This window comes from Streptomyces sp. NPDC001443, assembly GCF_053597355.1.
Genome location: NZ_JBSFIA010000009.1, coordinates 1 through 115343, shown reverse-complemented (window position 1 = coordinate 115343; position 115343 = coordinate 1). Strand labels below are relative to the sequence as shown.

Annotated in this window: 94 protein-coding genes (1 of these 94 running past the window's edge); 47 read left to right on the top strand and 47 right to left on the bottom strand. The window is 71.9% G+C overall.

Annotated features, from left to right (window positions below; translation table 11 throughout):
- A protein-coding gene (locus ACWC24_RS13010) for a hypothetical protein (protein WP_450662860.1) crosses the window boundary here: on the bottom strand, positions 1–6 show its start. The gene continues 219 nt to the left of window position 1, outside the view; only the first 6 of its 225 coding nucleotides appear in the window; its start codon is at positions 4–6; its stop codon lies beyond the left edge, outside the window.
- A 221-nt stretch (positions 7–227) separates the two neighbouring features.
- Between ACWC24_RS13010 and ACWC24_RS13005 the strand changes: the two genes are divergently transcribed.
- The 5 genes from ACWC24_RS13005 to ACWC24_RS12985 all read left to right on the top strand — a co-directional run bounded on the left by ACWC24_RS13005 (position 228) and on the right by ACWC24_RS12985 (position 5559).
- Positions 228–686, top strand: a complete 459-nt coding sequence (locus ACWC24_RS13005; protein ID WP_450662859.1) for a DUF5707 domain-containing protein — start codon at positions 228–230, stop codon at positions 684–686.
- 276 nt (positions 687–962) lie between these two features.
- Positions 963–1709, top strand: a complete 747-nt coding sequence (locus ACWC24_RS13000) for an esterase/lipase family protein (RefSeq protein WP_450662858.1) — start codon at positions 963–965, stop codon at positions 1707–1709.
- A gap of 589 nt (positions 1710–2298) precedes the next feature.
- Positions 2299–3045 carry a beta-glucanase gene (locus ACWC24_RS12995; protein ID WP_450662857.1) on the top strand — a complete coding sequence of 249 codons (747 nt, stop codon included), beginning with the start codon at positions 2299–2301 and terminating at the stop codon, positions 3043–3045.
- A 181-nt stretch (positions 3046–3226) separates the two neighbouring features.
- Entirely contained in the window at positions 3227–4939 is a 1713-nt protein-coding gene (locus ACWC24_RS12990) for a PHP domain-containing protein (protein WP_450662856.1), read from the top strand.
- Entirely contained in the window at positions 4936–5559 is a 624-nt protein-coding gene (locus ACWC24_RS12985; RefSeq protein WP_450662855.1) for a hypothetical protein, read from the top strand. The genes ACWC24_RS12990 and ACWC24_RS12985 overlap by 4 nt, the downstream gene beginning before the upstream one ends.
- A gap of 126 nt (positions 5560–5685) precedes the next feature.
- On the opposite strand, the gene ACWC24_RS12980 is transcribed toward ACWC24_RS12985, so the two are convergent.
- Positions 5686–6933, bottom strand: coding sequence for an acyltransferase family protein (locus ACWC24_RS12980; protein WP_450662854.1), 1248 nt, complete (start codon positions 6931–6933; stop codon positions 5686–5688).
- Between the two features lie 430 nt (positions 6934–7363).
- On the opposite strand from ACWC24_RS12980, the gene ACWC24_RS12975 reads away from it, so the two are divergent.
- From ACWC24_RS12975 to ACWC24_RS12945, 7 genes are all read left to right on the top strand, one after another.
- A complete protein-coding gene (locus ACWC24_RS12975) occupies positions 7364–8257 on the top strand; it encodes a GNAT family N-acetyltransferase (RefSeq protein WP_450662853.1) in 894 nt (297 codons plus the stop codon).
- Positions 8258–8462: 205 nt separating this feature from the next.
- On the top strand, positions 8463–9512 hold the full coding sequence (locus ACWC24_RS12970) for an ABC transporter ATP-binding protein (RefSeq protein WP_450662852.1): 1050 nt from the start codon (positions 8463–8465) through the stop codon (positions 9510–9512).
- A complete protein-coding gene (locus ACWC24_RS12965) occupies positions 9509–10927 on the top strand; it encodes an ABC transporter permease (protein WP_450662851.1) in 1419 nt (472 codons plus the stop codon). The genes ACWC24_RS12970 and ACWC24_RS12965 overlap by 4 nt, the downstream gene beginning before the upstream one ends.
- 4 nt (positions 10928–10931) lie before the next feature.
- Positions 10932–13691: a bifunctional YncE family protein/alkaline phosphatase family protein gene (locus ACWC24_RS12960; protein ID WP_450662850.1), complete on the top strand. Its 2760-nt coding sequence runs from the start codon at positions 10932–10934 to the stop codon at positions 13689–13691.
- A 244-nt stretch (positions 13692–13935) separates the two neighbouring features.
- Complete coding sequence (locus ACWC24_RS12955) at positions 13936–15330, top strand: hypothetical protein (RefSeq protein ID WP_450662849.1); 1395 nt, start codon at positions 13936–13938, stop codon at positions 15328–15330.
- A gap of 236 nt (positions 15331–15566) precedes the next feature.
- Positions 15567–16529 carry a Ppx/GppA phosphatase family protein gene (locus ACWC24_RS12950; RefSeq protein ID WP_450662848.1) on the top strand — a complete coding sequence of 321 codons (963 nt, stop codon included), beginning with the start codon at positions 15567–15569 and terminating at the stop codon, positions 16527–16529.
- A 101-nt stretch (positions 16530–16630) separates the two neighbouring features.
- Positions 16631–16963, top strand: a complete 333-nt coding sequence (locus ACWC24_RS12945; RefSeq protein WP_450662847.1) for an antibiotic biosynthesis monooxygenase family protein — start codon at positions 16631–16633, stop codon at positions 16961–16963.
- Between the two features lie 112 nt (positions 16964–17075).
- On the opposite strand, the gene ACWC24_RS12940 is transcribed toward ACWC24_RS12945, so the two are convergent.
- From ACWC24_RS12940 to ACWC24_RS12930, 3 genes are all read right to left on the bottom strand, one after another.
- A complete protein-coding gene (locus ACWC24_RS12940; RefSeq protein WP_450662846.1) occupies positions 17076–18014 on the bottom strand; it encodes a hypothetical protein in 939 nt (312 codons plus the stop codon).
- Positions 18015–18222: 208 nt separating this feature from the next.
- Positions 18223–19290, bottom strand: coding sequence for a dipeptidase (locus tag ACWC24_RS12935; RefSeq protein WP_450662845.1), 1068 nt, complete (start codon positions 19288–19290; stop codon positions 18223–18225).
- Positions 19287–20735 carry an amidohydrolase family protein gene (locus ACWC24_RS12930; RefSeq protein ID WP_450662844.1) on the bottom strand — a complete coding sequence of 483 codons (1449 nt, stop codon included), beginning with the start codon at positions 20733–20735 and terminating at the stop codon, positions 19287–19289. The genes ACWC24_RS12935 and ACWC24_RS12930 overlap by 4 nt, the downstream gene beginning before the upstream one ends.
- A gap of 143 nt (positions 20736–20878) precedes the next feature.
- Here ACWC24_RS12930 and ACWC24_RS12925 point away from each other — a divergent pair, with 143 nt between their 5' ends.
- Positions 20879–21652, top strand: coding sequence for an IclR family transcriptional regulator (locus tag ACWC24_RS12925; RefSeq protein ID WP_450662843.1), 774 nt, complete (start codon positions 20879–20881; stop codon positions 21650–21652).
- Positions 21649–22578, top strand: coding sequence for an ornithine cyclodeaminase family protein (locus ACWC24_RS12920; protein ID WP_450662842.1), 930 nt, complete (start codon positions 21649–21651; stop codon positions 22576–22578). Before ACWC24_RS12925 ends, ACWC24_RS12920 begins: the two co-directional genes overlap by 4 nt.
- 124 nt (positions 22579–22702) lie before the next feature.
- Here the strand turns inward: ACWC24_RS12920 and ACWC24_RS12915 are convergent, their stop codons facing one another.
- The 4 genes from ACWC24_RS12915 to ACWC24_RS12900 form a co-directional block, all read right to left on the bottom strand.
- Positions 22703–23518 carry an ABC transporter permease gene (locus ACWC24_RS12915; protein WP_450662841.1) on the bottom strand — a complete coding sequence of 272 codons (816 nt, stop codon included), beginning with the start codon at positions 23516–23518 and terminating at the stop codon, positions 22703–22705.
- 11 nt (positions 23519–23529) lie between these two features.
- Positions 23530–24420, bottom strand: a complete 891-nt coding sequence (locus ACWC24_RS12910; RefSeq protein WP_450662840.1) for an ABC transporter permease — start codon at positions 24418–24420, stop codon at positions 23530–23532.
- A 5-nt stretch (positions 24421–24425) separates the two neighbouring features.
- Entirely contained in the window at positions 24426–25625 is a 1200-nt protein-coding gene (locus ACWC24_RS12905) for an ABC transporter substrate-binding protein (RefSeq protein ID WP_450662839.1), read from the bottom strand.
- Between the two features lie 121 nt (positions 25626–25746).
- Positions 25747–26814 carry an ABC transporter ATP-binding protein gene (locus tag ACWC24_RS12900; RefSeq protein WP_450662838.1) on the bottom strand — a complete coding sequence of 356 codons (1068 nt, stop codon included), beginning with the start codon at positions 26812–26814 and terminating at the stop codon, positions 25747–25749.
- A gap of 112 nt (positions 26815–26926) precedes the next feature.
- Between ACWC24_RS12900 and ACWC24_RS12895 the strand changes: the two genes are divergently transcribed.
- The gene (locus ACWC24_RS12895; protein WP_450662837.1) at positions 26927–27664 is read left to right on the top strand and encodes a FadR/GntR family transcriptional regulator; all 738 of its coding nucleotides are present in this window, start codon (positions 26927–26929) and stop codon (positions 27662–27664) included.
- Between the two features lie 33 nt (positions 27665–27697).
- Positions 27698–28477: a cache domain-containing protein gene (locus tag ACWC24_RS12890; RefSeq protein ID WP_450662836.1), complete on the top strand. Its 780-nt coding sequence runs from the start codon at positions 27698–27700 to the stop codon at positions 28475–28477.
- 31 nt (positions 28478–28508) lie between these two features.
- Here ACWC24_RS12890 and ACWC24_RS12885 read toward each other — a convergent pair whose 3' ends face one another.
- The 4 genes from ACWC24_RS12885 to mmsA all read right to left on the bottom strand — a co-directional run bounded on the left by ACWC24_RS12885 (position 28509) and on the right by mmsA (position 34073).
- Entirely contained in the window at positions 28509–29768 is a 1260-nt protein-coding gene (locus ACWC24_RS12885; RefSeq protein ID WP_450662835.1) for an NAD(P)/FAD-dependent oxidoreductase, read from the bottom strand.
- 266 nt (positions 29769–30034) lie between these two features.
- A complete protein-coding gene (locus tag ACWC24_RS12880) occupies positions 30035–31138 on the bottom strand; it encodes a substrate-binding domain-containing protein (RefSeq protein ID WP_450662834.1) in 1104 nt (367 codons plus the stop codon).
- Between the two features lie 80 nt (positions 31139–31218).
- A complete protein-coding gene (gene mmsB / locus ACWC24_RS12875) occupies positions 31219–32529 on the bottom strand; it encodes a multiple monosaccharide ABC transporter permease (RefSeq protein ID WP_450662833.1) in 1311 nt (436 codons plus the stop codon).
- Positions 32526–34073, bottom strand: coding sequence for a multiple monosaccharide ABC transporter ATP-binding protein (gene mmsA, locus ACWC24_RS12870; RefSeq protein WP_450662832.1), 1548 nt, complete (start codon positions 34071–34073; stop codon positions 32526–32528). Before mmsA ends, mmsB begins: the two co-directional genes overlap by 4 nt.
- A gap of 271 nt (positions 34074–34344) precedes the next feature.
- Here mmsA and ACWC24_RS12865 point away from each other — a divergent pair, with 271 nt between their 5' ends.
- The 3 genes from ACWC24_RS12865 (at position 34345) to ACWC24_RS12855 (ending at position 38281) form a co-directional block, all read left to right on the top strand.
- Positions 34345–35538 carry an ROK family transcriptional regulator gene (locus ACWC24_RS12865; RefSeq protein WP_450662831.1) on the top strand — a complete coding sequence of 398 codons (1194 nt, stop codon included), beginning with the start codon at positions 34345–34347 and terminating at the stop codon, positions 35536–35538.
- A 233-nt stretch (positions 35539–35771) separates the two neighbouring features.
- Positions 35772–37463, top strand: a complete 1692-nt coding sequence (locus ACWC24_RS12860) for a serine/threonine-protein kinase (RefSeq protein ID WP_450662830.1) — start codon at positions 35772–35774, stop codon at positions 37461–37463.
- Entirely contained in the window at positions 37460–38281 is an 822-nt protein-coding gene (locus ACWC24_RS12855) for a hypothetical protein (RefSeq protein ID WP_450662829.1), read from the top strand. Before ACWC24_RS12860 ends, ACWC24_RS12855 begins: the two co-directional genes overlap by 4 nt.
- A gap of 63 nt (positions 38282–38344) precedes the next feature.
- Here ACWC24_RS12855 and ACWC24_RS12850 read toward each other — a convergent pair whose 3' ends face one another.
- A complete protein-coding gene (locus ACWC24_RS12850) occupies positions 38345–38662 on the bottom strand; it encodes a hypothetical protein (RefSeq protein ID WP_450662828.1) in 318 nt (105 codons plus the stop codon).
- Between the two features lie 221 nt (positions 38663–38883).
- Here ACWC24_RS12850 and ACWC24_RS12845 point away from each other — a divergent pair, with 221 nt between their 5' ends.
- From ACWC24_RS12845 to ACWC24_RS12835, 3 genes are read left to right on the top strand one after another with little or no spacing between them, the layout of a single operon-like run.
- On the top strand, positions 38884–39333 hold the full coding sequence (locus tag ACWC24_RS12845) for an SRPBCC domain-containing protein (protein WP_450662827.1): 450 nt from the start codon (positions 38884–38886) through the stop codon (positions 39331–39333).
- On the top strand, positions 39330–39734 hold the full coding sequence (locus ACWC24_RS12840) for an ArsR/SmtB family transcription factor (protein WP_450662826.1): 405 nt from the start codon (positions 39330–39332) through the stop codon (positions 39732–39734). Before ACWC24_RS12845 ends, ACWC24_RS12840 begins: the two co-directional genes overlap by 4 nt.
- 4 nt (positions 39735–39738) lie before the next feature.
- Entirely contained in the window at positions 39739–40248 is a 510-nt protein-coding gene (locus ACWC24_RS12835; protein ID WP_450662825.1) for a hypothetical protein, read from the top strand.
- Here the strand turns inward: ACWC24_RS12835 and ACWC24_RS12830 are convergent.
- On the bottom strand, positions 40194–41264 hold the full coding sequence (locus tag ACWC24_RS12830; protein ID WP_450662824.1) for a P1 family peptidase: 1071 nt from the start codon (positions 41262–41264) through the stop codon (positions 40194–40196). The two genes, ACWC24_RS12835 and ACWC24_RS12830, sit on opposite strands and share 55 nt — an antisense overlap.
- Positions 41265–41520: 256 nt before the next feature.
- Here ACWC24_RS12830 and ACWC24_RS12825 point away from each other — a divergent pair, with 256 nt between their 5' ends.
- Entirely contained in the window at positions 41521–44538 is a 3018-nt protein-coding gene (locus ACWC24_RS12825; RefSeq protein WP_450662823.1) for a glycosyl hydrolase, read from the top strand.
- A gap of 97 nt (positions 44539–44635) precedes the next feature.
- Here ACWC24_RS12825 and ACWC24_RS12820 read toward each other — a convergent pair whose 3' ends face one another.
- The 7 genes from ACWC24_RS12820 to ACWC24_RS12790 all read right to left on the bottom strand — a co-directional run bounded on the left by ACWC24_RS12820 (position 44636) and on the right by ACWC24_RS12790 (position 52824).
- Complete coding sequence (locus ACWC24_RS12820; RefSeq protein ID WP_450662822.1) at positions 44636–45142, bottom strand: hypothetical protein; 507 nt, start codon at positions 45140–45142, stop codon at positions 44636–44638.
- Between the two features lie 54 nt (positions 45143–45196).
- On the bottom strand, positions 45197–45997 hold the full coding sequence (locus tag ACWC24_RS12815; RefSeq protein ID WP_450662821.1) for a hypothetical protein: 801 nt from the start codon (positions 45995–45997) through the stop codon (positions 45197–45199).
- A gap of 200 nt (positions 45998–46197) precedes the next feature.
- Complete coding sequence (locus ACWC24_RS12810; protein ID WP_450662820.1) at positions 46198–47388, bottom strand: MFS transporter; 1191 nt, start codon at positions 47386–47388, stop codon at positions 46198–46200.
- A gap of 284 nt (positions 47389–47672) precedes the next feature.
- Positions 47673–48671: a type I glyceraldehyde-3-phosphate dehydrogenase gene (gene gap / locus ACWC24_RS12805; protein WP_450662819.1), complete on the bottom strand. Its 999-nt coding sequence runs from the start codon at positions 48669–48671 to the stop codon at positions 47673–47675.
- A gap of 149 nt (positions 48672–48820) precedes the next feature.
- Complete coding sequence (locus ACWC24_RS12800) at positions 48821–49777, bottom strand: GlxA family transcriptional regulator (RefSeq protein ID WP_450662818.1); 957 nt, start codon at positions 49775–49777, stop codon at positions 48821–48823.
- A 116-nt stretch (positions 49778–49893) separates the two neighbouring features.
- Complete coding sequence (locus tag ACWC24_RS12795) at positions 49894–51537, bottom strand: peptidoglycan-binding protein (RefSeq protein WP_450662817.1); 1644 nt, start codon at positions 51535–51537, stop codon at positions 49894–49896.
- 807 nt (positions 51538–52344) lie between these two features.
- Complete coding sequence (locus ACWC24_RS12790) at positions 52345–52824, bottom strand: SHOCT domain-containing protein (RefSeq protein ID WP_450662816.1); 480 nt, start codon at positions 52822–52824, stop codon at positions 52345–52347.
- A gap of 332 nt (positions 52825–53156) precedes the next feature.
- Here ACWC24_RS12790 and ACWC24_RS12785 point away from each other — a divergent pair, with 332 nt between their 5' ends.
- The 4 genes from ACWC24_RS12785 to ACWC24_RS12770 all read left to right on the top strand — a co-directional run bounded on the left by ACWC24_RS12785 (position 53157) and on the right by ACWC24_RS12770 (position 59839).
- The gene (locus tag ACWC24_RS12785) at positions 53157–53519 is read left to right on the top strand and encodes a carboxymuconolactone decarboxylase family protein (RefSeq protein WP_450662815.1); all 363 of its coding nucleotides are present in this window, start codon (positions 53157–53159) and stop codon (positions 53517–53519) included.
- A 243-nt stretch (positions 53520–53762) separates the two neighbouring features.
- Positions 53763–54755, top strand: a complete 993-nt coding sequence (locus ACWC24_RS12780) for a polyphosphate kinase 2 family protein (protein ID WP_450662814.1) — start codon at positions 53763–53765, stop codon at positions 54753–54755.
- A 70-nt stretch (positions 54756–54825) separates the two neighbouring features.
- Positions 54826–57543 (top strand): cation-translocating P-type ATPase, encoded by a 2718-nt coding sequence (locus ACWC24_RS12775; RefSeq protein ID WP_450662813.1) that lies wholly within the window; start codon positions 54826–54828, stop codon positions 57541–57543.
- 454 nt (positions 57544–57997) lie between these two features.
- Positions 57998–59839: a SulP family inorganic anion transporter gene (locus tag ACWC24_RS12770; protein ID WP_450662812.1), complete on the top strand. Its 1842-nt coding sequence runs from the start codon at positions 57998–58000 to the stop codon at positions 59837–59839.
- 4 nt (positions 59840–59843) lie between these two features.
- Here the strand turns inward: ACWC24_RS12770 and ACWC24_RS12765 are convergent, their stop codons facing one another.
- Positions 59844–60677 (bottom strand): hypothetical protein, encoded by an 834-nt coding sequence (locus tag ACWC24_RS12765; RefSeq protein ID WP_450662811.1) that lies wholly within the window; start codon positions 60675–60677, stop codon positions 59844–59846.
- A gap of 375 nt (positions 60678–61052) precedes the next feature.
- On the opposite strand from ACWC24_RS12765, the gene ACWC24_RS12760 reads away from it, so the two are divergent.
- The 4 genes from ACWC24_RS12760 to ACWC24_RS12745 all read left to right on the top strand — a co-directional run bounded on the left by ACWC24_RS12760 (position 61053) and on the right by ACWC24_RS12745 (position 67160).
- Positions 61053–62435, top strand: a complete 1383-nt coding sequence (locus ACWC24_RS12760) for a ricin-type beta-trefoil lectin domain protein (protein ID WP_450662810.1) — start codon at positions 61053–61055, stop codon at positions 62433–62435.
- A gap of 142 nt (positions 62436–62577) precedes the next feature.
- Entirely contained in the window at positions 62578–64728 is a 2151-nt protein-coding gene (locus ACWC24_RS12755) for an RICIN domain-containing protein (RefSeq protein ID WP_450662945.1), read from the top strand.
- 26 nt (positions 64729–64754) lie between these two features.
- Positions 64755–66047 (top strand): ThuA domain-containing protein, encoded by a 1293-nt coding sequence (locus tag ACWC24_RS12750; protein WP_450662809.1) that lies wholly within the window; start codon positions 64755–64757, stop codon positions 66045–66047.
- 138 nt (positions 66048–66185) lie between these two features.
- Positions 66186–67160, top strand: a complete 975-nt coding sequence (locus ACWC24_RS12745; protein ID WP_450662808.1) for a serine hydrolase domain-containing protein — start codon at positions 66186–66188, stop codon at positions 67158–67160.
- A gap of 235 nt (positions 67161–67395) precedes the next feature.
- Here ACWC24_RS12745 and ACWC24_RS12740 read toward each other — a convergent pair whose 3' ends face one another.
- The 6 genes from ACWC24_RS12740 to ACWC24_RS12715 are packed head-to-tail and all read right to left on the bottom strand — an operon-like array spanning position 67396 to position 72873.
- Positions 67396–68622 carry a cytochrome P450 family protein gene (locus ACWC24_RS12740; RefSeq protein ID WP_450662807.1) on the bottom strand — a complete coding sequence of 409 codons (1227 nt, stop codon included), beginning with the start codon at positions 68620–68622 and terminating at the stop codon, positions 67396–67398.
- Positions 68619–69842 (bottom strand): cytochrome P450, encoded by a 1224-nt coding sequence (locus tag ACWC24_RS12735; protein ID WP_450662806.1) that lies wholly within the window; start codon positions 69840–69842, stop codon positions 68619–68621. Before ACWC24_RS12735 ends, ACWC24_RS12740 begins: the two co-directional genes overlap by 4 nt.
- The gene (locus ACWC24_RS12730; RefSeq protein ID WP_450662805.1) at positions 69839–70468 is read right to left on the bottom strand and encodes a GTP-binding protein; all 630 of its coding nucleotides are present in this window, start codon (positions 70466–70468) and stop codon (positions 69839–69841) included. Before ACWC24_RS12730 ends, ACWC24_RS12735 begins: the two co-directional genes overlap by 4 nt.
- The gene (locus ACWC24_RS12725; RefSeq protein ID WP_450662804.1) at positions 70449–70796 is read right to left on the bottom strand and encodes a DUF742 domain-containing protein; all 348 of its coding nucleotides are present in this window, start codon (positions 70794–70796) and stop codon (positions 70449–70451) included. The genes ACWC24_RS12730 and ACWC24_RS12725 overlap by 20 nt, the downstream gene beginning before the upstream one ends.
- A complete protein-coding gene (locus ACWC24_RS12720) occupies positions 70793–71200 on the bottom strand; it encodes a roadblock/LC7 domain-containing protein (protein ID WP_450662803.1) in 408 nt (135 codons plus the stop codon). The genes ACWC24_RS12725 and ACWC24_RS12720 overlap by 4 nt, the downstream gene beginning before the upstream one ends.
- On the bottom strand, positions 71197–72873 hold the full coding sequence (locus ACWC24_RS12715) for an ATP-binding protein (RefSeq protein ID WP_450662802.1): 1677 nt from the start codon (positions 72871–72873) through the stop codon (positions 71197–71199). The genes ACWC24_RS12720 and ACWC24_RS12715 overlap by 4 nt, the downstream gene beginning before the upstream one ends.
- 1019 nt (positions 72874–73892) lie before the next feature.
- Here ACWC24_RS12715 and ACWC24_RS12710 point away from each other — a divergent pair.
- The 3 genes from ACWC24_RS12710 to ACWC24_RS12700 all read left to right on the top strand — a co-directional run bounded on the left by ACWC24_RS12710 (position 73893) and on the right by ACWC24_RS12700 (position 78259).
- Positions 73893–74699, top strand: a complete 807-nt coding sequence (locus tag ACWC24_RS12710; protein WP_450662944.1) for a YihY/virulence factor BrkB family protein — start codon at positions 73893–73895, stop codon at positions 74697–74699.
- Between the two features lie 577 nt (positions 74700–75276).
- Entirely contained in the window at positions 75277–76788 is a 1512-nt protein-coding gene (locus tag ACWC24_RS12705; RefSeq protein WP_450662801.1) for an MFS transporter, read from the top strand.
- Positions 76778–78259, top strand: coding sequence for a pyridoxal phosphate-dependent decarboxylase family protein (locus ACWC24_RS12700; protein WP_450662800.1), 1482 nt, complete (start codon positions 76778–76780; stop codon positions 78257–78259). The genes ACWC24_RS12705 and ACWC24_RS12700 overlap by 11 nt, the downstream gene beginning before the upstream one ends.
- Before the next feature lie 61 nt (positions 78260–78320).
- On the opposite strand, the gene ACWC24_RS12695 is transcribed toward ACWC24_RS12700, so the two are convergent.
- From ACWC24_RS12695 to ACWC24_RS12675, 5 genes are all read right to left on the bottom strand, one after another.
- Positions 78321–79610 (bottom strand): acyltransferase family protein, encoded by a 1290-nt coding sequence (locus ACWC24_RS12695; RefSeq protein WP_450662799.1) that lies wholly within the window; start codon positions 79608–79610, stop codon positions 78321–78323.
- Positions 79607–81799 (bottom strand): glycosyltransferase, encoded by a 2193-nt coding sequence (locus ACWC24_RS12690; protein ID WP_450662798.1) that lies wholly within the window; start codon positions 81797–81799, stop codon positions 79607–79609. The genes ACWC24_RS12695 and ACWC24_RS12690 overlap by 4 nt, the downstream gene beginning before the upstream one ends.
- A gap of 48 nt (positions 81800–81847) precedes the next feature.
- Positions 81848–82681, bottom strand: coding sequence for a hypothetical protein (locus ACWC24_RS12685; RefSeq protein ID WP_450662797.1), 834 nt, complete (start codon positions 82679–82681; stop codon positions 81848–81850).
- 357 nt (positions 82682–83038) lie between these two features.
- Positions 83039–83797, bottom strand: a complete 759-nt coding sequence (locus tag ACWC24_RS12680; protein WP_450662796.1) for an SDR family oxidoreductase — start codon at positions 83795–83797, stop codon at positions 83039–83041.
- Positions 83798–83840: 43 nt separating this feature from the next.
- Entirely contained in the window at positions 83841–84722 is an 882-nt protein-coding gene (locus tag ACWC24_RS12675; RefSeq protein ID WP_450662795.1) for an oxygenase MpaB family protein, read from the bottom strand.
- Between the two features lie 193 nt (positions 84723–84915).
- On the opposite strand from ACWC24_RS12675, the gene ACWC24_RS12670 reads away from it, so the two are divergent.
- Entirely contained in the window at positions 84916–85503 is a 588-nt protein-coding gene (locus ACWC24_RS12670) for a hypothetical protein (protein ID WP_450662794.1), read from the top strand.
- A gap of 122 nt (positions 85504–85625) precedes the next feature.
- Here the strand turns inward: ACWC24_RS12670 and ACWC24_RS12665 are convergent, their stop codons facing one another.
- From ACWC24_RS12665 to ACWC24_RS12650, 4 genes are all read right to left on the bottom strand, one after another.
- Positions 85626–86582 carry an MHYT domain-containing protein gene (locus tag ACWC24_RS12665; protein ID WP_450662793.1) on the bottom strand — a complete coding sequence of 319 codons (957 nt, stop codon included), beginning with the start codon at positions 86580–86582 and terminating at the stop codon, positions 85626–85628.
- A gap of 596 nt (positions 86583–87178) precedes the next feature.
- Positions 87179–88129 carry a shikimate dehydrogenase gene (locus tag ACWC24_RS12660; protein ID WP_450662792.1) on the bottom strand — a complete coding sequence of 317 codons (951 nt, stop codon included), beginning with the start codon at positions 88127–88129 and terminating at the stop codon, positions 87179–87181.
- A gap of 348 nt (positions 88130–88477) precedes the next feature.
- On the bottom strand, positions 88478–89260 hold the full coding sequence (locus ACWC24_RS12655) for a TioE family transcriptional regulator (RefSeq protein ID WP_450662791.1): 783 nt from the start codon (positions 89258–89260) through the stop codon (positions 88478–88480).
- Positions 89261–89448: 188 nt separating this feature from the next.
- Positions 89449–90273: a maleylpyruvate isomerase family mycothiol-dependent enzyme gene (locus ACWC24_RS12650; protein WP_450662943.1), complete on the bottom strand. Its 825-nt coding sequence runs from the start codon at positions 90271–90273 to the stop codon at positions 89449–89451.
- A 206-nt stretch (positions 90274–90479) separates the two neighbouring features.
- Between ACWC24_RS12650 and ACWC24_RS12645 the strand changes: the two genes are divergently transcribed.
- From ACWC24_RS12645 to ACWC24_RS12620, 6 genes are all read left to right on the top strand, one after another.
- Positions 90480–91259 (top strand): SDR family NAD(P)-dependent oxidoreductase, encoded by a 780-nt coding sequence (locus ACWC24_RS12645; RefSeq protein ID WP_450662790.1) that lies wholly within the window; start codon positions 90480–90482, stop codon positions 91257–91259.
- Between the two features lie 138 nt (positions 91260–91397).
- On the top strand, positions 91398–92363 hold the full coding sequence (locus ACWC24_RS12640; RefSeq protein WP_450662789.1) for a cyclase family protein: 966 nt from the start codon (positions 91398–91400) through the stop codon (positions 92361–92363).
- Between the two features lie 111 nt (positions 92364–92474).
- A complete protein-coding gene (locus tag ACWC24_RS12635) occupies positions 92475–94055 on the top strand; it encodes a GMC oxidoreductase (protein WP_450662788.1) in 1581 nt (526 codons plus the stop codon).
- 253 nt (positions 94056–94308) lie between these two features.
- A complete protein-coding gene (locus ACWC24_RS12630; RefSeq protein ID WP_450662942.1) occupies positions 94309–95103 on the top strand; it encodes an SDR family oxidoreductase in 795 nt (264 codons plus the stop codon).
- A gap of 39 nt (positions 95104–95142) precedes the next feature.
- Entirely contained in the window at positions 95143–96585 is a 1443-nt protein-coding gene (locus ACWC24_RS12625) for a cytochrome ubiquinol oxidase subunit I (protein ID WP_450662787.1), read from the top strand.
- Entirely contained in the window at positions 96582–97622 is a 1041-nt protein-coding gene (locus ACWC24_RS12620; protein WP_450662786.1) for a cytochrome d ubiquinol oxidase subunit II, read from the top strand. Before ACWC24_RS12625 ends, ACWC24_RS12620 begins: the two co-directional genes overlap by 4 nt.
- A gap of 189 nt (positions 97623–97811) precedes the next feature.
- On the opposite strand, the gene ACWC24_RS12615 is transcribed toward ACWC24_RS12620, so the two are convergent.
- The gene (locus tag ACWC24_RS12615) at positions 97812–99650 is read right to left on the bottom strand and encodes a glycoside hydrolase family 15 protein (RefSeq protein WP_450662785.1); all 1839 of its coding nucleotides are present in this window, start codon (positions 99648–99650) and stop codon (positions 97812–97814) included.
- A gap of 167 nt (positions 99651–99817) precedes the next feature.
- On the opposite strand from ACWC24_RS12615, the gene ACWC24_RS12610 reads away from it, so the two are divergent.
- Positions 99818–100351 (top strand): GNAT family N-acetyltransferase, encoded by a 534-nt coding sequence (locus ACWC24_RS12610; RefSeq protein ID WP_450662784.1) that lies wholly within the window; start codon positions 99818–99820, stop codon positions 100349–100351.
- 73 nt (positions 100352–100424) lie between these two features.
- Here ACWC24_RS12610 and ACWC24_RS12605 read toward each other — a convergent pair whose 3' ends face one another.
- Positions 100425–101372, bottom strand: a complete 948-nt coding sequence (locus ACWC24_RS12605; protein ID WP_450662783.1) for an expansin EXLX1 family cellulose-binding protein — start codon at positions 101370–101372, stop codon at positions 100425–100427.
- An 85-nt stretch (positions 101373–101457) separates the two neighbouring features.
- Positions 101458–101823 (bottom strand): YciI family protein, encoded by a 366-nt coding sequence (locus ACWC24_RS12600; RefSeq protein WP_450662782.1) that lies wholly within the window; start codon positions 101821–101823, stop codon positions 101458–101460.
- 208 nt (positions 101824–102031) lie between these two features.
- Here ACWC24_RS12600 and ACWC24_RS12595 point away from each other — a divergent pair, with 208 nt between their 5' ends.
- Together ACWC24_RS12595 and ACWC24_RS12590 are read left to right on the top strand one after the other, a co-directional pair.
- Positions 102032–102346 (top strand): DUF6400 family protein, encoded by a 315-nt coding sequence (locus tag ACWC24_RS12595; RefSeq protein WP_450662781.1) that lies wholly within the window; start codon positions 102032–102034, stop codon positions 102344–102346.
- Positions 102333–102590, top strand: a complete 258-nt coding sequence (locus ACWC24_RS12590; RefSeq protein WP_450662780.1) for a hypothetical protein — start codon at positions 102333–102335, stop codon at positions 102588–102590. Before ACWC24_RS12595 ends, ACWC24_RS12590 begins: the two co-directional genes overlap by 14 nt.
- 83 nt (positions 102591–102673) lie before the next feature.
- Here the strand turns inward: ACWC24_RS12590 and ACWC24_RS12585 are convergent, their stop codons facing one another.
- Complete coding sequence (locus ACWC24_RS12585) at positions 102674–103429, bottom strand: SDR family oxidoreductase (RefSeq protein ID WP_450662779.1); 756 nt, start codon at positions 103427–103429, stop codon at positions 102674–102676.
- Positions 103430–103799: 370 nt separating this feature from the next.
- Here ACWC24_RS12585 and ACWC24_RS12580 point away from each other — a divergent pair, with 370 nt between their 5' ends.
- Complete coding sequence (locus ACWC24_RS12580) at positions 103800–104987, top strand: PP2C family protein-serine/threonine phosphatase (RefSeq protein WP_450662778.1); 1188 nt, start codon at positions 103800–103802, stop codon at positions 104985–104987.
- Here the strand turns inward: ACWC24_RS12580 and ACWC24_RS12575 are convergent.
- Positions 104984–107689, bottom strand: a complete 2706-nt coding sequence (locus ACWC24_RS12575) for a SpoIIE family protein phosphatase (RefSeq protein WP_450662777.1) — start codon at positions 107687–107689, stop codon at positions 104984–104986. The genes ACWC24_RS12580 and ACWC24_RS12575 overlap by 4 nt on opposite strands.
- A gap of 199 nt (positions 107690–107888) precedes the next feature.
- Positions 107889–108749 carry a DMT family transporter gene (locus tag ACWC24_RS12570; RefSeq protein ID WP_450662776.1) on the bottom strand — a complete coding sequence of 287 codons (861 nt, stop codon included), beginning with the start codon at positions 108747–108749 and terminating at the stop codon, positions 107889–107891.
- A 559-nt stretch (positions 108750–109308) separates the two neighbouring features.
- Between ACWC24_RS12570 and ACWC24_RS12565 the strand changes: the two genes are divergently transcribed.
- On the top strand, positions 109309–110508 hold the full coding sequence (locus tag ACWC24_RS12565; RefSeq protein WP_450662775.1) for a cytochrome P450 family protein: 1200 nt from the start codon (positions 109309–109311) through the stop codon (positions 110506–110508).
- A 26-nt stretch (positions 110509–110534) separates the two neighbouring features.
- On the opposite strand, the gene ACWC24_RS12560 is transcribed toward ACWC24_RS12565, so the two are convergent.
- The 3 genes from ACWC24_RS12560 to ACWC24_RS12550 all read right to left on the bottom strand — a co-directional run bounded on the left by ACWC24_RS12560 (position 110535) and on the right by ACWC24_RS12550 (position 114539).
- A complete protein-coding gene (locus ACWC24_RS12560) occupies positions 110535–111146 on the bottom strand; it encodes a TetR/AcrR family transcriptional regulator (protein WP_450662774.1) in 612 nt (203 codons plus the stop codon).
- A 67-nt stretch (positions 111147–111213) separates the two neighbouring features.
- Positions 111214–113283, bottom strand: coding sequence for a galactose-binding domain-containing protein (locus ACWC24_RS12555; protein WP_450662773.1), 2070 nt, complete (start codon positions 113281–113283; stop codon positions 111214–111216).
- Between the two features lie 323 nt (positions 113284–113606).
- A complete protein-coding gene (locus ACWC24_RS12550; protein ID WP_450662772.1) occupies positions 113607–114539 on the bottom strand; it encodes an SDR family oxidoreductase in 933 nt (310 codons plus the stop codon).
- Positions 114540–114624: 85 nt separating this feature from the next.
- On the opposite strand from ACWC24_RS12550, the gene ACWC24_RS12545 reads away from it, so the two are divergent.
- The gene (locus ACWC24_RS12545; protein ID WP_450662771.1) at positions 114625–115203 is read left to right on the top strand and encodes a TetR family transcriptional regulator; all 579 of its coding nucleotides are present in this window, start codon (positions 114625–114627) and stop codon (positions 115201–115203) included.
- Positions 115204–115343: the final 140 nt, after the last annotated feature.

Genomic DNA, 115343 nt, shown 5'->3' with positions numbered 1-115343 from the left:
GTTCATCGGGCGAGTGTATTGACCCGCCGTCAGCGGCGACCACGAGGGTGACGCGCCCCGCCTCCGTGCGCTTCGGGACCACCCTGGGGCCGCACGGTCACCGTTACTCAGGCGGGGTTGAGTACGTGGGCTCATGTCCGGCAGGACCGCCCGCGGCGAGTATCGACGCAACGGCGCGGCCGAGGAAACGGCGGCGCGATACAGCTGACACAGTTACGGAGAATCTCATGTCCCGACGTACGGCTCTGTCCGTGGCCACCGGTGTTGTCGTCCTCGGTGGCGTGGGGGCCGGCGCCTTGGCTCTCGCCTACGCCGGGGACCAGCCTCCGGCGATCACCGACAGCAGTGCCCGTTACACCGCTCCCGTCGGCGACCGCGACGGCGCGCTGACCTTCGTCGCGGACGTCTCGGCGTCCTCCGGTGTCAAGAGCGTGAAGGTGCTGGCCTGGCCGGAGAACTCCTCCCTCGCCAAGAAACGGCCGACCGCGAAGGACATGGCCGCCGTGGAATCGGCGATCTGCAAGCCCTCCGGGGAGGACACCGTGCGCTGCACCTACACGGCCGTGGTCAGCCGGTCGGACGCCCAGTCGTCGCCGCGCGGGGTCTGGCACGTCGCCGTCCAGGCCACCGCCGAGGACGGCACGACCACCCTGGACGACAAGGCGGCCGACTTCACCGTCGGGTGAACCGGCCGCGGCCCGACCCGCACGATGCCGATCGTGATGGCCGGTCCGGTCCTGAGCGTCCTGCCGGTGCCGGTCCTCTTCCTGCTGCCGCAGAAGTACTGCATCCGCGGCGTGATGCTCAGCGGCCTCAAGCGAGACCGACGGATCCACAGGCGGGCCGGGCGCCCTGAAGCGTCCGGGGCCGCCGCGCACACTGGTGATTTAGCCGATGGCGCCCGCGTCCCGCCCCACGACTCTGGTCGGGTCAAGCACCCGCATCCTCGTCTGGAGGGTTCCATGCGTCGTCGTTCCCCGCGCCGGCTTCTCGGCGTTCTCGCGGCCTCCGCGGTCGCGTTCACCCTGTTCTCCTCGGCGTCGACGGCCGGCGCGGCCGACGCCGCGACCACGACCGTCGCCTCCGCGCGGGCGGCCGACGCGGCCGTGCAGCCGCTGTCGACCAGCACCCCGGTCGTGTTCGTCCACGGGTACACCGGCAACGCCTCCAACTGGGTCACCGCCATGGCCGTCTTCCAGGCCAACGGCTGGTCCAGCTCCAACCTGTTCGCCTACGAGTACGACTCCTACGGCAACAACATCACCAACGCGCAGGGCCTGGCCACCTTCGTCAACAACGTGAAGGCGCGCACCGGCGCGAGCAAGGTCGCCATCGTCAACCACTCGATGGGCGGCCTCGTCAGCCAGTACTACCTGAAGGTGCTGGGCGGCAACACCAGCGTCAGCCACCTCGCCTCGATCGCCGGCGCCAATCACGGGACCACGTACGCCGGCGCCTGTCTGATCTACACGACCTGCCAGCAGATGTACCCGGGCTCCTCGTTCATCGCCCAGATCACCGCGGGCGACGAGACGCCGGGCGACACCAAGTACGCCACCTGGTACTCGGCGTGCGACGGCGTCATCATCCCGTACACCAGCACGAAGCTGGACGGCGCGACGAACAACAACGTCGCCTGCCAGACCCACATCGGCTATCTCACCGACACGACCGTGCTCGGCCAGATCGCCCGCTTCGTCGCCTCCTGACGCGCCTCGCCGCGAAGCGCCCGGGACCGGCCGCCCGACCGGTCCCCGTTCCGCCCCTCGCCCGTCCCCTTCCCCGGCGCCGCCGCTGCCGGGCAAGGGGACGGGCCGGTACGACGGCCTCCGCGACGCCCGGCAACCGGGCCGCGCGGACGACCGCTTACACCTCCTGCCCCTCCACCGGTTCCGAGCGGTCCCGGGTGAACTGCCGGCCCGGTTCGGCCCGCACCAGCAGCCAGGGCGCCCGCCGTCCGGGGCGCGGGCCCACGGTCGCCGCAGCGGCCAGGCCGGCCGTCAGCCGGGCGGGTGTTCCCGGCCCGCGCGGTGAAGTCGCGGGGCCGGGCGGACGGGCCAGCCGCCGCAGACCGCCTCCAGCACCAGCGCCCGGCCGGCCATCCGCAGTCCTCTGCGCCGCACCCGCCCCCGCTTCGTGAACTCCGTCCCCCGCCCCTCCCACCGGCGTTCGGTGCGTGGAGCGTGCTCCTTTCCGGCGTCGGACCGGTGAACTCCGTGGCACGGAACGGCGTCACCCGCCCGGGTGAATCCGGCCGTGTCCACTCCCCATGACCGCATGGCTGTTGCCCCGTGGGGGATGAATCCGGCATCCGATGCGGTTCCCGGCACCACAAGGAGCCCCTGCGTGCGCTCAGTCGTCTTCACCGCCGATTTCGGCTCCGCGCGCCAGTGGGTCGCGGGGCGTTCCTGGGCCTATCCCGACGGCGGCCCCACCAATACCGGCGACAACAAACTGGACCACCTCACCGCCGACCCCGAGTACTCCCGCACGGGCACGTTCCGCGCCGTCCGCCGTGCCGACGGACTGTGGGACACGGGACTGCTCACCACGGAGGAGAGCGCCGAGGGCTTCATGGTCCGCAGCGGAGACCGTCTGGACACCACGGTGCGGCTGCCCACCGAGCCGGGGGCGTGGCCGGCGATCTGGACCTGGCGGGACGGCGGGAACGAGGTGGACGTGTTCGAGTACCACCCCGACAACCCCGACCTGCTGGAGCTCAGCAACCACGTACGCGACAGCTACAGGTACGTTCGGGACGCGGCCGTCCGCCCCGGCGGTGTCGTCGACCTCGGCGTGACGTTCGGCGCGCGCAGCGTGAGCTGGACGCTGAACGGCAGGCAGGTCTTCGCCGACGGGCGCGGCGTCGGCTCCCGCTGGCGCGCCCACCTCATCGTCAACCTCTCCGTCTGCGCGGGGCGTTACCACCCCGCCCCGGACCCCGAGGCCACCGAGATGTCGTACGAGGTCAGGAGCCTGGTGGTCCATCGCGGCCCGGGAGGCCTCCAGGAGCGGGAGGACGAGGGGCCCGGACAGGCCCGCTGAGACCCGCACTCGCCCGGGCGCACCGGGCGCCGAACCGCTCGGGCCCCGGTGGCCGAAATGCTCTCGCTGCACATGCTTCGTTCTTGATGTCACCATCATCCCGCATCCCTGCGTTCACGGAGGCTTCTCAGACTCTGCACGTCCCCAGCGTGTACGCCATGGTTCCCAGCGGGAGTTGAGCATGAGTCACGGCCACAGCCATGACCACGGTCACGGTCACCACCACCATCACCACGACAGCGGCGAGGCCACGTCGCTGCCGCCGGCCCTCGACCTGTCGGTCCCGGACGAGGAACTGACCCCCGGCCAGCTCTCCCGGCGCTCCATGCTGCGCCGCACCGGTCTGCTCGGTGCCGGTCTGGCGGCGGGCAGCGTGCTGGGCGGTGCGGGGCAGGCCGCCGCGGCGACGTCCGAGTCGTTCGCGGCGCACCACGACTCGCACTCCGGCGGCTACCTGTGGCTCGCCGGTGACCACCACATCCACACCCAGCACAGCTCCGACGCCAAGTACCGGGTCATCGACCACGTCCGCCAGGCGAACGCGCACGGCCTGGACTGGATGGTCATCACCGACCACGGCAGCGTCACGCACGCCAAGATCGGTGTGGAGAAGGTCAACCCGGACATCGTCGCGGCCCGTGACCAGATCGACGACACGCTCGTCTTCCAGGGTCTGGAGTGGAACATCCCGGCCGCCGAGCACGGCACCGTCTTCGTGCACCCGGGCAAGAACGAGGTCGCGGTGCTGAAGGAGTTCGAGAACTCCTTCGACGGCAGCGTCAAGGGCGCCTCCGCCAGCAGCCCGGCCAACGAGGCGCTCGCCATCTCGGGCCTCAACTTCCTCGCCGAGCAGGTGCAGCGCCGCAAGGTGAAGGACGTGCTGTTCCTCGCCAACCACCCGGCGCGCAAGGGCATCGACTCCCCGCACGAGATCCGCGCCTGGCGTGACGCGCAGCCGACCATCGCCGTCGGCATGGAGGGCGCCCCCGGCCACCAGGCGGCCGGCATACCCGCCCCGCTGGGCGCGGGCTCCGGTCGTGGCATCTACGACAACAGCCCGAGCGCCGACTCCTTCGGCGGGTACCCGCTGGAGAGCTACCGCACCTGGGGCGGCTTCGACTGGATGACCTCCACCGTGGGCGGTCTGTGGGACAGCCTGCTGGCCGAGGGCAAGCCGTGGTGGGTCACGGCGAACTCCGACTCCCACAACGTGTACGCCGACACCGCGGTCCGCGGCCCGAACAGCAACTTCGACGCCAACGGCCGTTACGAGGACCCGGTCTACGGCGGCACCCTGAACGTCACGGACACCGACTTCTGGCCCGGCCAGTACTCCCGCACGCACGTCGGCGCCGCCTCCTTCTCGTACAAGGCGGTCATGGACGGCATCCGGGCCGGCCGGGTCTGGGTGGACCACGGCGGCCTCATCAGCGGCCTCAACGCCCAGCTGCGCTCCGGGAACCGCGCGGTCACCCTGGGCGGTGCGCTCACAGTGCGCCGCGGCAGCCAGGTCGACCTGGTCGTCGAGATCAGTCTCGCCAACGGCCCCAACTGGGCGCAGTTCGTGCCGAAGCTGGCCCGGGTCGACGTCGTCCAGGGCGACGTGACCGGCCCGGTCGCCGACAAGGACACGTTCGTCACCCCGGCCACCAAGGTCGTGAGGTCCTTCGAGGTGAACAAGTCCACCGGAGCGGTGCGTCTCACCTACTCCCTCGGCCGGGTGGACAAGCCGGTGTACGTGCGGCTGCGCGGCACCGACGGCAACCGCTCGGCGGTCGGCCTGCGCGGTGCGGCGGTCGACCCGGCCGGTCCGGCGATGGACGTCATCGGGGACGCCGACCCGTGGAAGGACCTGTGGTTCTACTCCAACCCCATGTGGGTCCTGCCCTCATGACACCTCCGCACGACGCCGTCGGCGTCCACACCGTCATCGGGGTGGACGCCGGCTCGGCGAACCTGCGGGAGGCCGATCACCTGATCCACCACCTGGTGGACGAGTTCGGCCTCCCGCCGGGCACCGTGGCCTGCACCCATCTGATCCGCACCGACGAGCGCCGCAGCACGGCCGTGTCGCTGGCCCTGCCCGACGCCGGGGCGGCGCGGGCCGCGTGGGCGCTTGTCGTCGACTGGGCGGGTCCGGACACGGGCGCCGCCTTCGGGGAACGGACGCACGGCTCACCGCGGGCCGCCCGCGCGGCGCGGCTGGCCGCCGGGGAACACGCCGGGCGCCGGGCCGGGCGGGCCGTGTCGTACCCCGGCGTGGACGCCCTCACCGGCACCGTCACCGTGGCCGATCTGCTCGGCCTGAGCGCCGTCGACCAGGTCGTCGTGGTCGGCGCGCCGTCGGCGGACGGCGGCGGACCCGACCCGGTCACCGCGGTGCACACGCGTGACCATGTGCGCCCCGAGTGGCGCGACGGCCGGCTCACCCTGGCCCTGGTCCCGGCGGTCGGCGGCACGCTCGCCCCGTTCGAGGTGCCCAACCCCACCCCCTGCTGCGCCGATCACGCGTGAGGGAGGCTCCCCGCCGGGTGCTCCGCACGGCACCCGGCGGGACCGTCGGACCGAGCACTCGGCACCCGGCCCGCCGCACCGCTCGGGACGGCGCACCGCTCGGGAGGCGCAACGGGTGCCCTCGGGTCAGGCCGTGTTCCCGGCGTTGCGCAGTCGGGCGAACGACGTGTCCAGTCCCCTCTTCATCAGTCGCGCGAGCGGTCGTTCGACCAGCCGGTGCACCAGCCAGCTCAGCACCAGGAATCCGGCGATGACGGCCACGACCAGCAGCCGGGCGTCCATGGTGTCCCGCAGCCGGTTGATCAGCGTCGTACCGGCCGCGTAGTGCATCAGGTAGAAGGGGTAGGTCAGAGCGCCCGCGGTGACCAGCCACCTGCCGTGCACGCGATCGGTCGCACCGAGCGCGATCGCCACCATGACCAGCAGGAACAAGGTGAAGATCAGTACGCTGCCCCACCAGCCGGAGACGTGCTCGACCTGGTCGATCCGGTTGCCCAGCTCCAGTTGGCCCATCAGCCACGCCATGCCGAGGATGCCCCACAGCAGCAGGTCCTGGCCGAAGCGGTACATGAGATGGAGCGCCAGCCCGGCGATGAAGTACCAGGCGCCCTGCGGGTTGGCCACCAGTACCAGGAGCCGGAAACCGGAGGCCGGGGCGATCATGGCGGCGGCTCCCCACACACAGCAGAACACCACGACCTTGCGGTAGGTCAGGCCGGTGGCGACGACCGCCAGGAACAGCAGATAGAAACGCAGTTCGGACCAGAGGGTCCAGTACACGCCGTCGATGTTCGACACGCCCGAACCGGACTGCAACATGGTGAAGTTGAGCAGGACCTCGCGCGTCCGCTGCCGCTCCCACACTCCCGGCAGGGCCGTCAGGACGGCCGTGGTGACCCCGATGGCGACCCAGTAGGCGGGATACAGCCGGATGACCCGTGAGACGAAGAACTGCCGCGGGGTGCGGCCCCAGCACGACATGCAGATCACGAAGCCGCTGATCACGAAGAAGATCTCGACGCCGATCCAGCCGTAGGCGCCGAAGCGGAACACCGTGGGCATGATGTCGGACACCGGCCTGTCCCAGATCAGGTTGGCCGGCTGGTCGACCCGCCAGGTGCCCGCGTAGTGGTGCACCGCCACCATCAGGGCGGCCAGCAGGCGCAGCCCGTCGATGGCGTACAGCCGGCCGCTCCCCCGTCCGCCCGCGGTGGCGCGCTTCGCCTCCGCCCCGGCGGTTCCCGACCGCCGTCCGGCCGGGGCGAGCGAGGAGAACGGCCTGCGCAACCCGGCGACGAACTGTCTCTCCGCCGACGACGATCCGCGGGCGGCGACGGGCGTCGCCCCCACGCCCGCCACAACACGTTCAGACATGCGAATCCCCATCAGGTATATGCCCGAGAAATGGCACGCGACATCCCACCCGAATGGCATGGGCTCAGAACTCACACCCTGAGACACCCGTCACTCCCGGATGGTTGTACGCCCAATCACTTCTCGATCCAGCGCGATCGCGTCCGACCCGCAAGAGGCGCGATCCGGCCGAACGGAATCGCTAATTCCCCTGCTCCCAGAGGCTTTCAGAGCCTTGACGCGCCCGTCGAGCGACCCCGACCCCCCGAGGGTCGCAGCCCCCTCGACACCTCGCCATCAACCCCTCGGCGAGCAACCGGACGCGGACGAGCCGCTTCCCGACACCCGGCGGACCGAGCCTCGTTCATGTCCTGTACACCTCACGTCAGTTCATGTACATGATCGAGTCCACGCACAGCCATCCCTCGTCCACCGCATGCGACCATGAGCCATGCGCCCGGACGGCTGGCACCTCACCGAAGACCTCGAGGAATTCCTCACCCGGAGCGGGGACTTCCTGCGCACGCGCCCCGCCCTGCACACGGTCGCGCTCACGGTGACCGAGAGCCTGCGCGTCCGCGGGATGCACATGTTCGGCGCCGAAGCTCCGTTCTTCGGCCTCCTGGAGCAGGCGGGCGAGGTCCGGGCCGCCCTCTTCCGCACCCCGCCCCAGAACCTGGGTCTGACCTCGCTCACCCCGGAGCACGCCGACACCCTCGCCGCCCGGCTGGCCGGCCTCGGCCACCGCCTTCCCGGCGTCGACGCGGACCGCGACACGGCCACCGTCTTCGCCGAGGCCTGGCAGCGGCACACCGGCGCGACGCCGACGCTCCGCAGGCGCCACCGCCTGTACCGACTCGGCGAGCTCACCCCGGCGGAGCCGCTCCCGGCCGGCCGGGGACGGATCGCGGGCGCTCAGGACCGCGAGCAAATCATGCGCTGGTACGACGAGTTCACCGCCTCCGTGGGAAACGTCGGGTCCATGGACGCCGGTTCCTGGGCCGACGCGCGCATCTCCCACGCGGGCGTCACGTTCTGGGAGACCCCGGACGGCATCCCCGTGTCGATGGGGGGCACCACCCCGATGGTCGCCGGCCAGATCCGGGTGGCCCCCGTGTACACCCCGGCCCGGCTGCGGGGGCGCGGCTACGCGGGGGCGGTGACGGTCGAGGTGAGCCGGGCCGCCCTGGCCGCGGGCGCGCAGGAGGTCGTGCTCTTCGCCGACCTGGCCAACCCCACCAGCAACGGCCTCTATCGGCGGGTCGGGTATCTGCCGGTCGCCGACTTCGCCGTGTACGAGTTCTCGGAGACCTCGGCGGAAAACGCTCCGGGCCGGTCCGACTGACCGAGGTAGACCCCTGAATTGACGGTCCGTCAACATCCGTATCCGTGCGCCGGGTGAACATGGCGACAGGTGGGGTGACGGCCCTCGGCCAGGCATCGGCGCATCAAGCGGCGGTCGGCTTCCGTTCCGCGAGCGTTCAACTCGTGGTGCCTGCACGCGCTGTGTGGTGTCTCTATGTTTCCTGAGGGTTTTGACGGAGGGGGCTATGGACACTCTTCACGCGGTCCGGGCTCGTGGGATCACCCGATACTTCGGTGACGTCGTCGCACTCGACGGCGTCGACCTGGATGTGGCGCAGGGGCAGATCCACGGCCTGGTCGGACCGAACGGCGCCGGGAAGACGACCCTGCTCGGCCTCCTGCTGGGCCTGGCCGTCGCCGACAGCGGCCGCCTGGAGATCCTGGGGACGCCGGTCGGCCGGGCGCTCGCCGTTCCCGACGGGGTCGCCGGATTCGTGGACGGCCCCGGCCTCTACCCCGCGCTCACCGCCCGGCAGAACCTCGCGGCGCTGGCCGCCCTGCGCGGTCGTACGGCGCGGACGGCGGGGATCGACGACGTGCTCGACCAGGTCGGGCTCACCGACGTCGCCGACGACCGGGCCCGCGGCTTCTCCCTCGGCATGCGGCAGCGGCTCGGGCTCGCCGCCGCCCTGCTCACCGGGCCCAGGCTGCTCGTGCTCGACGAACCCTCCAACGGCCTCGACCCGGCCGGGAAGCGGCATGTGCACCGGGTCCTCACCCGGCTCGCCGCGGACGGCACCGGCATCGTGCTGTCGAGTCACCGTATGGACGACGTCGAGGCGTTGTGCTCGGACGTCACCCTGCTGGCCACCGGGCGGGTCGTCTTCTCCGGTCCGCTGGGCGAGCTGGCCGCCGAGAGCCGTGAACTCGACTACCGGCTGCTCACCTCCGACCCGCGGGCCGCCCGCGCACTGGCCCTGGACACGCCGGGTGTCGCGGTCGTCGACGACGCCGGGACACCGCCCGCCACAGCGGCACGGCACGGCGCCACCGCACCGCACACCGTGCCCGTGCGGAGCACCGGCGCACCACGGCACACCGTGCCCGCACAGCGTGGCGCCACGACGCGGTACGGAGCCGACGCGTTCGTCGTCAGCGCCCTGGTGCCCGCGCTCGACGTCCTGGTGGCGCGGATCGTACGGGCGGGCATCGCGGTGCGCGAGCTGGCCCCCGTGGTGTCGCCGCTGGAGGCCGCGTTCCTGGCCCTGACCGAACAGCAGGAGGCAGACCGATGACCACCGACGCCGCCGCTGCCGCTGCCGCGGACGCGTCCGCCGCCGGTACCCCGGCCGACCCCCGGGACGGCGACAGCGAGGACCCGGGCGGGATCCGCGGTGTGCCGGTGGCGCGCGGCTTCCGCTTCGAACTGGTCAAGCTGGTCGCCCAGTGGCGGATCCGGCTGCTGGTGCTGGCCTGCTGGATCGCGCCGGCGCTGTTCGTCGCGGCGGTGAGCCGGCAGAGCACGCTCCCCTCCGACACCCTCTTCGGCCGCTGGATGCACGCCACGGGGTGGGCCGGGCCGCTGGTGGTCCTCGGGTTCGCGGGCACCTGGGCGCTGCCGTTGCTGACGTCGGTGGTCGCGGGTGACGTGTTCGCCTCCGAGGACCGGCTCGGCACCTGGCGTCATCTGCTGGTGGCGGTCCGCTCGCCCCGGCGCATCTTCGCGGCCAAGGCGCTGGCCAGTCTCACCGTCATCGTGCTGCTGGTGGCGGGGATGGCCTGCTCCAGCACGGTCGGCGGGCTCGTGGCGGTCGGCGACCAGCCGCTGATCGGCCTCGACGGCCATGTGCTGGCCCCCTCGGACGCCGCCGGTGAGGTGCTCCTCGCCTGGATGTGCGCGCTCGCGCCGACGCTGGCCCTCGCCGCGATCGGACTGCTCGGATCGGTCGCGCTGGGGCGCTCCCCGATGGGGCTGCTGCTGCCCGCGCTGGCCGCGCTCACGATGCAGCTCGCCCAGATGCTGCCGCTGCCCGTGGCCGTGCGGCTCGCCCTGCCCGGTTACGCGTTCATCGCCTGGAGCGGTCTGTTCACCAGCCCGGCGCAGCTCGGCCCGCTGCTCGTCGGCGTCACGGTCAGCCTGGTGTGGGCGGTGACCGCGACCGTGCTGGCGTATCTCCTGTTCCTGCGGCGGGACTTCACCAATCCGTCCTACGACGGGCCGGGGCGCCGCGCGCTGACCCTCGGCGTGCTCCCGCCGCTCTGCCTGCTGGTCCTCACCGTCGTGGCGGTCGCCGTAACCAGGCCGTCCATGGGTTCCGGGATCAAACAGGACAAGGTCCAGCGGTCGGTCGCCGCGGTGTTCGCGCATCTGTACCGCCTCCAGACCGAGCAGCTCAACCGGCCCGCCGTCACCGAGGCTCAGCTGCGGGTCACGGCCGCGTGCGACAAGGGCGCCGGCCAGAGCGCCGCCGAGGGGCCGGGCAACGACTGGCGCTGTGTCGTCACCTGGCATCTCCCCGGCGCCCAGGCCCCGGGGACGGCGATCTACCAGCTCGACCTGACCTCCGACGGGCGGTTCATGGCCGACGGTGACGGACCGAAGGAAGTGAACGGCTACTTCCTGGTGCGCACTCCGACCGGGGACGCGCCGAACCCGCTGTGGCAGTTCGACGGCGATGTCGAGCTGTTCTCCACCACGCCGAAGGGATGAGCCCATGCAGGTGACGCGCCGGCGGCGGCACGACGAGAAGAGAGGCTCCTTCGTCGTTCTCGGCAGACCCGTGGGCCGCCGGATCACGTTCGTGACCGCGGGCCTCACCGCGCTCGCCGTGGCGGTCGCGGGCACCGCCTTCGCCCAGACCCGCCAGTTCGGCACCGACCAGGTCGGCCAGGTCACCGCCCGGGGCCAGGTCGTCTCCAGCGACCAGTACATCGCCCCCTACGGTGAGCGTCTGGTCGTGAACAACGGCAAGATCATGTCGTCCGCGGTCAGCCCGGACGGCGCCCACCTCGCGGCCTCGGTCGCCGACGGCGGGATGGCGCTGGCCCTGGTGGACCTCAAGAGCTGGAAGGTGCAGCAGCTCGTCGGCACCTCCGCCTCGGCGGACCTGCGCATCGGCAGCAACGCCGTGGGGCAGGAAGCCCCGGCGTACTCCCCCGACGGCACGCAGCTCTGGCTCGGCCAGACCGACGGCTACACGCGCTTCACCGTGAACGCGGACGGCACCCTCGCGAGCCCGACGACCGTGCGGATCCCGGCGGACGGGGCCCGGCACGCCCTGGCGGCCCAGGCCGTGTTCTCGCCCGACGGGTCCACCGTGTACTCCGCGGTCAACGGGCAGAACCGGGTGGTCGCGATCGACACGGCGACCGGGACCGTCCGGCAGAGCTGGGCCGTGGGCAACGCCCCGCGCGGCCTCGCCGAGGTCGGCGGCAAGCTCTACGTGAGCAACGAGGGCGGACGCCCGGCACAGCCCGGCGACACCACCGTCAACTCGTACGACACCCAGGTGCCGGCCGACCCGGTAACCGCGGCCACCACCACCGGCACGGTCAGCGTCATCGACCTGGCGGACCCGGCCGCCGCCGTCAGGAGCATCGACGTCGGGCTGCACCCGACCGCGGTGTACGCGGCGAAGGGCGCGGTGTTCGTCACCGACACCGCAACCAACGACGTGTCGGTCATCGACACCGCCCGCGACAAGGTCGTACAGACCATCGCCACCCGGCCGTGGCCGGAGGCGTCGGTGGGCTACGAGCCCGACGCGGTGACGCTCACCGGCGACGGCCGTCTGCTGGTGACGCTCGGCCGCGCCAACGCGGTCGCCGTCTACCGCTACACCACCCCGCAGGAGCCGGTCGGTTACGTCGGTCTGCTCCCGACGGACTACTTCCCCGCCGAGATCGCCACCGTCGGCGACTCGGTCGTGGTCTCCAACACCCGGGGGATCGACGCCCGTCGGCCCACCAGCGGCGCCGGGCACGGCACGCACGACACCACGTCCAGTCTGACCCGGTTCACCCTGCCGAGCGACCGGGTCATCAGGTCCGAGACCGCCAAGGTGTTCCGGCAGAACGGCTGGACCGGCCGCGCGGTCACCCTCGCCAAGGGCCACAGCAAGGCGAAGCCGGTGCCGGTCCCGGCGCGGCTCGGCGACCCGTCGACGATCAAGCACGTCTTCCTGATCGTCAAGGAGAACCGCACCTACGACCAGCTCTTCGGCGACCTTCCGCAGGGCAACGGCGCACCCGCGCTGGCGGAGTTCGGCGAGAACGTGACGCCGAACCAGCACGCGCTGGCCGAGCGGTTCGGCCTCTACGACAACACGTACGACATCGGCACGAACTCCGCCGAGGGCCACAACTGGCTGATGCAGGCGGACAATCCGGAGTACACCGAGTCCTCGGCCGGTGAGTACCTGCGCAGTTACGACACCGAGGACGACGCGCTCGGCCATCAGCGGACCGGGTTCCTGTGGACCGGGGCGCAGGCGGCCGGCAAGTCCGTACGGGACTTCGGCGAGTTCCAGCAGTTCCTGACCAAACCGTCGGGCGCGAGCTGGCAGAACCTGTACTGCGACGCGAAGAACATGGGCGCGACCGGGCAGGGCACCGCCTACCCGCTGAACTCGTCCTCGCCGATCCCGTCGCTCAACAGCGTGTCGGTGCCCGGCTTCCCGAAGTTCGACACCAGCATCCCTGACATCTACCGCGCCGAGATCTGGAAGCAGGACTTCGAGAAGAACGGTCCGGCGGACCTGAACATGTTCTGGCTCTCCAGCGACCACACCGGCGGACCGGCGAACGCGGCGGCCCAGGTCGCCGACAACGACCTCGCGACCGGCCGGATCGTCGACGAGATCTCGCACAGCAAGTACTGGAAGGACTCGGCGATCTTCGTCGTCGAGGACGACTCCCAGGCCGGTCTCGACCATGTCGACGGCCACCGCGCCCCGATCCAGATCATCAGCCCCTGGACCCGGCACGGCGTCGTCGACAGCCACTACTACACCCAGATCACGATGATCCGGACCATCGAGCAGATCCTCGGGATCCACCCGATGAACCAGAAGGACAGCGCGGCCGACCCGATGCGTACGGCGTTCAGCCGGAAACCGGACTACACGCCGTTCGATGCGCTGCCCAACCGGACCTCGCTGACCGCGGGTCTGAGCACGCCGCCCGCCTGCGGGGTGGACACCCCGGCACCGCAGGACCCGACCGCGGCGGCCGCGCCGAAGGCGACCGTGCCGACGGCCCAGCGGGCGGTCGCGAAGGCGTGGGACACCTGGAAGTCGCACCAGCGGCTGACGGGGCCGCGTGCCGTGCCCGACTTCGCCAACCCCGCGCAGCTGAACCACTTCACGTGGTACCAGACGCACGACTGGACGAAGCCGTACCCGGGCGAGGCGCGGATCTTCCTGCCGCAGGACGTGCCGGGCGCCTACCTCCCGTCGTCGGAGTCCGACGGCTGAACCGAGTCGAGCCGAGTTGCCGACCTGCTGAGCCGACGGTCCGGCGGACCGAGACCGCGGCATCCCGGAGCACGGGAGGCCGCGGTCTTCGGCGTCCCCGGTCACGAAGATCATCTGTCGGCCGCTGTTCGTCTTCCCGACCGGTAGCCGCGGTCCGGCGTTGGGCGGCGCGCTGAACTCTGCTCGACGGCGCCGGCCGATCGTGGCCGGCCGCACCGAGCCGTGTTGCCGAAGGGAACCGACTGTGCAGTCGATATCCGCCGTATCCCCGCAGTCCGTCCGCAGGGTGGCGCTCGCCGCCGCCACCGTTCTGCTGTCGGGCGCCGCGAGCGCCCTGCCCGTGCACGCCGCCAGCTACGGCACGCCGACGATCAAGCTGTCCACGGCCTACCTCTCCGGCGCCGTCGGGGCCGCCGGCGACCCGACCGTCACCGTGACCGTCGCCCAGAGCGGCGCCGACGCCTCCGCGCTCACCGTGGCCGCGACGAAGACCACCAAGTCCGCCGTCGCCGCGACCACCGGCGTCACGGTCACCGGGACGGCGGGCACCCGCACGGTGGCCGTGAACGCGCTGAGCCGGGGTTACACCGACCTCACGCTGACGGTGACGGGCCTGGGCGGCAAGACGGCGACCACCACCCTGCACTACGCCGCGTCGCCGGCCGTGCAGTACTCCACCGACGCCCGCTACCTGACCGGCGCCAGCGACGCCTCCGCCGCGGTCTCCGTGGGCGGCGGCTACGTCCTCGTCGGCAACGACGAGGACAACACCCTGCGGCTGTACGACGGCAGCGCCTCCGGTGCGCCCGTGAAGACCTGGGACCTCGACAGCGCGCTCGACGCCGACAAGGAGGTGGACATCGAGGGCGCCACCCTGGTCGGCGACACGGTCTACTGGACCGGCTCGCTCGGCAACAACAAGGACGGCGAGTACAAGGCGGACCGCAACACCGTCTTCACCACCAAGCTGACCGGCTCCGGCGCCTCCACCGCGCTGACCTTCGGCACGGCCGGACACACCCTGCGCGACGACCTCGTGGCCTGGGACAAGACCAACGGCAACCGCTTCGGCTTCGCGAACGGCACCGCGGACGGCAAGATCCCCAAGTCGATCGACGGATTCAACGTCGAGGGCCTGGAGTTCGCCACCGGCAGCACCACCACCGCGTACGTCGGCTTCCGCGCCCCGCTGGTGCCGCCGCAGACCGGCGGCAAGGCGCTCGTCGTGCCGGTGACCAACATGGACAAGGTCGCCTCCGGCACCCACGCGACCTTCGGCACGCCGCTCCAGTGGGACCTCGGCGGCCTGGCCGTCCGCGACATCCGCCGCAACTCCCTGGGCCAGTTCCTGATCCTGGCCGGCTCCTGGGCGGCCGACGACAACAGCGACCCGTACGCGCTGTACTCCTGGGACGGCGTCGCCGCCGACCAGCCGGTGAAGGTGCTCGACCTGCCGACGACGGACGCGGGCGGCTGGGAGTCGATCGTGGCGGTCCCCGATCTCACCCAGTCCGGCGCCCGGGTGCAGCTGATCACCGACGACGGCGCCGCCGACCTGTACGGCGACGGTGTCGAGGCGAAGGACCTCACGCACCCCGAGTGGCAGAAGTCGCGCAGCACCTGGTTCACGATCGGCTGACCCTGCGGCGTCGGTCACGGTGCCGGTCCCGCCATGGGGCCGGCACCTTTCGCATGCCGTCCCGCCCCGTGTAGTCGAACACTAAATGGCCAAAAGATGAACTGTAGGTGACACGCTAGGTACTCTTCGGAGTAGGTAGGGTGTCACCTGGTTCTGTGCGGGTGTTTGCGCCACGAAAGGCGCATCCTCTTCGCGTACGGCACGGTTCGATCGACAGGGAAAGGCGAGGCGGTGCAATGCGCCAGGCAGGAGTGCTCGACGTCGGCTGTCACAGTGCGCTGCTCACGGTGGCCCGGCACCGACCCACGACCCACATGGACTCCGTTCTCTCCCGCAAGGTGCGACTGACGCTGCACCAGTGCCTTGAGCAGGACGGACGGCTGAGCGAGCTCGGCGTGCGAGGCGTGCAACGGGCGGTGACGGAGACGCTCTCCGGGGATCTGTGCCTGCCCCGCTCCGAGATCTTCGCGTTCGCCACGTCCGTCATCCGCGACGCGCCCAACCGGCACGAGGTCATCTCCCGGGTCACCCGCGCCACCGGCGTACGGCTGCGGGTGCTCTCCGGCGAGGAGGAGGCGCGGCTCGCCTATGTGGCGGCCCGCCGGTGGTCCGGTCCCGCGGTGGGCCGGCTCCTGGTCCTGGACATCGGCGGCGGCACCGTGGAGATCGCCGCCGGCAGCGGGCCCGCCCCGGACCGTACGCTCTCGCTGCCGTCGGGCGCCCGCGCCGTCACCCGGTCCCTGCTGCCCGGCGGAACCGTCTCCTCCGAACGGCACCTGGCGAAGGTACGGCGACGCCTGCGCGAGCGCCTGCACGACGCCCCCGGTCTGCCCCGGGCCGAACCCGGCGGACGGGTCCTCGCCTCCTCCAAGACCTTCGCCCAGCTCGCCCGGCTCGCCGCCGGCCGCGGCGGACCACGCCACGCGGCGCACCGGCTGACCCTGTCCGACGTGCGCGGCGCGGTCGGCGTGCTGGCCGCCACGAGCCCGGACCGCCGCGGCCGGCTGCCCGGCATCTCCCGGCACCGCGGGGAACAGTCCCTCGCCGGAGCCCTGGTGGCCGAGGCGCTCCTGGAGGCGTGCGGAGCCGACAGCGTGGTGATCTGCCCCTGGTCCACCAGGGAGGGTCTCCTCCTGGAGCACCTGGCCGAGCCCCGACCGACGCACGCCGCCGAGCCGAGCGCCGCACTGGCCGGCTGACCGGCCGCTCGCTCGGGGGCGGCGGCTGCCTGCGTCACCCGCTCCCCCGTGATGAGCGAGCCACCGTCCGGCGGCCCGCCGCCATGCGCCAGGATGGGGGCATGAGCGTAGTCAAGATCAACGTACTGACCGTCCCCGCCGAGCAGCGGGAGACGCTGGAGAAGCGGTTCGCTTCGCGGGCCCACGCGGTGGAGAACTCCGACGGGTTCGAGTGGTTCGAACTGCTGCGTCCCGTCGAGGGCACCGACACCTATCTCGTGTATACGCGCTGGCGCGACGACGCCTCGTTCCAGGCCTGGATGGAGGGTCCCATGAAGGCCGCCCACCAGGGTGGCGGCGGAGCGGAGGGCGGGGAGCGCCCCAAGCCCGCGGCGAGCGGGTCGACCCTGTGGTCCTTCGAGGTGGTGCAGCAGGCCGCGCCGAAGGGCGCGTAGCGCGGCGGCAGCCGTCTGGGTGGTCCGCCCTTCCGGGTGGCCGCCGTTCCCGGTGGTGTGCCGCGCCCGGCCGGTCGGGCCGGTGCGGCACACCACCGGGTTCAGGGTGCGGTCACTTGACGTCGACGTAGTCGCCCGCGGCCGAGACGGCCGGGGTGGTGGACGTGCCCGCGAAGGAGTAACGCCAGTAGCCGTCGGCCGTGGCCTTGTACGTGGTCTTCAGGTTGCCGTGGCTGTCGGTGGTGACGGTCTTGAGGGTGGTGTAGGTGCTGCTGCCCTTCTTGCGGAACTGCAACTTGACCTTCTGGCCCGTGTACCCGGCGTACTTGCCGGTGTCCCAGTTGGCGCGGGTGAGGCTGCCGGTGATGGTGAGCGTCTTGTTCTTCTTGACCGGCTCGGGCGAGGCGTTCACGGTGAGCTTGGACAGACGCTGGACCGCGGGCGCGGGAAGCCCGATCCTCGCCGCGGTGCCGATCTTGGTGACGTCCGCCGGATCTTCCGGGTTCTGGCCGTTGAAGGCGGTGGCCCAGGCCACCGAGTGCCAGCTCGCACCGGCGTCGGTGATCGCGAGGTCGAGCTTCGGGTAGATGTCGACGGTCCCCTTGCAGGCCGAGACGGTGACGACCCCGTCGGACGAGGACGTGGAGGAGGTCACGGTGCACGTCGCCGCGCGGTCGCCGTACAGGTCGGCGGAGGGACTCGAGGCGGACCCGTGGTAGAGGTCCAGGCCGATGTAGAGGTCGTCGGCGGAGACGTCCACGTTCGTCGCGGTCAGGGTGAAGCTGTAGGGCACGTGCACGATGGCGCTGGTGCCCACGACCACGGCCGCCTTGCCGCTCGCGACCTTCACGTTCGAGAAGGTCACCGGCAGCGCGTACGGCTGCGGGGCCGCTGCGGCGGACGCGCGGGCCGTGGCGGATGCGTGGCCGCCGAGCTGCCAGGGGCGCACGACGGCGGTGGTGTCGGCCGCCTGGGCGGCCGGCACGGCCACACCGCTCAGCGCGGCGGCACCGCACACGACGGCGACAGCGGCTCTTGTGCGAATTGACATGCGTTCTCCGTTGGAGAAGTGCCGGGCGGAAGCGAACGGGTCGCCCCCTCCCGGCGAACAGAACCGAAAGCCGACCGGTCGGATCGGCACTTGACACAGACTCAGACCGGCCAGACGGGGCGATGGTTGTACGCATCCATGGCTCTGTCTTCCTGCGACTTTTTCCTGGTCGTGCCGGGTGCGGGGCGGCCCGTTCCGGCCGGGGCGGCTATCCCTGCCACACCCGCTCGGCATGGTCGACGAAGTTGCGGCCCATGATCTTCTCGATACGGGTGGAGGAGTAGCCGCGCCGCTCCAGCAGACGTATCAGTTCGCGGAACTGGTCCACGCCGCGCAGGTCGACCACGAAGGGGAAGGTGTCGGCCCGTTCGCCCGCGGCGGCCACCCCGGCCTCCTGGCGCTGGGCCACGTGCTCGGCGAGCCGGGCCCGGTAGGCGTCGAGGTCGTCGACGGCGGTGACCGGCCCGTCGGTTCCGATGCCGACGTGGTCCTCCCCGCAGACGTTCACGGCGTGCGCGATGTGCTCGACGACGTCGGCGGCGCGCGCGTGACCGGTGGGGCTGAGGAACGGCATGAAGTAGATGCCGACGAACCCGCCGCGCGAGGCGACCAGGCGCAGTTCCTCGTCGGTCTTGTTGCGGGGCAGGTCGGTCAGCGCGCGGCAGCCGGTGTGGTTGATGGACACGGGCACGCGGGAATGGGCGATGGCGTCCAGGCAGGTCCGCTCGCCGCTGTGCGACAGGTCGACCATGAGGTGGTGTTCGTTCAGCGCGTCGACGACATCGCGTCCGAAGGCGGTCAGCCCGGTCCCGGCGGGCGCCGAGGAGCCGCCGCCGAGGTGGTTGGCCTGGTTGTACGTCAACTGTACGACCCGTACGCCGCGTTCGGCGAAGGTGGCGATCCGGCCGACGTCGTCGCCGACGGCCACCGCGTTCTGGAAGCCGTAGACGACACCGACGCGTCCGTCACGCGCCGCCGTGTGGATGTCGGCCGCGGTGGTGACCTTCAGCAGGTCGCCGGGGTGGCGGTCGATGACGGCGTCCCAGACGTCGATCTCGTGCAGGGTGTGCTCGTAGGGGGGCAGGTCGCCCATCACGTAGCCGAGGGTGATGTTCACGGCCGTGAGGCCGGAGGCGCGCGCCTCGGCCAGGGTGCGGGCGTCGACGGTGAACTGCTCGCTGCTCGGGTTCAGTTCTCCCGCCGCCGCCAGGGACCGGGGGGCGTTGGGGTTGTCGAGCTGGCCGAGGGCGTTGACGATCAGGGGTGTGCCGGTCAACGGTTCTCCTGGGGTCGGTCCGCGGTGTAGGCGGCGCGCGGGAAGCGGTGGCCCCGCTTGACGGTCAGGGTGATGGTGCGCAGATGGTCGATGTCGGCCAGCGGGTCCTGCGCGAAGACCGCGAAGTCGGCCTGCTTGCCCGGTTCCAGGGTGCCCGTGAGGTGGTCCTTGCCCGCGCTGCGGGCGCCGACGAGCGTCGCGGAGCGCAGCACGTCCGCCGCGGGGAGGCCGCAGTGGCGGACGAGGAAGGCGAGTTCCTCGTACAGGGCGGGGAAGGGCTCGCCGGGGGCGGTCTCGTAGTCGGTGCCGGTGGCCAGTTGGACGCCGGCCCGGTGCGCCTGTGCGGTGAGGGCGATCGCCAGGTCGGTGTTGCGGGCGGCCCGTTCGGAGGTCTCCGGGGTGTCGCCCGCGAGTTCGGCGCTGGCCCACATCCCGGCGGTCGCGTCCAGGACGACGTCCTGCTCGCGCATCCGGGCGAAGAGCGCGTCGAGGCGTTCGTCCCGGCCGGTGACCAGGCTCGCGTGGTCGACGGGCGGCTTGTCCTTGTAGGTGGTCAGGGGTCCGGTGGCCGCCTCGTGGGCCAGCAGGGTCACATGGGAGACGGCGTCGACCCCGGCCGCGACGACCTCGCCGGGCGTGGCGGGGAACACGGCGGCGTGTGCCCAGACGAGGATGCCCTGCCGGTGCGCCTCGGCGGTGATGGCGGCGACGAGGTCCGCGTCGAGGTCGGCGTAGACCTTGATGGCCGTCGCGTGGGTCCCGCGGGCCAGGGCCACCGCGAGGGGCAGATCGGTGGTGTCGGTGACGGCCTGCATCCAGGGCACCTCTCCCGGCACGGCGCCCTGGGTCACCTGGTGGGTGCGGGGGTCGTCGAAGAAGCCGGGGCCGGCCATGAGCGCGGCGTAGTGGATGTCGGGGGCGGGGATCTCCCCGACCCGTGCGGCCCGGGCGAGGTCGCCGACCTGCCGGAGGTCGTCGGCCATGTCCCGTACGGCGGTGACCCCGCTGTGCACGAGGCGGCGCAGCACGGCCTCGGCGGCGGGGCGGTCGGGCGGGGTGGCGAGGTGCTGGTGCGAATCCACCAGGCCGGGGGTGACGAAGTGGCCGGTGAGGTCGACGACTTCGACGGCCGCGGCGCCGTCGGTCCCGGTGTCCGCGGGACGTTCGGCGTCGTCGGCCTCGGCGCCCGGGGCGTGTTCGGCGGTGTCGGCCCCGGTGTCCGCCGGACGGCCGACGTCGGCCGTGAGCGCGGCGAGCACGCCCGGCACGTCCGCGTCGGGCACGAGGGCGTGGATCACGGAGCCGTCCACGACGACCGACATCCCCGGCCGCGGCGCGCTGCCGGTCCCGTCGAACAGCGTGAGGCCGCGGTAGACCACCACCGCTCCGTCCTCGGGAGGGGCGAAGGGGGCCGCCGCCCCGGCGCTCTCGCTCGTCAAGGTCACCACACTCCCGATCTGTTACGCTCTACGTAACAACACTCTCGCCATACGAAACAGGCGCTACCCTACCTCCACGGCCGGGCGGTGGACACGCCCCGTCAGGACGGTCCGCCCGTACAGCCGCCCGTACATCCGGAAGGGTTTCGATGCCAGAAGTGCCGCAGAAGGCGACGCGAACGGCCGTGGACAAGGCGCTGGATCTGATCGAGGCCGTCTCGCGCGCCGACACGCCGCCTCGGCTCATCGATCTCGCGGACGAGGTCGGGCTGCACCGGGCCACCGCCTACCGGATCCTCGTGGACCTGGTCCGCCGCGGCTGGGTGCTGCGCGCCGACGACCGCTACCTGCCCGGCACCGCCGTGCTGCGCCTGTCGTCCCGGGCCGCGCACAACTCGCTCACCACGCTGGCCCGGCCCGTGCTGGAGGAGTTGTCCGCGCGCACCGGCCTGATGGTCAACCTCCAGGTCCTGGAGAACGACGGCTCCCGGGTGGTGGACGTGATCCGCCCGGACCGGCTGGCGATGATCAGCACGCTGCACGGGGAGGCCCTGCCCGTGCACCGGTTCGCCGGTCCGCTCGCCCTGGTGGCCGCGCTCCCCCAGGAGGCGCGCCGCCCCTACCTGGAGGCGGCCCGCGCGCAGGGGCACCCGCTGACGGGCCCGGCGGGTCTGCTCGCCGACATCGAGCGGGCCGAGGCGTCCGGGTTCGCCGTCGAGCACGGCCGCAACGAACAGTTCGTCGCCTCCCTGAGCCGGGCCGTCGTGCCCGTCCCCGGATCACCGGTCTGCGCCGTCACCGTCGTCGGGCCGAGCGCCGAGATCGACGAACCCCGGATGCGGCGGCTGCGCGACCACCTCGCCTCAGCGGTGGACACCCTCTGCGGCCTGCTGTCCGGCACGAACACGGGAGCCGACGCGTGACCGACCTGCTCGTCCTCGACCGGGCCGCCACCACGGCGGCCCTCGAACCGCACCGGCTGATGGCCGCCGTGTCCGACGCCCTCGTCGCAGTGGCCCACGGCCAGGCGTCCGTGCCGCCCCGGATCGCCGCGTTCGCGCCGAGCGGGCTGCTCGGCGCCATGCCCGGGTACGTGCCGGGGCTGGGCCTCGCGGCGAAGCTCGTGTCGGTGTTCGCCGACCCCGAGCACCCGGGCCGCAGCAGCCACCAGGGCATCGTGGCCCTCTTCGACGCCGACGACGGCCGGCCGCTGGCCGTCATGGACGCGGAGCCGGTCACGGCCTGGCGGACCGCGGCGGCCGCCACGCACAGCGCGCTGGCCCTGGCCCGGCCGGGTCCGGTCGTGGTCGTGGGCACCGGCGCGCAGGCCCGTGCCCAGGTGGCGCTGCTGGCGGCGCTGCGGCCGGCCGAGCCCGTCACCGTCGCGGGCCGCGACCCCGCGGCGGCCCGCGCCGTGGCCGGCCTGCATCCCGCGGGCCGTGCGGCCGACGGCATCGAGGCGGCCGTACGCACGGCGGCGACGGTGTACTGCTGCACCGGCGCGACCCGTCCGGTGCTGCGCCGCGACTGGCTGGCCCCGGGCACGCACGTGAGCTCCGTCGGCGGCTCCCACGGTCCCGAACTCGACGCCGACACCGTCGCCGACGCGGCCCTCTTCGCCGAGTGGCCCGGTGCCGCGGCGACGGCGCCGCCCTCCGGCGCCCACGAGTTGCAGGACCTGCCGCCGGGCCGCGCCGTCACCCTCCTCGGTTCCGTCCTGGCCGGCGAGGCCCCCGGCCGCCGCTCCCCCGACCTCCTCACCGTGTTCAAGTCCACCGGCCACGCGGCCCTGGACGTGGCCGCCGCGCACGTGGTGCACGGTGTGGCGACGGGCCGGTTCACCGGCTAGCGACGCGGCAGGCGACGTTCACGACCGGGCGAACGTCGCCTGCCGCGACACCGGCGCGGACGCGCACCGGGACCGCTGCCCGGCGCGGTCACGCCGAACGGGTGGCGTCCGTCGAGCTCCGCGGTCAGATCCTGCTGCCGGTCGCCGTGTCGGCGGACAGCCGCTGGGCCACGTAGATCGGGATGACGGAGAGCAGGACCAGGACGGCCGCCACCACGTTCACCACGGGCGCCTGCTGCGGGCGGGTCATGTTGTCGAAGATCCAGATGGGCAGGGTCTCGATGCCCGGACCGGCGGTGAAGGTGGTCACCACGATCTCGTCGAAGGAGAGCGCGAAGGCGAGCAGTCCGCCGGCCACCAGCGCCGAGCGCACCATCGGGAAGGTCACGTCGACGAAGGCGCGGAAGGTGTCGGCGCCCAGGTCCATCGCCGCCTCCTCGTACGAGCCGGAGACGCGGCGCAGCCGGGCCACGACGTTGTTGAAGACGACGACGATGCAGAAGGTGGCGTGGCCGACGATCACGGTGAACATGCCGAGGCCGACCCCGAGCGGCTCCAGGACCGTACTGAACGCCGAGTTGAGGGCGATTCCCGTGACGATGCCGGGCAGCGCGATGGGCAGCACGACGACGAACGAGACGGTGTCGCGGCCGAAGAAGCGGTGGCGGCCGACGGCGAAGGCGATCAGCGTGCCGAGCAGCAGCGCGATGCCGGTGGCGCCGAGTCCCGCCTTGACGGAGACCCAGAGTGCCGCTCGGGCACCGTCGTTCGCCCAGGCGACGGACCACCAGTGGAAGGTGAAGCCGGGCGGCGGCCAGCTCGAACTGCGCTCAGGGTTGAGGGAGTTGACGAGAACGAGCAGCAACGGCAGGTAGATCACGGCGAAGCCGAACCCGGCGGCGACGCGCAGCGCGACGCGCGCGGTACGGGAGAGTTGCACGACGGGCTCCTCTAGAGGCTGCTCAGCGCGCCGGTGCGGCGCATGGCGAGCAGGTACACCACGATGACGACGACGGGGACCGTGCTGAGGGCTGCGGCCATGGGCAGGTTGAGCTCGATGTTGGAGTAGACGAGATTGCCGATCAGCTGCGTCTTGCCACCGACGATCTGCACGGTGATGTAGTCGCCGAGGCTGAGCGAGAAGGTGAAGACCGAGCCGGCGGCGACCGAGGGCAGCACCATGGGCAGCACGACCGACCGGAAGGTGCGCCCCGCCCTGGCGCCCAGGTCCGCCGAGGCGTCCAGGAGGTTCGCGGGCAGCTGCTCCAGGGCCGTGTGGATCGGCAGGATCATGTACGGCAGCCACAGGTACGTCAACGTCAGTACGGCCGCCGGGAGTCCGAAGCCGGGGCCCGCGAGGCCGAACGGCTTCAGGATCCAGTCCGCGAGGCCGCCCTCGGAGAGAATCAGCCGCCAGGCGTAGACCTTGACGAGGTAACTGGCCCACAGCGGGGTGAGGATGGCCACCACCAGGAGCGGGCGCCACCTCGGTGCGGCGATGCGGGCGGTGTAGAAGGCGAGCGGGAAGGCGATCAGGGCGCACAGGACGGTGACCGCGAGCGCGACGCCGATGCTGCGCAGGATCACCTGGCGGAACACGGGCGTGGTGAACAGCGTGTGGAAGTTGTCGGTCGACCAGACCTTCACGACCTGCGAGGTGAAGGAGTCCGTGGTCCAGAACGCGGAGACGAACAGCACGGCCAGGGAGCCGAGATAGAGCACGGCCAGCCACAGCAGCGGCGCGGTCAGCAGCAGCGACAGCCGGAGCCGGGGGCGCCGGTGCAGGGCCCCGGCGAGCCGCCGGACGGGGGAGCGTCCGGCGGCCTGCACAGCAGAGGTCATCTCGATCAGCCCTTGATCTCGGTCCAGGCCTGGACCCACTTGGCGTAGGGCACGCAGGTGACGTCGGTGCGTCCGTCCAGGCACTGCTGGATGGGCGTGTTCCAGAAGGCGATGTTCTTCCAGTACGACTCGTCACTGGCGTGGTAAGTGGCGCACCAGTTCTTGTCGCTGGTCTCGGCGCAGGCCCTGGAGTTGGCCGGCGCCTCGCCGAAGTACTCGGCGACCTGGGCGTTGACCTTCGGGGAGACGATCCAGTCGAGCCACTTGTAGGCGCAGTTGGGGTGCTTGGCCTTGGCGGACACCATCCAGGTGTCGGACCAGCCGGTCGAACCCTCCTCGGGGACGAAGGCCTTGACCTTGGCGCCCTCGTCGCCGGCGAGGTTGGCGATGACCTGCCAGGTGGTGCCTACGACGGAGTCGCCGCTCTTGAAGGCGGAGATCTCCTTGAGGTAGTCGCTCCAGTACTCGCCGACGTCGGCGTTCTGCTTCTTGAGCAGGTCCACGGCGGCGTCGAACTGCTTCTGGTCCAGCGCGTACGGGTCCTTGATCTTCAGCTCCGGGCGGCTGGCCTTGAGGTACAGGGCCGCGTCGGCTATGTAGATCGGCGAGTCGTACGCGGTGACGTGGCCCTTGTAGCGGGAGGCGTCGTCGAAGACGGCGGACCAGGAGGTGGGCGCGGGCTTCACCTTGTCGGTGTTGTACATCAGCAGGTTGGCGCCGCGGCCGTGCGGGATGCCGTAGGCCTTGCCCTTGACGGAGTTCCAGGCCTGCAGCTTGAGGCCGCTGAAGACGTCCTTGTAGTTGGGGACTAGGTCGGTGTTGACGGGTGCCGCGTCGCCGGAGGCGATCAGGCGCAGGGAGGCGTCGCCCGAGGCGGACACGGCGTCGTACTCGCCGGTCTTCATCAGCTTGACCATCTCGTCGGAGCTGGCGGCGACCTTGGAGTTGACCTGGCAGCCGGTCTGCTTCTCGAAGTCGCTGACCCAGTCGGTCTTGGGGTCGTTGGAGCCGTCCTCGACGTACCCGGCCCAGGCGATCAGGTTGACCTGGCCCTCGGTCTTGCCGAGCTTCGAGGGTGCCTTGAGGTCGGGCGGGTTGAATCCGGTGGCGGCGGAGCCTCCGCCGGATCCGGAGGAACCGCAGGCGGCGGCCGTGAGGAGGACCGCGGCCGCGGCGGCGGCCCGGAGGGTGCGGTTGAGACGCATGAGGTTCTCCGTGCTGGGAGGGCTGGGAGGGCTGGGAGGTGGAAGCCGGGTGGTGCCGGTGGTCGGTGCCGGTCGGTGCCCGAGGTCGGTGCCGGAGGTCAGTTCCGGCCGCTGCCGGGGGTCAGGGCCGGTCGGGGAGCTGGAAGGCGTGGCCGCGGCGCCACTGGAGGCGGACGCGGGTGCCGCGGTAGGCGGCGACGTCCTCGGAGGAGGTGTCGAGGTTCTGCTGGACGGCGGTGAGGCGGCCGCCGGCGTCGAGGTCGACGAGGATGCGGGTCGCGTCGCCCAGGTAGACGACCTCGGCGACGGTTCCGACGGCGGAGGAGAACTCGGCCGCGTCCGCCCCTGCGGAGTCGCCGCCCGCATCGGTCCCGACCGGGTCCGCGGCGAGGACCCGTATCTTCTCGGGGCGGATGCTGTAGGTGCCCGGGGCGCCGACGATCTGTCGGGCCGCGTCCCCCTCCAGCAGGTTCGAGGTGCCGACGAACGAGGCGACGAAGGGGGTCGCGGGCCGTTCGTAGATCTCGGCCGGGGTGCCGACCTGTTCGATGCGGCCCTGGTGGAAGACGGCGATGCGGTCGCTCATCGTCAGGGCCTCCTCCTGGTCGTGGGTGACGAACACGAAGGTGATGCCGACCTCTCGCTGGATCGCCTTCAGTTCGGTCTGCATCTGCTCGCGCAGCTTGAGGTCGAGGGCGCCGAGGGGTTCGTCGAGCAGCAGCACCCGAGGGCGGCCGACGAGGGCGCGGGCCAGGGCGACGCGCTGGCGCTGGCCGCCGGAGAGCTGGGCGGGGCGCCGGTCGCCGTAGCCGTCGAGGCGGACGTCGGCGAGGGCCTTGCGCGCCCGGACCAGGCGCTCGGCCTTGGCGACCTTGCGGACCTTCAGGCCGTAGGCGACGTTCTGCAACACGGTCATGTGCGGGAACAGCGCGTAGTCCTGGAAGACGGTGTGGACGTCCCGCTCGAACGGGGCGCGGCGGGTGACGTCCTGCCCGGCGAGCTCGATGACGCCGCCGGTGGCCTCCTCGAATCCGGCGATCATGCGCAGGACCGTGGTCTTGCCCGACCCGGAGGGGCCGAGGAGGGAGAAGAACTCCCCGTCCGCGATCCGGAGGTCGACCCCGGAGACGACCTCCGTCTGGCCGAAGGACTTGCGTACGCCCCGGAGCCGGATGGCGTTGCTTCCCATTCGGGAACCTTTCTGCGTGGTCGAGCGTTGGAGCGAAAGATATGAAGTCATAGTTCAAAACTCAAGAGCTCGTTAGGGTAAAGAGTGATCCAAGTGGTTAGGGGTGGTGGCTGTGCAGCAGGAGACACATGGAGCGCGCAGGGCTGTCTTCGTGCCCGTGGACTCGCAGGCGCGGGTCGACGTCGTCGTCCGGCGGCTGGGCAACGCCATCGAGCTCGGCCTGCTGGAGGACGGCGAGCAGCTCCCAGGCGAGCTGGAACTGGCCTCGCTGCTCGGCGTCTCGACCGTGACCCTGCGCGAGGCGCTCGTCACCCTCAGGACCCGCGGACTGCTCACCACCCGGCGCGGCCGCGGCGGCGGCAGCTTCGTGACGCTGCCCGCCGCGCCGCCCGCCGAACGGCTGCACGAACAGCTCGCCGACTGGAGCACCGAGGAGCTGCGCGACCTGGGTGACCACTGGGCGGCCGTCTCGGGGGCCGCGGCCCACCTGGCGGCCCAGCGCACCGAGCCCGGCGACCTCGTACCGATGCAGCGCTCGCTCCAGGCCCTGCGGCAGGCGCGCGAACCGGCGGAACGGGCGAGGATCTACGGCCGGTTCCATGTCGAGGCGGCCGCGGCGGCCCAGTCGGCGCGGCTGACCCGGGCGGCCATCTCGCTCCAGGCCGAGGCCGGCGCCCTGATGTGCCTGGTCCTCGCCGACAACTCTTATGCGGAACATGTCACGCGTCGTCACCATGACGTAATCTGCGCCCTACAGAATGGGGCGGGCGACCAGGCGCGCGCCCTGATGGAGGAGTGCGTCCGGGCCTCCGTGGCACACCTCGTGGAGTTGCGCCTGCGGACACTGTGACGGCGACAAGGCTGCGGCCCGGGGAGGACTCAGATGGTCAGCAGCCTCCCGGCCACGACCTCGGCAGGGATCGACCGGGCGGTCCTCGACGACCTCTCCGACGCCGTCCGTGACGTGGTGGAGCGGGTCTTCGACACGGTCGCGCAGACCCGGGCACTCTGCACGGCACGGCTGGCCGCGGTGGCCGCCGAGGGCCGCCGTCCCCTCTCGGTGGATCTCGCCGGGCTCCGGCCCCATCTGACCGGCCGGCTGCGTCAGGGCGGTCTGGTCTCCGGGCTCGGATTCGTCGCCGCCCCCGGTCTGCTGGCGGACACCGACACCCTGCTGGAGTGGTGGCAGGCCGACGCCGCCGGCCAGGTCACGCCGCTGCTGCTCGACCTGGAGGGCTCCGACTCGCCGTACGCCGACTACACGCACTGGGACTGGTACGCGCACCCGCGCGACACCGGACGTCGTATCGTCGCCGGTCCTTACGTCGACTACCTGTGCTCGGACGAGTACAGCCTCACGTTCTCCCTGCCGGTCGTCTGCGAGGGCCGCTTCGCGGGAGTCGCCGCCGCGGACGTGTACCTGCGCCACTTCGAGGCGACCGTCGCCCCGCTGCTGCGGCGCCTGCCCGCACCGGCCAGGCTGGTCAACGCGCGCGGACGGGTGGCGGCCTCGACCGACCCGCACCATCTCGTCGGCTCGCTCACCAAGGGGTTCGACTTCGCCGCGCTGCACGCCGGTGCGGCCCTGCCCACGAAGCAGGGCGGGCTCGCCCTGTTCCCCTGCGGGGACACCTCGCTCCTGCTGGTCACCCCCACCGCCTGACCGGGCGCCCCGCGCCCCGGCCTCCGGCCGCCTACCGGCCGAGGTCCCGGGCCACCTCGCGGGCCGCGCGCGCCCCCGACGCCAGGGCGCCCTGGACGGACCCGGTGGCCCGGTGGTCCCCGCACACGTACCGTCCGGGAGCGACCCGGGCCGTGCGGCTGAGCGGCCACGGGGGTGTCATGACCGGCAGAGCGTCGCGCACGGTGCGCGAGGTCAGCAGGTCCCAGCCGGCTGTGTCCACACCGTACGCGCCGTGCGCGCCGTACGCGTCGCCGAGGGCCTCGCGGACCGCGCGCTCGCGGCCCGCCGTGTCCTCGCCGAGCACCGAGGTGGCGATCAGGGACATGCTGGCGGGCGCGTACTCGGGTACGACCTCGGTGAGGACGCAGGTGTTCAGGAACCGTCCGCGGGTGTCGGTGAGGAGCGTGGGCTCGGCGAGCGGGGAGCGCGCGGCGACGTGGTAGTACGTCGTCACCACGCGGTACGCCGGCACGTCGAGCCCCGGCAGCAGCACGGCGGCCGGGCCTGGGCCGGTGGCCACCACCACGGCGCGGGCCGGGAGTTCGGCCCCCGTGACCAGTTCGACCCCGTCGTCCGTCAGAGCGGCCACCGCCGTCTCCAGGCGCAGGGTCCCCGCGGGCAGCGCGTCCGCGAGCAGGCGCGGCACCGCGCCGATCCCCTCCCCCGGCAGACAGAGGGTGCCGCGCAGCATGCTGCGCCAGACGAGGTGGAAGAAGCGTGCGGAGGTCTCCAGTTCGTCCTCCAGGAAGACACCCGAGAGGAAGGGGCGGAAGAACCGCTCGACGAACTCCTCGGAGAAGCCGGCCGCCGCCAGCGCGGTCCGCGTGGTGCGGTCCTCACCGCGCTTCAGCAGTCGTACGGGGGCCAGCAGGTCGCGGGCCGAGAGCGCGCCGAGGGCGAGCAGGTCGCGCGGTCCGGCGAGGCGTCCGGGACGCAGGTCGCCCAGGTCGCGGGGGCGGCGGGTCGGGTCGCTGAAGCGCAGCGGTCCGTCGTCCGTGTGCACCAGGACGCCCGGAGTGAAGGGCCTCAGCCGCAGGGCGCGCAGCGCGAGCCTGCGGCGCACCTGCGGGTAGGAGGTGTTGAAGACCTGGAAGCCGCGATCGACGACGAAGCCCTCGTGCCGGTCGGAGCGCATCCGGCCGCCGACCTCGTCGGACGCCTCCAGGAGCGTGACGTGGAGTCCGCTCGCCAGCAGGTCGCGGGCGCAGGCGAGACCGGCCGGGCCCGCGCCGACCACCAGCACATCCGGTACGCCGTGGGTGGCGGCCATGGGCGCTCTCCTCGCTCGACGGGGCCGTGGATCCGGCGCCGCGGCCGTCCCTCGGCCCGCGCCGACCGCCGCGCACGCCGTGCGCGGCCTCCTCGGCCGATCTCCTCGACCGATCTTCCCTCCGGACCGGCCCGCCGGATGCGGGCCACGCTGACCGGATACGTCCGTCCGGGCGACGGAGCTGCCCCGCCGCGGCGGGGCACCGGAGCGCCGCGGCCCCGCGCCCGGGGTCTCCGGGTGCGGGGCCGCGGCGTGGGCGGGCCGTCCTACTTGGTGAGAGGGGACAGCTTGGGGTCGTTGGCGTAGGCCTCGGCCGCGTTCTCCTTGGTCACGATGACCGGCGGGAGGAGGTACGACGGGATGACCTTGGAGCCGTTGTTGTACGACTTGGTGTCGTTGATCTGCGGCTTGTCGCCCTTCTGGAGGGACTTGACCATGTTGATGGTCTCGGCGACGAGCTTGCGGGTGTCCTTGTTGATGGTCGAGTACTGCTCACCGGCCATGATGGACTTGACCGACTCGACCTCGGAGTCCTGGCCGGTGACGACCGGGACCGGCTTGCCGGCGCCCTTGACCGAGGTGATGATCGCGCGGGCGAGGGTGTCGTTCGGCGACAGGACGCCGTCCAGCTTCTTGGAACCGTAGGTCGAGGTCAGCAGCCCGTCCATGCGCGACTGGGCGTTCTCCGCCTTCCAGCCCTGGATCGCGGTCTGCTTGATGTCCTTCTGGCCCGAGCCGACAACGATGTCACCCTTGTCGATCAGGGGCTGCAGCACCTGCATCGCGCCGTCGAAGAACACCTTGGAGTTGTTGTCGTCCGGCGAACCGGAGAACAGCTCGATCGTCCAGGGGCCCTTCGGCTTCTTCGCCTTCATGCCGTCGATCAGGGCCTGGCCCTGGAGCTGGCCGACCTTGAAGTTGTCGAACGCGATGTAGTAGTCGAGGTCGGGCGTGTTGGTGATGAGGCGGTCGTAGGCGATGACGGTCGCGCCCGCCTGCTTGGCGGCGGCCACCTGGGTGGAGAGCTGCGAGGCGTCGGTCGCGCCGATCACGATGACCTTCGCGCCCTTGGTGACCATCGAGGAGATCTGCGCCTGCTGGTCGGCGACCGTGGTCGAGGCACCCGCGTACTGCACGTCGGCCTTGAAGCCGGCGTCCTTGAGGCCGTTGGTGAACAGGTCACCGGCGAGCACCCAGTTCTCCGAGGTCTTCGCGGGCAGCGCGACCCCGACGAGGGAGTCCTTCGCGAAGCCCTTGGCGGCGCCCTTGTCCGAGCTGGAGCCCTCACGCTCGTTGGAGCACGCGGTGCCCAGGCCGAGCAGTGCGACGGCGCCGATGGCGGCGATGCCTCTGATGATGCCTCTGCGCATGGTGGGATGAGCCTTTCTTGCGGTGGTACGGGGTGAGTGGAACGCCGTGGGAGACGGCGTAGGCGGTGCGGACCCGGCGTTCAGCCTGCGACCTGTGCCTTGTCGGTGTCGGTGTCCGTGTCGGTGGCCGGCTTGGGCGGATCGGCGGGGGTGTCCGCCTGGTCGCGCTGGAAGGGACGGGCCAGCGCTCCGATGATCGAGAAGCGCCCCTGCTTCTTGCTGTAGACGTCGAACGCGACGGCGAGCAGCAGGACCAGGCCCTTGATGATCTGGACCATGTCGGAGCCGACGCCCTCGAGCTGAAGTCCGTTGTTGAGCAGGGCCATGACGAGACCACCGACGATGGAGCCGCTGATGGTGCCGAGGCCGCCGGAGACCGCCGCGCCGCCGATGAAGACGGCCGCGATGGCGTCGAGCTCCCAGCTCAGTCCGTCCTGCGGTCCCGAGGCGGCGGACCGCGCCACGAAGATCATGCCTGCCAGTGCGGCGAGCACGGACATGTTCATCATGACGAGGAAGTTGACCCGCTTGAGCTTCACACCGGACAGCTCGGCCGCGCGGGAGTTGCCGCCGACGGCGTAGATGTGCCGGCCGCCGATGGTGTTGCGCGTGTAGTACGAGTAGGCGAGCACCAGGACGATCAGGATGATGCCGGAGATCGGCACGCTGGTGCCGATGCGGCCGCCGGCGAAGCGCAGCGTCGCGAAGACGATGACGCCCAGCATGACCGCCAGCCGGATCCCGGTCACCCACAGGGGAGCGGCGTCGGCGTTCATCTCGCGCCGGGTCTGCCGCGCCTTGAACTCCCGCGCCACCACGCCCAGGCAGGCGAGGAGGCCGAGCAGCAGGGTCAGGTTGTTGTAGCCGGTGTCCGGGCCGACCTCGGGCAGGAACCCGGCGCCGATGTCCCGGAAGCCGAGCGGCACGGGCACGGTGTCGGCGTTGCCGATGTACTGGTTGCCGCCGCGGAACAGCAGCATGCCGGCCAGGGTGACGATGAACGCGGGCACCCCCACGTAGGCGACCCAGAATCCCTGCCAGGCGCCGATCACCGCGCCGACGAGCAGGCCGAGCACGATGCCCAGGGGCCAGGGGATCGAGTACTCCTGCATCGCCTTGGCGACCACGATGCCGGTGAACGCGGCGACCGAGCCCACGGAGAGGTCGATGTGGCCGGCCACGATCACCATCAGCATGCCGATGGCCAGGATCAGGATGTAGGAGTACTGGCTGACCACGGCGATGAGGTTGCCGGAGGTCAGGGTCAGCCCGCCGGTCCAGATCTGGAACAGCAGGACGATCGCCACGAGCGTGGAGATCATGCCGAACTGCCGGGCGTTGGAGGTCGTACCTCCGAAGAGGTTCTTCTGCAGGTCTGTGATGCGGCTCATGGGGTCGCTGTCTTCGTGAGAGAGGTCATCTTCTTCATCAGGAGTTCCGGGTTCGCGTCCTGCCGGGTCACCTCACCGGTGATGGCGCCTTCGAACACCGTGTAGATGCGGTCGCACAGTCCGATGAGCTCGGGCAGCTCCGAGGAGATGACGATGACGCCCTTGCCCTGGTCGACCAGGCGCTGGATGATCCCGTAGATCTCGTACTTGGCGCCCACGTCGATCCCGCGGGTCGGCTCGTCGAGGATCAGCAGGTCGGGATCGGTGAACATCCACTTCGCGAGGACCACCTTCTGCTGGTTGCCGCCGGAGAGCTTCACCACGCCCTCGTCCACGCTCGGGGTCTTGATCCGCAGGCTCTGGCGGTACTCCTCGGCGACGCGGTGCTCGCGCACCGGGTCGACGACCAGGCGGCGGGCGATCTTCGACAGCTTGGCGGCCACCATCGAGGTCTTGATGTCGTCCAGCAGGTTCAGGCCGATGGACTTGCGGTCCTCGCTGACGTACGCGAGCCCGTTCCTGATGGCGTCCGGCACCGACTTCAGCTGGATCTCCCGGCCGTCCTTGAAGACCTGCCCGGAGACGTAGTGGCCGTAGGAGCGGCCGAACAGGCTCATCGCGAGTTCGGTGCGGCCCGCGCCCATGAGTCCGGCGAAGCCGACGATCTCACCGCGTCGCACGGTGAAACCGGACCCCTTGCACACGAGCCGGTCCTCCGAACTCGGGTGCTTCACCGTCCAGTCGCGGACCTCGAAGAACACCTCGCCGATGTCGGGCGTGTGGTCGGGGAACCGGCTGTTGAGCTCCCGGCCCACCATGCCGCGCACGATGCGGTCCTCGTTGACGCCGTCGGCCCGGACGTCCAGGCTCTCGATCGTCCGGCCGTCCCGCAGGATGGTGATGGTGTCGGCGATCGCCTCGATCTCGTTGAGCTTGTGCGAGATGATGATCGAGGTGATGCCCCGCTCCCGGAAGCCTCGCAGCAGGTCCAGCAGATGCTGCGAGTCCGCCTCGTTGAGGGCCGCGGTCGGCTCGTCGAGGATGAGCAGCTTCACGTCCTTGGCGAACGCCTTGGCTATCTCCACGAGTTGCTGCTTGCCGACGCCGATGTCCTTGATCAGCGTGTCCGGGTCCTCGTGCAGCCCGACCTGCTCCATCAGCTCCAGGGCCCGGCGCTGCGCGGTCTTCCAGTCGATCGAGCCGCGCCTGCGCGGTTCGTTGCCGAGAAACAGGTTCTCGGTGATCGACATGCCGGGGACCAGCGCCAGTTCCTGGTGGATGATGACGATGCCGGCCTGCTCGCTGGCGCGGATGTCGTGGAACTGGACGTCCTCGCCCCGGTAGACGATGTCGCCCGTGTAGCTGCCGTGCGGGTGCACGCCGCTGAGGACCTTCATGAGGGTGGACTTGCCGGCGCCGTTCTCGCCGCAGATCGCGTGGATCTCGCCCTCGGCGACCACCAGGCTGACGTCCGCGAGAGCCCTCACGCCCGGGAACGTCTTGGTGATCGACCGCATCTCGAGAAGGGTCGGGGGCCGGGTCATGAGCCGGGCCCCGCGTCGCGGAGACCGCGCCGAGCACGCGGGTCCCGGCGTAGCGGGATGCGACATTTCGTGGACATCAACTTGCCTCCGATGGCACTGCCTCGTGCCTCCAGGTCCTGCGTGTTTCGTCTGCGGGACCGGACTTTAAATCCATTTGTTTTACTAAGTCAACGCCCCGGCGGCGGTATCGTCGACGAGCTGGAACATGAGAGGACGATGCGTGCGGCAAGCAGGAACAAACCTCCCCAAGGTCGGGCGATACAACAGAGCGGTGGTCCTCGACCAGATCCAGCTCGCGGACGGCATCAGCCGGGTCGAGATCGCCCAGCAGACCGGCCTCACCCCGCAGACGGTCTCCGGCATCGTGCGCCGACTGCTCGACGAGGGGATCGTGCGGGAGGACGGAGCCAGCCGCGTCGCCAGCGGCGGCAAACCCCGCACCACCCTGCGGGTCAACGCCGACGCGGGCAGCGCCGTCGGACTCGCCTTCGACCCGGTCGAGCTCACCTGTGCCGTGGTCGACCTGCTGGGCCGCCCGCTGGTCGTCCAGCGGCGTCCCACCCCCGCCCGCACCGACCCGGCGCACGTCGTGTCGGCCATGGCCGAACTGGTCGCCGACGTGCTCGACGAGGCGAAGGTGCCCCGCGAGAAGGTGCTCGGGCTGGGCCTTGCCACACCGGGGCCGATCGACCAGGAGCTGGGCGTGGTCGTCACGCCCCCGCAGCTCGTGCACTGGACCCGGGTGCCCCTGCAAAGCATGCTGAGCGAGGCCACCGGCCTGCCGGTGACGCTGGACAACGACGCCACCGCAGCGGCGATCGGCGAACGCTGGTCCGGCCTCGGCAAGGGCGTGGCGAACTTCGCCTACCTCTACCTCGGCACCGGCATCGGCGGCGGTCTGATCCTCAATCACCAGGTGTACAGGGGAGGCTCGTTCAACGCGGGCGAGTTCGGGCACTCCTCCGTGCTGACCGACGGGCCGGAGTGCTACTGCGGCAACCGGGGCTGTCTGGAGCGCCTGGTCAACCCCTCCGCGATCGTCGCCGAGGTACACCGTCGGCTCGCCGCCGGGCCCCGCGCCGACAGTACGCTCTCGCAATCGTTCGAACGGGATCCGGCTTCCGTCGACCACGCGGCGATCCAGCTCGCGGCGGGGGCCGGCGACCCCGTCGCGACGGCGGTCGTCGACGAGGCCGCGGGACACGTCGCCACGGTCGCTGTCACCATCGCCAACTTCATCGACGTGGATCTGATCATCCTGGGCGGTCACGGCATCCAGCACGTGGAGTCGCGCTACCTGGACATCGTCGCCTCGGCGCTGGCGAGCAGACCGCTGGCCCGGCACATCCGCACGGTGGAGGTCGCCGCCTCCCCGCTCGGCACGGACGCCGCGGTCGTGGGCAGCGCCGCGCTGGTCCTGCACGCGACGTACTCCCCCCAGCTCTCGGCGCTGCTGTCGAACTGAGCGCGGCCGGAACGAGGGCGTCCGGGACCCGAGGCGGCCGGAACCAGGCGGCGGCGGGGCGGGCTCCGGGCGCCCGCCCCGCCGTATCCCGTCCCGGCGGCACCGCCGATACGTGCGCGACACACACAGCTGCGCCGCAACCGCGGCGGCCGCAGGGATGTCTGTCATCCCGTGGCCGGAGGCATCCGAAGCGGTGATGCGCCGGGACCACGACGGGTCCTGGGGGGATACGGATGAGCGCATGGACGGTTCCCGGATATACCGAGTCGCTGGAGCTCGGCTCCGGTGCCAGCGGCCGGGTCGTCTTGGCCGTGCACCATGAAACGGGCATCGCGGTCGCGGTGAAGTACCTCAGCGAGTCGCTGTACACGCGCCCCGGCTTCGTCAGCGGCTTCCGGGCGGAGGCCCGGCTGCTGGCCGGCCTGGACAGCCCGTACGTCACCGGGCTTTACGAGTACGTCGAGAGCCCCGACGGTGCCGCCATCGTGATGGAACTGGTGGACGGGGTCTCCCTGCGAGCCCTGCTCAAGCGGGAGGGGCCGCTCACGCCCGAGGCCGCGCTCGTCGTCCTCAAGGGCTCGCTGCTCGGCCTGGCCGACGCGCACCGGATCGGCGTGGTCCATCGCGACTACAAGCCGGAGAACGTCCTGGTCCTGCCGGACGGCACGTCGAAGCTGGTCGACTTCGGCATCGCGGTGAGCACGGGCGAGAGCGCGGGTGTGGCCGGGACGCCGTCCTACATGGCTCCGGAACAGTGGACCGGCGCCCCCGCCTCCCCCGCCGGTGACGTGTACGCGGCCACGGCGACCTTCTTCGAATGCCTCACGGGCCGCAAGCCGTACGCGGGCGACAACCTCGCCGAACTCGCGCTGCGCCACCTCGACGCGCCCGTCCCCTTCGACGAGGTACCCGAGTCCGTACGGTCCCTGGTCCGTCAGGGCCTGGCCAAGTCGGCCGCGCAGCGGCCCGCGGACGCCGAGGCCTTCGTCGGCGAACTGGAGACGGCCGCCGTCCACGGCTACGGCCCGGACTGGGAGGAGCGCGGCCGCAGCCGGCTCGCGGCACTGGCTGCCCTGCTGACACTGCTGCGTCCGCCGGCCCGTACCGCCCGGCTGTCCACCACGGACACCGCCCGCACCGTCCTGCGGCGGAGCTGGTTGCGGGCACCGGGCCTCGGCACCGGACGAGGACACGCGTGGCGGCCCACGCTCCCGGGCGTCCTGGTGTCCGCCGTCGTCGCGCTCCTGCTCGTCCTGCTGGCCCGCGGCGTACCGTTCGGCGGCGCTCCGGCGGGCGAGCGGGCCGACGAAGCCCTGGCCACGACCAGTGCGGGGCCAGGAGCGGGGCCCGGAACGACGCCCGCCACCGGCGCGTCGGCCGACCCGTCCGGGTCGGCCGCCCCTTCCGGGTCGCCCGGCCCCTCACCGTCGGGGAGCGGGACCACGGCCCCCGGCGCTCCGTCGGCGCCGCCCGCTTCGAGTCCGGCATCGGTGGACCCGCCGACCGGCCCGGCGACGCCCACGGCCACGCCGACGGCCGCGCCGCCCACGGTGTCCGCCACCCCCAGCGCTCCCGCCTCGCCCACGGCGCCCGCCGCACCGGCCGTGAAGGCCGTCACCCTCTCCGGATTCCGGCAGACGGGTCCCACCACGGGCACGGCCACGGTCACCGTCACCACGGACGGCACCGGGCCCCTGACCCTCGTCGTCTCCTGGTACACCGGCGCCACGAGCGGTCAGCTCGGCACCCCGGACGGCGCGTCCCAGGCGTTCGAGCGCAGCGGCGCGACGCAGTACACGATCGCCGTCGACCACACGTTCCAGGGCGGCGGCTGCTACTGGGCCGTACAGGCCACCACCAAGCCCGCGTCCGCCGACGGCGGCGCCACGCAGCAGCTTCTGACGAGAGGGTGCAGCCTGCGATGACTCCGGACGACGAGCGCACTCGGCCCGCGCACTCCGAGACCCCGTCCACCGCCGCCGTTCACGGCACGGGCGGCGTGCCGAAGCCACCCGGCCCACCGGGCGTGCCGGGGCGACCGGGCGTGCCGGGCCGACCGGGCGTGCCGGGGCGGCAGGACACGCGCGGCGGACCGGGCGCACCGGCCGAGTACAGCGCGACCGAACTGGGCAGCCACTGGATCCAGCGACCCGCGGCGGACGGCACGCTCCTCGACGACGCGACCGTCCCGACCACGCCCGCGCACGGGACGGCTCCCGATCGCGTGGAGGGCACGGTCCTGCGCTTCGGCCCGGGCGTGACCCTCGCGACGGCCCGGCGCTCCTCCGGCTCCTCCCCGACCCTGCCGGTCGTCGAGCCGGCCCCTGCCCGGGCGGGACGGGACCCGCGCCGCCATGCCCTGCCCGCGCTGGTGCTGATCGCGGCGATCGCGTTCCTGGCCTGGCAGCGTTCGGGACCGGAGGTGACGCCCGAACGGGTGAGCGTCACCACCCGCACGTCGACCGTCGGGTGCGACGGGACCATGGACATCGTGGGTGTGATCACCACCGACGGGCGGCCGGGCACCCTGTCCTACCGCTGGATACGCAACGACGGCACGAGCTCGGACGTCCTGCACGAGGCGGTGTCCTCGGGGCAGGACCGCGCGCGGGTGCGGCTGCGCTGGTCGTTCCAGGGGCCCGGCGCCTACCGGGCGGCGGCGGAACTCCGGGTCCTCTCCCCCGGCGGCGGGTCGGGCCGGGGCCCGTCGGCCACGACGCACTTCACGTACGAGTGCGCCTGACGGACGGAGAACCGGACGGCCGCGCTCCGAGGTAGGTGGCCCCGGCCCCGACGGCCGGGCGTCTCACAGTCCGCTGTCGATGCCCGTCACGATCGCCTCGCCCAGCGGCGCGTCCTCCTCGGCCAGGCCGCTGTCCCGCAGGGCCCGGGCGACCACCCGCACCGCCTCGGCCTCGGCGCCCGCGCTGTCGGCGGCGTCGACCTCGAGCCGGGCGGCGAACATGCCGCCCTCGTCCACCGTCAGCAGGCTCAGCTCCTCGTTCTCCCCCAGATCCGTGTTCCTGGGGTCGCGGGGCCGCAGCCTGCGCTCGATGCCCGAGCGCACGCCGTGGGGGACCGTTCGCAGGAAGGTGCCGGGGACGGTGATGACGTATGTGGTCACTGTGACTCCCTCTTCGATGGTTCCGCCGGCTATCGGCGGCTGCGCCCGCGTCGAGCCCGCGTCCCGCGTGTTCCCCGAACCCGGCGGTGAATGCGCCCGCGGGCCGTCCGCCGCCCTCCGCCAGTCACCCCGCGCCAGACGCAACCCTCCGGTTGCACCTCCAGAATCCATGTGCAACTCTGGAGTTGCACGCATGGACGGTGACGACAGAGGAGTCCCTCATGAGCGAGGACCGGATCGAACGCGAGACCCTGATCTCCGCGCCCCTGGAGCGCGTCTGGTCGCTGGTGGCCCAGCCCGGCTTCTGGGTGGCCGACAAGGCGAGCCTGCCCGGCACCGTGGCCAAGGAGGGTGAGTCGATGGTGGCGAAGAACCCCGAGCACGGCGACTTCCCGGTACGGGTGGAGAAGATGGAGCCGCCGACGTACCTGGCGTACCGCTGGACCAGCGCCTTTCCCGGCGAGGAGCTGCGCGACGACAACAGCACCCTGGTGGAGTTCACCCTCACCCCGGAGGGCGACGGGACGCGGCTGCGTGTCGTCGAGAGCGGCTTCGCGTCCCTGGCCGGGTCCGAGGAACTACGCGCCCAGAACCTCAAGGACCACACCGCGGGCTGGCCGGTGGAGCTCGACGCGCTGAAGACGCGCGCCGAACAGCCCTCCTCCGCGTGACACCGGAGCGTCCCGGCGCCGACGGCACCCAGGACACCGTCGACGGCGTCCTCGCCGCACTGGCCGACCCGACCCGGCGCCGGCTGCTCGAACTGCTCGCCGCCCGGGGCCAGGCCACCGCCACCTCGCTCGCCGAGCACCTTCCCGTCTCGCGGCAGGCCGTGGTCAAGCACCTCGCCGTACTGGACGCCGCCGGGCTGGTGCGCGGCGGCCGGGTCGGACGCGAGGTGCGCTACGCGGTACGACCCGACGCGCTGGACACGACGGCACGGTGGATGGCCTCGCTCGCGGCCGACTGGGACCGGCGGCTGGCCGCCATCAAGGACGTCGCCGAGGCGGCCGAGGTCGCCGAGGCCGCCGAACAGGAACAGAGCCGTCCCGGCCCGACCGAAGGGAACTGATCCCGTGGACACGACAGCACTGCGCGACGCCTACGATCGGCTGCTCGACGTGGCAGCCGGGCCCGGCCTCGGCGAGGCGGCGGACGGCGGCTGGAACGCCGACCGGATCCTGGCCCATCTCCTCAGCGTCGACGCCTCGGTCGCGGCGCTCGCCCTGGGCGTCGTCGCGGGCGCGCGGCCCGTCTTCGACAACCGGGTCTGCCTCGACACCTGGAACCTCGACCGGATCATCGCCGAGCACGCCGACCGGAAGGACCTCATCGACCACGTCCGCAGCCAGGCGGGGCTGCTGTGCGACATCGCCGACCGGCTCGACGCCGGGGCCGCCTCGGTGCTGGTGCCCGCCTTCCTCATGTCCGGCGACACCCTCGTGCTGGACCAGCCGGTGCCGCTGGCGGGCCTGATCGACGGCCTCGCCGAGAACCACGTGCCCGGCCACACCCGCCAGCTCCTCGACCTTCACCCGGCCGCCGACCCCAGCAGGGCGAGCAACGGAGCCGCGGGCAACGGGTGACGGGTGTCCCCGTACGGGCCCGTGGTCGTGGTGGCGGTCAGCAGCGAGTCGAGGACGGCTTCCTCCACGGCGTCGAGGACGGCGGCGAACAGCGGGTCCAGGTCGCCGTCGGACAGCACGGCGGGCCCGGCGGGCGCGCCCAGGGGGCGGGTGCCGAAGGCGAGACCGTAGTCGCCGCTGCCATGACCGTACGAGGCTCCCACCTTGGCGAGCGCGAAGACGGCGCGGCGGGCCAGCCGGGTCAACTGCCGGGCGTCCAGGGGCGCGTCGGTGGCGACCACGACCATGCAGGAGCCGTCCTGGGGGCCGGGGTCCACGGCGGGGATTCCGACGTCGGCGGGGGTGACGGCACGCCCCAGGACCCGCAGCGTGCCACCGAAGTTGGCCTGCACGAGGACCCCGAGAACCGCCTCGTGACCGGCCGGCCGCACCCGCCGTGACGAGGTGCCGATGCCCGCCTTGAAGCCGAGGGCGGTCAACCCGGTGCCCGCCCCCACGCACCCCTCGGCGACCGGTCCGCCCGACGCGCCGTCCAGCGCGGCCCGGACGTGCTCCTCGCGCACCGGACGCGACCGGACGTCGGACAGGAGTCCGTCGTTGCACTCCCCCACCACCGGGTTCAGGCTCCGTACGCCCGCACCCTCGGGCCGCTCCAGCATCCAGCCCACCAGGGCGTCCGCGACCCGGAAGGCGGACAGGGTCGAGGTGAGCAGCAACGGGGTCTCGATCGCGCCGAGTTCGGCGATCTGCGTCGTGCCCAGCAGCTTTCCGTAGCCGTTGCCCGCGAACATCCCGGCGGGCAACGGTCGTTCGGGGCTCACACCGTCGGGCACGATCGCCGTGACACCGCTGTGCACCCGGGGCGGCTCCACCAACGTGGTGTGCCCGACGCGGACGCCGGGCACGTCCGTCAGCGCGTTGTACCGCCCGGTCGGCAGATCGCCCACGACGATGCCGAGTTCACGGGCCCTGCGGGGAACGGCGGCCGGGGGCGCGGCGGGGACTTGTGCGGACATGCCCGGCACACTATCCACAGTCCGGCTCCGGTGCCCGCCCGCGCTCGCGGGCCGCCCGACGACCCGCCCGGCAGCCGGCCTGACGACCCGTCCGAAGGCCGGTCCGGTGACACCCTCCCCCGGTCCCCACGCTCAACCGACCGTTGCCGATGTCTTGACCTTCGACGAAGTACAGGCTTAGCGTTCCCGCGTCGACCTGAATTGAAACGATTCAGTCGTTTGATTCCCCATTCTTCCTCCAGCTTTGAGGCGCACCATGATTGAAGAGACGCCGCGTCCCGGCGGAATTTCCCGGCGTGTGGCCCTCGCGGCAGGCATCGGAGCGACGGTCCTGAGCGCGCTGCCGGGCGTGGCGGTCGCCCTCCCGGCCGCCGTGGCGACGGCGGCCTCGGGACCGGCCCCGGACGCCGACTGGTTCGCGAATCCCCCGCGTTCCGTGCGTCCCAGGTTCCGCTGGTGGTGGCCGGACGGGCTGGTGGACCCGGACGAGGTCGCCCGCGAGATCGACCAGATCGCCGACGCCGGTTTCGGCGGCATGGAGATCGCCGGCGTCCACCACAGCATCAAGGACAAGTCGGTGCTCGACACCGCGTACCACGGCTGGGGGAGCAAGCCCTGGCAGGAGGGCGTGGCCGCGGCCCTGGGCAGAGCCGCCCGGCGCGGGGTGACCATCGACCTTACGCTCGGCCCGAGTTGGCCCGTCGCGGTCCCCGGTGTCGTCCCCGACGACGAGGCGGCCGCGCAGGAACTCGCTTACGGACGCGTCTCGTTGGCCGCCGGTGAAACGTATCAAGGCCCGGCGCCCGCGTCCGTGCGCCCGGCCGGGAGCGGGGTCGCCCGGCAGCGGCTCGTGGCCGTCCAGGCCGCCCGGGTGAACACCGCGAACTCCACCCGCAAGGAGACCGGCCTCGACCTGGACAGCGTCCGGGACCTGACCGCGCTGGTCACCGACGGCACACTGTCCTGGACCGCGCCGACGGACGGCGCCTGGGAGCTGATCTCGTACTGGCAGCGCGGTTCGGCCCAGCAGCCCGAGTCGGGGCCGCACACCTCCCCGGCCGCGTACGTCGTCGACCACTTCAGCGCCGCGGGCACCCGAGCCGTGACGGACCACTGGGACCAGAAGATCCTGACGTCCGAACTGCGCCGGCTGCTGCGGGCCGCGGGCAGGACCTTCTTCGAGGACTCCGTGGAGATGGAGACCGACGGACTGGTCTGGACGACCCGGCTCCCGGAGGCCTTCGAGGAGCAGACCGGACGACCGCTGCTGCCCTGCCTGCCCGCGCTCGTGCTGGACAAGAGCAACCAGGTCTTCGCGTTCGAGGCCCAGGTGACCCGGCAGATCCGGCACGGCTTCTGGGGAACCGTCTCCGAACTGTTCAACCGTCACCACATCACCGCCCTGCGGGACTGGGCGCACTCGCTCGGCATGGGGCTGCGCTCCCAGCCGTACGGCCTGCAGACGGACGCGATCGCCTCGGCGGCCCTGCTCGACATCCCCGAGGGGGAGTCCCTCGGCTTCAAGAACCTCGACGACTACCGCTGCCTGGCGGGCGGCCGGGACATGGCCGGCCACACCGAGCTGTCCTGCGAGGCGGGCGCGTACACCGGCTCCGCGTACAGCACCACCTGGGACCGGTTCCTGCGCACCATGGGCGGCGCGTACGCGGCCGGCGTCAACCAGACGAACCTGCACGGCTTCTCCTACGCCACCGCGCCCGGGGTGGCCTGGCCCGGCTTCGCCGCCTTCAGCCCGTACAACGGCGCGGCCGGCTACAGCGAGTCGTGGGGCCCCCGCCAGCCCACCTGGACGCACATCGCGGACATCTCCGGCTACCTCGGCCGTGTGCACCGCGTCATGCAGACCGGCACCGCCGGCGCCGACGTGGCCGTCTTCCGGCAGACGGGGTACACCGCCACCGGGATCGGCGCGTCCTGGTTCACCGCGACCGGCATCACGCTCGGCTGGACCCACCAGTTCCTCAGCAGCCCGCTGCTCGACCTGCCCACCGCCACCGTCAGGAAGGGCCGGCTGGCACCCGACGGCCCCGCCTACAAGGCCCTGTTCGTCGAGGGCGACTTCTTCTACGGCTCCACGCCCACCCTGTCCGTCGACGACGCGGGCAAGATCCTCGAGCTGGCCCGGGCCGGACTGCCGGTCGTCCTGCTCGGCGCGTTCGACCAGGGCCTGACCCCGGACGTCCCGGCCGACGGGGAGACGGACCGGCTGCGGTCCACCCTCGACCGGCTGCTCGCCCTGCCGAACGTCGTACGCGTCACCGACAAGGCGCTCGTCGGGAACGCCCTGGCCGAGCTCGGCGTCACCCCCGACGCCCGCTACGCCACCGCCTCCACCCTGCTGAACGGCCGTCGCTCGACGGCGGAGGCGGACTACTACTACTTCTGCAACGGCAAGCACGCCGAGACGGTCAAGCCGGCCGTCGCCGCCATCGACCACGAGGTCACCCTGCGCCGCGACGGCCAGGGCGAGACCGTCCCCTACCTCCTCGACCCCTGGACGGGGGACGCCGTCCGGCTCGCCCGGTACACGCGCGACGGCGACGACTTCACCGTACGGATCAAGCTCCAGCCGGGTGAGTCGACGATCATCGCGCTGGGCCGTCCGGGCCTCTTCGGCGACCGGCACGGCGCCCGGCCGCACGTCGTCGCCACCGACGCCGACAGCGTCCTGTTCACCGAGAAGGGTCTGGCCGTACGGGCGACCTCGGCCGGCACCTACACCACCCGGCCGGACCGGGGCCGGACCTTCACCACGACGGTCCCGTCCCTGCCGGACGTCGTCGTCCCCGCCCGGTGGCGGCTGGACGTCGAGGACTGGCGTCCCGGCTCCACCGCGACCCGCACCGAGGTCGTCGACGTCTCGGTCACCCTCGACGCGCTCCTGCCGTGGTCGAAGATCCCCGAACTCGCCGACAGCGCGGGCGTCGGCCACTACGGCACCACGGTCGAGCTGCCCGCGGGCTGGAGCTCCGCGCACGGTGCCCGACTGGAGCTGGGGCAGGTCAGCGACACCTGCCGGGTCACCGTCAACGGCACCCGGCTGCCGGCCGTCAGCAGGCTCAACCCGGTCGTCGACCTCGGCCCCGGTCTGCTGCGCCCCGGCGCCAACCGGATCGAGGTGGAGGTCGCGACGCCGCTGATCAACCGTCTCCGGGTGGCCCAGCCCTCGGTGTTCGGCGCCGTCGCCCGCCAGGACCACGGCCTGAGCGGCCCGGTCCGGCTGGTCCCCTACCTCCAGACGGACCTGTCCTGACCGCGCCGGCCGGGGCGCGCGCCCGCCACGCGCGACGCCCCGGCCGGACTCCCGGTGCGCCCTGCCACCGAGGGCGGCGACGGCCGTCCGGCTCCGGTCAGGCGCCCGCTGCGGGCACGCTCGGCGCGGGCACGGGGGTACGGCCGACCACCGCCAGCAGTTCGAGCGGCAGTTCCGTGTCCGCCTGTCCGACGGTGAGTCCGAGCCAGCGGCCGCGGTCCTCGAGCGGCCAGACCCGCAGGCTCACGGCCAGCTGGCTGAGCAGGTCGAGCGGATCGGGCACCTCCGCCCCCTCGTGGCCGGCTATCAGGTACGACCACAGGTCGACCTCGAACGGATCGCCCCAGCGTGTGGTGAACTGCGCGCCCAACGCGTCGAGGCAGGCCCGCAGCTCCGCGTCCGCCTGGTGCCAGGCCTCGCCTCCGATGTCCTCCCAGAAGTCGTGGCTGGCCCGCAGCACGCGCACATGATGGCCGGGGCCGCCGCTCTCGATGGCGTCGTCGTGGCACGTCGGGGGGAACGGCCGGGCGAGCAGCTCGTCGATCGACGCGAGGCACTCCGCGAGGATCTCGTCCGAACAGCCTCCGGACTCCATGGTGGTCATGAACGCAGACTAGAAGGCACCACTGACAACACCCCGCGGGCGAACCGGCCCTCGTCACGCGGCGCCGCGTGCGGTCAGGGCCTTCGTGAGCAGGACGCCGGCCACGATCAGTGCCACGCCCAGCCACCACACGTCGTCGAAGACCAGGACCGCGATCCCGATCGGCACCAGCAGCCCTGCCAGGGGCAGGAACATCCCGCTCAGCCGCGGCGGCTCCGGCCCCGGAAGGCCCGCCGCGCGCCGGGCGCGGGCCCGTGCGACGTCCGGGTACCAGGCGGTGAAGCGCAGGGCCGCCACGATGGCCAGGATCTGGATGATCCATCCGGTCCAGAGGTTGTTCGGATCGTGCAGGACCAGGTCGCCGTAGGCGCCCGCGACCGCGGCGACCAGGAACGCCAGTCCCCATGCCCCGGTGATGAGGTAGTTGGTGCGCAGGAACGTGGGCGTGTGCCAGTACTCCGGGTCCACCTGCTCGCGCGCGTACTGGAGGGTGAACGGCGTCCCGAAGGCCATGGACCCGAAGGCGATCAGGCAGAGGGCGATGTTGGAGACCTCGCCGGCGTACGTCTCCAGCCAGCGCTGGGTGCCGTCGCTCGCGAGGGCGCCGACGACGGCCAGGGCGGTGAAGAAGGCGATGTCGGCGAGCTCCAGCAGCTTCCAGGAGCTGCCCCGGTTCACGATCCGGCCGGCCGCGACCAGGACGACCGTCGCCGCCAGGGCGAGCACGACCGCGATCTCGAACCTGCCGGGTCCGACCAGCAGCGAGAAGACGATCCACGGCGCCATGCCGACGACGGGATTCCCGAGGAATCCGGCGACCGCACCCCCTGCCGTGGCGGGTGCCTCGGGCTTCATCTCTCCAGGGTGCCCGCGCGGGGCCGATCGGGCCATTCGGAACCCGAGGGACCCGAGGAACCCGAGGAACCCGAGGAACCCGAGGAACCCGAGGAACCCGAGGAACCCGAGGAACCCGACCCGGGCGGCGGCGGAGCCGACGGCACACACGATCCCGGTCGCCGGAGCCGTTCCGCCGTCCGGTCCCGTCCGCCGTGCGCTCAGGTCCGGGCCGGGACCGGTCGTCTGAGCAGATAGACACCCGCCGTCGACACCAGCACGGCCATGCACGCGATGAACACCAGGCCGGCGCCCTCCAGCCCGATCGGACCCGACAGCACCCCCACACCGATCACCGGCACCGAGATGCCCGCGTACGCCACCACGAACAGGGTCGAGACCACGGCCGCGCGCCGGTCCGCGGGAGACGCCTCGGCCACCGCCGACAGCGCCCCGCGGAACGCCAGGCCCTGCCCGAATCCGCCGACGACCGCGCTCAGCACCACCAGCGCCAGCAGCTCCCAGCGCAGGGCGCCCGCCAGCAGCGCGAGACCGATGAGAAGACCCGCGCAGCCCAGGGGCAGCGACCGGCCCACCCCGACCCGGCCGGCGGCGAGTTGTCCGGCCGTCGAGGCGAAGAAGGCGAGCGCCACGACCAGCCCGCTGACCGCGTGGTCGCGTACGTCCAGGGACTCGGCGAGGAAGGCCGGGCTGACCGAGGTGAACACCCCGAACAGGGCGAACCCCACGAAGGAGGCGGTGGCCGCCGGACCGAACACCGGCCTTACCTGCGCGGGAACGCCGGGCCGTTGCGGTCGTACCGTACGCAGCGGCCGTCGCTCCCCGACGGTCTCCGGGAGCCGGAGCAGGACCGCGGCGGAGCAGGCGACCAGGGCGAGGTGCACGACGAACGGCAGGTACAGCGGCCGGGCCGCGTACTGTGCGAGGACTCCGGCGAGCAGCGGACCGCAGCCCAGTCCGCCCATGTTGGCGGCCGTCGCCACGAACGTCGCCCGGGAGGCTCCACCGTCCGGGGCCAGTTCCATCACGTAGACCGTGGCGGCCCCGGTGAACAGACCGGCGGACAGCCCGGACAGCAGCCGCCCCGCGTAGAGGTAGCCGAGTCCGGTGGCGGCGAGGAAGCAGACGGCGCTCGCCGCCGCGAATCCCAGGCCCCACAGCAGCACGGGACGCCGGCCCACGGCATCGGAGGCGTTGCCCGCCAGCAGCAGCACACCGATGACCCCGAAGGCGTAGACGGCGTAGACGACGGTGACCGTCAGCTCGGAGAACCCGAACTTCTCCTGGTAGAGGCCGTACAGCGGAGTCGGCAGCGTGGTGCCGGCCATGCACACGGCGAACACCGCCCCGCCGAGCACACATGCGCGCCACCCTCGGCGATCACCGGCCATGGCGTCGACAGTAACGGGGGCGGGCCGGCGGCGCTGGCCGAATCACCTGCCCGCGGCCGTCGGGCGGTGCGGCGACGCCCGCCGCACACGAAGAACCCCGCCCCGGATCGTCCGGGACGGGGTCTGTTCGAGCGCCGGGCAGGCCTTGCACCTGCATCTCCCCACAGGAAGTGGGGCGTCTTTCCTTGGACCACCAACGCGCGGCGCGGTCACGGTGATCTCGAGATGATCTCGTGGTGCGCTCAAGATCGAGTATAGCGTGCCCGCGCCCTGGTGCCGACCGGTCAGCCGGCGGCGAGGAGTTCGAGCGTGTCGATGACGCGGTTCGAGAAGCCCCACTCGTTGTCGTACCAGGCGACCACCTTCACGTGGCGGCCCTCGACCCGGGTGAGGGCCGAGTCGAAGATGGAGGAGGCCGGGTTGCCGACGATGTCGGAGGACACGAGCGGGAAGTCCGAGTACTCCAGGACGCCGGCGAGCGGTCCCTCGGCGGCGGTGCGGTACGCCGCCAGCACGTCGTCACGGGTGACGTCACGCGCGACGGTCGTGTTCAGCTCGACGATCGAGCCGACCGGGATCGGCACACGGATCGAGTCGCCCGACAGCTTGCCGTCCAGGTTGGGCAGCACGAGGCCGATCGCCTTGGCCGCTCCCGTCGTGGTCGGCACGATGTTGACGCCGGCCGCCCGGGCGCGGCGGGCGTCGCGGTGCGGGCCGTCCTGGAGGTTCTGCTCCTGCGTGTAGGCGTGCACCGTCGTCATGAAGCCGTGCTCGATCCCGGCGAGGTCGTCGAGCACCGCGGCCAGCGGCGCGAGCGCGTTCGTCGTGCAGGAGGCGTTCGAGACGATCGTGTGGACGGCCGGGTCGTACGCGCCGGAGTTGACCCCGTACGCCAGGGTGACGTCGGCGCCGTCCGACGGGGCGCTGACGAGCACCTTCTTCGCGCCCGCGTCGAGGTGGGCACGGGCGTCCTTGGCCGAGGTGAAGCGACCGGTCGCCTCGAGGACGATGTCCACCTCGAGTTCGGCCCACGGAAGCTGCGCGGGCTCGCGCTCGGCGAGCACCTTGATGCGTCGGCCGTCGACGACGAGGACGTCCCCCTCGACGGTGACCGGGCGGCCCAGCCGGCCGGCCGTCGAGTCGTAGGCGAGCAGTCGCGCAAGGGTGTCGGGCTCCGTGAGGTCGTTGACGGCGACGATCTCAAGGGCGCTGTCGCGCTCGAGCAGTGCGCGCAGCACATTGCGTCCGATGCGGCCGAATCCGTTGATGGCGATGCGAGTCATGAGTGATGTCCCTTCGGTTCACCACCAGCGTCGCGTGCCGTCGTGGCGGCGGACAGTGGCGGGATCGCCACGGTTCAAAAGGATCGCGCCATGATCCCCCATGGCTCGCGTCATGGGGTGGCGGTGGTGCATCGCGGCAGGTCGCGGGGTTATTCGCCCTGGGCGAAGGTGCGGCGGTACTCGGTCGGTGTGGTGCCGAGGATGCGATGGAAGTGCAGCCGGAGGTTCGCCCCGGTGCCCAGGCCGACCTCGGCGGCGATCTGCTCGACCCCGCGCTGCGAACGTTCGAGCAGTTCGCGGGCCATGTCGATACGGGCCCGCATGACCCACTGCATCGGCGTGTAGCCGGTCTCCTCCACGAAGCGCCGCGAGAACGTGCGCGGCGAGACCGCCGCCTGCCGCGCCAGGATCTCCAGGGTGAGGGGCTCGTGGAGCCGGTGCAGCGCCCAGGCGCGGGTGTCGGCGAACCGCTCGCCGTGCGGCTCGGGCACGCTGCGCGGCACGTACTGCGCCTGGCCGCCGCTGCGGTAGGGGGCCGCGACCAGGCGCCGGGCCGCGTGGTTCGACGCGGCCACCCCGAGGTCGTCGCGCAGGACGTGCAGACACAGGTCGATGCCGGAGGCGGCGCCCGCCGACGTCAGGACGCTGCCCTCGTCGACGAAGAGGACGTTCTCGTCGACCTGGACCCGCGGGTGCCTGGCCATCAGGGCCCGCGTGTAGTGCCAGTGCGTGGTGGCCCGCCTGCCGTCCAGCAGGCCCGTCGCGGCGAGCGCGAAGGCGCCGGTCGAGATGGCGGCCAGCCTCGCCCCGCGGCGGTGGGCGGCGATCAGCGCGTCGACGACGGCCCCCGGCGGGTCGTCGCGGTCGGGGTGTCGGTAGCCGGGGATGAAGACGATGTCGGCCCAGGCGAGCGTGTCGAGGCCGTGCGCGACATGGTACGAAAGTCCGTCGCCGCCGGTCACCAGACCGGGTGCCGCGCCGCACAGCCGCACCTCGTACGGCATGCTCGCCCGCGTGGAGAAGACCTGCGCGGGAATGCCGACGTCGAGCGGCTTGGCGCCCTCCAGGACGAGGACGGCGACGCGACGCAGACGAGAGGCTGACACGGGGACAGGGTACGCAGGCGCCGCGCGGGCGAGGGCCGCGGACGTGGGACGACGGTGATCCGTCCAGCCGTGACGGCCGGACGGATCACGTCGGCGAAACAGCCCGGTGGGGCCGGTCAGCGGACGCGGATGAAGACCACGTCGTAGCCGCTCGCGGTGGAGCGGTTCTTGACGTAGACGCCGTCCTTGCCGCCGTTGGGGTTGCCGGTGTTGCCCTCGACCGCGGTGAAGCTGGAGCCGCCGCTCCACGAGCGCACGATGCCGATGTGCTCGTGGCCGCCGGTGAAGTCGCTGCCGCCGTTCCAGTCGTAGGCCACGATGTCGCCGGGCTGCGGGCTGTTCGTCACCGACAGGTGGTAGTTGCCGGCCCGCGCCTGCTTGACCCAGCCCGAGACGTAGCTGTTGCGGTAGGAGGTGGCCCCGGTCTGCTGGGCCACCCAGCTCACGAAGGTCGCGCACCAGGCGTAGTTGTTGGTGGACAGGGACAGGCCCACGGCCGCGCCGTAGCTGTTCGCCCGGGCGCTGCCCTCCACCGTGCCGACCTCGGCGGCGGCGACGTCGTAGATCTTGCTGTAGCCACCGCCGGGCGGGGGCGTGGTCGGCGGGGTGACCGCGCCGTACAGCGCCGCCTTGGTGTTCGGCCCTACCTGGCCGTCGACCGACAGGCCCTTCTCGGACTGGAAGTCGCGCACCGCGGCTTCGGTCATCGGTCCGAAGTCGCCGTCCACGGCCAGGTCGGCGCCGTGGTGGTTGAGCAGGCTCTGCAACTCGGTGACGCAGCCGCTCTTCTGGCCCTTGACGATGTTCGACGGGCACGAGGAGGAGTTCAGGTTGATCGGCGCCGGTGCGCCGCTGCCGCCGCCACCGCCGATGTTGGAGTACAGGGCGGCCTTGGTGTTCGGGCCGACCTCGCCGTCGGCGGACAGGCCGCTCGCGGACTGGAAGGACTTCACGGCCGCCAGGGTCAGCGGACCGAACTCGCCGTCCACGTCCAGGTGCTGGCCCTTGCCGTTGAGCAGGGCCTGAAGGGTGGCGACACAGCCGCCGCTCTGCCCCTCCGTGATGTTCGCCGGGCAGGACGCCGACCGCAGGTCGATTCCGGTCGCGGGCGATTCGTCGGTGTTGTAGAGCTCGGCCTTGGTGTTCGGGCCGACCTGGCCGTCGACCGACAGACCGTGCGAGGACTGGAAACTGCGGACCGCGCTTTCCGTGGCCGGGCCGAAATCACCGTCCACGTCGACCGAGTAGCCGTAGTGGCGGAGCAGCCGCTGGAGTTCGGTGACGCAGCCGCTCTTGTTGCCCTGGACGATGTTCGCCGGGCAGGAGGAGGACAGCAGATTGATCGGCGCGGGCGCCGATCCTCCGGTCGCGTACAGCTTCGACTTGGTCTGCGGGCCCACCAGTCCGTCCACCGCGATCGCGGTGGCGGCCTGGTATTCACGGACCGCGTGCAGGGTGGCCGGGCCGAAGTCGCCGTCCACCGTCAGGCCGGCACCGTGCGCGTTGAGCAGGTTCTGGAGTTCCGTGACGCAGCCGCTGTTCTGGCCCTGCTGGATCACGCTGGGGCAGGACGAGGAGGTCAGCTTGATCGGCGCGGGCGCCGCCATCGCCGGAACGGCACCGATCAGGGCGGCCGTCGAGACCATCGCCGTGGTCGCCGCGAGAACACCGACGCGGGCGCGCCAGCCCGGTCTCGCGCTCTTGCTGCCGCGGTCCTGGGCGTGCGATCTGTCGGCAGGAGCGTCAAGTACGTTTCTCATGACTGCGAAATGTCTCCTTCAGCGGATCTGCGGATTACCGGCCGGACTCGCGCCCCGGCAAACGCCTGCCATGGGCACGGAATTCGGCGGGCGCCGAGAGGTTGCAATATTTGTCCGCGTTGGCGCCCTTGTGAGCCAACGATTGCCGCATGTAGTCACGCGGTCACGGTCGTCGAATGTCATGATCGGCCTGCGATTCCGCGCATGACGGTGACACCTCAAAGCGCATGCACACAATCCTGTGAGACATAACTGGCCGGATTGCACCGTGACCCGTGGCCGATAAAAAGCGGCGGGTTGACGGCCTTTGAAGTTTCGACCCATTTCAGCGGTACGGATCATTGCGTCAGACCTGAAGGCGACGTGACCCGTTTGCCGGGCGGGGCGGATATCCGTCCACGGGACGCACCGGATCGGACAATTCCGGAAAGCCCGGTCGACCGGAAGCCGGAACGCGGAAGACCCCGTCCCGGATCATCCGGGACGGGGTCTGCATCGAGCGCCGGGCAGGCCTTGCACCTGCATTTCCCCGCAGGAAGCGGGGCGTCTTTCCTTGGACCACCAACGCGTGGAGCGTGTCTCGCGTTTCCGCGTCTCGCTCTAGATCGACTATAGCCTGCTCGGGGCCGGTTGGGAAAGTCCAGGTGAACCGGGCGTGACCGGCCGACGCGCGCCGGGCGCCGGGCGCCGGGCGCCGCCGAGACGCTCCTCGGCACCCACGAGACGGTCCTCGGCACCGGGTCGACCGGTGCCGAGGACTCGGAGCGCGAGCGGCTGCGGGTCAGGGCCGCCCGTCAGGTGTGCGGGTCAGGGCCGCGACACCCCGCCGGGTTCGGTCGTGGCGGTCGCGGCGGCACGGCCCTGCGGGGCGCTGTCGGTCAGGACCAGTTCCTTCGCCCGCCGGAACTCCTCGTCCGTGATCGCGCCGCGCGCCTTCAGGTCCGACAGCTTGGCCAGCTCGTCGGCGCTGTCGGGCCGGGCACCGGCGGCCGTCTGCGTGATGTAGGAGTCGAACTGCTTCTGCTGTTCACGCGCCTGTGCCAGTTCGCGGCGGCCCATGCCCTTGCCGCGGGCGATGAGGTAGACGAAGACGCCCAGGAACGGCAGCAGGATGACGAAGACCAGCCAGCCGGCCTTGCCCCAGCCGCCCATGTCGTCGTCGCGGAAGATGTCGAAGATGATCCTGAAGAGCAGGAACAGCCACAGGATCCAGAGCCCCAGCCACAGCATGGTCCAGAAGAGGCTCAGCAGCGGGTAGTCGTAGGCGAGATACACCTGTGTGGTCATGTCGTGCCTCCGTTTGGGCGACTGCCTCTCCGCTCCGGGCGATCGGGCCGGGCCGGCGGAGGTGCGTCCTCCGGTCAGCGACCATGGTGCCCCCTGGAACTGCACTCGGCATCCGGCCGCACGGATTCGTCGGGCCGTGCGGCCGGATGCCTCCCGCTCGTCCCGACGGTTGTGACCAGGGCGTACCGGCTGCCGTGGTTCGCCCGTTCGGCTCAGCGGGCGCGACACCGGGACGACACCTACGCTGAGAGAGCCACCCGCCGACCCGCAGGTGTTCCCGCGGGCCGGCGGGCAGTGCGTCTGACATCCCCGGCACCGAAAGGCGGTCCCCTATGGCCACCGCGTCCGACGCTCCGGTCCTCGACACGCTCGCCGCCATGACCATCGACTCCATCGAGCGCTGCAACATGGACGAGAGGACGCTGATCCTCACCCGTATCGCCGCCCTCGTGGCCATGGACGCACCCGCGATCTCCTACCTGGCGCACATGAATCCGGCGGTCAAGGCCGCGCTGACGGTCGAGGAACTCCAGGACGTCCTCATCGCGATCGCCCCCGTCGTGGGCACCGCACGTGTGATGTCGGCCGCGAGCCACATCACCCACGCGTTCGGTGTCGCCATCGAGCTGGCCGAGGCGGAGGCCGAGGCCATCGCCAACGCCGAGGCGGAAGCCCAGAGCCACCGCCGGTCCTGACCCCTCCTGAGGGGACGGTCGCGTCCGCGACCGGGTTCCGGGCCACAGGAGAGGGCGTCGCCCCTGAACACCGCACCGGTGTTCGGGGGCGATGCATGTCGTGGGTCTCCCCGGCCGACTCCAGCGGGCGATCTTGTCGGGTCGACCCGAGAATGAGCGGGAGCACCCGCTCGCCGGCCATGGCGCGAGGCGGGTCCGCGCGGTCCGGAGGTCGTCGGACATGGCATCGGGAGCTGATCCGTGATGGCGGACGAGAGAGCCGAACGCATCGCCGAGTTCATCGCGCCGCTCCGGGTGAAGCCGGGGTCGAAGGTCCGGCTGGGCCGGGACTTCGACCCCCGTTACAAGGCCGGAGTGAAGAAGCGGGACGGGGCCGAGATGCTGCGGGCCGGGGTGTCCCTGCTGGCCGAGTACCAGGAACGGCTGGCCGCCCAGGACACGTACGGCGTACTGCTGTGCCTCCAGGCGCTCGACGCCGGGGGCAAGGACGGGACGATCCGTCATGTGATGAGCGGCGTCAATCCGCAGGGCGTGCGGGTGAGCAGCTTCAAGGTGCCCTCCGCCGAGGAGCTCGACCACGACTATCTGTGGCGCTACGCGCAGCGGCTCCCCGAGCGCGGCGAGATCGCCATCTTCAACCGGTCGCACTACGAGGAGGTGCTCGTCGTACGGGTGCACCCCGAGCTCCTCCTCCGGCAGAAGCTGCCCGGCAGCGCGGACGAGCCGGACGTGTGGCAGCGCCGCTACCAGGAGATCAACAACTGGGAGCGCTACCTCACGGACAACGGGTTCAAGGTGGTGAAGGTCTTCCTGAACCTGTCGAAGGAGGAGCAGCGCACCCGCTTCCTCAAGCGCCTCGACCTGCCGGAGAAGAACTGGAAGTTCTCCGCCGCCGACGTCAGGGAGCGGCGGTTCTGGGACGACTACCAGTACGCGTTCTCCCAGATGCTGTCGGCCACGAGTACGAAGTGGGCGCCCTGGTACGTGGTGCCGGCGGACCGGAAGTGGTTCGCGCGGATCTGCACGGCGGCGATCCTCGCGCACACCCTGATGGACATCGACCCGCACTACCCGGTGGTGACGGAGGAGGCGCGCAAGGAACTGCTCGCCACCAGGCGGGAGCTGGTGGAGGAGGCGCCCCCGGGCGTTCCCGCCGACCCGTACGCGGCACAGCGTCCCGCGAAGAACGCGCAGGCGTCCGACGCCGGGGCGCCGGCCGGGAAGAAGCGCCGTTAGGCCGCCGACAGGGCCGGGTGGTACCGGCCGCGCAGGTCAACGCAGGGCGACGACGGTGCAGGAGGATTCCGTGGGCGAACAGACAGTGGCCGGTCAGGACACCCAGGACGACTGGTACGCGCGTTCCCCCGAGGAGGCCGTGCGCGCCCTCGGTGTCGATCCGGCGGTCGGGCTCAGCGCGGCGAGGGCCGCCGAACTGCGTACCGCGCACGGCCCCAACGCGCTCCCGGAGGAGGCCAGGGTCCCCGCCTGGCGCCGGTTCCTCGGGCAGTACCGCAGCTACATGCAGATCGTCCTGGTGGTCGCGGCGGTGGTCTCGCTGCTCATCAAGGAGTGGACCACCGCGGTGCTGCTGCTCGCGCTGACCCTGCTGAACGCGGTCGTGGGGCTGCGTCAGGAGGGCAAGGCCGAGAGCGCGATGAACGCGCTGAAGTCGATGATGAAGGCCACGGCCCGGGTGCGCAGGGACGGTACGGAGGCGCACATCCCCGCGGAGGAGCTCGTCGTCGGCGACATCGTGCTCATCTCGGCCGGTGACCAGGTCCCGGCGGACGGACGCATCATCGAGGCCAGCGCGCTCCAGATCGACGAGTCGGCGCTCACCGGCGAGAGCCTGCCCGCGTCGAAGGACGCCGCGACGCTGCCGGGCGGGCGCGAGCTGCCGCCGGGCGACCGGACCAACACGGCGTTCATGAACACCCCGGTCACCCATGGCAGCGGACTGCTGGTGGTGACCGCGATCGGTGCCGACACCGAGCTCGGCAAGATCTCCGGGCTGCTGTCCGCCACCGAGAAGGAGGTGCCGCCGCTCACCAAGGAACTCGACACGCTGACGCTGTGGATCACGGGCGCGGCGGCACTCACGATGGTCGTGATGTTCGCCCTGGGACGCAACCGGGGCCAGGCCTGGGACACCCTGTTCGTCAGCGCGGTCTCCCTGGCCATCGCCGCCATTCCCGAGGCCCTGCCGACGGTGACCCAGGCGATCCTGTCCGTCGGAAGCCTCAACCTGGCCAGACGCAACGCGATCGTCAAGGAGCTGCCGTCGGTCGAGACGCTGGCGTTCACGTCGGCGATCAACTCGGACAAGACCGGCACCCTGACGATGAACCAGATGACGGCCGTCGAGGTGCTCAGTCCCACCGACAAGTACACCGTCTCGGGTACGGGATACGGCCTGGAGGGCAAGGTCCACCATGCGGCGGGGTCCTCCGCGGGCATCGAGGACGCGATCCTGCCGTACGTCCTGGCCAGTGACGCGAAGCTGGTCGACGGTCAGGTGGTGGGCGATCCGACCGAGGGCGCGCTGCTGGTCCTGGCCCACAAGGCCGGGCTGGACACGGACACCACCAGGGAGGGACTCCCCCGCATCGCGACCCTGCCGTTCGACCCCGAGTACAAGCTGATGGCCACCTTCCACTCGGCGCTCGACCCCGCGGGCCGCCCGGTCGTCCGCTGCTTCGTCAAGGGTGCGGCGCCGGCAGTCATGGCCCGGGTCGACACCGCGCTCGCGGCGGGCGAGACCGTGCCGTGGGACGCCGATCTGCTGGGCCGGGCCCAGGCGCAGATCGAGCGGATGGGGGGCGAGGGACGCCGGGTGATGGCCGCGGCCACCCGGGACCTCGACCCGGCCGGTTTCGATCCCGAGGGCGACCTGCTCGGTTATGTCACCGAGCTGCGGATGAGCAGCCTCGTGGCGATGGTGGACCCTCCTCGTGAGGAGTCGAAGTCCGCGGTGGCGGACGCCCAGGCCGCGCACATCCGGGTCCGGTTGGTGACCGGCGACGACGTCACCACCGGGGCGGCGATCGCCCGGCAGATCGGCATCCCCGGCGAGGCCGTGCTCGGCGCCGACTTCGCCGCGATGAGCGAGCCGGAGCGGATGACCCGGATCGACGCCATCGGTGTGCTGGGCCGGGTCGCGCCGGAGCACAAGGTGCTGCTCGCCGACACGCTGAAGAAGAAGGGCGACGTCGTCGCGATGACCGGGGACGGCGTCAACGACGCGCCCGCCATCAAGTCCGCCGACATCGGCATCGCGATGGGCAGCGGCACGGACGTGGCGAAGACCGCCAGCCGCATGATCCTCTCCGACGACAACTTCGCCACCATCGTCTACGCCGTGGAACAGGGCCGGACGATCTACGACAACCTCACCAAGTACATCCGGTTCGTGCTGCTCCTGCTGGTCACGTTCGTGCTGACGTTCCTCGGCGCCACCGTCTTCAACATCGCCGCGGGAGAGCCCTTCACCCCGCCGCAGGTGCTGTGGATCCACTTCGTCGTCAACGCCTCCTTCGGCTTCGCGCTCGGCTTCGACCAGGAGAGCCCGGGGCTGATGCGCCGCCGGCCGCGGCCGCGCGGGGAGACGGTGCTCACCCGGTCCGTGCTCCTCACGGTGGGGCTCTCCGGGCTGGCGATCACCTGCGTCCTGCTCGGGCTGATCAAGCTGGGCCAGGCCCACTTCGGCAGTGCCGCGACCGGTCAGTCGATCGCGTTCACCGCGTTCGCGCTCTGTCTGATCGTGGCCGCGTTCGAGTGCCGCAGCGAGACGGACTCGGTGCTGACGCCTGCCACGTTCGACAGCAGGCAGATGAACTGGGTGGCCCTGGCCCAACTGGTGCTCTCGGTCCTGGTGACGCAGTTGGACGGCTTCCGCCATCTGCTCGGGACCACCTCGATCGACGCCCGTCAGTTCGGCTGGGCCCTGCTGTCCGCCGTCGCCCTGCTGGTGGTGTGGGAGCTGGGCAAGCTGGTGGCCCGCCGGCGGATGAGGAACGGCGGGTGAGCGGGGGCCGCCGGGCGGAACCGGTACCGGCAGGAGCGATCCCGCTGCGGGCGTCGCGGATGCGGCAGGTCCCGACGGAGCGCGTCCGGCCGGGAAGGATCCGGACGGGAAGGATCCGGCTACGGCGGTTCGGACTACGACGGTTCCGGCTGGGCAGGGTCCGGACGGGGAGGATCCGGCTGCGGCGCATCTGGCTGCGCCGGATCCGGACGAGGCGGATCCTCATGGAACGCGCCCCGGCGGAGCACCTCCGGACAGGATGGATCCTGACGGAAAGCATCGTGACGGAGCACGTCCGGACGGATTGGATCCGAACGGGTTGGACCCGGACGGAGGGCATCCGGACGGAGGGCATCCGAGCGAGGCGGATCCTGGCGGAGCACATCCGCGCGGGGCGGATCCGGGCGAGGCGGATCCCGGCGAGGCGGATCCTGGCGAGGAGGAGGGACGGTCCGTGACCCACCGGCACGGCGGTCGCACGGTCGCGTCCCGGCTGCGGGCCGTTCCCGGGATCCGTGCCCTGTCGTCGTACCGGCGCGAGTGGCTGGTCAAGGACCTGGTCGCGGGCGTCGTCCTGACCACGCTGCTGGTGCCGCAGGGCATGGCGTACGCCGAGTTGGCGGGTCTGCCGAGCATCACCGGCCTGTACACGACGATCCTCTGCCTGATCGGCTACGCGGTGTGCGGCCCTTCGCGCATTCTGGTCCTCGGCCCCGACTCCTCGCTGGGGCCGATGATCGCCGCCACGGTGCTGCCGCTGGTGGCGGCGGGCGGGGATCCCGACCGGGCGGTCGCGCTCGCCTCGGTGCTCGCGCTCATGGTGGCGACGATCATGATCCTGGCGTCGGTGGCGAAGCTCGGCTTCATCGCCGACCTGATCTCCAAGCCGACGATGATCGGCTACATGAACGGCCTGGCCCTCACCATCCTGATCGGCCAACTGCCCAAACTGCTCGGGTTCAAGGTCGAGGCGGACACCCTGATCGGGGAGTGCGTGGGTCTGGTGCGGAAGCTGGCCGAGGGGGCGGTGGTGCCGGCCGCCGCCGCGGTCGGGATCTGCGGGATCCTGCTGATCCTGGTGCTGCAACGGCTGGCGCCGAAGGTCCCCGCGGTGCTCGTGATGGTGGTCCTCGCGATCGCCGCCACCGCGCTCCTCCACCTCGGCGAACACGGCGTCGACCTGGTCGGCGAACTGCCCGCCGGTTTCCCCCCGTTCACGATCCCCCAGGTCCGACTCGCCGACCTGCTGCCGCTGTTCGGCGGCGCGCTGGGCATCGCCCTGGTGTCGCTGGCCGACACGATCTCCAACGCGTCGGCGTTCGCGGCCCGTACCGGACAGGAGGTCCGGGGCAACCAGGAGATGGCCGGGGTGGGGGCGGCCAATCTGGCGGCCGGTCTCTTCCAGGGCTTCCCGGTCAGCACCAGCGGCTCGCGTACGGCGGTGGCGGAGCGGGCCGGGGCCAGGAGCCAGCTCACCGGCCTGGTCGGGGCGGCGCTCATCGTCCTCATGCTCGTGCTGGTCCCGGGCATGTTCCGCAATCTTCCCCAGCCGGCCCTCGCCGCCGTCGTCATCACCGCCTCGCTGTCCCTGGCCGACGTGCCGGGGACGGTACGGCTGTGGCGGCAGCGCAGAACGGAGTTCCTGCTGTCGGTCGCGGCCTTCCTCGGCGTGGCGCTGATCGGGGTCCTGCCGGGCATCGCCGTCGCCGTGGCGCTGTCCGTCCTGAACGTCTTCCGGCGCGCCTGGTGGCCGTACAACACCGTGCTGGGACGGGTGGAGGGGCTGGAGGGCTACCACGACGTCCGTTCCTACCCGGACGCGGGCCGGCTTCCCGGGCTGGTGATCTACCGGTTCGACGCGCCGCTGTTCTTCGCCAACGCCCGGACCTTCCGCGACGCGATCCGGCGGATGGCGCGCGCCGAGCCGCGACCGCGCTGGATCGTGATCGCGGCGGAGCCGGTGACCGACGTGGACACCACCGCCGCCGACGTCCTCCAGGAACTGGACGTGGCACTCAACGCCGAGCACGTCCATCTGGTGTTCGCCGAGCTGAAGGACCCCGTGCGACGCAAGATCGAACAGTACGGGCTCACCCGCACCATCGACCCGCGCCACTTCTTCCCCACCGTGGAGGCCGCCGTCACCGCCTTCCGGCTGACCACCGACGCGGAGTGGGCACCGCCCGCCGCCGACGGACCCGCACCGTCCGGCCCCGAACAGCCGCCCGGCGCCCCCGAACCGCCCAACGGTTCCGGCCCCGGCCTCGCGGGCCCTCCCCCGGGCCAGGAGCGGTGAGCCGTCAATCCTGGGCGGCACCGGCCTCCTGGGCGTGGCGCTCCTCGATGCGCGCGACGACACGCCGCCGGGCCAGCCTGCGCGCCGCACCCAGTCTGGCGTCGGCGGCGAGCAGCGGGACCCACAGCAGCCACCCCCAGAGGCTGTAGGCCACCACGCCCGTCTCGACGAGCACCCGGTTCACCGTGAGGGCCGCCAGGGGGGTGGCCACGTACAGGGCCGCGCGGTGGGTCAGAAGGAGGCGCAGAGGTGCGTTGGCCCAGCCCTGGAGCAGTTCGAGGGCCGCCTCCGGTTCCGCCGCCTTCAGGTCCTCTCCTCCGGCCTCGGACGCGCCCTCTCGGGCGGCGCCGGACCGCAGCGCTTCGACGACCTGTTCATTGAGCTCGGGCATCTCGGCCTGCCGCATCTCGCTCCGGCCGACGGCGGTGCCGAAGTCGTCCCAGTACCCCCGGCCGGCCCAGCCCAGGGCGTCGTCGACGCGCTCGCGGTGAGGCGACCCGGCCGGGGCCAGCTCGTCGATGCGCGCCCTGAGCGAGCCGACGCGTGCGGCCCGGGCCGGGTGGTCGAACGCGTCGGCGCGCAGGCACAGCTCGAAGTAGCAGACGTGCAGGCCGAGATCGTCCGGGGCCAGTGCGAGGCCCTTGCGGTAGGCGCGTTCGGCCTCGGCGTCATGGTCGTCCTCGTCCTCCGCGGCATGGGCCTGCCCCAGCCAGCGGTAGAGCGTCGCGGACGGCCCCGCCTCGTCGAGTCCCGTCCGCGCCGTGCGCCGGACGGCCGCGAAGCCGCCGACGGCGAAAAGCTCGGAACACCGCTGCGCGTACGGCTGCGCCGGCTCCATGTCCCACTCCTGTCGCGCGGACGGGCGCTCTCGGCCGCCGCCGGATTCCCGTCACAGCCGAAGCCCAAGATCCACACAGGGTATGAGCATGACACACCCGGACCGGACGGCACGTCGGCGCACCCGCCCCTGACGCGACGTCGGGCCGTGGCCGACCACAGCCGCGACTCCGTGCACTCACAGGGCTTCCGGCACCTATGCGCCTTCAACTCATCGCAGACACAGGTGAATTTCGAAGCACAGTTGCTTCACAGCTTGACGGCTGTGGTTCAGACCTTTAGGTTCCCGAGCACCGCGGTTCCATGAATGCGCTCACCATTCATGTACGTGAACACCCCCCACCATCAGCATCCAGCGGAAGGCTGTGACTCCCTGATGACCGGACGACTCCCTGCACGCTCGCGCGCGTTACGCGGCACCCTCACCACCGCTCTGCTCGCCCTCTCGGCCGGCGCCCTCGGGACGGCCCCGGCCGCCGCGGCCACCGGCACGATCACCGGCCTCGCGGGAAAGTGCCTCGACGTGGCCGGTGCGAACCCGGCGAACGGTACGGCCGTACAGCTCTACGACTGCAACGGCACCACCGCCCAGCAGTGGACGGTCGGCACCGACGGGACGGTCCGGGCACTCGGCAAGTGCCTCGACGTCACCGGCAATTCGACCGCGAACGGGGCCAGGCTCCAACTGTGGGACTGCACAGGCGGCGCCAACCAGAGGTGGACGGTCTCCGCGGCCCGCGACCTCGTCAACCCGCAGGCCGACAAGTGCGCGGACGTCACGGGCAACTCCTCCGCGAACGCCACCCCGGTCCAGCTGTGGACCTGCACCGGCGGCGCCAACCAGAAGTGGACCGCACCCGCGGCCGGAGGCGGCGGCACGACACCCGCCGCCCCCATGGCCGTCGCGCCGTACCTGTACAACGGGTGGGGAAACCCGCCCAGCCCCACCACCGTCATGAACGCCACCGGTGTGAAGTGGTTCACGCTGGCGTTCGTGCTCAGCAACGGCTACTGCAACCCGCAGTGGGACGGCAGCCGCGCCCTGACCGGCGGCGTCGACCAGCAGACGGTCACCACCGTGCGCGCGGGCGGCGGTGACGTCATCCCGTCGTTCGGCGGCTACAGCGGCAACAAGCTGGAGAGTTCCTGTTCCAGCGCCGGGGAGCTGGCGGCCGCGTACCAGAAGGTCGTCAACGCCTACGGCCTCAAGGCGATCGACATCGACATCGAGGCCGACGCCTACAGCAGCGCGACGGTCCAGCAGCGCACCGTGGACGCGCTGAAGACGGTCAAGGCGAACAACCCGGGCCTCAAGGTGTACGTCACCATCGGCACCGGGCAGAGCGGCCCCGACACGAGCCTGATCAACCGGGCCGCGGCGTCCGGGCTGACCGTGGACAGCTGGACGATCATGCCGTTCGACTTCGGCGGCGCGGGACAGAACATGGGCACGCTCACCCAGCGGGCCGCGGAGGGCCTCAAGACCACGCTGAGGAACGCGTACGGCTACAGCGACGACCAGGCGTACCGCGACATGGGCATCTCCTCCATGAACGGGATCACCGACCAGAACGAGACGGTGACCGTCGCCGACTTCCAGGCGATCCTCGGCTACGCGCAGCAACACCACCTGGCCCGGCTGACGTTCTGGTCGGTCAACCGCGACCGTCCCTGCACCGGCGGCGTCGCCGACAGCTGCTCCGGAGTGGGGCAGCAGAACTGGGACTACACCCGCGTCCTCGCGAAGTACACCGGCTGACCCTCCGCACCACCCGGGCCCGCACCGCCCGGGCCCCGTGCCATCAACCCCCCACCATTCCAGGAGAGTTCCTGTGTCCAGATCCAGCAGACCGCCGTCCGGCCGTCCCCGGACGGCGAGGACGGTGTCCGTGGTCGCCGTCATGGCGGCGACGGTGTCCTGTCTGACGCTCGCCGCGCAGGACCGGGCGTCCGCCGCGGCCGCCGCACCGCCCACCGGCTGGGCCACCGTCGTCAACGCGGGCAGCGGCAAGTGCGTCGACGCCCGCGCGGCCGGGACCGCGGACGGCACCGTGGTCCAGCAGTACGCGTGCAACGGCAGCCAGGCCCAGCAGTGGCGGGTGACGGCCACCTCCGGCGGGTACGCCCGCGTCGACAACCGGACCGACGCCACCAAGGCCTGGGACGTCACCGGTGTCTCGACGGCCGACAGCGCGCCGGTACAGCTGTGGACGTACGGCGGCGGTGCCAACCAGCAGTGGCAGGCCGTGGCGGAGGCCGGCGGCGCCTACCACTTCGTGAACCGCAACAGCGGCAAGTGCCTCGACGTACCCAGCGCGTCCACCGCGGACAGCGTGCAGCTCCAGCAGTACACGTGCAACGGCACGGCGGCCCAGTCCTTCCGTGTCACCCCTGTCGACGTGACGCCGCCGCCCGGCACCCCGGACCTCGGCCCGAACGTCACCGTCTTCGATCCGTCGACACCCGCGGCCACCGTCCAGAGCAGCCTCGACGCGGCCTTCGCGCAACAGGAGACCAACCAGTTCGGCACCGCCCGCAAGGCCTTCCTGTTCAAGCCCGGCACCTATGACGCCAACGCCAATGTCGGCTTCTACACCCAGGTCGCGGGTCTCGGCCTCTCCCCCGACGACGTGAACATCCGCGGTTCGGTGCACGCCGAGGCCGACTGGTTCCAGGGCAACGCCACCCAGAACTTCTGGCGGTCCGCGGAGAACCTGTCGGTGACCCCGACGGGCGGCGCGGACCGCTGGGCGGTGTCGCAGGCGGCCCCGTACCGGCGGATGCATCTGCGCGGCAACCTCGCCCTGGACGACGGCGGTTGGTCCAGCGGCGGCTACATGGCCGACACGAAGATCGACGGGCGGGTCGACTCGGGATCGCAGCAGCAGTGGCTGTCGCGCAACACCGAGTGGGGAAGCTGGACCGGCTCCAACTGGAACATGGTGTTCGTCGGCGCCAGGAACGCGCCCGCGAACAGCTTCCCCAGCCCTCCGTACACCACCGTCGCACAGGCGCCGGTCACCCGTGAGAAGCCCTTCCTGTACGTCGACGCGGCCGGCGCCTGGAAGGTGTTCGTACCCTCGGCGCGTACGGACAGCAGCGGCACGACCTGGAGCGCAGGCACCCCGGCGGGCACCTCGCTGCCCCTGTCCGACTTCTTCGTCGTCAAGCCGGGCGCCACCGCCGCGCAGATCAACGACGCGCTCGCGCAGGGCAAGAACCTGCTGGTGACACCGGGGGTCTACCACCTCGACCAGACGCTGAAGGTGAACCGGGCCGACACGGTCGTGCTGGGGCTGGGCCTCGCGACGCTCGTGCCCGACAACGGGATCACCGCGGTGTCCGTCGCCGACGTCGACGGCGTCCAGCTCGCGGGCCTGCTGATCGACGCCGGGACCACCAACTCCGCGCAGCTCATGGAGATGGGCCCGAGCGGCTCCGCAGCCGACCACGGCGCCGACCCCAGCGCGCTGCACGACGTGTTCTTCCGGATCGGCGGCGCGGGCGTCGGCAGGGCGACAACCAGCCTGACCGTCAACAGCGACGACGTCATCGGCGACCACCTGTGGCTGTGGCGCGCCGACCACGGCAGCGGGGTGGGCTGGACCAGCAACACCGCCGACACCGGCCTGGTCGTCAACGGCGACGACGTGACGATGTACGGCCTGTTCGTCGAGCACTACCAGAAGTACCAGACGGTCTGGAACGGCAACGGCGGCCGCACGTACTTCTACCAGAACGAGATGCCGTACGACCCGCCCAACCAGGCCGCCTGGACGAACGGTTCCACCCAGGGCTACGCCGCCTACAAGGTGGCCGACTCGGTGACGAGCCATCAGGTGTACGGATTCGGCAGCTACTGCTACTTCAACGTCAACTCCGCCGTCGCCGCCGAGCGCGCCATCGAGGCCCCGAACAACGCGAACGTGCGGTTCAAGGACATGGTGACGGTCTCCCTGGGCGGTACCGGCACGATCCGGCACGTCGTCAACGACCGGGGCGGGCCGTCCAACTCCGCCACGAACGTCGCCAATCTCGTCAGCTACCCGTGACCCCCGCGGAGAGGACCGGTCAGTCCGTGAACACCTTCACCTCCGGTACGGCACGCGCGGCCCTGCGGGTCGTCCTGCTGCTGGCGGCGCTGCTCACCCTCGCCGCACCGCCCGCCGCCCGGGCGGGCACGGCGGCCACCCCGTTCAAGGTGCTGGCGCTCTACAGCGGCACCTGGGACGCGGCGCACATCGACTTCGACAAGGAGGCCAACGACTGGTTCCCGCGGCAGGCCGCGGCGAACGGCTTCACCTACACGGCCAGCACCGACTGGAACCTGCTGAGCAACGGCGGCGTCAACGCCTACCAAGTGGTGCTGTTCCTCGACGACCTGCCGCAGACGGCCGCCCAACGGGCCGGCTTCGAACAGTACATGCGGGGCGGCGGCAGCTGGCTGGGCTTCCATGTCTCGGCCTTCACCACCGACGCGGCCGACTGGCCCTGGTATCACAACCAGTTCCTCGGCAGTGGCGACTTCCGCTCCAACACCTGGGGGCCGACCTCGGCCGTGCTGAAGGTCGAGGACCGCACCCACCCGGCCACCAGGAACCTGCCGGCCACGTTCACCTCGGCGGTCAGCGAGTGGTACGGCTGGTCCAACGATCTGCGCCAGAACCCGGACATCAAGATCCTGGCCTCCGTCGACCCCAGCAGCTTCCCGCTGGGCACCGACCCGAACCAGAGCTGGTACGGCGGCTACTACCCGATCGTGTGGACGAACACGAAGTACCGGATGCTGTACGCGAACTTCGGCCACAACGCGATGAACTACGACACGAACACCCGTCTCTCGTCGACGTTCGCGAGCGAGACCCAGAACCGGTTCCTGCTGGACGGGCTGAAGTGGCTGGGCGGGGCCGACGGCACGACCCCGCCGGGCGACCCGATCTCCGACACCGCCTGGTACTCGCTGACGAACGACGGCAACGGCACCTGTGTGGACGCCCGTTCGGCCGCCACGGCGAACGGGACCGCGATCCAGCAGTACGCCTGCAACGGCACGCAGGCACAGCAGTTCCGGTTCCGCCCGACCGACAGCGGCTACCGGCAGGTCGGCGTACGCGGCAACCCCGCGCAGGTCATCGACGTGACCGGCGTGTCCACCGCCGACAACGCACCGCTGCAACTGTGGAGTTACGGAGGCGGACAGAACCAGCAGTGGCTGCCGGTCGAGGAAAGCCCCGGGCACTACCGCTTCACCGCCCGGCACAGCGGCAAGTGCCTGACCGCGGCGGGCGGCGCGGCGAACAGCGTGCAACTCACCCAGCGCGCCTGCGACGGCAGCGCCGCACAGCGCTTCACCCTGACGGCACACCCCTGACCCTGTCCGCCTGAGCCTGGACAGGGCCGGTGGAACGTCCGGTCGCGGTCGCGACCGGACGTTCCGCTTGTACACCGCGAAGTGCCCCCGGGACCACCGCGTCCGTCCATGCGCAGCCCCGTAACTACCATGCGCGCTATGGAACTTCAGGATCTGATGGACGAACAGTCCGCTCTTCGCGACGTCCCGGCCGTGGTGGCGGGCGTGTCGGTGGCGGGCGCGCGCACGACGGCCGGCCGGGGGCCGGTCGCGGCGACGGCGGGATCGTGTTTCCGTATCGCGTCGCTGACGAAGGTCTTCACCTGCGCGGCGCTGGTCCGCTTACTGCGGGACAAGGGCGTCCCGCTGGACACACCCGCCGTCGAACTGCTCCCCGCACTCGCTCCGGACTGGCGGGCGGACGCGAGGCTCACCGTCGAACAGATCCTGGGGCAGGTATCCGGCCTGCGCGCGTCGGTGGACGCGGCGACCGTGCAGACTCTGGGGGACGGTGACGGCGCCCTGCTGGAGGCCGCCCGGCTCGTGGTCCGCGCCGGGAGCGAGCGGGAGCCCGGCGAGCGGTGGGCCTACTACAACGGCAACTACTTCATGGCCGGCGCGATCCTCGCGGCCCTGAGCGGCACGACGTACGAGAACGCGCTCAAAGCGGGTGTCCTCGGCCCCTGGGGCCTCTCGCGGACCGGTTTCGAGACCCCGGCGGAGCATGTCACCGGATGGAACGGCACGACCCGGCTCCCGTCGCTTCGCTATCCGCGCACCCGGCGGCCCAGCGGTGGCCTGTGGTCGTCGGTCTCGGACCTCCTGACCGCCGGCGAGGCCCTGCTCGCCGACCGGGCCCTGCGGGAGGAGATCCGCCGTGCGCGCACCCGGACCGATGACCCCGTGACGTACGGGCTGGGCTGGGCCCTGGGCCCCTCGGGCCAGCTCTATCTCAACGGGCGGCTGCCCGGCTACCGGGCAGTCATGGTCCTCGTCCCGGACCGGGACCAGGTGAGCGTGGCCCTCGCCGGCCAGGAGACCGCCCTGCCCGCCCTGGCCCGACTGCTCAGCGCGATCCAACAGCCCCTGACCGGGGACGACATCGCCGAGGCGGTCGACGGCTTCGCCGCCTGAGACCCCTCGGGCGAACTCCCGGCGTGCGGGTCCGGGAGTCCCGGGCCCGCCCGGACCGGGTACGGACCGTCCGTACGGCCGTGGCCGTCATGGCGAGGCCACGGCCGGATGTCGGACGGTCCGGCCGGACGGCGGGGATGCGGGTGGCGGGCGGGTCCGGGGGCCCGGGCCCGCCCGGACCGCGTCCGGTCCGCCCCTGTGGCCGTGGCCGTCATGGCGAGGCCACGGCCGGGTGTCAGACGGTCAGCCGCACCGGCAGTTCGAACAGGTCGTTCTGGGTCACCACCGGCTTGTTGCGCAGGGCCGACGCCGGCACCGCGAGCTCCAGCCCCGGGAAGCGGGCGTACAGCGCCGGCAGTGCCACCCCCGCCTCCAGCCGGGACAGCGCGGCCCCCGGGCACACGTGTGGGCCGTGCCCGAAGGAGATGTGGCGGGTACGCGTCTCGCGGGTGATGTCGAACTCCCCGGCCGTCGGACCGTGCGCGGCCTCGTCACGGCCCAGCGCGCCGTACGACACGATGAGCGCGTCCCCGGCCGGCAGGACCCGGTCACCGACGGTCACGTCCTCGGTCGCGAAGCGGATCAGGACGTGCGAGGTCGGGGTCGACCAGCGCAGCGTCTCCTCGACCACCGCCGACCAGTCCACCGTGCCGGACAGCACCAGGTCGCGCTGCTCGGGGTGGGCGGAGAGGTTGACGACCGCGTTGACGATGAGCGAGATGGTGGTCTCGTGCCCGGCCGCGACCATCAGCTGGAGCGTGGAGACGATCTCCTCGTCGGTGAGCCGGTCGCCGTCCTCGGAGGCGAGGACGAGGGCGCTGGTGAGGTCGTCACCGGGTTCCGCCCGCTTCGCGGCGACCGTCTCGGCCATGATGCCGGCCAGTTCGACGAGGGTCGCGACGACGTCCTCGGGCGCGGTCTGGGTCGAGAAGAACTTCTCGAACAGCTCCTTCAGCCGGGGCAGCCGGTCCTCCTCGATGCCCATGAGGTCCGCTATGACGTACATGGGCAGCGGGTAGGCGAAGGCCGCCTTGAGGTCGACGACGTCCGCGTCCGCGGGCAGCCCGTCGAGCAGCTCCTCGGTGAGCTGCGCGATCCGGCCGCGCATCTCCTCCACCCGGCGCGGGGTCAGCGCCTGGGCGACGAGGGTGCGCATCCGGCGGTGGTCGGCGCCGTCCACGGTGAGCATGGAGCGCCCCGGGTTGGCCAGGCCGATCAGCGGCCAGTCCGGCGGGATCTCGCCCCGCTGCCAGGCACCCCACACATTGATGTCCTTGACCAGCCGGGGGTCGGTCAGGAGCGCCTTCGCCTCGGCATGGTGGGTGACGGCCCACACGGGAACCCCGCCCGGGAGTTCGACCGCCACCAGCGGGCCGGCGGCGCGCAGCTTCGCGCTCTCGCCGTCCAGATCGGTGACGAACGGATCGAGCGCGATCCGTGCTGCTTCGGTGCCGGACGTCATGGTCGGTTGCCTCCCAGGGCAGGGGTGGGTGTGAAGCGCACGGGCAGTTCGGTCAGCCCGCGCAGCCACGGCGAGGGACGACGGCTCAGGCGCTCGGCCGGAACCGTCAGGTCGATGTCGGGCAGCCGGTCCAGGACCACCTCGATGCCCGTCCGGGCGATCACCTCGGCGACCTCCTGGGCGGGGAACGGGCAGCGGTGCTCGCCGTGCCCGAACGAGAAGTGCGCGTTGTTGCCGCCGGTGAGGGCGGAGGCGTCGGTGCGCACCTGCGGGTCGGAGTTGGCCGCCTGGAGGCCGAGCAGCAGCAGGTCCCCGGCGCGGATCCGGCGCCCGCCGAGGTGGGTGTCGCGGGAGGCCCAGCGGCCGGCCACGTTCTGGGTGGGGGTGTCCTCCCAGAGCACCTCGTTCATGGCCTCGGCGACGCTGTGGCGGCCGCCGAAGAGCGAGGCGGCGAAGCGGCTGTCGGTGAGCATCAGACGCAGCGAGTTGCCGATCCAGTCGGCGGTCGGCTGGTGCCCGGCGGCCATCATCACCATGAGGTCCTGGGTGATCTCCTCGTCGGTGAAGCCGCCGTCGTCCGCCAGCATCCGGGAGACGACGTCCCGGGCGGGCGCGGCCCGGCGCCCGGCCACCAGCTCCGTCATGGAGCCGGCCAGATGGATCTGGCCGGCCAGGGCCCGCTCCCGCCCGTCGATCATGTCGTTGAGGGCGGTGACCAGTCCGGGGCCGTCCTCGTCGGAGAAGCCGTACAGCCGGGCCAGGACGCGCACCGGCAGCAGCATGGCGTACTGGCCGATGAGGTCGGCCTCGCCCACGGTGCAGACGGAGTCGATCAGTTCGTCGGCGAACCGCTCGGCGTGGCGGCGCAGTTCGAACGGATCGGTGCCCTCCAGGGCGTTGCTGATCATGGCGGCGCGTTCGCGGTGGCGTTCGCCGACGGTGTAGAGGATGGACGGCTGCTTGCGGCCGATCATGGGCAGCAGGGGCCAGTCGGCGGGGATGGCGTCCCACTGGCTCCACAGTTCCGAGTCGCGGCTGAAGAGGACCGGGTCGCCGGTCACCTGGTGCAGCTCGCGGTAGCCGAGCACCAGCCACGCGGGGACGCCGCCGTCCAGCAGCACCGGGGTGACGGCGCCGTGGTCGCGTCGCATCTCCCGGTACAGCAGCGCGGGTTCGGTCTGGAAACGGGAGCCGCTGAGCGGCACGGCGTCGGTGGTCACACGAACTCCCGTGGGGGCGCGGAGGTCCGGGCCGACTGCCCGGCGTAGCTGTTCTTGATGTGCTGGACCAGGGTGATGAGGACGTCCTTGCTGGACTCGCGCGAGCGGGCGTCGCAGTCGATCAGCGGCACCTCGGGGTCGAGGTCGAGCGCCTCGCGGACGGCGGCGTGCGAGTGCCGGCCGGAGCCCCCGAAGTCGTTGCAGGCCACGATGAACGGCGTGCCGTGCTGTTCGAGGCGGTCGATCGCGTACCAGGAGTCGTCGATGCGGCGGGTGTCGACCAGGACGACCGCGCCCAGCGTGCCGGAGAACAGCCGGTCCCACAGGAACCAGAAGCGCTCCTGGCCCGGCGCGCCGAACAGGTAGAGGACGTTGCGCGCGTCGAGGGTGATGCGGCCGAAGTCGAAGGCCACCGTGGTGGCGGTCTTGCCGCGCACCTCGCTGACGTCGTCCACCGACTCGCCGGCCCGGGTCATCGTCTCCTCGGTGTTGAGGGGACGGATCTCGCTCACCGAGCGGACCATGGTCGTCTTGCCGACGCCGAAACCGCCCACGATCACGATCTTCAGACCGTTGTCGGCGGTGGCACCCAGCGGGGTGCGGGCGTCAGATGTTGCGGAGTCCAACGAGCACCTGCTCCAGGATGTCGGGGTCGGGAAGGGCCGACGTGCGGGGGTGGCGGGCGCTCACGCGGCCCGTCGCCAGCAGGTCGGACAGCAGGATCTTGGTGATGCTCACGGGAAGGCCGAGTTCCGCGGCGACCTCCACCACCGCGGTGGGCGACTGTGTCGTCCGCAGGATCGCGGCGTGCTCCGACTGCATGCCGGGGGACGGTTCGCACTCGGCCACCACCAGTGTGACCAGATCGAACGGGCTGTCCGATCCGGCCCCGCTGCGCCCTCCGGTGAGGGTGTAGAGGCGGTCGGGGCTGTCGTCCCTGCCGGGGCGGCTCATGCGGTGCGCGGCGGGGCCGTCAGGTGCTCGCCGAGCTGTTCCACGAGCTCGCTCATGTTGTGTCCGATCAGTCCCGCGTCGGCGTCCTCGGTGGTCACCACGGCCAGGTGCGCGCCCTCGCCGGCCTCGACGATGAAGAGGGTCCCGCCGTAGAACTCGGTCATCGACGAGCGCACGCCGCCGCTGCCGTCGCCGAACTCCACCGAGGCGCCGTGGGAGAGCGCCTGGAGGCCGGAGGCGATGGCGGCGAGGTGGTCGGCCTGATCGACCGTCAGCTCCTGGGTGTGGCAGAGCTTCAGTCCGTCGCGGGAGAGCACGAGCGCGTGCCGGGCGCCCGGGGTGCGCTCCAGGAGCCCCTCGATGAGCCAGGTGAGCTTCTCGTCGGCGGTGGTCGTGCCGGTCATGAGGTGGTGTCGCCTTCCGGGTACGCGTGTGAGTGGGACGGGGTGTCGGATGCCGCGGCGGGCGGCGCGGGCGCGGCGGCCCGCCGCTCGTCGGGGGCCGGCGGCAGCGGGTGCCGCCCGGTGGCGTCCTCGGTGCCGGCGCGTACGGCCTCGCGGAAGCTGCCGAAGCGGGCGGCCTTGGACCGGATGTCCGCGGCGGACTCCGCACGGCGCTCGGGGTCCGAGGTGGTGGAACGGGCCCGTTCGGCGGCGGCGAGGGTACGGCCCCGGCGGCGCTTGGGCAGACCGGAGAGCCCCTGCTCCGCCTCGTCGTCCACGCCGTCAGGACTCTCCTCCGGTACGGCGTCCGCGGGAGGTGCGTCGACGGCGTCCGCCGGGGAGGCCGCGGCGGTGGCGACGGCGGCCGGGGTGGGACGTACGGCGGTGACCTCGGTCGTGGGATCGAGGGTGACCGGGGCGGAGGTGGCGGGGGGACGCCGCGCCGCGGAGGCGGAGCCCGGCCGGGACGCGCCGGGCGCGGCGGAGCGGGGTTCGACGGGGGCGGCCGTGATGACGTCCTGCGGGATGAGCATCAGGACACCGGTGCCGCCGCGCGCGGAGGGCCGGAAGGAGACCTTCAGACCGTGTTTGCGGGCGAGCCGGCCGACGACGGCGAGGCCCAGCCGGGTCCCGGTGAGGCCGCCCAGTTCGGCCACGTCACCGGCCACGGCCTGTTCGGCGCGGCGCAGTTGGACGTCGCCCATGACGAGTCCGCTGTCCTCGACGGAGACGATGACGCCGGCGGGCACCTCTTCGACGTAGACGTGGACCTCGGCGTTCGGCGGGGAGAAATTGGCCGCGTTGTCGAGGAGTTCGGCCAGGGCGTGCATGACTCCCTCGGCCGCGTATCCGGCGACCGCGCTGTCGCTCACGGAGTGCAGCCTGATGCGCTGGTAGCCGCTGATCCGGCCCATCGCGCCGCGCAGGATGGACTCCATGGCGATCGGGCGTGCCCAGCGCCGGCCGGAACGGGCGCCCGTGAGCACGGCGATCGAGTCCGCGAGGCGGCCCGCCTGCGCGGTGCGGTGGTCCAGGTGGAGCAGATCGGCGAGCACGTCCTCGTCGCTGTGCCGGTCCTCCATCGCCCGCAGGTCGGCGAGGGTGCCGGTGGCCAACGCCTGCATCCGGGCAGCGGCGTTGGCGGTCGCGGAGATCGCCGCCGCGCGTTCGCCGACGGCTCGCTCCAACCGCGCGGAGACCGTTGCCAGTTCGTCGGCCAGGCGGTGCTGCTCGGCCTCGCCGGCCTGGGCGAGCCGGACCCGTTCGCGCGCGAAGTCCTCCAGCAGCCGGGCGCGTTCGTGCCCGGCGGCGTCGCCGAGCCGCTGGTTCTCCCGGCGCCACTGCTCGGCCGCACGCGCGCCTTCGTGCAGGGCGCGCTGCGCGTCGTCGTTCGCGGCGCGCAGCGCGGTGCGGGCGGCTCGGGCCGTGCGTAATCCGTGCGCGGCGACCGTGACGGCCGCGCAGAGCAGCACCGCTGCGGCGCCCGCGCCCCAGCCGAGCGGGCCCCGCACCGAGTGCGGGGCCGCCGCGACGGAGCAGCAGACGACGAGCGTGGACAGGGCCGCGGTGGGCAGCGCGACGGAGAGATGGGAGCGGAGGGCGGGTCGGTCGCCGTGGGCAGCGGACGCGGTCATCAATCGGTTCCTCGGGCGGCCGCAGCGGCTACGGCCCTCGTCTCGTCCTCGGGAAAATTGTGCGCAGAAAGCTGTTGGGATCGATCAACTGGGCGTCACTATACGAGAGTTTGCGATGAGGTCCAGAGCGTTCCGCTTCGCCTTCGGGAACCCGGCGAAGGCTCCGGTGCCCGTCGACGGCACCTTCGACCCTGCCGACCGCACCTCCCGCCCACGGCCGGACGCAATTGCCGGATGCCGTTCCTCCACCGGTCTCCTCATCCGTCTCTTCATCTGTCTCTTCATCCGCCTCGCATCCGCCCCTTCATCCGATCCTGTCGATTTGCACACCCCCGGCCGAGAACGCGGAAATCCCCTCGCGCGCGGCTCGCCCGGGATTCGCCCGGAGGGACGGACAGGATCCTCGGGAGTTTTCCCGGCCGTCTCCCCCGACCGCCTCACCCGGCCCGGGCCGTCACCCGGGCCGGCCCGCCGCGCCACGCCGTCCCAGCGCCGTGACCGGTGGCTTTCCCTTCGCGTTCCACCCGCACCACGCGATGCGCGTGCCCCTCTTGCCGCACGGACCGTCACTCGGTCATTCCCCCGTCGTTGATGACACCGGCGGCACCGGCGGCATTCGTCCTTTCGCCGGACGGATTCCCCTGTCGCCGCCTGAACGGAGAAATTCCGGGTAAGCGCGACACATAGACGTGACGCATAGACGCGACACATACACAGCCGAAGCGGGTCCATCGGCACGAGAGCGGTTCACCGGCGTGGAGAAAGGACCTGCCATGACGAGGCCGACCGCACCGCCCCACGAGGACACCCCCGCCCCACGACGGGCCGGGCGGTCACGGACGGCGGCCGTCGGCGCCCCGCTCTCCGCCCGCGTCACCACCGTGAACCGCGTCTCCGCCCGGTCCCGGTCCGTCCCGGTCGACCGCGGCCCCCGCCCGGGCACCCCGGCCCGCCGGGCCGCCCGGATCCTCCGGGTGTCCCCCGACTGGTGGCCCGCCCTGCGCCGGACACCGGTGTCGATGTGGCGCGACGACGTCTCCGACCACGCCGCCGCCCTCACCTACTACTCCATCCTCGCGGTGCTGCCCGCCCTGCTGGTCACCGTCGTCGCGTTCAGCCTGATCAGCCCCGGCACGGCCAAGGCGTTCATCGCCCACGTCGCGGCCTACGCACCCGGTCAGTCGGGCGCCGAACTGCACGATGTGCTGGCCCGGACGCTGCAGGACGACTCGGCGGCCTGGACGCTGCTGTGCGCCGGCGCCGTGAGCGCGCTGTGGTCCGCCTCCAGCTATCTCGCCGTCTTCCGCCGCGCCCTGCACCGGATGCACGGGACGGCCGACCGTCGATCCCCCTGGCGCAGGGCCCACCGCACCGTGCTCACCGCGCTGCTGCTGCTCGCACTGCTCGTCGTCAGCGCACTGGTGCTGGTGCTGACCGGACCGGTCGCCGAGGCCGCGGGCCGCTTCCTCGGTCTCGACGTGATGGCCGCGTGGGCCTGGGGCCTGCTGCGCTGGCCGCTGCTGCTGTGTCTGGTGGCGCTCCTGGTGGTCGTCGTCTTCCACACCGGGCCCGTATCGGCCCGTCGGCGCGGTCACAGCCTGCCGGGCGGCATGCTGGCGGCCGGTCTGTGGCTCACCGCCTCGGCGGGCTTCGCCGTCTACGCCTCCGCCATGAGCGCCTACAGCCGCCTCTACGGTTCCCTCGCGGGCGTCGTGGTGTTCCTGATCTGGCTGTGGATGTCCAACCTCGCGCTGCTCGCGGGCGCCCAGTTCACCGCCGAGCTCAACCGGGAGTCGGCCGTGCCCCGGGGTCCGGAAACGGCGTAGCGCCCCGGCGACGCGTCGCCGGGGCGCCCATCGCCGCGGTGGCCGCTTCTCCTGCACCGCCGCGATGCCCGCCACGCCGTCCCGGCGCGGAGGGAGGTCCGGCGCGACGGCGGCCTCCTCGACGAGGGGGCCTGTCCTGCCTGCACGGAACCCGTCGATGGTGCCAGAAGTCGCGCGAACCGTGTGGTGAACAGGCCTTGCCAGGGAGGGTGCGGCTGATCCATGCTCGCCGCGTGCGCAGCAGTGGACGAAAGGACGCGGCACGAATGACGAGGGCGTATGCCCGCCGTGCCCGGCCCGGGGTTCCACGGCGATGTACCGGCGGCAGCCGGCCCGCACGGCCCTGAGGTCCTGACGGCCGGGCCGCTCCCCCTCCTCCCCGGGGCCGGCCGTCCGCCTCACGGCGCGCCTTCCCGGCAGGTCGTTCCGAACTCCTCGAGGCGGATCGTCTCCCCCCGAGCAGCCCCGCGGAGCCGCCCCGCCCGGGCGCGGACCGCCCCGGGCGCCACCGCGGCCCTCGCGGTCCGCACGGCCGTACGACCGCACGCACATCGCCCCCTCACCGCTCAGGACGACCATGCACGAGTCGAGACCCGCCGGCCCTCCCGCGGCCACCCCGGGGGAACCGTCCCCACCGGACTCCGGCCCCGCGACCCCGGCCGCAGGGCCACCGTTGCCGCGCTCGGTGCGGATCGGTTACGGGCTCGGGTCCCTGGCGACCGGCACCTTCGGCACCGTGCCGGGTCTGATCCTGCTGTACTACCTGACGGACGTCCTCGCGGTCCCCGCGGCACTGGCCGGGGCGGCCGTGTTCCTGCCCAAGGCCTGGGACGTGCTGATCAACCCCCTGGTCGGCGCGGCGGCCGACCGCAGCAGGCTCCAGGGCGGTTCGCGCCGGCCGTTCCTGCTGGCCGGCGCGCTCACCCTGCCGCCGCTGTTCGCGCTGCTCTTCGCCGCGCCCCCGCTGCGCGGCACCGGGGCCGCCGGCTATGTGGCCGTGCTGTTCCTGCTCGCGGCGACCGCGTACGCGGTGTTCCAGGTGCCGTACGTGACCCTGCCGGCCGAGATGACCGAGGACCCGGCCGAGCGCGGCCGGGTCCTGGCCTGGCGGGTGGGCTTCCTCGGCGTGGCCATACTGCTCTCCGGCGCGCTGGCCCCCGCGATCGCCCACGCCGACGGCGACACCCCCGGCAGCTACCGGACCATGGGCGTGGTCGTCGCGGTCCTGCTGGCCGCGGGCATGCTGGGCGCCTGGCGCGCGGTCCGGCGCGCTCCCACGGTGGCGCGCAGCGAGGCGGAGCCGTCCCTGCGCGCCCAGTTGGCGGTCGCCCGTGACAACCCGGTCTTCACCGCACTGGTCGCGATGTGGACGGTGCAGGCGCTGGCGGTGGGCGTGATGCTGGCGGGGGTGCAGTACTTCGCCACCTACGTCGTCGGCTCGCCGGAGGCCGTCACCCCGCTGTTCGCCTGCATGATCGGCCCGCTGGTGCTGATGATGCCGCTGTGGAACCGCCTCGCGCGGGCGCGTGGCACGGTCTTCGCGCAGTGGTGTGCCTCGCTGCTGTTCACCGGGGCGGCCGCGCTGGTGTTCCTGACCCGCTACACCTCCCCCGTCGTCGGGTACGTGGCCGTGGCGCTGGTCGGGGTGGCCTACACGGGACTCCAGCTGCTGCCGCTGACCATGCTCGCGGACACCCTCGCCGCGGACACGGCACGGACCGGGCGGCGCCGGGTCGCCACCTTCACCGGCCTGTGGACCGCGGCGGAGACGCTGGCCCTGGCCCTGGGCAGCGGGGTGTTCGCCGCGGTGCTGGCGCTCACCGGCTTCCGCTCCTCGGAGGCGTCCGAGGAGGTGGCCCAGCCGGCCGCGGCCCTCACCGGCATCAACGCCGGGATGAGTCTGCTGCCCGCGCTGCTCTCGCTCGCCGCCTGCGCCCTGCTGGCCGGGTACGCACGACGGTCGGCCGCGGCCTCCGCCCCGGCTCCGGGCGACCCGCCCGTCACGCCCATCGACCCCACTGTCTCCACCGACCCCACCGACCCCACACCGAACGCCACTGCCCAGAAAGGGACCCGCCGTGTCCGCTGAACCCGCCCCCTCCTCCGCCGCGCTGCCGGACGGCCGGTCCGCGCAGGCGCTGCTGGCCGAACTGCGGGAGCTGCGGGCCGGTGACGCCCCGACCCGGGGCGGCCACACCTTCGCCTACGTGTACGACGCGGATCTGCCGGGTCTGGACGAACTGGCCGGCGCCGCCTACGGGGCCTTCGCCACCGTCAACGGCCTGGACCCGACCGTGTTCCCGAGCGTGGGCCGACTGGAGAACGAGGTCGTGGGGGCGGTGTCCGCGCTCCTCGGCGTCCCGGGCGCGCAGGGCACCTTCACCAGCGGCGGCACCGAGTCCATCCTGCTGGCGGTGAAGACCGCGCGGGACCACGCCCGCGCGACGCGCGGCGTCACCCGTCCCCGGTTGGTGGTCCCCTCCACCGCGCACGCGGCGTTCCACAAGGCCGCCCACTACCTCGGGGTGGAGACCGTGGTGGTGCCGGTCCGCCCGGAGAGCTTCCGTGCCGACGCCGGGGCCGTCGAGGCCGCGCTGACCGACCGCACCGTCCTGGTGGTGGCGTCGGCGCCGTCGTACGCGCACGGGGTGATGGATCCGGTGGCGGAGATCGCGGCGGCGGCCGACCGGCACGGGGTGCTGTGCCATGTGGACGCCTGCATCGGCGGCTGGTTCCTGCCCTTCCTGCGCCGCACCGGCCGTACCGTGCCGCCGTTCGACCTCTCGGTCCCGGGCGTGACGTCGCTCTCGGTCGATCTGCACAAGTACGGGTACGCCGACAAGGGCGCCTCGGTGGTCCTGTACCGGGACGGCGAGCTGCGCCGCCACCAGTACTTCGCGCACGCCGGCTGGCCCGGCTACCCGGTGGTGAACCCGACGATGCAGGGAACGAAGTCCGCGGGGCTCCTGGCGCAGGCGTGGGCGGTGCTGCGGCACATCGGCGACGACGGGTACACCGCGCTGGCCCGCCGGGTGGCCGACGCGGCCGACCGGCTCGTACCGGGACTGCGGGCCGTGGAGGGCATCCGGGTCCTGGGCGAGCCGTCGGGCAGCCTGGTCGCGTTCACCGTCACGGACGCCGACGGCGCGCCGGACCTGTCCCTCGTCCTGCATCTGGCCGACGAGATGCGCGAACGCGGCTGGTACCTCCAGCCGCAGCTCTCCTACGACGGTCTGCCGCCGAACCTGCATCTGACGCTGACTCCGGCGACCGGCGACCGGGTGGAGGCGCTGCTGGCCGATCTGGGACCGGCGTTGAAGGCGGCCCGCGGCGCCGGAGCGCTGGCCGTCGATCCGGGCCTGGTGCGGCTCGCGGCCGAGCTGGACCCGGACGCCCTGACGCCCGAGGAGGTGGCCGGGGTGCTGGCCTTCGCGGGTCTCGGCGAGGGGGCCGGGCTGCCGACCCGGATGGCCCCGGTGCTGGCGTTGCTGGACGCGCTGCCGGGGCGGCTCAAGGAGCGGTTGCTGACCGAGTTCGTGGGGTCGCTCTTCCGGATCTGAGCCGCCGTCGGGCACACCGCCTGTGGTGCCCTCCGGGTCGCCCCGACCCGGAGGGCCCGGTTCAGCCGCGGGCCGCGTGCCCCGCTCTCGGCTGCCGCCCGTTCGGCCACAGCCGCGGCTTCCGCTTCGCCGCGATGTCCTCGATCCAGCCGGCCGCCAGGATCATCAGCCCGATCAGGGGCCAGACCAGGACGAACATCCAGAGGTTGTACGTCGAGTCGAGGAACGCCGAGGCGCGATCCCCCGCCATGAAGGGGAGGTCGTAGGCCAGATCGACGAGCGGGACGGTGGCCAGGATCAGCACGTTGTGCCACAGGTAGATCGTGACCGCCCGGTTGTTGGACAGGGTGATCAGCCCGTCGAAGCGGGCCAGCGGCCGGGGCAGTTGCTGCCAGGACGGGGAGTACTGGAGCAGGATCACCACGAACCCGAACGACACGGTCGCCTGGGCCAGCGGGATGTCGTTGAGGTCCCAGCCGTCGGGCCCCTGGTGGCCCGACGCCCACCACAGGCCGAAGGCCACGAGCACCGACGAGCAGGCGATCGTCAGAAGGCGCGGGAGCCGCCTGAGGAGTCCGTCGTGGTGGGCGAAGCCCAGCACCCAGCAGCCGCCGTAGACGGTGAAGTCGGTGATCGCGTTGCCGGTCTCGCCGGGTATGTCCACCACCCCGGTGCCCACCACCGCGGTCAGGGCGAGCGGGGCGAGCAGCGTCGGCCAGGGCGCCCTGCGGAACGCCCACAGCAGCAGCGGCGAGGCCAGCACGAACCACAGGTAGGCCCGCAGGTACCAGAGCACCTCCGCGGCCTGGACCGCCCAGGTGTCCTCCAGCAGTCCGGACGGGGAGCCGAGATGCCAGGGGAAGGGGGGTGCCCCGAACGGGACGACGTAGTCGAACAGTTCGACGACGCCCCAGGTCCCGCCGAGGTCCGGGTCCTTCACCGGGTTCCAGCCGGCCGCGAACATCAGCGTCAGCACGACCGCGCCGAACGCCCACAGCGGGGGCAGCAGCCGTCGGATCCGGCTGCGGATGACACCTGCCGCCGGACGCTTCAGCGAACGCGCCATCAGCGAGCCCGCCAGCGCGAACATCACCCCCATCGAGGGGAACAGCACGGTCAGCCAGGCCCAGCCGAACAGGTGGTAGACGACCACGCGGACCAGGGCGATCGAGCGCAGCAGGTCGAGATAGCGGTCGCGTCCCGGTCTGCCGGACCCGGCCGCGGCGGGCTGCGGTGCCGGCGCCACGACGGCGGCCTCCGGCAGGGGGCCGGCCGTCCGCTGCCGGGGGACGCCGAAGGCCGGTGTCCGCTCGGGTCCGGTCTCGGCCCCGGGGATGGGTCCCTGATTCATGCCACGGGCCTCCGATCGCCGCCGTCGCCGGTCCGTTGGCGCGGTACCGGGCCGCCGGGCGCTTCCACGACGCCGGTGCGGCGCAGTTTCTGCCAGCGCAGCCGGCCGCCGGTCAGGGCCGTGATCCAGGACTGGAGCAGGACGACGTACATGATCTGCCGGTAGAGGACCTGCTGCAGGGGCAGGGAGATGAGGTGCACCATCGACTCGCGGTCGAGCCGGAAGGCGTAGGCCGCGCACACCACCTGGATGGCGAGGACTCCCAGCCAGGCCACGATCGTCTTCTGGGTGGGGCCGAAGACCACCCCGTACAGCAGGAAGACGTCGATGAGCGGGGCCAGCAGCGGGGCCAGCACCATGAACAGGGAGACGAAGGGCAGGCCGACGCGGCCGAAGCGGCCGGACGGGCCGCGTTCGACGACGGCCCTGCGGTGCTTCCAGATCGCCTGCATGGTGCCGTACGACCACCGGTAGCGCTGGGACCACAGCTGCTGGACCGACTCCGGGGCCTCGGTCCAGGCGCGGGCCTTCTCCGTGTAGACGACCTTCCAGCCGTCGCGGTGGATGGCCATGGTGATGTCGGTGTCCTCGGCGAGCGTGTCCTCGCTCATGCCGCCGACGCGTTCGAGCGCGGAGCGGCGGAACGCGCCGACCGCGCCGGGGATGGTGGGCATGCAGCGCAGGACGTCGTACATGCGGCGGTCGAGGTTGAAGCCCATCACGTACTCGATGTGCTGCCAGGCACCGATCAGCGAATTCCGGTTGCCGACCTTGGCGTTGCCCGCGACCGCGCCCACCTTGGGGTCGGCGAAGGGCTGGACCAGTTCGCGGACGGTGGCCGGTTCGAAGACGGTGTCGCCGTCCATCATCACGATCAGGTCGTACCGGGCGTTCGCCACACCGCGGTTGAGGGCGGCCGGCTTGCCCGCGTTGAGCTGACGGATCACCCGCACGTTCGGCAGCCCCATCGCCTCCACGATCCGGGCGGTGCCGTCGGAGGAGCCGTCGTCGATGACGAGCACCTCGATGGGGTGCTCGCTCGCCATCAGCGAACGGACCGTGTTCTCGATGCACTTGGCCTCGTTGTACGCGGGGACCAGGACCGACACCGGTTCGGTGATCGGCCGCGGACCCCAGCGGAAGTCACGGCGGCGCACCTTGCGCACGTGCAGGGCCGACAGCAGCAGCATGAGCACGAACCGGCTGATGACCAGGACGCCGATCACCGCGAGGCCGACCACCAGCACGTCGGTGATCCCGTCGGCGGCCCACACCAGGAAGGTCCAGGTCTTGCCCTTCCACAGGTCGACCCCGGTGACGGGCGTGTGGGCGCTCGGCGCACCGAGGGCGTCCGTGAGGTTCTCGAACTTGTAGCCCTGGCTCTGGAGTTGCGGCAGGAACCGGTCGAGGGCCTGCACGGTCTGGTGGCGGTCGCCGCCGGAGTCGTGCATCAGGACGATCGCGCCCTTGCCGCCCTTGGGTGTGGCGCGCCGGATGATCTCGTCGACGCCGGGCTTCTTCCAGTCCTCGCTGTCGGTGTCGTTGACGACGGTGAGGTAGCCGCGCGAGCCGATGTACTCGGTGACCGGCCAGGACTTGTCGTCCATGGCGTCGGCGAACGACGAGTACGGCGGCCGGAAGAGGGACGTACGGATGCCCGCCGCGCCCGCGAGCGCGAGCTGGTTCTGCGACAGCTCCCAGTCGATGCGGCTCGTGGACTGGTAGGAGAGGTCGGGGTGGTTGAAGGTGTGCAGACCGACCTCGTGCCCCTCGTCGACCATGCGCCGGACGAGGTCCGGGTAGCGGGAGGCCATGGTGCCCGTGACGAAGAAGACGGCGTGCGCGTGGTGCTTCTTGAGCACGTCCAGGACCTTCGGCGTCCACTTCGGGTCGGGGCCGTCGTCGAAGGTCAGGACCAGACGGTGGTCGGGCACGCGCAGGCTCGCGGTGCGGCCGCTGCGGGTGTCGATCACCGGCCCGCCGTCCAGGATCTGCTCGGGAACCCGGTCGGACGCGGCCTCGGGCTGGATCCGGTGATCGGCCAGGATCTCGCTGTGCACGTAGCCGCGCAGCATCAGCATCGCCATCATGGCGACCAGGACGAGCACGGGCAGCAGCAGGCGCAGCGGCACGCGGCGCCGGGAATCGGCGCGGGCCGCGGCCCCGCCACGGCGGTCAGGGGATGGCATCGGAAGTGGTGCTCCAGGGACAGAGGATTGACGGGGCGCGCGGAGGTGTCAGGAGGCGGGCGTCGCCGGGTTCGCGCCGCCGGTGAGCGCGCCGAGTCCGAGGAGGTCCGCGGCGGTCGGCGACGGGTTGCCCGCACCGGTGCCCGACGCGCTCACGGTGGGCGTGGCGGCGGTGGGACGCGACGAGGTGGCGGGGGCCGTGGTCGCCGCGGAGCCGGTGGTGCCGTGCGTCGTGCGCACGGACGGCTCGGGGAGCGTGGCCGCCGTCGACCTGCTCGGGTCCGAGGTGGGGCCGGGTGTCACGACGCCGTCGACCGAGGACGGTCGCGTGGCGGTGTCCTGTGAGGCGTCGGCGCTCGGCGTGGCGTCGGCCGGGTCCGAGGGCTGCGTGGACTGCGACGGCTCCGACGAGGGGTCGACCTGGCTCACGGGCGCGTCGTCGTCCTGGGCGGGCACGGGCAGCCAGGGCGCGCTCGAACTGCCGGAGAGCAGGGTGGCGACGATGACGACCGAGTAGACGGCACAGGACACGCCGATGGCCATGCCCAGTCTGCGCAGTACGCGGCTGCGGCGGCCCGACTCGTCGACGAAGACGGGACTGCCGGTGCTGTCGAGGTCGTCGGGACGGCCGCTCACGAAGGAGTTCCCGGTGGGCGGCCAACCGACGGCGGCCATCTGCACGGTGAGTTCGTGCGGGTCGTGGAGCGATTCGTCCGATTCCTGGACCGGTGCCTGGGGCTGGGCCGGAATCGAGGCCTGGGGCCGGAACATCCAGGTTTCGGCCGTGCCGCTCCGGCCGTCGGCCCCGCCCCGGTCGACGGGCTCGGCTCCGAGCCCGGACGCATCGACGGCCTCTCCGGATACGGCGTCTTTCCGCCACATGTTCACGTACCCCAACCCCCACCGGAATTGTCGTGGATGTGCGGACAATTCCGAGCGCGCCTCGGCCGCACCAGGCCCCCACCTGCCCCGAGCATCCGCGTTTGCCCGATGCTGGACGCTAAACCTAGCTCACGCGTACGAAGCGTGCGGCTCATGTTCGGGAGGTGAACAGTAACGGATGTTCAAAGGTGTCCAAAATCCCCGCCTGGCTGGAACTTACCGGGCGACAGGCGGCAACACCCCTTCGAGATAAGCCGCAATCGGAATTCGCCAGGGCAGAGCGGAACACGCTCAGACAGGACGGGCACTGGTGACGGAAAGGTACAGAAGGTGGAGAACGGGACCGGGGAAGTTCGTTCAGCCTCGCGGTGCCCGGTCCGCCCGGGAGGCCATCCAGTCCCGGTAGTGCGTGGGAGCGATGCGGGAGCCCTCCGGCGCGGTCAGGACATCGCCCTTGGGGACGGAGAACATCCCGGCGGTCTCGTCGGTGACGACGTGGCCCGCTCCGCCCTCGGCCGCGAGGGTGAGGCTCCCCAGCTCGTCGAGGGGGAAGACCTCGGGGCCCGCGACGTTCAGGGTGCCGTCGAGCGGCTCGCCCATGGCGACGTCGGCCACCGCGGCGGCGACATCGTCGGCGGCGATGGGCTGGAGCGGGGTGCTGGGCAGCCGGACGGTGTCGCCGTCCGTGGTCCAGGACAGCACGGCGTCGACGAACTCCATGAACTGGGTGGCCCGTACGACGGAGTACGGCAGACCGCCGGCCTTGAGCAGATCCTCCTGAAGGACCTTCGCCCGGTAGTAGTCCAGCTCGGGCACCTCGTCCGCGCCCACGATGGACAGCACCACCACGTGTCCGACGCCGGCCGCGCGACTCACCTCCAGCAGGTTGCCCATCGACGTACGGAAGAACTCGGGCGAGGCCTCGTCGAAGGTGGGCGAGTTCGTCAGGTTGACGACCACCTCGGCCTCCGCGAGCGCGGCGGCCAGCCCTTCGCCGCTGAGGACGTCCACCCCCGTGGACAGGGAGAGCGCCGTCGCCTCGTGGTCCTGTGCCTTCAGCCGGGCGACCACCCGTGAGCCGATCAGACCCGTACCGCCGAGAACCGCGATCTTCATGTCCGTTCCTTTCTTCGGGTTCACCGCCCGTCACCGTCCGGTGTCACCGACGGCGCCTCCGGTGCGGGCGGTCGGGGCGCGCCGCGCGGCGTGCCGCATAGCCGAGAGGCAGGTAGCGGACACGCTCGGGCAGCAGCGGGAAGACGGTGCGCACGACCGCGCCGAACCCGCGCAACAGGCGTTCGTCCCGGGGCGTCCACACCAGGCCGAGCCGGTCACGCGCCACGGGCGGCAGCAGGCCGACGGTGACGAAGACGCGCAGCCGGGTCAGCGGCGGATGGAGCACCGGCCACAGCAGTCGTACGGGGGCGGACGCGCCCGGGGGTGCCGGGACGGGGCGGCGCGGGTCGAGGAGCTCCCGCGCCACCGGCGTCATCTCCAGTTCGTCGCGGACCATCGCGTCGAAGTACGTCCAGTACTCCTCGGGACCCTCCGGCATGTCGCGGTCCTTGATGCCGAGGATGCGTCCGAGCTGCCGGAGTTCGTCGTAGAGACGGATGCTCTCGGCGGGAGTCAGGGGCCGCGCGAGGTACCGGGCCGCGCGCAGGAAGACGGGGTACGCGGTGGCGTGGACCCAGGCGTAGCAGGCGGGCGCGAGTGCGTGGTAGGGGCGGCCCCGGGTGTCGGTGCCGTTGACGGTGCGGTGCAACCGGCGCAGCCGGCGCCCCTCTTCGGCGGCGCGCTCACCGCCGTAGATCCACAGCTGGAGCGACTCCAGGGACCGGTCGAGGCGCCCCCAGGGGTCGGTGCGGAACACGGAGTGCTCGTCGACGCCCGCGCCGACCGCCGGGTGTGCGACCTGGAGGACGAAGCCCGCGGGCAGCGAGAGCAGCAGACGGCGGTCACCGGCGATGTCCCAGAGGATCGTCTGCGGAGTGAGCGGGTCCGGTTCCCCGCGGGCGGTCCTGGCTTCCGTGTCGGTCACGGTCCTCACCTCGGCAGAGCGGTCCTGGCGCCTCCGCCTCTCCGTGGTGCCCGGAGCGGGCCGCCGGGAAACATTTATCACTTCTTCATCTCGCGACCCGGCAAGTACCGTCGGTCCCGCCCACCCGGCCCGCTTCGGGGTGGCGTCGACGGAAGTACTCCGTCCGGTGATTACTTTTGGTTAACGTCACCCCATGGCTGAGACTCAGAACCCTCAGGATCGTCAGCACCCTCAGGACCCTCAGACCCCTCATCACCCGTCCGGCGGGCTCCGTTCCGCCCCGCTCAGACGCTTTCTGGCCGCCGTGGCCGGGGCGACCGCCCTGGTCGCCCTCAGCGTCGGCGTCGCCCTCGCCGCAGGCTCGGACGACGGCTCCGGTCCGGTCCCCTCCGTGTCGAGCCCGGTCGACCCCGTCGAGGACACCGTCGGCGGCAGTGCCGGATCGACCACCGCCAACGGTGGCACCGACAACACGAGTGACGGCAGCAGCGAGGACATCAGCGGCGGCACGTCCGACGGCGGCACGTCCGACGGCTCGGGCAGCACAGGGGGCGGTGCGTCGCCGTCCTCCACGTATTCGGACGACCCCACGGCCTACCCCGAGCCCTCCACCTCGGGCGAACCCTCCACACCGGGCGACCTGACCGAACTCGAGCGACGCATCACCGAGCTCGACCGGAAGGTGGACCAGCTCCCCACGAAGCGGGAACTGGCCGACGCGCTGCGCGCCTTCGCCGACGAGCTCGACCGGACCGGCGGGCCGACCGGGCGCCCCCACTGACCACCGGACCGGCGTACGACAGGCCTGGACCTCCGCGACCGGTCGCGGAGGTCCAGGCCTGAGACGTCAGAAGAGGCCGGCCACGGGCGTGGTCGGCCTCTCGTGATGCCTCAGGAGGAGGGTCACCAGGACGCGTACGACCCCTCGGGGCGACCGTCGCCCGCGGCCGGGGCGGCGGAGTCCGCGTGGTTCGCGTAGTGCGGCTGCGGCACCTCGGTCGCCGGCGGCTGCGAGCCGGGCACCTCGTACGCCTGCGGCTGCGACGGCTGCCGCGGCTGCCACTGGGACACCTCGAAGGCCTGCGGCACCTCGTACGCGGGCGCCGACACATAGGTCGGCTGCTCCTCGGTGGCGGCCATCATTTCGGGGTCGAACATCACGATCACCGCCGCGACCAGCAGGACGATGAAGGGGCCGACCAGCATGAGCAGGAGGAACCCGAGCAGGCTCGTGGACGACTGGGAGGAGTCGATGACGCCGTCGACGTGGACGGAGACCGCGGCCATGCCGGTGTAGTGCATACCGGTGACGGCGACTCCCATCACCAGGCTCGCACCCAGGCTGGACCAGAGTCCCTGGATGGAGACGGCCGCCCAGAGGGCCGCCGTCGCGGCGACGACGGCGATGACGACGGACAGCACGACGGGCAGCGCGTCGTAGTGGATGGTGCCGTGGGCGTCCATGGCCGCCATGCCGAGGTAGTGCATCGCCGCCACGCCGACGCCGGTGACGCCTCCCGCGACCGCGAGGTTGGAACGCGACGCACCGCGATACCCGACGAGGAAGACGCCTACGGCCACCACGGCGATCGCGACGGCGAGGCTGAGGAGGGTGAGTCCGGAGTCGTAGCTGACCAGCGCGCCGCCGACGCTGAAGCCGATCATGGCGATGAAGTGCATCGTCCAGATGCCGCAGCCGATCGCCACGGAGCCCAGCAGCAGCCAGTTGGCCTTGCGGTCCGAGCGCCCGAGCGAGCGTGTCGTACATCGCAGTCCGAGCGCGGCCCCCATACAGGCCATGACGTACGCCGCGATGGGTGTCACGGCGCCGTAGTAGAAATTGGAGACGTCTGCGGTCATGAGGTGTTCCTTCAACTGCGTGGTGGCACAGGGTTGCGGTGAGCCGGACGGCGGGTGCGTCGGCACAGTGCTGCCGTGCGACCGCTCCGCCCGGCGTCCCGGAGCCGCGACGGGCCCGGGACCGCTGCCCGGTCACTGCGATCGGCACGGCCGGGACACCAGCACGCGCGGCGGCACCTGACCGGGGCGGTCGGCGGTCGTCGCCGGCCGCGTCGTGGGTCGGTCAGGCCGGGTGCGCACTGCGTCGCGCCAGGGACCTGACGGGGAGTCAGGGCCTTGGCGCCGGACGATCCGTGCGCCCCACCTGTGCGATGTGTTTACAAGTTAAACACACGCTTTTCACCCGTCCCCCACCCGCTCACCCCGGTTCGTCGAATCGATACGCGGACCGGTGGAGGTGTTTGTCCTTGTCTGGCCGGATCAATCCCCGCGCTCGAAGCTCGGCGCGGGTCAACAGTGCCACGCGATAAGGCGAATGCCCCCGGAAAGCCGACTCGCGCCCACTCGCGCCCAATGACCGTTTACTTCCCTGGGGGGTATTTCGCGGCGACTCGACCTACTCGGCCTCTTGGTCCCGAACGGCTCCGGGCGACGCGTCAGGCGTGGGCGTGCGGGTCCGCCGTCAGGTCGGCGAAGTCGGCCAGCATGTGCGCGGTGTGCGCGGGCAGGCCGGTGACGAGGCGGAACGCGTGGGCCGCTTGGTGCACCAGCATGCCGCCGCCGTGCAGCACCCGGGAGCCCCGTGCGCCGCCGGCCCTCAGCAGAGGGGTGCGCAGGGGGCGGTAGTTCAGGTCGGCCAGCCACAGCCGCGGATGCAGCAGCCGGGCCGCGAGCGGCAGCCGGGGGTGATGGACGGAGCCGACGGGCGAGGCGTTGACGAGCCCGTCCGCTTCGCCCATCACCGCTTCCAGCGCCTCGGCCGGGACGGCCCGGGCCCGCTCCTGACCGCTGTGCTCGTTGAGCGCCCCGGCCAGGGCGACGGCACGGTCCCGCAGCGGGTCCACGACATGGAGGTGCCTCGCTCCCCGGTCGAGCAGGGCGTGTGCGACCGCCGCGCCGGCGCCTCCCGCGCCGAGCAGCACCACCCGGTCGAGGCGCGCGTCGGGAAGTCCGCGGGCGAAGGCCTCGGAGAACCCGGCGAGGTCGGTGTTGTGGCCGACCGCCCGCCGGTCCGGGGTGAAGACGACGGTGTTGACGGCGCCGACGCGTACGGCCGTCGGAGCCAGCTCGTCGAGATGGGGCATGACGAGCTGCTTGAAGGGGTGGGTGACGTTCAGCCCGGAGAAGCCGCAGTCCCGGCAGGCGCGAAGCAGTTCGTGCAGGTCGTGCCCGTCGGTCGGCTTGGAACTGGTGTCGAGCAGCCGATAGAGGTAGCGCACACCGTGCCGGTCGGCTTCGGACTCGTGGAGCTGGGGGCTGAGCGAGTGGCCTATGCCGGTGCCGACGAGACCGACGAGTCCGACGAGTCCGACGAGTCCGACGAGTCCGACGAGTCCGACGAGTCCGACGAGTCCGACGAGTCCGACGAGGTAGGAGTACTGGGTCACGGCGACTCCACGCGAGTAATGTACGAACTAGTTCGTTATCCATATCAGGACGGGTACGCCGCGGGAAGTACCACGACAGCCCCGGCCCGGAGCGGGCGACGGCTCCGGCGGGTGCGGGCGACAGCCTCGGCCCGGGGCGCGGGGAACCCGGCCGTTCCGGCCGGACCGGGTGGGGTGAGCGGGCGCGGACGGGTCGTCAGGGTCGGTCCCGTGCAGGGCGTCCGCTGTCGCTCTACGGACAACGCGCCGGGCCGTGGCCCCTGTCGGCCGCCTCGGAGCCGCAACCCCCGTGGCACGTGCACCGGGTGGGCGACGGACCACAGGTCCCGAACGCGCCGGCGCCCCGGGTCAGCCCGTGTTCCGAGCGGTGCCCGGCGCGGCGAGCGCCGTGTCCAGGCCCGTCCTCAACAGGCTCAGATAGTGGCTGAGATGAGTGGCCGCGTCGAGCATGGCCAGGCCGCGCGCCCGCAGCCGGAGGTGCCAGTCGTCCAGGGCGCTGGACAGGGAGTCGCCGCCGTCGGCCGTGCGGATCTGCCGGACCACGGTGGATATGTGGTCCAGCGGGTATCCCCCGCGCCGCAGGAGATGGGCGAGTTCGGCGTCGCGGATGTCGCTCGGCCGGAAGACGCGGTATCCGCTGGCCGGGTCGCGTGCCGGGGTGAGGATGCCGACGTCCTCCCAGTTCCGCAGGGCGGCCGGGGTGACACCGAGCCGGCGCGCCAGTGCGCCGATGGTCCGGGGGACGGGGTCCGACGGGTGCCGGGGGCCGGCGCCGGACTCCGCCGTGAGGTGGTCCACCGCCCTCCTGACGGCGTCGAGGGTGTCGCGGTCGCGCAGCAACTGGCCGTGCCCGCGGTCGATGAGCGCCAGGGCACCGTCGAGCTCGTCGTCGTGGAGTGCGTTCATGATCTGGCCGCCGGCCGAGCAGCCGTATCCCGGAACGAGGGAGAGATAGACGCGCAGCGCCGCCACGTGCAGCTCGGTGTAGATCCGGTGTCCGCTCTGCGTGCGCTGGGCGGGCGGGATGATCCCCTCCCGCTCGTAGTTGCGGACCGCCTGGGCCGAGAGCCCGTGTTCGCGGGCGAGATCGGATGGTCGCAAGGTGATCACCGGTTTTGAGTCTTCCAACATGACCGCAGGGTCAAAGTTCTCAGAAGTCTCATAGGTTGTTCAGCCGAACCGGGGAAGAACCCGATTCGGTATATGGGGGACTCCGTCCCCGCACCGCGGAGAGGACCGTCGCCGAGCCACGGGACACCGCTGGACCCGGTCTCGGGGCGGCCGGAGTACCTGAACCCGGAGCGGCTTCGAACCCGGTCTCAGGGCGCCTTGAAAAGGGTCGGAAAACGGGGTGCCAGCCAGGGTTTGCGGCCCCACACCAGGATCCGCCCCCGGGCGAGTGCGCCCCACTGCTCGCGTCGGCCGAGCGCCATCAGCAGGAAGGTGACCGGCTCGATGTGGATGGTGCAGTCCGGGCGGGCCGGCAGCTCCGGCTCGACGGACACCTCACCGTCGGACAGGGTCACGCCGAAGCGGCCGCCGCTCCACAGCCGGATCGCGTAGCGGGCGGTCAGCCCGGCCGTGCGGGCGGGGTCGGTCACCCGCGGCATGGCCGTGATCAGGAACGGCAGGGTCAGCTCGACCCGGGCCTTGTCGATCATGTGCGGACGGCCCAGGGCGCGGGCGAGGTCGTAACCGTGGCCGAGCATGTGGGTGAGCAGGTACGACCCCAGCACCTGCGGGGTCATCGGGCCCAGCGGGCTGACGAGGGTCCCCTCGGCCGCCGTGCCCTCGTCCCACGCCTCGAGGTAGGCGTCGGCTGCCGCGACGATCATCGCGGCCAGCGGCTCGGCCCGGCGCTCGTCGAAGGCGGCGAGCGCCTGCTCGTTGGCCGCGGCGAGGCTCTGCGGTGTGCCGTCCCCGTAGTCGCGCGGGCGTCCCGCGGCGATGTCGGCCATCAGCTCGTTGGCCTGCGCCAGGTGCGCCGCCGCCTGCCCGACGCTCCACTCCGACCCGGGTACGGGAAGCCCCGTGTCGGCGCACCCGCGCAGCAGTGCGGCGATCTCCTCGGCGGTGTCCCGGACGGCTGCGCCGAGCCCCTCGGGCAGCGTGCCTCGTACGTCCTGCCCAGCCACTGGTTCCACGCCGTTCCCGCCCTCGATCTCGTGCCGTGCCGTGTGCGGGCGCGACCGGTGGGGCGCACGCATGACGGATCACCGGGGAGTAGACCAGGCGGCGACGCCTGCGACAAGACACAGGCCCTGGCCAAGAGCTCCGAACAAAAGTGGGGTCCGATCACCGGGCGCCGCCCGCCGGGCCCCCCTTTTGTTCGGAGCTCTAAGGTACGAAGATGACTTCGTACCGCTATCTCTCCGATCTGTTCTCGCTGGACGGCCGGGTAGCCGTGGTGACGGGCGGCAGCTCCGGCATCGGCCGGGGTATCGCCGGGGCGCTGGCCCGAGCCGGCGCGAGTGTGGTGATCGTGGCCCGCAGGGAGTCGGAACTGGTCGCAGCGGTCGACGAGTTGACCTCGGACGGCTGCCGGGCGGCCTGGGTGGGCGGGGACCTGGGCACCCGCGAGGGAGTGCGCGCGGCGGCGGAGCGGGCTGCCGCGGTCTTCGGCGAGCCGGACATTCTCGTCAACAGCGCCGGGATCAATCTGCGGCCGCCGATGGGCGAGCTGGGCGAGGAGGTGTGGGACGCCACGATGGCGGTGAACCTGGAGGCGCCCTTTCTGCTGGGCCAGCGGTTCGGGCCCGGCATGGCCGAGCGGGGTTTCGGGCGGATCATCCATGTCACCTCCCAGCAGGCGCACCGGGCGTTCGTGCAGAGCGGCGCCTACGGGGTCTCCAAGGGCGCGCTGGAGTCGCTGGCCCGCTCGCAGGCCGAGGCCTGGTCGCCGTACGGTGTCACCGCCAACACGCTGGTGCCCGGCTTCGTCATGACCCCGCTCAACGCACGGCTGTCGTCCGACCCGCAGCGGGTGGCGGAGCTGGCCGCGCGCACGATGGTCGGACGCAACGGTCTGGCCGAGGACTTCGCCGGTGCCGCGGTGTTCCTCGCCGGGCCCGCGTCCGGCTACGTCACCGGGCAGTCGATCTTCGTCGACGGCGGTCTGTCCGTCCACTGAGCCGGCGCACCGGAGGTTCGGCCGGTCGGCGCAAGCTGCCCGTGCCCGGCGTGTGGTCCGGGCCCGCGCGTGGTTCGGTGGCGGCAGGAGCCGCCCCGGACGTCCGGGCGCCGCCGCCCTCCTGAGGAGGAGTTCCCGATGGCCTCGGACCGGCAGCCCGTACCACCGCGCCCCGCGGCACCGCCGCCGCTGTCCGAGGCGGCCTTCCGTGACCTCTACCGCCGGTTGCGGGGTCGGGCCCAGGACGGTACGCAGGGACGGCGTGGCGCGCTGGACCGGCTGACGGCGGAGCGGGTCGTGGCGGCCGCCGCGCAGGTCCGGTGCGGCCGCACCGTGTCGCTGGCCGCCACCGTCGAGACGCACGACGCCCCGGACTGCCCCGAGCCCGCCTCCCACCGGATGACGGCTCCCACGCACGACGGGAGCGGCACGTCCGGGCTCGTGTTCGCCCGAGACCGGTTCGCCATGAACGTGCACGACGACGTCGACAGCCACCTCGACGCGCTGTGCCATGTGATCTTCGACGGCGAGCTGTACGGCGGCGTCCCGGCGAGCACCGTGACGCCGGAGGGTGCGGGCGCGCTCACCGTCGATCTGGTCCGGGACGGCATCGTCGGCCGGGGTGTCCTCCTGGACGTCCCGCGGCTGCGCGGGGTGCCCTGGCTCGAACCCGGCGACCAGGTGACCGCCGAGGACCTCGTCGCGGCCGAGACCGCGCAGCGCGCCACGGTCGGACCGGGTGACCTGCTGTTCGTGCGCGTGGGGCACCGGCTGCGCCGCCGCAGCCTCGGCCCCTGGGACGTGACCCGGGCCCGGGCGGGCCTGCACCCGACGGCGATGGACTTCCTGGCCGAGCGGGGCGTGTCCGTCCTGGGGTCGGACGGCAACAGCGACGCGGCGCCCGGCGCGGTGGCCGGGGTGGCGTTTCCCGTGCACGTGCTGGCCGTCAACGCCATGGGGCTGCATCTGCTGGACTGGCTCGACCTCGAGGAGCTGGCGGCGGTGTGCGCGCAGCAGGAACGCGGGCACTTCCTGTGCGTGGTCGCCCCGCTGCGGCTCCCGGCGGCCACCGGCTCCCCGGTGAACCCGATCGCCGTGCTGTGACCGTTCGGGTGCGCAGGCGGCTCCGGGTGCCGCACTCCCGTACAGCGCGTACGTTCGAAAGAGGGAGACCCGCACCTGCCGCGGACCGCGCCGACCAGGACGGTGGTTGCCATGGACGCCCTGCCCCCGTACGACGTGATCGTCGTCGGCACCGGTGCCGGCGGCGGCACTCTGGCCCATCGGCTGGCCCCCTCGGGCAAACGGATCCTCGTCCTCGAACGCGGCGGCTACCTGCCGCGCGAGCGCGACAACTGGGACTCCACGGCCGTGTTCGTGAAGGGCAAGTACCGGGCCCCGGAGTTCTGGCTGGACCGGCACGGCGACGAGTTCCCGCCGGAGGTGAACTACTACGTCGGCGGGAACACCAAGTTCTACGGCGCGGCGCTGTTCCGGCTGCGTCCCGAGGACTTCGGCGAACTCCGCCACCATGACGGTGTCTCCCCCGCCTGGCCCATCGGTTACGACGACCTGGAGCCGTACTACACCCAGGCGGAGCACCTCTACCTGGTGCACGGCCGGCACGGCGAGGACCCCGGGGAGGGGCCGTGCAGCGCCCAGTACGCCTATCCCCCGGTCGAACACGAGCCGCGGATCGCGCAGTTGAGCCTGGACCTGGAGAAGCAGGGGCTGCATCCCTTCCATCTGCCGATCGGGGTGAACCTCACCCAGGACGAGAACGGCCGGGCCACCCACTCCAGCGTCTGCATCCGCTGCGACCGCGTGGACGGCTTCCCCTGTCTGGTCCGGGCCAAGTCGGACGCCCAGGTCATCTGTGTGGAACCGGCGCTGGCGCACCCGAACGTGGAGCTGGTCACCGACGCCCGGGTGACCCGGCTGGAGACCGACCCCACCGGACGCAGCGTCACCGGCGTGGTCGCCGAGCTGCCGGGCGAGCGGGCGGCCCGGTTCTCGGCGGACGTCGTGGTCGTGGCGTGCGGGGCCGTCAACTCGGCCGCGCTGCTGCTGGCTTCGGCGAACGACCGGCATCCGCGCGGACTGGCGAACGGCTCCGACGTGGTCGGCCGGCACTACATGCGCCACAACAACCTCGCGCTGATGGCCGTTTCGAAGGAGCCCAACGACACCCGGTTCCAGAAGACCCTCGCCCTGCACGACTGGTATCTGGGCGCGGACGACTGGGAGTTCCCGCTCGGCGGGATCCAGATGCTCGGCAAGTCGGACGCCGAGCAGATCCACGGCGAGGCCCCGCGCTGGGCCGGAGCGGTCACGCCGGACCTGCCGTTCGAGGTCCTGGCCCATCACGCGGTCGACTTCTGGCTGTGCGGGGAGGACCTGCCGCGGCCGGACAACCGGGTGACCCTGGAAGGCGACGGCCGGATCCGGCTCACCCTCGACGAGGGCAACAACGTAGAAGGGCTGAAGCGCCTGCGGCACAAGTTGCAGCACATGCTCGGCCGGCTGGGCATGCACGAGCACCGGCTGCTGTCCCACAGCATCTACCTGCACAAGGGAATGCCGATCGGGGCCACCGCGCACCAGGCCGGCACGGTGCGGTTCGGCACCGATCCAGCGTCCTCGGCCCTCGACGTCAACTGCAAGGCCCACGACCTGGACAACCTCTACGTCGTCGACACCGGTTTCTTCCCGAGCATCGGCGCGGTCAATCCGTCGCTGACGGCCATGGCGAACGCCCTCCGGGTGGGCGACCACCTGCTGGAGCGGCTGGGCTGAGCGCGCATCGGCGCCCCGGCGCCACGGAGCGGCCGGGCGCCGGGGCGGCGCCGTCGCCCGGACGCCGACCGGGCGAAGATCCTCCACCGGGCAGCGCAACGCGGTCCGCCCCGAGGTGCCCCCGTCCCTCCCCGGTGTTTGTCTGATGCGCGGATCTCCGGGCATCGGGCCCGGTGGACGCAGGCACGCGGCGAAGGGGCAGGACATCGTGAGTTCCACCGAGGGGACACCCCGGGGCGTGAACCTCGCCCACCTGCTGCACGGTCAGAAGGCGCTGGTGACCGGCGCGAACTCCGGTATCGGCCGGGCCACGGCCGTCGCGATGGGCCGGGCGGGGGCCGATGTCGTGGTCAACTACGTGGCCGGCGGCGAAGAGGCGGAGAAGGTGGTCGAGGAGATCACCGGCCTCGGGGTCCGGGCCGCCGCCTACGAGGCGGACGTCTCCGACGAGCAGCAGGTCGTCGCCATGATGGACCGGATGGTCCGGGAGTTCGGCACGATCGACATCCTGGTCGCCAACGCGGGACTCCAACGGGACGCGCCCTTCACCGAGATGACCCTCGCCCAGTGGCAGAAGGTCCTGGACGTCAATCTCACCGGGCAGTTCCTGTGCGCCCGCGAGGCCACGAAGGAGTTCCTGCGGCGGGGCGTCGTGCCCGAGGTGTCGCGCGCGGCCGGGAAGATCATCTGCATGAGCTCGGTGCACCAGGTCATCCCCTGGGCCGGGCACGTCAACTACGCCTCCTCCAAGGGCGGGGTGCAGATGATGATGGAGACCCTGGCCCAGGAGCTCGCCCCGAAGAAGATCCGGGTGAACGCGATCGCCCCCGGGGCCATCAGGACCCCCATCAACCGCAGCGCCTGGGAGACGCCCGAGGCCCAGCGGGATCTGCTGCGGCTCATCCCCTACGACCGGATCGGCGATCCCGAGGACATCGGCCACGCGGCCGTGGGTCTCGCCTGCGACCTCATGGACTACGTCGTGGGCACCACCTTGTACGTCGACGGCGGGATGACGCTCTTCCCGGGCTTCGCCACCGGCGGCTGACCCTCATCCCCACCCGCGTCGGCCCGGGAGAGACAACACATGCACACGTTCCTGCTGCTGGCGGACGTGCCGGCGCAGACGCTGCCGGCCAGGTCGATGATGGCCTTCACCCTGGCCTCCCACATCATCCTGGTGCCGCTGGGAGTGGCGCTGCCGCTGATCACGATCATCATGCACGGCTACGGCCTGCGCCGCGGCGATGCCACCGCGCTGCTGCTGGCCCGACGGTGGTCGGCCGTCATGGCGGTGCAGTTCGCGATCGGCGTGGTGACCGGCACGGTGCTGTCCTTCGAGTTCGGGCTGCTGTGGCCGGGGATGATGGGCCGTTGGGGTGATGTGTTCGGGATCGGCTTCGGCGTCGAGGCCTGGGCGTTCTTCCTGGAGGCCGTGCTCATCGCCGTCTACCTCTACGGCTGGCGCAGGCTGCCCTCCCGGATCCACTTCCTGCTCGCGCTGCCCCTGCCGCTGGTGGCCCTGCTCGGCGCCTTCGGCATCCTGGCCGCCAACTCGTGGATGAACACCCCCCGGGGCTTCACCCTGGACTCCGCGGGCGACCCGGTGGACGTGCGGATCTGGAAGGCGATCTTCACCCCGATGTTCGGCCCGGAGTACTGGCACTTCGTCTTCGCGATGTTCGTCACGGCGGGCTATGTCGTGGGCGGCGTCTACGCCGTCGGCTGGCTGCGCGGCCGCCGGGACCGCTACCACCGGCTCGGTTTCACGGTCCCCTTCACGCTCGCCGCGGTGTGCACCCCGGTGCAGTTCATGCTCGGCGACTCCATCGCCCGGCAGGTGTTCCACAAGCAGCCGGTGAAGTTCGCGGCCATGGAGATCGTCTGGAGGACCGACACCCATGTGCCGGAGTACCTGTTCGGCCGGCTGCACCCGGACGGGACGGTCTCCGGCGGCATCAGGATCCCGCAGCTCGACTCCGTCCTGGCCGGCTTCCGCCCGGACACCCGGGTCACCGGACTGACGACGGTGCCCGCGAGCGACCGGCCGACGCCCACCCAGGCCACCATCGTCCACTGGACCTTCGACATCATGGTCGGGATCGGCTCCCTGCTGCTCCTGCTCGCCCTGTGGTACGGCGTCCTGTGGCTCCGGCGCCGCAGGCTGCCGGTCTCCCCCTGGTTCTTCCGTGGCGCGGCGTGCGCGGGCGTGGCCTCCGTCGTCGCCGTCGAGTGCGGCTGGATCACCACCGAGGTGGGCCGCCAGCCCTGGATCGTCTACCGGAACATGCGGGTCGCCGAGGCGGTGACGGCCACCCGCTCGACCAGCCTGTGGATCATGTTCGGGCTGATCGTCGTCGTGTACGTCTTCGTCTTCGGATCGTTTCTCGCGGTGCTGCTGAAGATGCGCTCCCGCTGGCGGCTCGCAGACGAGAAGGGCGGGCCGCGGCCGCCGCGCGAGACACCGGAGAGGGAGACGCCGGAGACGGACACGCCGTACGGGCCGCGCTCCACCGGGAGCCGGCTGTGATCGCGGGGGTCATCGCCGCCGTCCTGCTGCTCGCGATCGCCGCCTACGCCTGCGGCGGAGGCACCGACTACGGCGCCGGCTTCTGGGACCTGACGGCGGGCGGCGCGGAGCGCGGCAAGCGTCCGCGACGGCTGATCGACCACGCGATGGAGCCGGTGTGGGAGGTCAACAACGTCTGGCTGATCTTCGTACTGGTGATCATGTGGACCGGCTTCCCCGTCTTCTTCCAGCAGGTCTTCACCACGATGTGGCTGCCCCTGGCGCTGGCCGCCGTGGGCATCGTGCTGCGCGGCGCCGGCTTCGCGCTGCGCAAGCCCGCCCGACGGCTGGCCGGCCGTCGCCTGTACGGGGCGGTGTTCGCCGTCTCCTCGCTGCTGACGCCGTTCTTCCTCGGTGCCGCGGCCGGCGGGGTGGCCTCGGGCCGGGTGACCGCCACGACGACGGCGTCCACCGACGTCTGGGCCAACCCCACCTCCCTGCTGTTCGGTCTGCTGGCCGTCGCGACCACGGCGACGCTCGGCGCGGTCTTCCTCGCCGCGGACGCCCGGCGCTTCGCCGCGCCGGACCTGGACCGCTACTTCCGCCGACGGGCCCTGGGCGCCCTCGCCGCGGTCGCCGTGCTCGCCGTCGTCACCCTGTTCGTCACCCACGGGGACGCGCCCCATGTGTGGCACGGGCTCACCCACGGTGCGGGGCTGTTCTTCGTCGTCGTGGCGGTGCTGGCCACGCTCGCCACCGCCGGGCTGCTGGTCCGTCCCTCCGGAGCGTGGTCCCGGGTCGCGGCGGTCGGCGTGGTCGCGTCGTCCGTCGTCGCCTGGGGCATGGCGCAGCGCCCCTACCTGATCCCGACCTCGCTGACCGTCGCCGACGGCGCGGGCGCCCCCACCACGCTGCGCTGGCTGGGGCTGATCACCCTCGTCTCCGTCCTGCTGGTCTTCCCCGCGGTCGCCCTGCTGTACTGGCTGGACACCCACGGCGAGCTGGAGGGCCTGACCGACGCCGACCTGCGGCGCGACGGCGCGGGCGAGGAGGCCTGAACCACCGCCGGACCAGGGCGTGTCTGACAATTCCCGTCGTCCGCCCGGAGGGCGGGCTCCGCGGCGTCAGGTGCGTTCTCTCGGCGTGCCGGGCGTGGTCCCTCGTACTGGACGTACCCGGGACTGCGCCCGGTGCGGCGAGAGGGCGTGCACGGCGTCGCGGAGCAGGCGGGAATTGTCAGACACGCCCTACTTCCTGTCGAGGGCCGCGTCCAGCGTGAGGGCCGAGTCGATGAGGGCGAGATGCGTGAACGCCTGCGGGAAATTGCCCAGCTGACGTCCCGTCGGGTCGATCTCCTCGGAGAACAGGCCCAGATGGTTGGAGTACCCCATCATCTTCTCGAACGTCAGCCTCGCCCGGTTGGTGCGTCCCGCGCGCGCCAGGGCGTCGACGTACATGAACGTGCACAGCGAGAAGGTGCCCTCCGAGCCGCGCAGACCGTCCGGCGAGGCCTCGGGGTTGTACCGGTAGACCAGGCTGTCGCTGACCAGTTCCTGCTCCATGGCGTCCAGGGTCGCCGCCCACATCGGATCTCCGGGGGAGACGAAACCGACCGTCGCCATGCGCAGCAGCGAGGAGTCCAGGACCTCGCTGCCGTAGTGCTGGACGAAGGCCCGCCGGCCGTCGCTCCACCCCTTGGCCATGACCTGCTCGTAGGCGGCGTCCCGCTCGGCCTTCCAGCGGTCGGCCGCGGACGGCCATCCGTTCGCCTCGGCGAGTCGCAGCGCCCGGTCGAACGCCACCCACGACATCACCCGGCCGTACGTGAAGTCCTGGCGGCCGCCGCGCGTCTCCCAGATGCCCTCCTCCGCCTGGTCCCAGTGGTCGGCCAGCCACTCCAGGTCGGTGCGCAGCGAGGTCCATCCCCCGTGCCCGAGCTCGAGGCCGTGCTGGTGCCCGAAGTAGATGCTGTCCAACGCCTCGCCGTAGATGTCCAGTTGGAGCTGGGTGGCGGCGCCGTTGCCGATCCGTACCGGGGCGGAACCCCCGTAGCCCTCCCAGTGGTCGAGGATCTGCTCGTCCAGGTCGGAGGAGCCGTCGACCTTGTACATGATGTTGAGCGGACCCGTGTTCCCGGTGCTGCCGGCGCGCTCCTTGACCCGGTCGCCCAGCCAGATGATGAACGCCCTGGCCTCCTCCGTGAAGCCGAGCCCCAGCAGGGCGTACACGGAGAAGGAGGCGTCCCGGATCCAGGTGAAGCGGTAGTCCCAGTTGCGCTCGCCGCCCAGTTGCTCGGGAAGAGCCGCGGTCGGGGCGGCCACCAGGCCACCGCTGGGCGCGAAGGTCATGAGCTTCAGCGTGATCGCGGAACGTTCCACCACCTCACGCCAGCGCCCGGTGTAGCGCGACTGGGCCAGCCAGGAGCGCCAGAACCCGGCCGTCTCCTCGAAGAGCCGCTCGTGTTCGGCGCGCCGGATCTCCCGCGGCGGCCCCTCGGCACCCGTCTCCAGGATCAGCCCGCGCTGCTGTCCGGCCTCCAGGGTCAGCGTGACCTGAAGGTCGGCCTCCCGGTGCGTCAGCACGTCCGAGAGCCGCTCGTCGTCCGGCTCCCGGATGGGGTGCACGGTGAGTTCCGTGCCGTCCTCGGCGACGAAGACCGCTCCGTGCTGGGTGAGGTGCGCCTCGTGCCTGCTGCGCCCGTAGTCGAACCGTGGGGCGATCTCCACGTCGAACGTCATCGTGCCGCGTACGCACCGGACCAGGCGGACCAGCCGGTGATGGCGCGTGGCCGTCGTGCCGGTCACGGGCATGAAGTCGATCACCTCACCGGCGCCCGCCCCGGTCATGAACCGGGTCACCAGGATCGCGGTGTCGGGCAGGTACAACTGCTTGGTCGAGTGGGTCGGGTGCGCCGGCCGGACCGTGCAGTGCCCGCCGTTGCGCTTGTCCAGTAGCGCCCCGAACACGCTCGGCGAGTCGAACCGTGGGGAACAGAACCAGTCGATCGCCCCCTCCGTGGTCACCAGCGCCGCGGTCTGCAGGTCACCGATGAGCCCGTGATTCTCGATCAGCGGGTAGTCGTCCATCGGGGCGCCCCTTTCCGTGTGACTCACCCGGCCGCGCCGCCTCGACCAGCGTAGGCCGGGGTCCCTGCTCCGGCTCGTCGGGCCCGGTGACCACCGTCTTCCGCGTGCCGGCGGTCCACGGACCCCGCGGTTTCGCACTCGCGTCCCGGTGTCGGCAGGATGGGGCCATGAGCGAGATCCGTACCCCCCGTCTCGTCCTGCGCCGATGGCTGGACGACGACCTTGTCCCCCTGTCCGAGATCCAGGCCGATCCGGCGGTGATGCGCTGGATCGGCGACGGCGTGCCGCGCTCCCTGGACCGGACCGCCCAGGACATCGAGGACTGGGAGGAGGAATGGGACGAGGAAGGCTTCGGGATCTTCGCGGTCGAGCTCCTCGGTTCCGGTGAACTGGCCGGCGCGGTCGGTCTGTACGTACCCGACGCACCCGCCGAGGTGGCCGGCCAGGTGGCGATCTGCTGGCGGCTCGGGCGGGTGTTCTGGGGGCAGGGGTACGCCTCCGAAGCCGCCCACGCGGCACTGGAGTTCGCGCTCCAGGACCGGGGCATCGACCGGGTCGTCGCCGCCTGCCGGACCGGCGACACCGCGTCCGCGAACGTGCTCGACAAGCTCGGGATGCAGCCGGAGGGCGCCACCGAGGACCCCGTGCACGGCTACGACCTGAGGCTGTACGGCATCGACCTCACCGAGTACCAGGACTGACACCGCACCCCTCGGACCGCACCGGACGGCCGGGCGCCCCGGCCGTCCGGTGCGGGTGTCGCGGCCGGTGCGGTCAGTGCGCGGCGAACTGGACCCGGGTCGCCTGTACGGCGTCCGGCCGCAACGCGATCCCGTCGACGGTCAGTTGCTCCCCGTAGATGTCGGTGATCCGGATCGCGCCGCCGCACCCGCCGCCGTCCTCGGCGAGGAAGTAGTTGTAGTCGGCCCGGGGCAGCCGCCGCCAGCCGTCGGCCGTACGGGTTTCCAGGCGGGCCACGGGATTGCGGTGGCCGATGACCTGGATCGCGCACCAATAGCGGCTGGACCCGGTCTTGTACCGGACCGAGAGGGTGCCGGCCGTACGGGGACTCGACAGCTCCCAGGTGATCGGGATCCGTCCGGCCGAGAGGTCGGCGAGTTTGGCGAACGCCTGTGTGCTCAGGTCGAGTTGTCCGGGCGCACAGGGCAGCGGGCACTCGTTGACGATCCGGACCGTGACGGACGCGCCGCCGCTCGTGCGGACGCGTACGTACGCCCCGCACGCCCGGGCCGACTCGTAGTCGGTGTGGTTCATCGCCGCGACCATGAGGTCGTCGGCCGGGCCGAACAGGCAGGCGCCGTCACCGTCTCCGGCGTCGTAGGACGTGGCCACGCCCCGGTAGGGGGTCCCGGGCCGGATCCGTCCGGCGAGGGCGGCCGTGGCGGGCACCGGCCGCCCGGTCCCGGTGGCCGACGGCCGTGCCGCGTCCGCGGCCTCGGTGGTCGTGGCAGCCGTCGCGCTCGGGGAGGTTCGCGCCGTCGCCGATGCCGTCGCCGACGGTGTCTCGGCCGGTACGGTCGTAAGGGCGCCGGCAGCGGGCGTGACCGCGGCCCGGCCGGTGTCCGTGCCGGGGCCGGACGGGGACGCCGTCACCAGATGGACGAGGACGCCCACGGCGGCCAGCGCCAGCACCGCGCCACCGGCCAGTCCGACCCTGCGCCTGCGGCTCCGCGCGGCCCGCCTGGTTGCTCTCATGCTCATCCGTCCGGAAGTCCGAGTCACTGTCGCGCCCCTCAACTGCTCCTCGGCCGCGGAAGACGGAAAGGCTGCCGCCCTTCCGGACGGGTCAGCTCCCGTCCATGCCGAACGCGTCGTGGACCGGCCGCACTTCGACCGCCACGACATGGAAGTCGAGAACATGTCCGGCGATCTCGCGGGCCCGTTCCGGACTCGCGCAGTCGATCACGTAGTAGGCCGTCAGCTGTTCGGCCGTCGCGCCCAACGGCCCCTCCGCGACGGTGGATCCATCGCCCCGCCACCTTATCGTCGTCGTGTCCCTCGAATAGGCGAGACCGGCTCCGTTGAGCAACTCCCCTGTTTCAGCGAGGTCCTGGTGGAGCGCTTCGTGTCTGCGGAACACATCGGCCCGCTCCGCCCGGGTCATCGCCTCGGTGGCGACGGGATCGGCGTACATCAGCACCACGTACTTCATGTCACGATCCTGGCAGCGCGGTCCGACGGGCACAGCCGATCGGCGCATCGTCGCTCCGGCCCGCAGCCCCGTGGTCCCGCAACCGGTGACGACGCGGGGAAATGGACCCGTGGGGACGGTCCTGACCCCGTCCGGCCGGGTACGCCCCGATGTGAGGTCCCCCACCTGCCCTTGCCCAACCCATGAAGGTCTACCTAAGTTCGGCGGCATGTCCCCGCATGTTCCTCACATCCCCGACGGTCCGGACGGCCCCGTCGAGCCGCGCGGGCCCGAGTCGGGCCCGCCGGACAGCGCCGCCCCGGCCGACTTCTCCGTGGACCTGACCTCGCACGAGATGCTGCGCCGCGCCCATGTGCTGGACGCCCTCGGCTCCGACTGGGACCCCGTGGCGGCGCTGGAGGGCGAGGAGGCGGCGTACGCGCTGCTGTACTCCGGGCTCGACGAAGAACAGCAGCGCGTGTACGACGGCCTGGTCTCGGCCGGTGTCCTCCCCCGCAGAGGAGACGGCCGTGCTGCCCCTTGATCCGCAGGCGGATCGTGGACGCCGGGCCTGGGTGCCCTGCCCGAGCTGCGCCGACCATCGCGCGTGCGACACCTGCGCGGACGGGCGCACCTGCTCGGCGCACTGGCGCTATCTCCTCTCCCACACCGGCAGCGTGCTCCACCTCCAGTGCCCGTCGTGCACCCATGTGTGGGAGCACGAGACCGGCTTCGGAGCCACCCGTTCCGTGTCGGACCGGATCACCGGCGGCCTTCGGCACGAGTGACGCGGCCACCGGTCCGCGGTCATAGGCCATCGGTCTGCGGCCATCGGTCCGCAGTCATCGGTCCGCGGTCATTCGGCTCACGGTCAGTGAGGCAGAAGCTGCTGGCCGCCGTCGATGTCGTACGTCGCCCCGGTGAGCGCCTCGTTGACCATGAGATGGACGGCCAGGGCGGCGACGTCGGCCGCTCCGACGACCCGCCGGATGGGCAGCGTGGTGCGCAGCTCCTCGCGCCGGGACTCCAGCCGATCGCCCAGCAGCGACGCCGACAACGGCGTGTCGACGAATCCGGCGGCGATGAGATTGACCCGGATCGGCGCGATCTCCAGGGCGAGGTTCGCGACGAGGGCGGGCAGCGCGGCGGTCATGGCGGACACTACGCTCATGCCGACGGCGGGACGTCGTCCGCCGGTGCCGCCGATGAACAGCAGCGCACCGCCGGCCCGGACCCTGTCCCGGCTGTACCTCGCGACGCCGAGGGCCATGACGAGGCGATCGGCGATGTCCCGGCGGACGGCGTCGAGGTCCATGTCGGCCAGGGGCAGGTAGGCGGGTGCGCCCGCGGTGACCATGACATGGTCGACCGGCTCGGACAGACCTTCGAAGAACTGCCCGAGGCGTACGTCGTCGGTGGCGTCGAACGCCGCCGTGCCCTGCGGTTCGAGTTCGAGTTCGGCCTGCCGCAGCCGCTCGGGGTTGCGCCCGACCAGGACCAGTCGCCCGCCCTCGGCGCGCACCCGGCGGGCCGTCTCCAGACCGATCCCGGAACTGGCTCCGATCACCACGACGGTCTGGCCGGCGAGGCCGGGCGGACGGTACGTGGTGGTGTCGCGGTCCGTCATCCGTGCCTCCGTCCGGGGTTCGACCTGCGTCCATTGTCGTGCTCAGGGTCGCCGACCGCCTGCGCGACGGCCCGCCCGCGGCCTGCGCGGCACCCCCTCCCGACCGGGCCCGGCGGTCTCCGTCCGGTGTCGGCAGCCTCCCTCACCGCGACCATCGGACATCGTAGGATTGCCCGAAAGATCCCGATATGCATGATGGGCGCATCGGTCGGGAGAAGCAGGTGAGCCGCCTCAGAGCGGTCGTCGTGATCAAGCCCCGCCGGGAGTTCTCGTGCCGCGTGACCGGATCCGCAGGGCCCTCCGCCGGGACCGCGGCGGGCGGCACGGTGACGACGACGCGAGGCAGCGACAGGGGACGGAGCCGCGGTGGGTGCGCTGGCTCCCGGCCGGCTACGTCGTCGTGATCCTGGCTCTCGAACCCCTCACCCCGGTGCAGTGGCCGGTGAGCTTCCTGCTCACCGCCCTCCCCGTGATCACCGCCTTCGCCTACGGTCCCGCCGCCGTCGCCGCCGTCACGGTGTTCGCCGTCGGGTTCGAGGCCGTCCTGGCCGGTACGCCGTGCTGTGCGGGCCGCGAGGTGGGGTACCTGTGGGACCGCCACTATGTGACCGCCTACATCTGCACCGCCCTGCTCGGGGTGCTCGGCGCGATCCTCGCCGCCCACCGGATCCGCCGGGAACGGACCCTGGCGTCCGTGCGTTCCGTGGCCGAGACCGCGCAGCAGGTGCTGCTGAGCCCGGTGCCCCACCGCCTCGGGCCGATCAGCGTGGAGACCCTCTACCTGTCCGCCGCCGCGGAGGCGCGTATCGGTGGCGACCTGTACGAGGCGGTGCCCAGTCCGTACGGAGTGCGCCTGCTCATCGGTGACGTCCGGGGCAAGGGCCTGGTCGCGGTGGAGACGGCGGCGACGATGGTCGGCGCGTTCCGCGAGGCCGCCCACGACGAACCCGACCTCGCCGCGGTGGCCCGCCGGGTCGAGGACAGCATGAGCCGCAGGGCGGCCCTGCTCCCGCCCGGCAGCGAGGTGGCCGAACGCTTCGTCACGGCGGTGTTCGCCGAGATCCCCGATCACGAGCCCGTGGTCCGCCTCGTCAACTGCGGTCACCCCTCACCCCTGCTCATCGGCCACGACGGCGTCTTCGAGCTGGACCCGGACGACCCCTCGCCGCCCGTGAACCTCGGTGTGCTGGTCGACGACCACCACCGGGTGGACGTGCGGCGGTTCCGCCCCGGCGATCAGATCCTGCTCTACACCGACGGTGTGACCGAGGCGCGTGACGAAGGCGGGAACTTCTACCCCCTCCTCGACCGGGTGCGGTCGTGGGGCTTCCTCGGACCCCGCGCGCTGCTCGACCGGCTCCACGAGGACCTGCTCGCCCACAGTGGCGGGACCCTGGACGACGACACCGCCGCCCTCGCCGCGTTCCGCACCCAGGAGCCCCGGAAGCCCCACGACAACCACGAGGCACGGCGAGTACAGGAGGCACAAGGGGCGCAGGAGACGCAGGGGTCGCAAGGCACGCACGGCAGCCACGAGGGGAGCCGCGGCCCGGGCTAACCCGGTTCCCGGCCGGGCTCCTCGAGGGTCGCCGGCAGGGCCAGCTCGGCCCAGATCACCTTGCCCTGGGGGGTGTACCGGGTACCCCAGCGTTCGGAGATCTGCGACACCAGGAACAGGCCCCGGCCGCCCTCGTCCGTCGTCGCGGCGTACCGCAGATGCGGCGAGGTACTGCTGCCGTCGGCCACCTCGCAGATCAGCGCGCGGTCGTGGATCAGACGCACATGGATCGGCTCGGAGCCGTAGCGGATGGCGTTGGTGACGAGTTCGCTCAGGATCAGTTCCAGCGCGAAGCCGAGCTCGAACAGGCCCCATTCCTCCAGCTTGCGGGTCACGGCTTCGCGCATCACCGCGACGGCGGCCGGCTCGCCGGGCACGTCCCAGTCGGCGACCCGTTCGGGCGCCAGGGCGCGGGTACGGGCGACGAGCAGGGCGACGTCGTCCTTGGGGCGGCCGGGAAGCAGCGCTTCCAGTACGGCCTGGCAGCTCTCCTCGGGACTGCGCTCGGGGTGACCCGCCAGCGCGTCGGCGAGCATCTGCATGCCCTCGTCCAGGTCGCGTCTGCGGTCCTCGATGAGTCCGTCGGTGTACAGGACGAGCTGGGTGCCCTCGGCGAGTTCCAGCTCGGCGGTCTGGAAGGGCAGGCCGCCCAGTCCCAGCGGGGGCCCGGCCGGCAGGTCGGGGAAGGTGACGGTGCCGTCCGGGCGCACGAGCGCCGGGGCCAGGTGCCCCGCCCGTGCCATGACACAGCGGCACGTCACGGGATCGTAGATCGCGTACAGACAGGTGGCGCCCATGACGCCCGCGACGCTCTCCGTGTCCGCCTCCTCCTGGTCCATGCGGCCGACCAGGTCGTCGACATGGCTGAGCAGTTCGTCGGGCGGCAGGTCGAGTGCGGAGAAGTTGTGCACCGCGGTGCGCAGCCGCCCCATCGTGGCGGCGGCGTGCAGGCCGTGGCCGACCACGTCGCCGACGGCCAGCGCGACCCGGGCGCCCGGCAGCGGGATCACGTCGAACCAGTCGCCGCTGACGCCCGACTGGGCGGGCAGGTAGCGGTACGCGACCTCCAGCGCGCTCTGCTCGGGCAGGGCCCTGGGCAGCAGACTGCGCTGGAGGGTGACCGCCAGCGCGTGCTCGCGGGTGTAGCGGCGGGCGTTGTCGAGGCTGACCGCGGCACGGGCCACGAGCTCCTCCGCCAGCGACAGCTCCTCCTCGTCGAAGGGCGCGTGCTGCGTGGAGCGCCAGAAGTTGGCCATGCCCAGCACCACCCCGCGGGCCCGGATCGGGGCGGCGATCAGGGACCGGATGCCGTAGTCGAGGATCCGCCGGGTGCGTTCGGGGTCCTGGGCGTGCCAGCCCGTGGCGGTCGTCAGGTCGGCCACCAGTTCGGAACGGCCCCTGCCGTAGCCGCGGGCCTGCGGGGTGGACGGCACGAAGTCGATCAGCCGTCCCTTCTCGTAGAGCGGATGGTCGTCCCGGATCCCGTACACGGCCGTGCGCCGCATGCCGGTCGCCGTGGCGGCAGGCTCCTCGCCGTGCAGCACGGCATCGGCCAGGTCCACGGTGACGTAGTCCGCGAACCGCGGGACCGCCACGTGCGCCAGCTCGTCGGCGGTGCGCAGCACGTCCAGGGTGGTGCCGATGCCGAGGCCCGCGTCGTACAGCAGTTTGAGTCGTTCGCGCGCGATCTCGGCCCTGCCGGTCACCGCCTGGAGTTCGGTGGAGTCGCGCAGGGTCACCACCGTCCCCTTGGGGCCGCCGTCGCGGTCCGTGGGCCGCTGGTTGACCGCGAGCAGGCGCTCCCCGGCGAAGTACACCTCGTCGGTGGCCTCGCGGCCGGACGCGAGCAGCGACCGCAGTTCGGGGGCGAGGCGCGGCAGATCGGTCACGAGCCGGCCGTCGGCGTCGTGCGGCAGCTCGAGGAGTCGGCCGGCCTCGTCGTTCGCCAGCAGCAGCCGTCCGTCGCCGCCGACGATGAGCACGCCTTCGCGTACGGAGTGCAGCACCGCGTCGTGATGGTCGTACATGCGGCTCATCTCGTCCGGGGCCAGGCTGTGGGTCTGCCGTCGCAGCCGCCTGGCCACCAGGATCGTGCCGCCGGTGGCCAGCGCCAGTGCCGCGATCCCGGTGCCCAGGATGATCGGGAGTTGCCGGTCAACCGCGTGGGTGACGTTCTTGACCTTCAGTCCGGCGGCCACCAGGGCGACCACGTGGCCGTCGGAGTTCTCGACCGGGACGATGGCCTGCACCTCGTGGCCCAGCGGGCCGCGGACGCTCTCCGTGTACACCTGTCCGTCCAGTGAGGGCCCGATGTCGCCGACGAACCGCTTGCCGATCCGGCTCGGCAGCGGGTGGGTGTACCGGATGCCGTTGGTGTCCATGATCACGATGAAGTCGACCCCGGCCGCCTTGCGCCCCGCCTCGGTGAGCGGCTGGAGGATCTTGGACGGGTCCGGGCTCTGCACGGCCGCCAGGACGCCGGGAGAGTGCGCGTAGGCCTGCGCGACCGCAACGGAACGGCGCTGGGCCTCGGCCTTGGTGTCCCGCTCCGACTGGAGGAAGACGGCCAGCACCCCGCAGGCCACGAGCAGGACGACCAAGGCGACTTGGAGCACCAGTACCTGCCCCGCCACACTGCGGGGGCTCTTGCCGACCAGGCGTCTGAGCCAGCGGCTGCGAAAATCGGCGAATCGATTCGCCATGTGACCTTTTTAGCACTGGTGATCCCGAGGGGCCACGTCCGCACCCGAGGGGTGGCCGACGCCTCTCCGATCCTCTCGCGGCACGGGGCAGGTCAACCGTCGTGCGGGACGGGTCAGCCGTCGCGCTCGACGGACCCGACCGGGGCACGGGACGGGTCAGCCGTCGCGCTCGACGGACCCGACCGGGGCACGGGACGGGTCAGCCGTCGCGCTCGGCGGGCCCGACCCGTGGCACCGCGCGGCTCAGGTCCACCACGCCCAGCACGATCAGCACGGCGCCCAGCGCTTCGGGGACCAGCCACCAGCCGGTCCGGATCTCCTCGCCGAACAGGAACATCCCCAGCGCGAGGCTCACCGCCGCGTCCCCGATGGTCAGCGCCGGCTGGGCGGCGGCCAGCGGGCCGGCCTGGAGCGAGTTCTCCAGCAGCACGACAGCGGCGATCCCGGTCAGCGCGAACCCGTACGCCTGCCAGGAGCGGAAGAACGCCGGGAGGCCGTCGTCCGCGAAGGTGCCCGCCGCGGACTTGAGCAGCGCGGCCGTCAGGGCGTTCCCGATCGCGGCGCCCGCCCCCAGCACCGCGGACCGGAAGGCCGCCGGGCGCCCCGGGCGGGTCACGGCCACGGCCACACCCATCGCGCCCAGACACACCACGAGGGCGGGCACCCAGCGGAGGACGGCGGCCTGGTTGCCGGCCCCGTGCGGTGCGGCTGCGGCGAGGGCGATACCGAGGCCCACGACCACGGCGAACACCCCGCGCCAGCCCGTGCCCGGCAGTCGGCGGTGCATCAGGTGCGCTCCGATGAGCAGGGCGAACGGCAGTTCCAGGATGAACAGTGGCTGGACCAGTGCGAGCGGTCCGTTCACCAGCGCGAGAGCCTGGAAGAGCGCGGCCCCGGCCACGCCCGCGATGCCGATCAGCCACGCGGGCTTGTGCATCAGTTCGAACAACAGCCGCAGCCCGCTCCGGTCACTGACCGACGCGGCCTTGCGCTGGAACGCGGTCCCGGTGGCATTGCTCAGGGCGCCCGCCACCGCGAACACCGCAGCCAGCTCGATCACCTTCGGTCACCTGTCCGCGAGACGGCCCCTGCCCCAGTTTCGGAAACGGGCGGCGAACCGACCACCCGGGCGCCGCACGGACCGGCCACCCGGGCGCCCCGCGGACCGGCGGACCGGCCGCCGGTCACACCGGGAGACCCGACCGTCCCGCTCCCCCGGGTGCCGGGACCGGGCGGCTCACTCGCCCCGACTCGCTCGCCCGGGCCCGCCGAAGCGCCCTGCTCCGCGCCACCCCGCTCGCCGCCCTCGACGAGGGTCCGCAAGGTCCGGATCAGGTGGTCGGCGTCCGGGCCGGACAGCGGGGCGGGAAAACGGCCTGCGCGGCCCCTGCCCGCCACGCGCCGCACGCCGTCTCGTCGACGAGATCATCACGCCCGTCCGCGAGATGACGGGGGCCCTCGGATGACACCGGACGCGCTAGAGTCGACGGGTTTCGCCCCGGTCGCCGTGACCGTCCGCTCACCACGCCGCTCCGGCCGCTCCCGCCGGAGCGCGTCCCATCGGCCCAGCCGGCCCAGTCGGCCCAGTCGGCCCAGTCGGCCCAGTGAGGTGGTACCGCTTGAGCATCGTCGATCTCGCCGCTCTCGGTGAGTCCTTCACCCGCGACCCGTATCCCGTCTACGCGAAGTTACGGGCTCAGGGTCCGGTGCACCGGATCCGGATGCCGGAAGGGGGCGCGCAGGCCTGGCTCGTCGTCGGACACGAGGAGGGGCGTGCCGCGCTGGCCGATCCCCGGCTCTCGAAGGACTGGGGCAAGGCGTCCCCCGCCCTTCCGCTGGGCGCCGTGTCCTCCGGCCCGCACATGCTCAGGGCCGACCCGCCCGACCACACCCGGCTGCGCGGGCTGGTCGCCCGGGAGTTCACACCACGCCGGGTGGACGGACTCGCCCCGCGCGTCCAGGAGACCACCGACGCGCTGCTGGACCGGATGCTCGCCGCGCCGGACGGGCGCGCCGACCTCGTCGAGGCACTGTCCTTCCCGCTGCCCATCTCGGTGATCTGCGAACTCCTGGGCGTCCCGGACCTGGACCGGGAGTCCTTCCGGACCTGGTCCAACGACGCGCTCGGCGCCACCGACGCCGAGCAGCGCAAGGCAGCCGCGACCTCGATGGCGCGATTCATCGGGGAACTGGTCGACGGCAAGCGTGAACAGGACGGCGGCCAGGATCTGCTGAGCGCGCTGATCCGCGGTTCGGACGACACCGGTGACCGGCTGTCCCGCGAGGAACTCGTCGGCATGGCCTGGCTGTTGCTCGTCGCCGGGCACGAGACGACCGTGAACCTCATCTCCAACGGCGTACTCGCCCTGCTCACCCACCCCGATCAACTGGCCGCCCTGCGCGCGGACTTCTCACTCATCGACACCGCCGTCGAGGAGATGCTGCGCTACGACGGCCCCGTGGAGACCCCCACGTTCCGCTTCACCACCGGGCCGGTGACGATCGGCGGCACGGTGATCCCGTCCGGCGGAGAACTCGTCCTCGTCGCCATCGCGGACGCCAACCGCGACCCCGCCCGCTTCTCCTCCCCCGACCGCTTCGACATCTCGCGGGACGCCCGCGGCCATGTGGCGTTCGGCCATGGCATCCACTACTGCCTGGGCGCGCCGCTGGCCCGTCTGGAGGCACGCATCGCCATCAGGAGCCTGCTGGAACGCTGTCCCGACCTGGCGCTGGACATCCACCCCGCGGCGATCACCTGGCGGTCGGGGATGCTGATCCGCGGCCCGCGCAGCCTGCCCGTGCGGTTCGGCGCGTAGGACGGCGCCACGCCGTCGCCGGCCGGTCAAGGGGCCGGCCGGACCTCGTCCTGCACCAGGCCGACGACATGGGCGATGACCGTGTCCAGGATGCCGTTCCAGTCGCTCTGCGCACCGAGCACGAGGTAGCGGAGCGTCAGTCCGTCGGTCATGGCGGCCAGATAGCGGGCCAGGACCGGCAGGGGCACGCGGAGCCGTAGGCCCATGGTGCGGCAGAGGCCGCCGATGAGTTCGGCGTAGACGTCGCCGTACAGTTCGTGCTGCCGGCGGGCCAGGTGCGCGAACTCCGGTCGGCGCAGCGCGTATTGCGTCAGCTCGTAGGTGAGCATGTGTTCGGCGGGGTGGGCGCGGACGTGGTCCCGGTACGCCTGGAACCCCGCCCGCACGGTCTCCTCCAGGGTGTCGCGGGGCCGCAGGGCCTCCTTGACGACGCTCACGGAGTGGTCGGTGATGGTCGTGATGACGGCTTCCACCAGGGCCTGCTTGGAGTCGAAGCAGTAGTGGAGGACGCTCAGCGACACGCCCGCCTCGGCGGCGATGGACCGGGTCGTCGTCCTGTCGACGCCGTCCCGGGCCATCGCCCTGATCGCCGCTTCCGTCAGCTGTCGTCGCCGTTCGCCCGACGGCATCCGCGCCATCCGTGTGCCCTTCGTACGCGTCGCCGCCGGTGGCCCACCGGGATCGGCGGTGAACCCACGGCCGTGGTCAACTTCCGTACACGCCCACCTCGTAGAGCGAGTACCCCCAGTCGGTGCCGCGGTCCAGACCGTGGACGCGGACGTAGCGGGCCGGGCTGCCGGCGAACCGGGCCGTGTCCAGGCCGCCGTCACCGGAGTCCGTGGACCACGCCGTCCGCCAGGTCGTCCCGTCGGTGGAGAGCTCGATGCGGTACGACTTCCCGTACGCGCGCTCCCAGTCGAGGGTGACGCGCTTGACCAGGTACGTGTCGCCCAGGTCGATGCGCAGCCACTGGTCGTCGCTCCAGTCGCTGGCCCAGCGGGTGTCGCGGGTGCCGTCCACCGCCCGGCCCGGCGCGTAGCCGGTGAACGGGTTCCACTCCGCCGAACTGGCCGTGGCCGCGGCGCCCCTGGCCAGGTCGACGCCCGCCCGGTGCCGTTCCGCCGCTCCCCAGGTGTCGAGATAGGACTCGGCGCCCCGGAAGAGGTCGTCCACCACGTCCTGGCCGCCGACCAGCCGGATGTCCTCGATCCAGTCCGGGACGAGGCCGTAGTGCGCGGCTCCGTCGGTGTTCAGGTCCCAGGTGCGCTGCCCGGTCGTCTGCCGGTCGATGACGGAACCGCCGTCGACGCTCCTGAAGGGGTACGTGACCTTGTTCGGGGCGTCGGCGCCGCGCGGTGCCGGCCAGCCGCCGACGCCGTTCATGTCCGTTCCGTAGCCGTAGCCCACGTGGTACTTGTCGCGCAGCGCGTCCGTGCGCTTCGCCTCCGCGCTGAACCCCTCGGAGCCGTGCATGTACTGGGCGATGAATCCGCCGACGCCGTAGACCCGTTCGGTCCAGTTCAGGTCCATCCAGCTGTGCGAGGAGATCACGCCGGGATACGACTCGGCCTCCAGGATGTCGAGCGCCCGGCCGACCGCCTTGACGCCCATGTGGTCGATCTCCAGCATCATCTTGCGTTTCATCATGCCGCGTACGGCGTACTCGCCGAGGTCGGTCAGGCCACGGGTGTTGCACTGCGCGTCCGTGTCGTACGCGGGGACGGCCACGCCTGCCGGCAGGTCCTTCTCCGCGGCGGAGGCGACGGTGCCGATGGGGTTGTCGTGCTGGGGGCCGGTGCACTTCTCGGTCTTCCAGAAGGTGCCGGTCGACAGGAACTGCCCGACGTTGATGGCCGTTCCGAGCCCGCCCTCGTCGAAGCGGACCCCGCACAGCGCGTTGTCGAACTTGTGGCACAGGAACATGCTGCGCACGCCCAGCCCGTACAGTTCGTCGAGTCCGGCGTCGATGTCCGCCTTGCTGCACTGCGGGACGTCCAGGATCTGCTTGCAGCCGAACGGTTCGGAGGTCTCCACCCCCAGGACCACCGCGAGCTTGCCCTGCTCGATGACCGCGCGGGCCTGCGCGCTGTCGGTGACGATGCGGAACCAGCCCTTGCCGGTGCCGCCGTACATCCTGTCGATGTACGCCTGGAGGTCGTAGGTGAGCTTCGCCTGGAGCCGGATCGACGTCATCTCGTCGCAGCCTCGGTCCTTGAAGAAGTACACCGAGCAGATCACGCCGTTGGTGACGAGGTCGTTGACGAGCACCCGCTGGCCGCCGCGCCAGGCCCGCTCGACCCAGGCGTAGTAGTTCTGCTGGTGGGTCAGTGAGTCGTGGGCGGGCCAGTCCTTGAAGGTGGGCCAGCCGACCGGGTCGTGCTTGCCGTCGCCGCCGCGGGTGATGTAGTCGAAGATCGCGAGCGAGCCGTCGGGGTAGTGCTCGGGGCAGTCCTTGAGCGCGTCGGCGATCCCGGCTTCGGAGAACGGCTTGCCGCAGATGAGCCGCCCGCCGAAGCCCTCGTTCGCCATCAGGTGGTCGTGCGCGTCGACGAAACCGCGTACCTCTCCCTGGGCGTCGACGCCCTTGAACGGCTCGCCCGTGACGCCGATCTGCGAGTCCGGCGCCGACCGTGCCGATGGGATCCACCAGTCGGTGCCGGCCGCCGAGCTCGGCGTGGGGCCGAGGGCCATGACGAGCACGAGGAGGAACAAGGAGACAACGGTGACATGACGGCGTCCGCGGTAGGTGCGTCCGGTCCTGCTCACTGCCCACATCCCTTGGTCGGGGGGATGGCACGGTCGACGGGCCAGGCCGTGCGGGGCCTCCCCGGACCCCGGCCTGGATTGTCATGACCGGCGCAAAACTTGCGACGAGCATGGCTACCGGCGCATACCGAGTCAAGAGTCCGGGACGGTCGACCTGATGGACCGTCGACCTGATGGGCGTGCGGCGGGCGGAGCGCCGCCGGGTGCGGACGGATGCGGGCGCAAAGGTCCGAGAGACCGAGCGGGGGCGCGGCGAGGCAGCCGGGACGGCGGGGGGCGGTCGGCGCGCGGCCGGACCGCCCCCGTCCCCTGCCTACTGGCGCGGCACCGGGTCAGGCCGCGGGGTCGGCCGCCGTACCGGTGTGGAAGTAGTGGCCCTTGTCGAGGTCCTCGAGGAGGCCGGGCCCGCTCGGCCGCCAGTCGAGGAGCTCCCGGGTCAGGGTGCTCGACGCCGGGAAGTCGGCGCCGAGGAAGCCGGCGAGCCAGGCGAAGTGCCCGGCGGCGTCCTCGGGGGCCACGGAGACGGTCGGCACGTCGAGGTGCCGGCCGATCACCTCGGCGATGTCGCGGATCGCGACGCCCTCGTCCGCGACACCGTGCAGCACCGAACCGGCCGGGGCCCGCTCGGCCGCGAGGCGGAACAGCCGTGCGGCGTCCAGGCGGTGCACGGCCGGCCAGCGGTTGGCGCCGTCGCCGAGGTAGCCGGAGACACCCTTGGCGCGGGCGGTGGCGACCAGGGTCGCCATGAAGCCCTGGTCCCCGTCACCGTGACAGGTCGGGGAGAGCCGCACCACGGACGAGCGCACGCCGCGCGAGGCCAGCGCGAGCGTCGCGGCAGCGGTGGCCGCCCGCAGCGCGACCGGACCCTCCTCGGCCCTGGGCATGTCCCGCTCGGTCGCCACGCGCCCCGGCGCGACGCCTCCCACCCCGGAGGCCAGGACGAAGGGGCGGTCGGTGCCGGCGAGCACGTCGCCGAAGGCGTCGACGGCACGGCGATCGGCCTCGGCGGCCTTGTCGAAACCGCCGCTGAAGGCGATGTCGTGCTTGAAGGCGAGGTGGATCACCCCGTCCGAGGCGGCGGCCGCGTCCCGCAGGACGTCGAGGTCGTCGAGGGTGCCGCGGACGGCCTCCGCCCCGGCCGCGGCGAGCGCGGCCGCGGAGGCGTCGGAACGGGCGAGGCCGACGACCTGGTGCCCCTCGCCGAGAAGTTCGGGAACGAGGGCCGAGCCGATCCAGCCGGACGCACCGGTCACGAAGAAACGCATGGGAAGTACCCCAGACTCTTGATGTCAGTTGCTGTCATCAAACGTAGCACTGATGTCAGCGACTGTCGTCACGTAGAATCCGGCCATGGGTAGATGGGAGCCGGACGCGCGCGGGCGCTTGGCCAAGGCAGCGTTGGAGCTCTACAGCGAGCGCGGGTTCGAGCAGACGACGGTGGCGGAGATCGCCAGACGCGCCGGGCTCACGGAGCGGACCTTCTTCCGGCACTACGCCGACAAGCGCGAGGTGCTGTTCGGCGGCACTCCGTCGTTGCAGGACCTGTTCGTGCGGGCGGTCGCCGAGGCTCCGGAGTCGGCGGCGCCGATCGACGCGCTGGCGGCGGGGCTCGACGCGGCCGCCGAATTGTTCGTCGACCGCCGCGACTTCGCGCGGCAACGCCAGGCCCTGATAGCGGCGAACGCGGAACTCCAGGAGCGGGAGCTGATCAAACTCGCCTCGCTGTCGGCCGCGCTCGCCGACACCCTGCGCGGGCGCGGTGTCCCGGAGCCGGCCGCGAGCCTGACCGCGGAGGCGGGCCTCGCCGTCTTCAAGGTCGGTTTCGAGCGCTGGGTCGCGCCGGGCGAGCAGCGGGAGATGGCGCCGCTGCTGCGGGAGTCGCTGGAGGCGCTCAAGGCCGTGACGGCGGGCGGCGGGCGGGCTCGGTGACGGGCTCGGCGGCCTGACCGCCGCCCTTGAGGACGTCGTATGCCGCCGGGCGGCCACCCGCGGAACGGGGGGGGCCCGGCGGGGAGATAGGGAGATAGGAACAAGGGGGGGGTGGGGAAAAAGGTGAGAAAGGGGGTGGA

Coding starts and splice junctions, on each gene's coding strand:
- ACWC24_RS13005 (WP_450662859.1), top strand. CDS start 228: ATGTCCCGACGTACGGCTCTGTCCGTGGCCACCGGTGTTGTCGTCCTC.
- ACWC24_RS13000 (WP_450662858.1), top strand. CDS start 963: ATGCGTCGTCGTTCCCCGCGCCGGCTTCTCGGCGTTCTCGCGGCCTCC.
- ACWC24_RS12995 (WP_450662857.1), top strand. CDS start 2,299: ATGAATCCGGCATCCGATGCGGTTCCCGGCACCACAAGGAGCCCCTGC.
- ACWC24_RS12990 (WP_450662856.1), top strand. CDS start 3,227: ATGAGTCACGGCCACAGCCATGACCACGGTCACGGTCACCACCACCAT.
- ACWC24_RS12985 (WP_450662855.1), top strand. CDS start 4,936: ATGACACCTCCGCACGACGCCGTCGGCGTCCACACCGTCATCGGGGTG.
- ACWC24_RS12980 (WP_450662854.1), bottom strand. CDS start 6,933: ATGTCTGAACGTGTTGTGGCGGGCGTGGGGGCGACGCCCGTCGCCGCC.
- ACWC24_RS12975 (WP_450662853.1), top strand. CDS start 7,364: ATGCGCCCGGACGGCTGGCACCTCACCGAAGACCTCGAGGAATTCCTC.
- ACWC24_RS12970 (WP_450662852.1), top strand. CDS start 8,463: ATGGACACTCTTCACGCGGTCCGGGCTCGTGGGATCACCCGATACTTC.
- ACWC24_RS12965 (WP_450662851.1), top strand. CDS start 9,509: ATGACCACCGACGCCGCCGCTGCCGCTGCCGCGGACGCGTCCGCCGCC.
- ACWC24_RS12960 (WP_450662850.1), top strand. CDS start 10,932: ATGCAGGTGACGCGCCGGCGGCGGCACGACGAGAAGAGAGGCTCCTTC.
- ACWC24_RS12950 (WP_450662848.1), top strand. CDS start 15,567: ATGCGCCAGGCAGGAGTGCTCGACGTCGGCTGTCACAGTGCGCTGCTC.
- ACWC24_RS12945 (WP_450662847.1), top strand. CDS start 16,631: ATGAGCGTAGTCAAGATCAACGTACTGACCGTCCCCGCCGAGCAGCGG.
- ACWC24_RS12940 (WP_450662846.1), bottom strand. CDS start 18,014: ATGTCAATTCGCACAAGAGCCGCTGTCGCCGTCGTGTGCGGTGCCGCC.
- ACWC24_RS12925 (WP_450662843.1), top strand. CDS start 20,879: ATGCCAGAAGTGCCGCAGAAGGCGACGCGAACGGCCGTGGACAAGGCG.
- ACWC24_RS12910 (WP_450662840.1), bottom strand. CDS start 24,420: ATGACCTCTGCTGTGCAGGCCGCCGGACGCTCCCCCGTCCGGCGGCTC.
- ACWC24_RS12905 (WP_450662839.1), bottom strand. CDS start 25,625: ATGCGTCTCAACCGCACCCTCCGGGCCGCCGCCGCGGCCGCGGTCCTC.
- ACWC24_RS12900 (WP_450662838.1), bottom strand. CDS start 26,814: ATGGGAAGCAACGCCATCCGGCTCCGGGGCGTACGCAAGTCCTTCGGC.
- ACWC24_RS12890 (WP_450662836.1), top strand. CDS start 27,698: ATGGTCAGCAGCCTCCCGGCCACGACCTCGGCAGGGATCGACCGGGCG.
- ACWC24_RS12885 (WP_450662835.1), bottom strand. CDS start 29,768: ATGGCCGCCACCCACGGCGTACCGGATGTGCTGGTGGTCGGCGCGGGC.
- ACWC24_RS12880 (WP_450662834.1), bottom strand. CDS start 31,138: ATGCGCAGAGGCATCATCAGAGGCATCGCCGCCATCGGCGCCGTCGCA.
- mmsB (WP_450662833.1), bottom strand. CDS start 32,529: ATGAGCCGCATCACAGACCTGCAGAAGAACCTCTTCGGAGGTACGACC.
- mmsA (WP_450662832.1), bottom strand. CDS start 34,073: ATGACCCGGCCCCCGACCCTTCTCGAGATGCGGTCGATCACCAAGACG.
- ACWC24_RS12860 (WP_450662830.1), top strand. CDS start 35,772: ATGAGCGCATGGACGGTTCCCGGATATACCGAGTCGCTGGAGCTCGGC.
- ACWC24_RS12855 (WP_450662829.1), top strand. CDS start 37,460: ATGACTCCGGACGACGAGCGCACTCGGCCCGCGCACTCCGAGACCCCG.
- ACWC24_RS12845 (WP_450662827.1), top strand. CDS start 38,884: ATGAGCGAGGACCGGATCGAACGCGAGACCCTGATCTCCGCGCCCCTG.
- ACWC24_RS12830 (WP_450662824.1), bottom strand. CDS start 41,264: ATGTCCGCACAAGTCCCCGCCGCGCCCCCGGCCGCCGTTCCCCGCAGG.
- ACWC24_RS12825 (WP_450662823.1), top strand. CDS start 41,521: ATGATTGAAGAGACGCCGCGTCCCGGCGGAATTTCCCGGCGTGTGGCC.
- ACWC24_RS12820 (WP_450662822.1), bottom strand. CDS start 45,142: ATGACCACCATGGAGTCCGGAGGCTGTTCGGACGAGATCCTCGCGGAG.
- ACWC24_RS12815 (WP_450662821.1), bottom strand. CDS start 45,997: ATGAAGCCCGAGGCACCCGCCACGGCAGGGGGTGCGGTCGCCGGATTC.
- ACWC24_RS12810 (WP_450662820.1), bottom strand. CDS start 47,388: ATGGCCGGTGATCGCCGAGGGTGGCGCGCATGTGTGCTCGGCGGGGCG.
- gap (WP_450662819.1), bottom strand. CDS start 48,671: ATGACTCGCATCGCCATCAACGGATTCGGCCGCATCGGACGCAATGTG.
- ACWC24_RS12795 (WP_450662817.1), bottom strand. CDS start 51,537: ATGAGAAACGTACTTGACGCTCCTGCCGACAGATCGCACGCCCAGGAC.
- ACWC24_RS12790 (WP_450662816.1), bottom strand. CDS start 52,824: ATGACCACACAGGTGTATCTCGCCTACGACTACCCGCTGCTGAGCCTC.
- ACWC24_RS12785 (WP_450662815.1), top strand. CDS start 53,157: ATGGCCACCGCGTCCGACGCTCCGGTCCTCGACACGCTCGCCGCCATG.
- ACWC24_RS12780 (WP_450662814.1), top strand. CDS start 53,763: ATGGCGGACGAGAGAGCCGAACGCATCGCCGAGTTCATCGCGCCGCTC.
- ACWC24_RS12765 (WP_450662811.1), bottom strand. CDS start 60,677: ATGGAGCCGGCGCAGCCGTACGCGCAGCGGTGTTCCGAGCTTTTCGCC.
- ACWC24_RS12760 (WP_450662810.1), top strand. CDS start 61,053: ATGACCGGACGACTCCCTGCACGCTCGCGCGCGTTACGCGGCACCCTC.
- ACWC24_RS12755 (WP_450662945.1), top strand. CDS start 62,578: ATGGCGGCGACGGTGTCCTGTCTGACGCTCGCCGCGCAGGACCGGGCG.
- ACWC24_RS12745 (WP_450662808.1), top strand. CDS start 66,186: ATGGAACTTCAGGATCTGATGGACGAACAGTCCGCTCTTCGCGACGTC.
- ACWC24_RS12740 (WP_450662807.1), bottom strand. CDS start 68,622: ATGACGTCCGGCACCGAAGCAGCACGGATCGCGCTCGATCCGTTCGTC.
- ACWC24_RS12725 (WP_450662804.1), bottom strand. CDS start 70,796: ATGAGCCGCCCCGGCAGGGACGACAGCCCCGACCGCCTCTACACCCTC.
- ACWC24_RS12720 (WP_450662803.1), bottom strand. CDS start 71,200: ATGACCGGCACGACCACCGCCGACGAGAAGCTCACCTGGCTCATCGAG.
- ACWC24_RS12715 (WP_450662802.1), bottom strand. CDS start 72,873: ATGACCGCGTCCGCTGCCCACGGCGACCGACCCGCCCTCCGCTCCCAT.
- ACWC24_RS12710 (WP_450662944.1), top strand. CDS start 73,893: ATGTGGCGCGACGACGTCTCCGACCACGCCGCCGCCCTCACCTACTAC.
- ACWC24_RS12705 (WP_450662801.1), top strand. CDS start 75,277: ATGCACGAGTCGAGACCCGCCGGCCCTCCCGCGGCCACCCCGGGGGAA.
- ACWC24_RS12695 (WP_450662799.1), bottom strand. CDS start 79,610: ATGAATCAGGGACCCATCCCCGGGGCCGAGACCGGACCCGAGCGGACA.
- ACWC24_RS12690 (WP_450662798.1), bottom strand. CDS start 81,799: ATGCCATCCCCTGACCGCCGTGGCGGGGCCGCGGCCCGCGCCGATTCC.
- ACWC24_RS12685 (WP_450662797.1), bottom strand. CDS start 82,681: ATGTGGCGGAAAGACGCCGTATCCGGAGAGGCCGTCGATGCGTCCGGG.
- ACWC24_RS12680 (WP_450662796.1), bottom strand. CDS start 83,797: ATGAAGATCGCGGTTCTCGGCGGTACGGGTCTGATCGGCTCACGGGTG.
- ACWC24_RS12670 (WP_450662794.1), top strand. CDS start 84,916: ATGGCTGAGACTCAGAACCCTCAGGATCGTCAGCACCCTCAGGACCCT.
- ACWC24_RS12665 (WP_450662793.1), bottom strand. CDS start 86,582: ATGACCGCAGACGTCTCCAATTTCTACTACGGCGCCGTGACACCCATC.
- ACWC24_RS12655 (WP_450662791.1), bottom strand. CDS start 89,260: ATGTTGGAAGACTCAAAACCGGTGATCACCTTGCGACCATCCGATCTC.
- ACWC24_RS12645 (WP_450662790.1), top strand. CDS start 90,480: ATGACTTCGTACCGCTATCTCTCCGATCTGTTCTCGCTGGACGGCCGG.
- ACWC24_RS12640 (WP_450662789.1), top strand. CDS start 91,398: ATGGCCTCGGACCGGCAGCCCGTACCACCGCGCCCCGCGGCACCGCCG.
- ACWC24_RS12635 (WP_450662788.1), top strand. CDS start 92,475: ATGGACGCCCTGCCCCCGTACGACGTGATCGTCGTCGGCACCGGTGCC.
- ACWC24_RS12625 (WP_450662787.1), top strand. CDS start 95,143: ATGCACACGTTCCTGCTGCTGGCGGACGTGCCGGCGCAGACGCTGCCG.
- ACWC24_RS12615 (WP_450662785.1), bottom strand. CDS start 99,650: ATGGACGACTACCCGCTGATCGAGAATCACGGGCTCATCGGTGACCTG.
- ACWC24_RS12610 (WP_450662784.1), top strand. CDS start 99,818: ATGAGCGAGATCCGTACCCCCCGTCTCGTCCTGCGCCGATGGCTGGAC.
- ACWC24_RS12605 (WP_450662783.1), bottom strand. CDS start 101,372: ATGAGCATGAGAGCAACCAGGCGGGCCGCGCGGAGCCGCAGGCGCAGG.
- ACWC24_RS12600 (WP_450662782.1), bottom strand. CDS start 101,823: ATGAAGTACGTGGTGCTGATGTACGCCGATCCCGTCGCCACCGAGGCG.
- ACWC24_RS12595 (WP_450662781.1), top strand. CDS start 102,032: ATGTCCCCGCATGTTCCTCACATCCCCGACGGTCCGGACGGCCCCGTC.
- ACWC24_RS12585 (WP_450662779.1), bottom strand. CDS start 103,429: ATGACGGACCGCGACACCACCACGTACCGTCCGCCCGGCCTCGCCGGC.
- ACWC24_RS12575 (WP_450662777.1), bottom strand. CDS start 107,689: ATGGCGAATCGATTCGCCGATTTTCGCAGCCGCTGGCTCAGACGCCTG.
- ACWC24_RS12560 (WP_450662774.1), bottom strand. CDS start 111,146: ATGGCGCGGATGCCGTCGGGCGAACGGCGACGACAGCTGACGGAAGCG.
- ACWC24_RS12555 (WP_450662773.1), bottom strand. CDS start 113,283: ATGTGGGCAGTGAGCAGGACCGGACGCACCTACCGCGGACGCCGTCAT.
- ACWC24_RS12550 (WP_450662772.1), bottom strand. CDS start 114,539: ATGCGTTTCTTCGTGACCGGTGCGTCCGGCTGGATCGGCTCGGCCCTC.
- ACWC24_RS12545 (WP_450662771.1), top strand. CDS start 114,625: ATGGGTAGATGGGAGCCGGACGCGCGCGGGCGCTTGGCCAAGGCAGCG.